We start from the raw sequence: 114,152 nt of genomic DNA, 5'->3' as shown, positions 1-114,152 counted from the left end.
CTGCTTGGCGGTGGCCTCGTCGGTGATGGGGATGGGCTGGTAGGGCGAGCCGTTCCAGCAGGGCTGCGGCGTCTTGGCGTCGCACAGCCGGACCTTCTCCTGGACCTCCTTGGGCGACATGCCCAGGACTCCGGCGAGCTTGGTGAGGACGTCCTTGCCGTCGTCCTTCATCTTCAGCAGGTCGGTGCGGGACGCGGAGACCACCAGCCGCGTCTCGTTGTCCGCGATGGCCACGCCGCGGGCGTCCAGGATGGAGCCGCGGACGGCGGGCTGGACGACCTGCTGGACGTGGTTCCCGGAGGCCTCCTTGGCGTACGCGGCGCCCTCACGGATCTGGAGGTACCACAGGCGTCCGCCGAGGGTGAGCAGCAGGGAGAGGACGAGGACCTGGATGACGACGAGCCGGATCTGGACCCGTGGGTTCCTGCCGGTCTCGGGAATGTTGGTCACTGCGGCTGCCTCCCCCTCTCGGTGCGCGTACGGATGTGCGGATACGCAGGTGCGTCCGGGCACGTGTGTGCGGTTACGTGTGATGAACGACGGCCCCACGAGCCGGCGTTCCTTCTGGACCGACCCCTTCGGGTGAACTTCCCTGCGGTCACAGCCGCTTGACCCCCTTGATGCGCCCGGCGCGCGCCATCCGCGCCCGTGCCGCCTTCACGCGCAGCCCGTTCCGCTGGCTGCCGATCCTCAGGCCGGTGCCGCCGGAGAGCCAGCCGGAGGAGATGTCCGTGGTCTTGGCGGCCGCGGAGGTGGACTCGGCGAGCGGATCGTTCTCGGCGCGCCGGGCCAGGGCCATGATCCCCGGCACCACGAACGGGGCGAGCAGCAGGTCGTACAGGGTGGCCGTGAACAGCAGGCTGCCCAGGCCCACATGGCGGGCGGCGGTGTCTCCGACGAGGGCGCCGACCCCGGCGTACAGCAGGGTGGAGGCGACCGCGGCGGCGGCCACCACGACCATGGGGCCGGTGGCGGACCTCAGCCGGCCCGTCTCCGGCTTGACCAGGCCCGCGAGGTAGCCGATGAGGCACAGCACCAGGGCGTACCGCCCGGCGGCGTGGTCGGCGGGCGGTGCCAGGTCGGCGAGCAGGCCCGCGCCGAAGCCGACGAGGGCGCCGCCCACATGCCCGTAGACCAGCGCGAGGCCGAGGACGGTGAGCAGCAGCAGGTCGGGCACGGCACCCGGCAGGTGGAGGCGGGCGAGGACGCTCACCTGGATCACCAGGGCGACGACGACCAGGGCGGAGGAGAGCAGGATCCGGTTGACGCGCATGAGGTGACAGCTCCTACTGCTCTTGCTGGTTCTGGCCGTCCGCGGGGGCCCCGGCGGACGGTGTCACCGTCACCGTCACCGTCGGCCTCGGGGTGGGCTTGGGCTTGGGCGGGAGCACCGTGTCACGCGGGTTCTTCTTGGGGGCCTCCACGACGACACCGACGATGTCGAGCTTGCTGAAGGCGGCGTACGGCGTGACGTAGAGCGTGCGGGTCAGGCCGCCGCCGGAGGGATCGACGCGGGAGACCACGCCGACGGGCACGCCGGGTACGAACGGCCGGTCCGCCTGCGAGCCGAAGGTGACCAGGCGGTCGCCCTTCTTCACCTCGGCCTTGCCGTTGAGGAGTTCGACGCGCAGCGGGCGGTCGCCCTGGCCGGAGGCGAAGCCGAGTTCGTCGCCGGCCTCCATCCGGGTGCCGACCGTGAAGTCGGGGTCGCTGGCGAGCAGGACCGTGGCGGTGTCGGGTCCGACGGTGGTGACCCGGCCGACGAGTCCGTCGCCGTTCAGGACGGTCATGTCGCGCTTGATGCCGTCCTTGGCGCCGACGTCGATGGTGATGGTCCAGGAGAAGCCCTGCGCCGCTCCGATGGCGATGACCTCGGCGCCCTTGATGCCGTACTGGCCCTGACCGGCGATCTTCAGCATCTTGTCGAGCTGCTTCAGCCGGCTGCGGCTGCGGTCGTCGCTGCCCAGACGCGCCTTCAGAGCCGCGTTCTCCTCCTCCAGCGCGGCGAGCCGGTCGTGCCGTTCGCCGGAGTCCCGGATGGCGGATACCGCGTTGCCGACCGGGTCGACCGCGGCCGAGACACCGCTCTCGATCGGGCCGAAGACCGTCGCCGCGGCCTGCCGGGCACCGTCGACGGGCGAGTCCTCCCCACCGCGGATATCCACCGTGATCAACGCGAACGCGATGGCGATCAGCAGCACCAGGAGCAGCCGGCTCTCTCGTGTGTCCCTCACGTGCGGCGGCCGTGCCCTTCCTCATAGGAATTCGGGAAGCCCCAGGGAAACCCGAGGGCTGCTTTGTGGGAGCTATGCCTGTATATCAACGAGCCGCCGTACGAGAGAGGATCGTCCCGTACGGCGGAATCGAAGAGTTACGTCATCTGCGCGGCTGAGCGTCCAGCACCTGCTGGAGCGCCTCGAACTCCTCGACGCACTTTCCGGAACCGAGCGCCACGCTGTCCAGGGGATCCTCGGCGATGTGGATCGGCATGCCGGTCTCCCGGCGCAGCCGCTCGTCCAGCCCCCGCAGCAGCGCTCCGCCGCCGGTCAGAACGATTCCCCGGTCCATGATGTCGCCGGACAGCTCCGGCGGACACTTGTCGAGGGTCGTCTTGACGGCGTCGACGATCGCGTTGACCGGCTCCTCGATCGCCTTGCGGACCTCCGCGGCGGAGACGACGACGGTCTTCGGCAGTCCGGAAACCAGGTCCCGGCCACGGATTTCGGTGTGCTCGTCGGAGTCGAGGTCGTACGCCGAACCGATCGTGATCTTGATCTGCTCGGCCGTCCGCTCACCCAGCAGGAGGGAGTACTCCTTCTTGATGTGCTGGATGATCGCGTTGTCCAGCTCGTCGCCCGCGACACGGATGGACTGGGCGGTGACGATGCCGCCGAGGGAGATGACCGCGACCTCCGTGGTGCCGCCGCCGATGTCGACCACCATGTTGCCCGTGGCCTCGTGGACCGGCAGGCCGGAGCCGATGGCCGCGGCCATGGGCTCCTCGATGATGTGCACCTGGCGGGCGCCGGCCTGGGACGACGCCTCGATGACGGCGCGGCGCTCGACGCCGGTGATGCCCGAGGGCACACAGACGACGACCCGCGGACGAGCCAGATACCGCCGCTTGTGGATCTTCAGGATGAAGTAGCGGAGCATCCGCTCGGTGATCTCGAAGTCGGCGATCACGCCGTCCTTCAGCGGACGAACGGCAACGATGTTGCCGGGCGTGCGCCCGATCATCTTCTTCGCTTCGGCACCGACCGCGAGGATGCCACCGGTGTTGGTGTTGATCGCGACGACGGACGGCTCGTTGAGTACGATCCCGCGACCCCTGACGTACACCAGCGTGTTGGCGGTCCCGAGGTCGACAGCCATGTCACGGCCGATGAACGACATTGAGTTCCCCATCAGGATTCGTCTGGCCTTCCCACTAGCTTTTGAGGGCTTTTCAGGTAGGCAAAGGTGGGTGCTGTGACGTGAAGGCTTCCATCGTAGACGCGCCTTCGCGAACACTGCGGGAGGGTCTCCGCCATTGTCAGCAGATGCCGACCGCGTTCGCTTCTGGAGACGGGCGTTCGGGCACCATCGTTCCCTCGATCGCCACGCATATGCCGCAAAGTCCGGGGGCGTCAGCCCCCAGACCTGCCGTTTGTGCCGGTGAGGTGCGGACGCTACGCCCGGCCGGGGAAGAAGATCTTCACCTCGCGCTCGGCGGACTCCTCCGAGTCGGAGGCGTGGATCAGGTTCTCCCGCACGATCACGCCGTAGTCGCCGCGGATGGAGCCGGGCGCCGCGGCGATCGGGTCGGTCGGGCCGGCCAGCTGACGCACCCCTTCGACGACCCGCTCACCCTCCACGATCAGCGCCACCACCGGGCCGGAGGCCATGAACTCCACCAGCGGCTCGTAGAAGGGCTTGCCCTTGTGCTCGCCGTAGTGCTGCTCCAGCGTGTCCTGGTCCAGCGTGCGCAGCTCCAGCGCGGTGATCGTCCAGCCCGCCTTGCGCTCGATGCGGCTGATGATCTCGCCGGTCAGGCCACGACGGACGGCGTCGGGCTTGAGGAGGACGAGGGTGCGCTGGGTCACGACGGGCTCCTTATGCATCAGTTGTGCGGTGGGACGAGATTACCCGGCGTGTCGGGACGCCTGTTACACAGCGTCAGGTGTGGAAGAGCCCGCCTGGGCGGCGAATCTCGCCTTCGCCTCGTCCACCTTCCGGCCGTAGTGCACCGACGCCCACCACAGGGCCGCGAAGACCACGCCCAGGAAGAACATCATCGGCACGACGAAGCCCGACGCGATGAGCGCGATCTGCAGCGCCCAGCCGAGCGCGACCCCGCCCGGGCGCGTCACCAGTGCGCACAGCACCAGGCACAGGAACATCGCGACGCCGCTGACCGTCCACACGGTCGTCATGGACAGGTCGACGTCCTTCATGGCGACCAGCCCGGCGAAGCCGATGATGAAGAACTCGCCGATCAGCGTCGAAGAACAGAGCGTACGCACGGGATCTCAGCCCCTCCCCAGGAGCAGTCGGGCCTCGCCGACGGTGATGACGGAACCGGTGACGAGCACACCGCCGCCGGCGAACTCGCCCTCCTCCTCGGCCAGGGTGATCGCGGCCTCCAGCGCGTCCGGCAGCCTCGGCTCGACCTGGACGCGCTCCTCGCCGAACACCTCGACGGCGATACCGGCCAGCTCGTCGGCGTCCATCGCGCGGTGGCTGGAGTTCTGCGTGACGACGACCTCGGCGAACACCGGCTCGAAGGCCTCCAGCAGCCCCCGCACGTTCTTGTCGCCGCTCGCGCCGACCACGCCGACGAGGCGGCTGAACTGGAAGGCTTCCCCGATCGCCTCGGCCGTGGCCCGGGCGCCCGCCGGGTTGTGCGCGGCGTCCAGCACCACCGTCGGGGAGCGCCGCACGACCTCCAGCCGGCCCGGGGAGGCGACCGCCGCGAAGGCCTTGCGGACCGTGTCGAAGTCGAGCTGCTCGGCCCGCTGCGCGCCGACCCCGAAGAACGCCTCCACGGCGGCGAGGGCGACAGCCGCGTTGTACGCCTGGTGCGCGCCGTGCAGCGGCAGATACACCTCGGGGTACTCGCCGCCCAGCCCGCGCAGCGTCAGCAGCTGCCCGCCGACGGCCACGTGCCGCTCGACGACGCCGAACTCCAGCCCCTCCCGGGCCACCGTCGCGTCCACCTCGACGGCCTTCTTCAACAGCACCTGAGCGGCGTCGACCGGCTGCTGCGCCATGATGACCGTCGCACCCTGCTTGATGATGCCGGCCTTCTCCGTGGCGATCTCGGCGTGTGTGTCGCCGAGCCGGTCGGTGTGGTCGAGGTCGATCGGCGTGACGACGGCGACGTCACCGTCGATCACGTTCGTGGCGTCCCAGGAGCCGCCCATGCCGACCTCCACGACGGCCACGTCCGCGGGGGCGTCGGCGAACGCCGCGTACGCCATGCCGGTGAGCACCTCGAAGAACGACAGCCGGTACTCCTGCTGCCCGTCGACCATCTCCACGTACGGCTTGATGTCCTGGTACGTCTCGATGAACCGCTCTGCGGAGATGGGGGCGCCGTCGAGGCTGATGCGCTCCGTGATCGACTGCACGTGGGGCGAGGTGTAGCGGCCGGTCCGCAGCTCGAAGGCGCCGAGCAGGGCCTCGATCATGCGGGCGGTGGAGGTCTTGCCGTTCGTGCCCGTGATGTGGATCGACGGGTACGAACGCTGCGGCTCCCCCAGCACGTCCATCAGCGCGGCGATCCGGCTGACGGAGGGCTCCAGCTTGGTCTCGCCCCAGCGCGTGGCGAGCTCCGCCTCGACCTCGCGCAGGGCCTTGTCGACCTCCGGGTCGGCGGGGCGCGTGGGGATGTCGGCGTCGGGCGGGCCGCCCTGGGTGCGCAGGGTTCGGCTGCCGGCTTCGATGACGGCGAGGTCGGGGTCGCGGGTGGTTTCCTCCGCGATGATCTCGTCGAAGGCGTTGAGGGGGTCGGGCCGGTCGTCGTCGTGGTCTGGAGGGAGCTCGCTCACGGGGCCAGTCTACGGAGCGCGGGTGACATGGGTCGGGGGTGGTTTGTGTCGTCCCTTGTCTACGGGTTTGCCGTGGCTCGGCGCGCCCGTGCGGCGGAGCCGCACATCGATGCGACCCGGCGCGCCTCGGGGGCGCGCCCCCGAGCCACGTCCGAGGCCCCCGGGCTGACGACAGCTCCGGGGGCCTCGCAACCGTACGAACCCTTAACCCTGCGGCAGCCTCTCCAGCTGGGCCTGGATGCGGGCGATGTCCTCCTCCGCCTTGGTGAGGCGGGTGCGGATCTTGTCCACGACGTGGTCGGGCGCCTTCGCCAGGAACGCCTCGTTGCCGAGCTTGGCGCCCGCCTGCGCCTTCTCCTTCTCCGCCGCCGCGAGGTCCTTCGCGAGGCGCTTGCGCTCCGCCGCCACGTCGATCGTGCCCGAGAGGTCGAGGGCGACCTCGGCACCGGCGACCGGAAGGGTCGCCGTGGCCGTGAAGGCCTCACCCTCCGGCTGGAGGCGCAGGAGCTGCCGGATGGCCGCCTCGTGGGGCGCGAACGGCGTGCCGTCCAGGGTCAGCCGGGCCGGGACCCGCTGGCCGGGCTGCAGGCCCTGGTCGGCGCGGAAGCGGCGGACCTCGGTGATGACCGACTGCAGGCTCTCGATCTCGCGCTCGGCGTCGGCGTCCCGGAAGCCACTGTCCTTCGGCCAGTCGGCGATGACGACCGACTCGCCGCCGGTCAGCGTCGTCCACAGCGTCTCCGTGACGAACGGGACCACCGGGTGCAGCAGCTTCAGCGTGACGTCGAGGACCTCGCCGAGGACGCGCTTGCTGACCTCGGCCGCCTCGCCGCCCGCCTGGAACGTCGTCTTGGACAGCTCGACGTACCAGTCGAAGACCTCGTCCCACGCGAAGTGGAACAGGGCGTCGGACAGCTTCGCGAACTGGTAGTCCTCGTAGAACGCGTCGACCTCGGCGACGACCGTGTTCAGGCGGGAGAGGATCCAGCGGTCCGTCGACGACATCGCCGACGGCTCCGGCAGCGGGCCGTCCACCGTCGCGCCGTTCATCATCGCGAAGCGCGTCGCGTTCCAGATCTTGTTGGCGAAGTTGCGGGAGCCCTGGACCCAGTCCTCGCCGATCGGCACGTCGACGCCGGGGTTCGCGCCACGCGCGAGCGTGAACCGCAGCGCGTCGGAGCCGTACTTGTCCATCCAGTCCAGCGGGTTGACCGCGTTGCCGAAGGACTTCGACATCTTCTTGCCGAACTGGTCGCGGACCATGCCGTGCAGGGCGATGGTGTGGAACGGCGGGGTGCCGTCCATCGCGTACAGGCCGAACATCATCATCCGGGCGACCCAGAAGAAGAGGATGTCGTAGCCGGTGACCAGGACGGAGTTCGGGTAGAACTTCGCGAGCGACTCGGTCTGTTCGGGCCAGCCGAGCGTGGAGAACGGCCACAGGCCGGAGGAGAACCAGGTGTCGAGGACGTCCGTGTCCTGACGCCAGCCCTCGGCCTCGGTCCCGGGCGGCTCCTCGTCGGGGCCGACGCAGACGATCTCGCCGTTCGGGCCGTACCAGACCGGGATGCGGTGCCCCCACCACAACTGCCGCGAGATGCACCAGTCGTGGAGGTTGTCGACCCAGTCGAAGTAGCGCTTCTCCATCTCCTGCGGGTGGATCTTGACCCGGCCGTCGCGGACCGCGTCACCGGCGGCCTTCGCGAGCGGGCCGACCTTGACCCACCACTGCATGGACAGGCGCGGCTCGATGGTCGTCTTGCAGCGCGAGCAGTGGCCGACGGAGTGGACGTACGGCCGCTTCTCGGCGACGATCCGGCCCTCGGCGCGCAGCGCGGCGACGATGGCGGAGCGGGCCTCCAGGCGGTCCTGGCCCTGGAAGGGGCCGTGGGCGGTGATGACCGCGTGCTCGTCCATGATCGTCAGGGCCGGGAGGTCGTGGCGCTGGCCGATCTCGAAGTCGTTCGGGTCGTGCGCCGGGGTCACCTTGACGGCACCCGTGCCGAACTCCGGGTCGACGTGCTCGTCGGCGACGACCGGGATGGAGCGGTCGGTCAGCGGCAGCTTGACCAGCTTGCCGACCAGGTGCTTGTACCGCTCGTCCTCGGGGTGAACGGCGACGGCCGTGTCACCGAGCATGGTCTCGGCGCGGGTGGTGGCCACGACGATGGTGTCGTCCCCGTCGCCGTACTTCATGGAGACGAGCTCGCCGTCGTCGTCCTGGTACTCCACCTCGATGTCCGAGATGGCGGTCAGGCAGCGCGGACACCAGTTGATGATGCGCTCGGCGCGGTAGATCAGCTCGTCGTCGTAGAGCCGCTTGAAGATGGTCTGGACGGCCTGGGAGAGGCCCTCGTCCATGGTGAAGCGCTCGCGCGACCAGGCGACGCCGTCACCGAGGCGCCGCATCTGACCGCTGATCTGCCCACCGGACTCGCCCTTCCACTTCCAGACCCTCTCGACGAAGGACTCACGGCCCAGGTCGTGCCGGGACTTGCCCTCCTTGGCGAGCTCGCGCTCGACGACGTTCTGCGTGGCGATACCGGCGTGGTCCATGCCCGGCTGCCACAGCGTCTCGTACCCCTGCATGCGCTTGCGGCGGGTCAGGGCGTCGATGAGCGTGTGCTCGAAGGCGTGCCCCAGGTGGAGCGAGCCCGTGACGTTCGGCGGCGGAATGACGATGGTGTACGGCGGCTTGTCGCTCTTCTCGTCCGCCTCGAAGTAACCACGCTCTACCCAGCGCTCGTACAGCGGCCCCTCTACGTCGGCCGGCGCGTACTGGGTCGGCAGGTCGGTGCTGGGCGCTGGTGGCTGCTGCTGAGCGTTCTCGGTCACGAGGGTCAGTTTAGAGGTGTCACCACCCCGTCCCGAAACGCGTTTGCCGTGTAACGGTGGGGGGCCCGATGCCATGCACACGGCGGGTCTGCGCCAGGATGTCTCGAACGCATAAGCATCTGGAGGGGAACCCAGAACATGAGCTACAACCAGCCGGGCCCGTACGGCGGGCAGCCCCAGCAGCCCGGACCGTACGGTCAGCCAGGGCAGCCCGGACCGTACGGCCAGCCTCCGCAGGCGCCCCAGCCCGGCCACGGCTATCCCCAGCAGGCCCCTCCACCCCAGCCCGGCTACGGCTACCCGCAGCAGGCCCCTCCGCCCCAGCCCGGTTACGGCTACCCGCAGCAGCCTCCACAGGGCGTCCCGCCCCAGCCGAACCCCTACGGCCAGCAGCCGCCCTACGGCCAGGCCCCGTACGGCGTCCCCCAGCCCCCCGCCCCGGGCGGCGGCAAGAAGAAGACGGGCATCATCATCGGCGCCGTGGCCGTCGTGGCCGCGATCGGTGTGGGCGCGTACTTCGTGATCGGCGGGGGTGGCGGCGGCCTGGAGGACGACGGTCCGCACAAGCTGGCGACGCCGGCGAAGGTGCTCACCGACTACAAGCGCACCACGAAGGACGGGCAGACCGCCGGCGCCGACTCGACGGCGGAGCTGGAGAAGAGCGGCGTCAAGAACGCCAAGACCGCGGCAGGCCTCTACTCCACGGTCGACCTGAGTGACTACGACCCCGACGATCCGGCGTCCGTGGCGAAGATGGCGACGGCCAAGACACTTTCGATGGCCGGCGCCTACGGTGAGATCTCCGACCCGGAGGCGACCCTGGACACGTTCTTCGCCAACTTCAAGAAGTCGGCCGAGAAGGAGTCGTCCACCGGGTCCGGCAAGCCCGAGTTGGTCGGCGAGCCCGAGGAGGCGGACCTCGACGGCGCGGTCATGAAGTGCCAGTCGGTCAAGGGCCCGGACCAGCGGACCAAGCAGGAAAAGACCAACTGGTTCTGCGCGTGGGCCGACTACAGCACCATCGCCATCATCTCGCCCGGTGACGCCGCGCAGGGCGTCACCAAGGACGTGGCGATCGACCTCACCACCAAGGCCCGCGAGGAAGTCCGCGTCAAGGCCTGACGCCACCAACGACGAAGGCGCCCGGCAGCAGTGCCGGGCGCCTTCGCGTGGAGTGAACGGTCAGGCCGTCTTCTGCTCGCCCGGGCCGCGTCCGTTGCGCGCATCCCGCGGGATCAGCGTCGGATTGACGTTCGACTGGACGACGTCCGCCGTGATGACGACCCGGGCCACGTCCTTGCGGGACGGGACCTCGTACATCACGCCCTGGAGGACTTCCTCCATGATGGCGCGCAGGCCGCGCGCGCCGGTCTGGCGGAGGATGGCCTGGTCGGCGATGGCCTCGAGGGCCTCGCGCTCGAAGTCCAGCTTGACGCCGTCGAGTTCGAAGAGGCGCTCGTACTGCTTGACGAGCGCGTTGCGCGGCTCGACCAGGATCTGGAGCAGCGCCTCGCGGTCGAGGTTGTGGACCGAGGTGATGACCGGCAGGCGGCCGATGAACTCGGGGATCATCCCGAACTTCACCAGGTCCTCCGGCATGACCTCCTGGAACTGGTCCTTCGACTCCATCTCGCGCTTGGAGCGGATCTGCGCGCCGAAGCCGATGCCCTTGGCGCCGGCCCGGGACTCGATGATCTTCTCCAGCCCGGCGAAGGCACCGCCCACGATGAACAGCACGTTCGTCGTGTCGATCTGGATGAACTCCTGGTGGGGGTGCTTGCGGCCGCCCTGCGGCGGGACCGAGGCCGTGGTGCCCTCCAGGATCTTCAGCAGGGCCTGCTGGACACCCTCGCCCGACACGTCGCGCGTGATGGAGGGGTTTTCACTCTTCCTCGCGACCTTGTCGATCTCGTCGATGTAGATGATCCCGGTCTCGGCCTTCTTGACGTCGTAGTCGGCGGCCTGGATCAGCTTGAGCAGGATGTTCTCCACGTCCTCGCCGACGTAGCCGGCCTCCGTCAGGGCCGTGGCGTCCGCGATCGCGAAGGGGACGTTGAGCATGCGCGCGAGGGTCTGCGCGAGGAGGGTCTTGCCGGAGCCCGTGGGGCCGAGGAGGAGGATGTTGGACTTCGCCAACTCGATGGCGTCGTCGCGGCCGTTCGCCCCGCCGTTCTCGCCGGCCTGGACTCGTTTGTAGTGGTTGTAGACCGCTACGGAGAGGGCCTTCTTGGCGGCCTCCTGGCCCACCACGTAGCCCTCGAGGAACTCGTAGATCTCGCGGGGCTTCGGGAGCTCCTCCCAGCGGACCTCGCTGGTCTCCGCGAGTTCTTCCTCGATGATCTCGTTGCAGAGGTCGATGCACTCGTCGCAGATGTACACACCGGGCCCTGCGATGAGCTTCTTGACCTGCTTCTGGCTCTTGCCGCAGAACGAGCACTTGAGCAGATCGCCGCCGTCACCGATGCGTGCCACGGTGTGCTTCCCCTTCGCCTGGGAGACTCCTGGACGCCGACGTCCAGCGGACTCCTGGTGCTGCCTTATGTCCGACGGTACCTTGCCGGGCCCCTCGTTCGGGCCCCCCTTGGCGCGGTTCGCTTTGACGTGAACCGTGCCAAACCGTGCCAAGGGGCGGCAGACGATACAGCCTCTCGCCTCAGCGCAGGCTCGAGTTGTCCATCTTCCGGGTGGTGATGACCTGGTCGATCAGGCCGTAGCTCAGCGCGTCCTCGGCCGTGAGGATCTTGTCGCGCTCGATGTCCTCGCGGATCTTGTCGATCGTCTGGGTCGAGTGCTTGGCCAGCATCTCCTCCAGCTGCGTACGCATCCGGAGGATCTCGTTGGCGGCGATCTCCAGGTCGGACACCTGGCCGCGGCCGGTCTCGCTGTAGGGCTGGTGGATCAGCACGCGCGCGTTCGGCAGGGCCATGCGCTTTCCCGGAGTGCCGGCGGCCAGCAGGACGGCGGCGGCGGAGGCGGCCTGGCCCATGCAGACCGTCTGGATGTCCGGCTTCACGTACTGCATCGTGTCGTAGATCGCGGTGAGCGCCGTGAAGGAGCCGCCGGGGCTGTTGATGTAGACCGAGATGTCACGGTCGGGGTCCATCGACTCCAGGCACAGCAGCTGCGCCATGACGTCGTTGGCGGAGGCGTCGTCGATCTGGACGCCCAGGAAGATCACGCGCTCCTCGAAGAGCTTCGCGTACGGGTCGTACTCGCGAATGCCCTGGGAGGTGCGCTCGACGAAGCGCGGGATGATGTAGCGGGACTCGGCCTGCGGGCCGGTGTAGCGGCCCTGCGAGGCGTTCATGTCCTGCACGGCGGGCATACGGTCGTAGATCCCGCTGCCGGGGAACTGGTTCACGGTGTCTCCTGAAAAGGGCTGAGGCGGTCGCTGGGGCTGTCTGGGGTCGCTGGGGCCCGGGAGGGCTCCGTGGGCCTCACGGGGCCCGACAGGCCCCGTGGGGACCGCTCAGGCCCCGGTGCCGCCGCCGCCCGGCATGCCGGCGGCCGTGGGGATCACGTCGTCGATGAGGCCGTACTCCTTGGCCTCGAACGCGTCGAACCAGCGGTCGCGGTCCGAGTCGCGGGTGATCTGCTCGACCGACTGGCCGGTGTGCTGGGCGGTGAGCTCGGCCATGCGCTTCTTGGTGTGCAGCAGCCGCTCGGCGTGGATCTTGATGTCCGAGGCCGAGCCGGCCAGGCCGGCGGAGGGCTGGTGGATCAGGATCTCGGCGTTCGGCAGCGCGAAGCGCTTGCCGGGGGTGCCCGCGCTGAGCAGGAACTGTCCCATCGAGGCCGCGAGACCCATGGCGATGGTCACCACGTCGTTCTTGATGAACTGCATGGTGTCGTAGATCGCCATGCCGGCCGTGATCGAACCGCCCGGGCTGTTGATGTACAGGTAGATGTCCTTGTCCGGATCGGCGGCAAGGAGCAGCAGCTGTGCGGTGATCTTGTTCGCGATGTCGTCGTCGACCGGCTGGCCGAGGAAGATGATCCGCTCGTTGAGCAGCCGGTTGTAGACCTGGTCGCCGAGGCCACCACCGATGGAAGGCTCGCCGGCGGCTGAAGGCATCAGATTCGTCACGTATCCACCTGCTCGTCTTGCGACGGCGCCGGGCCGTCTCACGTTTCCCTGCGGGGCTGGAGCCGCTCGGGGACTCCACTGCCCTGGTATTCATGGACCCTAACGCGCGGGTCCCTTCGGGGAATCCCGGAGACGGGAGTGTTCGCCGGGGGCGTAGCGCTGCCCGGGGCCGCCGGGGTGGTTTCCGTCCCGGTGCGACCGCGGGTTCGTCGCGGCTGTTCGCGCAGTTCCCCGCGCCCCTGGGGTGCGCCGCCCTCGCGGCGGCAAGAAGGCCCTGGGGTTCGCACCCCAGGGCCTTCCCTGTGACCTCGCCGGTACCGGGGGCTCAGCCCTGGGTCTTCTCCTCGGCGGACTCGGACTCGGCCGGGGTCTCCTCGGCGGAGGCCTCGGTGGCGTCCTCGTCCTCTTCGTCGTCGAGGTCGATGATCTCGCCGTTGGTGTCCTTGACCGTGGCCTTCTCGACCACGACGGCCAGGGCCTTGCCGCGGGCGACCTCGCCGACCAGGAGCGGAACCTGGCCGCCCTCGACGACCGCCTGGGCGAACTGGTCGGGGGACATGCCGGAGGAAGCGGCGCGGCGCATGAGGTGCTCGGTGAGCTCCTCCTGGTTGACGTTGAGCTTCTCCTGCTTGACGAGCTCGTCGAGCACGAACTGGGTCTTGATGCCCTTGACCGCGGCCTCACGGGTCTCGGCGTCGAACTCCTCCTCGCTCTTGCCCTGGATCTCCAGGTACTTCGCGAGGTCGAGGCCCATCTGGCCGAGCTGGTGGTGCTCGAGGTTGTGCTTGCGGGTGTTGATCTCGTCCTCGAGCAGCTTCTCGGGGACCGGGACCTCGACCAGCTCGAGCAGCTTCTCCAGGACGCGCTCCTGGGCCTGCGTGGCCTGGTCGTACTGCTTCATGTTCTCGAGGCGCTTGCGGCTGTCCGCGCGCAGCTCCTCGATGGTGTCGAACTCGGAGGCGAGCTGCGCGAACTCGTCGTCCAGCTCGGGCAGTTCACGCTTGGCGACCTGGGTGACCTTGACGGTGACCTCGGCCTCCTTGCCGGCCGCCGAGCCACCCTTGAGCTCGGAGGTGAAGGTGGCCTCGCCACCGGCCTCCAGGCCCTTCACGGCGTCGTCGATGCCGTCCAGCAGCTCGCCGGAGCCGATGGTGTAGGAGACGCCGTCGGCGACGCCGTCCTCGAGGACCTCGCCGTCGACCTTGGCCTGAAGGTCGATCGTGACGACGTCGCCGTCCTCGGCGGCGCGCTCGACCGGGGCGGTGGAGGCGAAGCGCTCGCGCAGCTCCTCGACGGCCTTGTCGACGTCCTCGTCGGTGACCTCGACCGCGTCGACCTCGACCTCGATGCCGGAGAAGTCCGGGATCTCGATGGTCGGGCGGATGTCGACCTCGGCGGTGAAGTTCAGCGTCTCGCCGTCCTTCAGCTCCGTGATGTCGACCTCGGGCTGGCCCAGCGGGCTGAGCTCGGCCTCGTTGACCGCGTCGGTGTAGAACTTCGGAAGCGCGTCGTTGACGGCCTCCTCCAGCACCGCACCGCGGCCGAACCGCTGGTCGATGACCCGGGCCGGGACCTTGCCCTTACGGAAGCCCTTCACCGTGACCTGCTGGTTGATCTTCTTGTACGCCGCGTCGAGGCTGTCCTTGAGCTCCTCGAAGGGCACCTCGACAGTGAGCCGAACCCGAGTCGGGTTCAGGGTCTCCACGGCGCTCTTCACGGTTCGGTCTCCTTGTGGCTGACTTCTTGGGTTCTGCCGGGGCCAGAGCGGCCCGGCGGATTTCGCCGCCCGGAGGACTGCAGACGATGAGACACACGGGCGTGCAGCTTGCATAGTAACGGCAGCGACTACACCGCCCAAAAGGCGATCACGTGAGTGACCCGGAGCCGATCACGCGAGGTGATCGGGTGGCTGGTCGGGGTGGCGGGATTTGAACCCACGGCCTTCCGCTCCCAAAGCGGACGCGCTACCAAGCTGCGCCACACCCCGTCTGGTGCGACACGTAGGGTACATGCCGGCAGGCGGTGCGGCCGCCGCATTTCCACAGCGCCGGTGCGGCATCGGCCCGGGCGGGAATGCGGTGTGCGGCAAAGGGGGGCGACCCGCTACGATGCCTTCAGTGCCGCGGTCACTCCGACCTGCGGCGCGTGCCGTGCGGGCGTAGCTCAATGGTAGAGCCCTAGTCTTCCAAACTAGCTACGCGGGTTCGATTCCCGTCGCCCGCTCCATACGGCTCAGGGCCAGGTCAGAGGATCATTCCTCCGCCTGGCCCTGAGTGTTTCCTCGGGTTGCGCTCAGTCCAGCGTTGCCCCCCGCGTGGCGCTGGGCACCTTGCTCGTTGTGTTGATCATCACGGGCTGGGCCGTCGGGTACAGGGTTCGATGGGCCTGGCGATGGTAGGAGGCGCCAGAACGCCCTACCGGTCCCGTGGGCGACGACTGGGCCCTGGCCGTATGTGCCCCCTGCGTGCCCGATCTGTCAGCGACCAACGGGGGACCGGACATGACGTCGGCTCCGGGGCCATGATCCGGGCTCCGGCGCACACCGGGGCCGTGTCCACGGCGGCGCAGCGCTGGATGGAGGAGTCGCCCGGGAAGCGCCCGGCCCTCTCCCGGGCCTTCGTCCGGGCGGCCCGGGACTTCCGTCCCTCGGGGAGGTCGGCCGGCTCGGCGGTGGACAGGGCGCGCGATCGGGGTCGGGGTCGCGGGACCAGGGTGATGGCGGCGGTGACGAGTGCGGCGAGGCGGACTGCCCCGGCGGCCGGGACCAGCGGCAGCCCCTGTCTGCGGCGCTTGCGGGTGCGCTCGGTCCGAGGTGCGGGCCTCCGGCCGGATCGCGGGGCGGTCGGCGCTGCTCGGTCGGGGTTCCGTCGGGCCGGTGGCGCCGGATATCGTCCCGGCCGGCGCTCGTCTCGCCGGGCCGGGGGGGCGGTGTTTCTCCCCGCTCCGTGCGCGCCCCGTCGGGCCACGCCGTACCGGCGGGCTCGGTCGAGCGGTGTCCGGCCATGGCCCCCGTCACGCACCGTCCCGTGGTCGGGGCGAACGTCTCCGTCCGTGCCGGGGATCCACAGCGCGGAGGCGCGCCCCTCCTGTCAGAAGCTGATCGAGTTGATGGTCTCCGCTATCGAGTTGAGGAAGCGGTTGATGGAGGGGGCCATGCCGGTCGAGGCGAGGAAGAAGCCGAAGAGGATCGCCACGATCGCGGGACCTGCCTTGATGGAGCCCCCTCTCAGCAACACCACAAGGATGATCGCCAACAGCACCACCACAGACAGTGAAACGGCCACAACTGATCACACCCTCGGTCGGTCCGCTCTCCCGGCCCGGGGACGCGACCCCGCGCACCCCGCCAGAACCATCGTGCCACCAACACGGCCGGGCTATGCGGCCGGCGACAGAACGACCACCCCTCCGTGCCCCCGGGCCGGGCGTGTCGCCCGAGGGCGCCCACCCAACGGCACGGTGTCGCACAGTAATTCGAGGCACCACTCGCACAGGGAATTCAGCCGAATCGTTTCCGTCCCCACACAACGCGTCCGCGGCTAATTCGAATTGTTGCCACGAATCATCAACGACCCCGAGAGCAGCTCGTGAAGAGGATGGAAGCGGACATTCCACTGGAGTCGCCTGCCGCTCTCATGCCCCACTTAGTCCAGACGTATCATGACAAGCCGACTCTGGATGGTGCACACCTCCACCTCGGCAGATGTGTTGGCCATCACGTCGACCGTGATGTCAACTCCCTGTAATCCGGGGGTACGCGCAGCGAATAGCCACGATTCACGTCCGGCGTTTTACGAATATCCGCAGGGAACGCTAGGGTGCCTCAGATGTTCCACGCTGCCCCGTCCCCCGCACGCGCAGCGAGGTCCCGGATCGTCTCCCCGAGCTCCTGGTGGGAGGGTCTGTGACGAACTCGCTGCGACCGAACGGCGACCGCAAGGCTCCACTTCCCCCGGCACAGTCGCCGGCCGACGGAGTGCCGAGCCCGCGCTCGCCGCAGAGCACGCAGAAGAAGCAGAACGGCAAACAGCGCGACGCGTTCTTCGACAACGCCAAGTACCTCGCGATCGTGCTGGTGGCCATGGGTCACGCCTGGGAGCCCCTCAAGGGCGACAGCCGGGTCCTCGAGGCCGCGTACCAGGTCGTCTACGCCTTCCACATGCCGGCGTTCATCATCATCTCCGGCTACTTCTCCCGCAGTTTCGACATGCGGCCCGACCGGCTGAAGCGCCTCATCACCGGCGTCGCCGTGCCCTACATCATCTTCGAGACGGCCTACCCGCTCTTCAAGCGGTGGATCGACAACGACCCGCACCAGGAGATCAGCCTCCTCGACCCCTGGTACCTGACCTGGTTCCTGTGCGCGCTGTTCATCTGGCGGATGACCACCCCCATCTGGAAGACGGTGCGCTGGCCGCTGCCGCTCGCCCTGGGTCTCGCCATGCTGGCGAGCGTCACCCCGGAGATCGGCGACGACCTCGACCTGCAGCGCGTCCTGCAGTTCCTGCCGTTCTTCGTGCTGGGCCTGGTGATGAAGCCCGAGCACTTCCACATGGTGCGCCGCCGTTCGGTGCGGATCGCCGCGGTCCCCGTGTTCGCGGCCGCGCTCGCCTTCAGCTGGTGGGCGGTGCCGCGGATGAACACCGCGTGGTTCTACCACCGCGACGCCGCGCAGGAGCTGGGCGCGCCGTGGTGGGCCGGCCCGGTCATGGTGCTCGCCATGTTCGGCTGCTCCCTGGTGCTGACCGCCTGCTTCTTCGCCTGGGTGCCGCGCCGCCACATGTGGTTCACCGCGCTCGGCGCCGGCACGCTGTACGGCTACCTGCTGCACGGCTTCCTGGTGAAGGCCGGTGACTACCAGGGCTGGTTCGAGGCGTCCTGGCTGCACCGTCCGGCCGGCGAGATCCTCGTGACCGTCCTCGCGGCCGCCGTCGTGACCGTGCTGTGCACCAAGCCGGTGCAGCGCGTGTTCCGGTTCGCGATGGAGCCGAAGATGGAGTGGGCCTTCAAGCGGGACGCGGCCGAACTGGCCCGCGAACGGCAGAGCGTCGAGCGGCGCGAGCGCGAGAAGGCGACCGTGGGCTGACCGGCCGGCCCACTGTCGACGACCGGACGGCCCGTACTCACCGGTGAGTGCGGGCCGTCCGGGCCACAACGGCCGGCCGCTCCCCCACCGCGACTCTCTCTGCAATCCTCGTCACAACGCGGCAGTCGCCTGTGCCATCGAGGTCCGAGCCGCTTACAAGCGGCAGGAAGCCATGACCAAGCCGTGGGTCGGGCGGCCCGGACGTCAGCGGGTGGACGCAGCCGTCGGGCCCTCTCGGCAGATGAGGAGCAGGGCCCGGTCGTCGTTGACGTCCTTGGCGACCGACTCGATGAGGTGCCAGGCGGCGCCGTGGAAGCCGCCGGCCACATAGCGGTCGGCCTCGCCGGTGAGCCGGTCGATGCCCTCGACGATGTCGCGGTCGGCGGTCTCCACCAGACCGTCCGTGAACAGCATCAGGACGTCCCCCGGCCGCAACGAGCCCTTGACCGAGTCGAACTGGGCGCCGTCGTACACACCGAGCAGCGGGCCCTCCGCTGCCTTCTCCTCCCAGCGGCCGCTGCCGGCGCTGAGCTGGAGGGCCGGCGGGTGGCCCGCGGAGTAGAGCTCGTAGTCGCCGGAGTCCAGGTCGAGGACCAGGTGGATGGAGGTGGCGAAGCCCTCGTCCCAGTCCTGGCGGAGCAGGTAGCCGTTCGCGGCCGGGAGGAAGGCGTGCGGGGGGAGGGAACCGAGGAGCCCGCCGAACGCGCCGGACAGCAGCAGCGCGCGGGAGCCCGCGTCCATGCCCTTGCCGGAGACGTCGGTGAGGACGACCTCGAGCGTACGGCCGCCGTTGGTGCGCGCCGCCACCACGAAGTCGCCCGAGAAGGACTGGCCTCCCGCCGGGCGCAGCGCCATCTCGCGGTGCCAGCCGTCCGGCAGGGCGGGCAGTTTGCTCTGCACCCGGATGCGTTCACGCAAGTCGAACAGCATGGTGCCGCCACGCCGCCAGGGCACGCCGACCCGGCTGCGGAACTGGGCCAGCAGCAACCCGAAGAACCCGCAGGCCGCAACCACGAGCACGATGCCCGGGGTGACCCTGGACGGGCCCTCCGTGTACGGCCCGAGCTGCACCGACTCCACGATCAGTGCCGTGGCCGCAGCCGCGTACAGGCCGAGCAGGCTCGCCGGGCGCAGCAGCAGGCCGCCGACGACGACCGGCAGGACCAGCGCGGCCGGCGAGAACCACACGGAGTTCGCCAGTGTCGCCGTCGCGATCAGCGGGACGGTCAGGAGCAGGCCGGCCAGGGCGATCCAGTCCGAGCCGTCGCCTCGGAAGTAGTCCACGGCGGCTCGGCGCACGCCGACGCGGACCCGGTGCCACTGCTTCTTCAACCGGGCCGTGAACGTCTCGGCTTCCGCGCGCCGCTCTCGTCCTGCTGCCATTAGTTCGGGACCCTATCCATCGGAGCAGCCGCCTGGCACGGGAGGTCCCACTTGTCCCCCGTCCGAGGGCCGACTTCACAGTGAACTAGGCAGCGTGCGGCCGCGCCGCCGCCTGGGAGAAATTCCCTCGCTGGACCCGCACGGCCCTGGTAGGCATGGTCCATGGCAACTGACGCGAACGGCTCTTCGACGGACCTGCGGGTACTGCGGCAGGACGATTGGGGCAAGTGGTACGACACCCTCCTCCGGAGCTTCGGCGGGGTGCCGGAGTCCGCCGAGGAGCGCGCGTTGTGGAACTCGCTGACCGAGTTCGACCGTTCGCTCGGTGTCTGGGACGGGGACGAGTGCGTGGGGACGGCCGGGGCGTTCAGCTTCCGGCTCACCGTGCCCGGCGGCGCGTCGGTGCCCGCCGCCGGCGTCACGATGGTCAGCGTGGCCGCGACGCATCGCCGGCGCGGGGTGCTGACGTCGATGATGCGGCGGCAGTTGGACGACGTGCGGGCCTGGGGCGAGCCGCTCGCCGTGCTCACGGCCTCCGAGCCGGCGATCTACGGCCGCTTCGGATACGGCAACGCCACCGTCCAGTTGAACGGCGAGATCGACACGAGCCGGGTGCGGCTGTCGGTGCCGCCCGGCACGGATGACGTACGCGTGCGGTACGCGGTGCCGGCCGATGTCCTCGACGTGTGCGAGGCGTTGTACGCCCGGCTGGTGCCGTCACGGCCCGGGATGCTGGCCCGGCGGCCCGGCTGGGAGCGGCTGGTGGTGCTCGATCCGGAGAGCGGGCGGGAAGGGGCGTCGCCGCTGCAGTGTGTTCTCGCCGAGCGGGACGGCGAGACGGTCGGGTACGCAAGGTACCGCGTGAAGCCGGGGTGGGAGCCTTCGGGGCCCAACGGCACGGTGGTTCTCGAGGACTCGGCCGCGCTGGATCCCGCGGCGGACGCGGCGTTGTGGCGCTTCCTGTTCGGGATCGACCTGACGTCGAAGGTGGCCGTGCGGGGGCGGCCGGTGGACGACGCGTGGCAGTACCTGGTGTCCGACATACGGCGCTGTCAGCCGCGGCTGCGGGATTCGCTGTACGTGCGGCCGGTGGAGGTCGGGGCCGCGTTGGAGGCGCGGACGTATCAGACGCCGGTGGATGTGGTGTTCGAGGTGGAGGACGCGTTCTGCCCCTGGAACGCCGGGCGTTGGCGGTTGAGCGGGGATGCGAAGGGGGCGTCCTGCGAGCGGACGGCGGATGCGGCGGACCTCGCCCTGTCCGTGCGGGAGTTGGGGGCGGCGTATCTCGGGGGTGTGTCGCTGGCGTCGTTGGGGGCCGCGGGGCGTGTACGGGAGCTCCAGCCTGGGGCGTTGGCGGAGGCCTCGTCGGGGTTCGGCAGCGGGGGCCTGGCTCCGTGGTTGCCGCACGGGTTCTGATGCCGGGGTTGTTCTTCGTCTGTCGCCTCTGACGCCGTTCGCGGTCAGGGGCGTTGGCAGGTCGGGCACCAGAAGAGGTTGCGGGCGGCGAGGTCGGCGGTGCGGATCCGGTCGCCGCAGATGTGGCAGGGCTGGTCGGCCCTGCGGTAGACGTACACCTCGCCGCCGTGGTCGTCGACGCGGGGCGGGCGGCCCATCGCCTTGGGGGTGTGCTCCGGGCGGACGGTGTCGATGCGGTTGTTGCGGACGCCCTCGTGCATGAGGGCGACGAGGTCGGCCCAGATCGCGTGCCACTCGGTGGGGGTGATGTCCTTGCCCGCGCGGTACGGGTCGACGTTGTGCCGGAAGAGGACCTCCGCGCGGTAGACGTTTCCTACGCCCGCGATGACCTTCTGGTCCATGAGGAGGGCAGCGATCGTCGTACGGCTGCGGCTGATGCGGCGGTACGCGGTGTCCGGGTCGGCGTCGTCGCGGAGGGGGTCGGGGCCGAGGCGCTCGTGTATCGCCTGCTTGTCCGGGGGTGTGATGAGGGCGCAGGTGGTGGGGCCCCGGAGGTCGACGTACGCGGTGTCGTTCGCGAGGCGGAGGCGGACGGTGTCGGTGGGGGGTGGGGCGGGGGTGGGGCCGAAGGTGACCTTGCCGAAGAGGCCGAGGTGGATGTGGATCCAGTCGGTGGCGCGGAAGCGGAGGAAGAGGTGTTTGCCGTGGGCCTCTGTCGCGGTGAGTTCCGTGCCGGTGAGGAGGGTGGCGGCGGCTTGGAACTTGCCCTGGGGGCTGGTGACCCGGGGGTGCGTGTGGAGGAAGGCGGTGGCGTAGTCCTGGGCCAGGCGGTGGATGGTGTGGCCTTCCGGCACGGGTGCTCCCTGTGATCGTCTGGTGTTTTGCGCACGGGCCCGCCCGTCGGTCGGTCCAGACGCTGGACGCGGCGAGCCCCGGGGCTCCGCCCCGGCCCTCGGAGGGGTTCGCCCAACCCGACCGCCCGACTCGGTCGGTCAAGAGACTGAGGTCGAAAGACCCGGGCTCCGCACCTGCCATCCCACTAGGGCTGAACCCCGCCAGGGCTGCCTCTCCGGAACCCCGCCAGAGGCTATGCCTCATGCCCTCGGTGAGCCCGCCGCCCTTGGCTTGGATGCGTGCGGGCCCCACCGTGCGTAGCTCAGGCGCTGCCCCACCGCGTAGCACTCGGGCCCTGGCCCGCACTTCGAGGCTCGGACGCAGAGCCCCACGGCCGGCTCCGGCACCGGGCTCACTCCTGGCCGAAGCCCCGGGCCGGACGTCCGAATCGGACACCGTGCCCCACTTCGGGCTCGGCCGCCGTCGGGGGCGGCGTCAAGGTCATGTGGGGCGGGGCCGCCGGCCCCGCCCCACTCGCGTTCGTTCGACCCGTGAGCTCTACGCCTGCGGGTGGTGCGGCGGGATCGGCGGGAGGTCGCCCGTCGACTCGTACGCCGACAGCATGTCGATCCGGCGGATGTGACGCTCGTCACCGGAGAACGGGGTGTTGAGGAACGCCTCCACGAACTTCGTCGCCTCGTCCTGGGAGTGCATGCGGGCACCGACGGCCACGACGTTGGCGTTGTTGTGCTGGCGGCCGAGGGACGCCGTCTCCTCGCTCCAGGCGAGGGCCGCGCGGACTCCCTTGACCTTGTTCGCGGCGATCTGCTCGCCGTTGCCGGAGCCGCCGATGACGATGCCGAGGGCCTCGGGGTCCGCGGCCGTGCGCTCCGCCGCGCGGAGGCAGAACGGCGGGTAGTCGTCCTGGGCGTCGTAGATGTGCGGGCCGCAGTCCACGGGGTCGTGACCCGCCGCCTTCAGCCACTCGACGAGGTGGTTCTTGAGTTCGTAGCCCGCATGGTCCGAGCCGAGGTACACGCGCATGGGACGAGTGTGACACGGGAGTTTCGGGGCAGGCGCGCGGGGTGACGCTCAGGAAAACCTGAGCTGATTGTGAGGCGCATTACGGAAGCTCAGGAAAACCTCAAGTAACAATCTGAATTCAAAGGTTCTCCTGTACGTTCGCCTCCGATTCACTGGACCGGCTCGTACACCGCTCGTACGAGCCCCTGTACGCCGTCGTGCCGCGACACACCCCGTTCGTACGGCTCGTGCGGTTCGTACGGACAACAGCTCCCCGGCGCAAAGGAAATCCGTTCCATGACCTCGCAGCCGACGATGAAGACGACCGGAAATGATCCCGGTGGACCAGGAGACCCCGGTGGCCCCGGCGGCTCCGGCGGACCGGGTGGCAGTGGCGGAGCCGACGGCTCCGGACTGCAGGCCGGGCTGAAGAACCGGCACCTTTCGATGATCGCCATCGGCGGTGTCATCGGGGCCGGGCTCTTCGTGGGGTCCAGTTCCGGTATCGCCACCGCCGGGCCCGGCATTCTCCTGTCGTACGCCCTCGTCGGCACGCTCGTGGTGCTGGTGATGCGGATGCTCGGTGAGATGTCGGCTGCCAACCCGACCTCGGGTTCGTTCTCCGCGCACGCCGACCGGGCGCTCGGGCCGTGGGCCGGGTTCTCCATCGGCTGGCTGTACTGGTTCTTCTGGGTGGTGGTCCTGGCAGTCGAGGCGACCGCCGGGGCCGTGATCCTGGAGGGCTGGATACCGGCCGTGCCGCAGTGGGCCTGGGCCCTGATCGTGATGGTCGTGCTGACCGCCACCAACCTCGTCTCCGTCGCCTCCTACGGCGAGTTCGAGTTCTGGTTCGCGGGGATCAAGGTCGTCGCCATCGCCGCGTTCATCGTCATCGGCGGGCTGGCCGTGTTCGGGCTCCTGCCGGGTGTGGACAGCGAGCAGGCCGGGCTGAGCAACCTCACCGAGCACGGGGGCTTCCTGCCCCACGGTCCCGGGGCGATCCTCACCGGTGTGCTGCTCGTCGTCTTCTCCTTCATGGGCAGCGAGATCGCCACCCTGGCCGCCGGCGAGTCCGAGAACCCGCGGCAGGCCGTCACCAAGGCCACCAACAGCATCATCTGGCGCGTCGCCGTCTTCTACCTCGGTTCGATCTTCGTCGTGGTGTCCCTGCTGCCGTGGGACAGCAAGTCCATCACCAAGGACGGCTCGTACGTCGCCGCGCTCGACTCCCTCGGCATCGCGCACGCCGGGCAGATCATGAACTTCATCGTGCTGACCTCGGTGCTGTCCTGCCTCAACTCCGGCCTCTACACCGCCTCCCGCATGGCCTTCTCGCTCGGCCAGCGCGGAGACGCGCCGAAGGCCTTCGCCCGCACGACCTCCAACGGCGTGCCGCGCACCGCGATCCTCGCGTCCGTCGCGTTCGGCTTCGTCGCCGTCTTCTTCAACTACAAGTTCCCGGACTCCGTCTTCCTCTTCCTCGTGAACTCCAGCGGCGCGGTCGCCCTGTTCGTGTGGCTGGTCATCTGCTTCTCCCAGCTGCGCATGCGGAAGATCATCAAGGCCGAGGCGCCGGAGAAGCTCGTCGTGAAGATGTGGCTGTACCCGTACCTGACCTGGGCCACGGCCGCGCTGATCGTGTTCATCCTCGGCTACATGCTCACCGACACCGAGCACGACGGGCGCACGACCATGCTGCTGTCGCTGCTCGTCGCGGCGGTGGTGCTCGTCATCGCCTTCGTGAAGGAGAAGGCCCGTGGCGGGCCGCGGGCCGCTGACGCCGCCGCGGCTCGGAACGAGGAGCGGAACGAGGTCTCGGCCGGCTGACCCTTCCGGTGCTCCCCTGCGGCGCATGGCGTTCGGCGGTGAACGGGCGGGCCTGCGATGCGTGTTGCCCAGCGGCACGCACCGCAGGCCCTTCTTCTTTCCCCCTACAGCACCGTGAAGGGGACGGGAAGAAGACGTTCTGGCAGCGGGGTCCGGTGCCGTTCGGCACGAACAACCCCTCCCCCGACACCCCGGCCACTCCTCTGCTGGTGAGTGAGGACAACAAGACGGCGGGCCCGGGCGGCGCCGAAGACCGGTCCGGAGCACACACGAGAGGCCCGCCGGGGAAGCACACCCCGGCGGGCCTCGACATCACCTGCGACGTCTGCGACGTCTGCGGGCTCAGCGCTTGTTCGCGAACTTCCATGCCGTCGGCAGCGCCCCCATCGCCAGCGCCGCCTTCAGCGCGTCGCCGATGAGGAACGGCGTGAGGCCGGCCGCGATCGCGGCGGTGGCGGACATACCGGTGGCGAGGGCCAGGTAGGGCACGCCGATGGCGTAGATGATCGCCTCGCCCACGAGCATCGTGCCGGCCATGCGCAGCATCGAACGATCGGCGCCGCGGCGGGCCAGCGCGCCGACGACGGTGGCGGCGAGGATCATGCCGAGGATGTAGCCGAACGAGGGGGCGACACCGGAGGTGCCGCTCGCGAACCACGGCACACCGGCGATGCCCGCCACCGCGTACACCGCGAGCGCGAGGAAGCCGCGGCCGGCACCGAGGGACGTGCCGACGAGCAGCGCGGCGAAGGTCTGGCCGGTCACCGGCACCGGGGAGCCCGGCACGGGCACCGAGAGCTGGGCGGCGAGACCGGTGAGCGCGGCGCCGCCGAGCACGAGGGCCGCGTCCCGGACACGGGAGGCGGGGAGCAGGTCGGCGAGGACCTGCCCGGTGCGGGCGGGTGTGGCGGCAGCGGTGCTCATGGGGACTCCGCGAGGGTGAGGGCCGTTGGGACACCGCGACGCTATCCCAGCGCCCTCGTCCCGATCACCGTCAGCGATCGACAAAGGCACGAGCCGGCGCTTGGTCGGCTCCGAACAAAGGGTGCGGGTTACACCGAGTACGGCGTGATGCCGGTCACGGAGCTGAGGTGGCGCAGGGCACGGGAGCGAGGCGCGAGGCGTCTGTAGATTTCCACCAAAGACGCCGCGTCAGGACCGGGCACCCGCACCCCGTCTCGCGGCACTTCCCGTCGCGTCGCCACGTCGACCTGCGGTGCCAGGGCGCGGTCACCTGTCGTCGCCCGGCGCGGGTCGAGGCAAGGAGAGCTGCGTCGTCGAGGGCGAGCCCTCACACCACGCGCCGTTCGCCACATGGCCACGCAGAGCGACGCGGTCGTCCACATCGTGGGATGCCTCTCCGCTCCGGCTGGGAGGCATCCGAGACTGGCGGCGTTTTTGCCCTCGCACACGCCCCTCACGCATTGGACGAACCGCGCCCATGCCCAGCACCACCACCGGGACGCCGCCCAGCACGGACGACGTCGCCCTCTCCCACGGCCTGAAGCAGCGCCACCTGTCGATGATCGCCCTCGGCGGTGTGATCGGCGCCGGCCTGTTCGTCGGCTCCGGTGCCGGCATCGCCGCCGCCGGTCCGTCGATCGTGGTGGCCTACGCCCTCTCCGGTCTCCTCGTGATGCTGGTGATGCGGATGCTCGGCGAGATGTCGGCCGCGTACCCGTCGTCCGGCTCGTTCTCGGCGCACGCCGAGCGGGCGATCGGCCCCTGGGCCGGGTTCACCGCCGGCTGGTCCTTCTGGGTGCTGCTGTGCACGGCCGTCGGTCTGGAGGGCATCGGTGCCGCGAAGATCGTCAGCGGCTGGCTGCCGGGCACCCCGGAGTGGGTGTGGGTGGCGCTGTTCATGGTCGTCTTCTGCGGTACGAACCTCGCGGCCGTGAAGAACTTCGGCGAGTTCGAATTCTGGTTCGCGGCCCTGAAGGTCGCCGCGATCAGCCTGTTCCTCGTGCTCGGCGTCCTGGCGATCCTCGGCATCCTGCCCGGCACGGATTCGCCCGGCGCGAGCCACCTCACGGACTTCCTGCCCAACGGCGGCGAGGGCCTGGTCATCGGCCTGCTCGCCTCGGTCTTCGCCTACGGCGGCCTGGAGACGGTCACCATCGCGGCGGCCGAGTCGGAGAATCCCGTCCAGGGCGTGGCGAGCGCGGTCCGGACGGCGATGTGGCGCATCGCGCTGTTCTACATCGGCTCCATGGCGGTCATCGTCACCCTCGTCCCCTGGGACTCCAAGGAGGTCGTCGAGAAGGGCCCGTACGTCGCCGCCCTCGACGAGCTCGGCATCCCCGGCGCCGGCCAGCTGATGAACGTGGTCGTGCTGGTGGCCCTGCTGTCCGCGATGAACGCCAACATCTACGGCGCCTCCCGCATCGCCTACTCGCTGGTGGAGCGCGGCCAGGGCCCCAAGGGGCTGGGCCGGGTCTCGGGCGGGGTGCCGCGGATCGCCGTGCTGGCGTCCTCCGTCTTCGGGTTCCTGTGCGTGCTGCTGAGCTACTGGCGGCCGAACGACGTCTTCGCCTGGCTGCTGAACATGATCGGCGCGGTGATCCTGGTCGTCTGGATCTTCATCGCGGTCTCGCAGCTGCGGCTGCGCCGCCGGTTGGAGCGCGAGGAGCCCGGGAAGCTGGCCGTGCGCATGTGGGCGTTCCCGTGGCTGACGTGGATCGCGCTGGCCGGCATGGCCGCCGTGTTCGTCCTGATGGCCCGTGAGCCGGACACACGGGTCCAGTTGTACTCGACGGGCGGGATGGTCCTGCTCCTGGCGGCCATCGGGTACGCGTGGCAGAAGGTGCGCGCCGAGCAGTAGAAGGCAGACGTGAAGGGCCCCCGTGGAAACCCGCGGGGGCCTTTTCGCGTGCCGGAGCACCCACCACCACCCTCCTGCTGCTAGCGTGCAGTTGCAATCTACTTGCAATAAGAGGTTTCGGAGGGGGACCCCATGCCCGTCTACACGCTGCCTGAACTGCCCTACGACTACTCCGCGCTCGCCCCCGTGATCAGCCCCGAGATCATCGAGCTGCACCACGACAAGCACCACGCGGCCTATGTGAAAGGCGCCAACGACACGCTGGAGCAGCTCGCCGAGGCGCGGGACAAGGAGACCTGGGGGTCGATCAACGGGCTGGAGAAGAACCTGGCCTTCCATCTGTCCGGGCACATCCTGCACAGCATCTACTGGCAGAACATGACCGGCCCGAAGGACGGCGGCGGCGAGCCGCTGGCACAGGACGGCGTGGGCGGACTCGCCGACGCGATCACCGAGTCCTTCGGCTCCTTCGCGCACTTCAAGGCGCAGTTGTCCAAGGCTTCCGCGACCACGCAGGGCTCGGGCTGGGGCGTGCTGGCCTACGAGCCGCTGAGCGGCCGGCTGATCGTGGAGCAGGTCTACGACCACCAGGGCAACATCGGCCAGGGCTCGACCCCGATCCTGGTCTTCGACGCCTGGGAGCACGCCTTCTACCTGCAGTACAAGAACCAGAAGGTCGACTTCATCGAGGCCATGTGGAAGGTCGTCGACTGGCAGGACGTGGCCCGGCGTTACGAGGCCGCCTCGTCCCGCGCGGACGTGCTGCTGCTGACCCCCTGAGCCTTTGATGTCCCCGAAGCGTCCTGCCTCGTGATCGTCTTCTCACCCTTCACGCACGGCAGGCGGAGAGAGGCAAACCCCCGCGAGGACGTGACTCGCGGGGGTTTTCCCTGGTTCGGGGCCGGTCAGGGCTTGCGGCCCAGGCCTGCGTGCTGGCCGACCGGTGCCGGCAAGGTCCCCGGCTCGGGCCGCCACCGCGACACGGAGACCACACCCGGCTCCACGAGCTCCAGCCCCTCGTAGTAGGCCTCGATCTGCTCCACCGGCCGCAGGAAGTACGGAACGGCGCCGGTGTCGTTGTAGGCGTCCTGGGCCTGCTCGTACGCCGGGTCGGTGCCGCGCGAGCCGTCGCTGACGCACAGGTAGCTGCCGGAGGGAAGGCCGTCCATCAGCCGGCGGACGAGGTCGCGGCCCTGGTCGTGGTCGGCGACGTGGCCCAGGACGCCGCTGAGGATCAGGGCGGTGGGCCGGGTGAGGTCCAGGGTCTTCCCGGCGGCCTGGAGGACGCGCTCCGGCTCGTACAGGCTGATGTCCTCGAAGGCGGTCGCGCCCTGCGGTGTGGAGGTGAGCAGGGTGCGGGCGTGCACCAGGACCAGCGGGTCGTGGTCGACGTAGACGATGCGTGACTCGGGGGTGAGCCGCTGAGCCACCTCGTGGGTGTTGTCGACGGTCGGCAGACCGCTGCCGACGTCGAGGAACTGCCGTACTCCCGCCTCCTGGACGAGGTGGCGGATCGCACGGCCGAGGAAGGCGCGGCTGCTGCGGGCGATGGTGACGATGCCGGGGAAGACGGCGGTGTAGGCGTCGCCGGCCGCCCGGTCCACCGGGTAGTTGTCCCTGCCGCCCAGCCAGTGGTTCCAGATCCGGGCCGAGTGGGGCACCGAGGTGTCGATCTCCGTCATGGGCTCGCCTCCAGAGTCGGTCGCGCACCCATGTTCCCATGCACGTAAGGAAGTTGACCTAGGGAACGTCCGGCTCGCACGGCACGTTCAGCGACAGCAGGGCGGCCGTCTCGCCGTCCAGGCGGATCTCGCTGATCGCCGCGTTGCGCAGGCGCGGGAACACCCGGCGGTACTCGCCCGCCGGGATCGACAGCAGCCTGCACAGCACCAGGCGCAGCAGGGTGTTGTGGGCGACGACCAGGACACGCCCGCCGGGGTGGGCGGCGGCGATGTCCCGCAGGGCGCGGGCTCCGCGGGCCGCCGCCGCCGACGGGTCCTCGGCGCCGGGGAAGGAGTTCGCCACCGGGTCGGCGCGGTAGGCCGCGGCCCACTCCGGGTCCTCGGCCTCGAACTCGGCGAGCGTACGGCCCTCGACCACGCCGAAGTCACATTCCCGCAGCCCCGGTTCGCGCTGCGGGGTGAGGCCCAGGGCACGGCAGGCGGGCTCGGCGGTGGCGACGGCCCGGGACAGCGGGGACGTCCAGATCGCGTCGACGGGGTGGGCCGCGGCCCACCGGCCGAGGGCCTCGGCCTGGGCGCGGCCGGTGTCGGTGAGGTCGATGTCGCTTATCCCGGCGTAGCGGTTCTCGGCGTGCCAGACGGTCTGCCCGTGGCGGGCCAGCAGGAGGGTGGTGGTCATGGGCCGGTCCGTTCGGATGCGGTCGGGCTGTCGGTGCGGGGCGACACGCCGGGGCGGTCTGCTCGCCGGTGCGGGCCCGCACCAGGGTCGTGGTCATGACTGCCCCGTGTCCAGGTGCAGCCGGGTCCGGGCGTGTTCCGCCACCGGGGCGGGCAGCCAGCCGCGTTCCCGGAGGGCGTCGACGAGACGCGCGTACGGCTCGGCGAAGGCCGCCGTCCGGTCCGGGCGGGGTTCGAGGACGGTCCGGACACGGACCATGCGCTCGGCGACATCGGCCAGTGCTCCCCCTCCCGACGCCCCGTACGCGGCCAGCGCCGCCATCCCGAGGGCCGGTTCGGTCTGCTCGGGCACGCGGGCCGGGCGGCCGAGGATGTCGGCGCGCAGCTGGTTCCAGTACGGGCTGCGCGCGCCGCCGCCGGTGAAGGTGAGCGGGCCGTCGAGAGGGGCGCCGAGGTGGTGCAGGTAGTCCAGGCACAGGCGTTCCGCGAAGCCGACGCCCTGGAGCAGCGCGGCCCACAGGTCGGCGTCGTCCCGAAGTTCTCCGAGGACCAGCGGTGCCGCCTCCGGCGCCCGGAACGGGAACCGCTCCCCCGGCGAGACGAGGGGATAGGCGACCGCGCTGGACGGCTCGAACGCCATGGCCCGTTCGTCCATCGTGGCAGGGCAGGCGTCCGGGAAGTGCGCCGCGAGTGCCCCGGCCCCGACGCTGGACGCCCCGCCGGGCAGCCACGTGCCCTCCGGGGCACGGTGGTTGTAGACCACGCCGGTGGGATCCCGGACGGGGTCCCGGGCCGCTCCCTTCAGCACGAGGGTCGTGCCGAGCACCGAGTTCCAGGAGCCGGGCCGCAGCGCGCCCGAGGCGATCTGGGCCGCGCAGCCGTCCGTCATCCCGGCGAGCACCGGGGTGCCCGCGGGGATGCCGGTGGCGTCGGCGGCGCGGGCACAGACCTCGCCGAGCCTCGTCCCCGGGCGTACGACGTCGGGCAGCAGGCGCTCCGGCACACCCAGTCGGGCCAGGGCGGTGTCCGGCCAGCGGTCGCCTTCGAGGTCGTAGCCCGTCTTCAGGGCGTGGCTGGAGTCGGCCGGGGGCGGCTCCCCGATGAGCCGGGTGACGACCAGGTCGGGCTGGTGACGCAGCCGGAGCCCCGGCCCGTACTCCCCCACCAGCCACAACGCCTTCGGCAGCGCCCACGTGTCCTGGACCGCGAGCCCCGCCTCCCGGGCCCGCGCCGCCTCCTCCGCGGCGCGCCCGTCGTCGTACATCAGCGCCGGGCTCACCGGACGGCCCGAGTCGTCCGTCAGCAGTACCGTGCCCGACGTGCCGCACACCGCCATTCCGCCGATCGGCACGCCGGGCGCGGAGCCGAGCGCGGCCCGCGACGCCGTGCACAGCGCCGCCCACCACCGCACCGGGTCCTGCTCGTGCCGCACCCCGTCGCGCCGCCCGGTCAGCGGGGCGGAGCCGCTGCCGAGGACCGTGCCGTCGGCGCTGACGAGCAGCACGCGGACGCTCTGCGTGCCCAGGTCGACGCCCAGCCAGCCCGCACCCTCGTCCGCCATCCGGAACCTCCCACGCCGTCGCAGCTGGATCTGTGAACTTCTCACTGTGCCCCGATATTTTCCCGTGCGCGAGGGATTGACGCCCAACTTCAGCCGTTCCACCCTCTGTTGACGAGTCGACTCGACGTGTTGACCAGGCTCCACGCGGAGGTACGGATGGACACGCACGTGCACGACCGCCGGCGCTTCCTCGCCCTCGCCGCCGGGGCGGCGGCCGCCCCGCTGCTCACGGCCTGCGGCGCCGGTTTCGGCGGGAACGACGACAAGAGCGACGGCTCCGCCGCGGACGACGTCACCGGTTCCTTCGACTGGAAGCGGGAGAAGGGCACGACGGTCAAGGCGCTGCTCAACAAGCACCCGTACACGGACGCGCTCATCGCCGACCTGAAGTCCTTCACCGCGAAGACCGGCATCGAGGTCGAGTACGACGTCTTCCCCGAGGACAACTACTTCGACAAGCTCACCGTGGACCTGTCCAGCGGGCGCGCCTCCTACGACGTCTTCATGCTGGGCGCGTACATGGTGTGGCAGTACGGGCCGCCGGGCTGGCTGGAGGACCTCGGGCCGTGGATGCGCAACTCCTCGGCGACGGGCGCCGAGTGGGACCAGGCCGACTTCTTCCCGAACCTGCTCCAGGCCGACCAGTGGTCGCTGAAGGCGGGCGCGCCGCTCGGCCGGGGCGGGCAGTACGCGCTGCCGTGGGGCTGGGAGACGAACGTCGTCGCCTACAACACCGAGGTGTTCCACAAACTCGGCCTCAAGCCGGCCGAGTCCTTCGACGAACTGGACGAACTCGCCGGAACGATCAAGCGGAAGGCGCCGGGCGCGGGCTTCGACGGGATGTACGGGATCGCCGTACGCGGCTCACGGAGCTGGGCCACCATCCACCCCGGCTTCATGACGATGTACGCCCGCAACGGGCTGGAGGACTTCACGGTCGACGGCGGGAAGCTCACACCCGCCATGAACAGCCCCGAGGCCGTGGCCTTCACCGAGGACTGGGCGCGGATGGTGAAGCGGGGCGGCCCGCCGTCCTGGACCTCCTACACCTGGTACCAGTGCTCCAGCGACCTGGGCGCGAAGAAGGCCGGGATGCTGTTCGACGCCGACACGGCCGCCTACTTCCAGGCGGTGAAGGGCGCCGGCCCCGCCTCCGGGAAGATCGCCTTCCACCCCGGGCCCAAGGGGCCGGACGGGTCGCTCGCCACCAACATGTGGATCTGGTCGCTCGGCATGAACGCCAGGAGCGAGAAGAAGAGCGCGAGTTGGCTGTTCCTCCAGTGGGCCACCGGCAAGGAGCACCTGCGCAAGGGTGCGGTCACCCACAACCACATCGACCCGGTGCGCAAGTCGGTCGCCGACGACGCCGCGTACAAGGACAAGATGCGGCATCTGCCGGGCTTCCTGGAGACCTTCGAGACGGTCGTCGACCAGACGAAGATCCAGTTCACCCCGCAGGCCCAGTTCTTCGACGCGACGACCAGCTGGGCGGCGGCCCTCCAGGAGATCTACGGCGGCAAGGGCGCGCAGTCCGTCCTGGACGGACTGGCGGACGACCTCGCCGGCAAGGTGGGCTAGCCATGCGGCTCGCGCTGCGCCCGTACCTCCTGATCGTCCCGGCACTGCTGCTGACCTGCGGGATCCTGTACCCCTTCGGGCTCGGGCTGTATTACACGCTGTTCGACTTCTCGGCGAGCAAACCGCAGCCGGACATGGTCCGGTTCGAGAACTACACGACCGTCTTCACACAGGAGGCGTTCTGGAACTCGGCGTGGGTGACGGTGCTGTACGCGGTCGGGGCGGCCCTCGCCGAGACGGTGCTCGGGGTGACCGTCGCGCTGTTGCTGCACCGGTCGACGCTCCTCGGCCGGATCCTGGAGAAGATCCTGATCCTGCCGCTGATGATCGCCCCGGTGATCGCCGCGATCATCTGGAAGCTGATGCTCCAGCCCTCGGTGGGGGTGGTCAACCATCTGCTCAGGCCCTTCGGTCTGGGCGGGGTGCAGTGGACCGACACCCCGGCGGGCGCCCTGCTGTCGTCGATCGCCGTGGACGTGTGGGTCTACACCCCGTTCGTGGCGATCCTCGCCCTGGCCGGTCTGCGGTCGCTGCCCGCCTCCCCGTTCGAGGCGGCGGCCGTGGACGGCGCGGGGTGGTGGTACACCTTCCGCCGGCTGACCCTGCCGATGCTGTGGCCGTACGTCCTGGTCGCGGTGATCTTCCGGTTCATGGACTCGCTGAAGGTGTTCGACATCATCTACGCCCTGACGGAAGGCGGGCCGGGTGACTCGACCGTCGTCCTCCAGATCCGGGCGTACCTGGAGGCCATCCGCTTCCAGCGCTACTCCTTCGGGATCTCCTACACGATCGTGCTGTGGGCCGTGGTGTATCTGGCCGCGATGGTGCTGGTGAAGCACCTCGGGAAGATCCAGCGCCGGGCCGCGGAGGTGACCACGTGAGAAAGCGGGTGCCGGGGTGGCTGGCCGATGCCGCCCTCGTCCTCTACTTCGTCTTCGCGCTGTTCCCGATCGCCTGGATGGTGATCCTCTCCCTCAAACCCGCCGACCAGCTGTTCAGCACGTACTTCTCCTTCTCCCCGACGCTGGACGGCTACCGGACGGTCCTCGGCGACAGCGAGGGCATCCCGTTCGTGCGGTTCTTCGTCAACAGCCTCGTGGTGTCGGTGGGGGCGGTCGTGCTGTCGCTGGTGGTGGGACTGCCGGCGGCTTACGCCTCGGCGCGGTGGCGGTTCAAGGGCTCGGAGAACCTGATGTTCACGCTGCTGTCGTTCCGCTTCGCCCCCGAACTGACCGTCATCATCCCGCTGTTCGTGCTCTACCAGAAGCTCGGGCTGTTCGACACGTACGTCGGCATGGTGTGGGTGCTGCAACTCGTCACCCTGCCGCTGATCGTGTGGATCATGCGCTCGTACTTCGCCGACCTCACGCCCGAGCTGGAGCAGGCGGCCCTGCTGGACGGCTACACCCGCAAGCAGGCGTTCTTCAAGGTGGCCCTGCCGCTGGTCAAGCCGGGCATCGCGGCCGTGTCCCTGCTGGCGTTCATCTTCGCGTGGAACAACTTCGTCTTCCCGCTGATCCTCACCTCCAACGAGGCCCAGACCGTGACCGTGGGCGCGCTGTCCTTCCTCGGCGGGGACCGGCCCAAGTACAACCTCACGGCCGCCGCCGCGCTGGTGTCCGTCGTACCGCCGCTGCTGCTGGCGCTGACGATCCAGCGGTATCTGGTGCGGGGCCTGTCGTTCGGGGCGGTGAAGTCGTGATCACGCTGAGCGGGATACGGAAGACGTACGGCAAGACCGTCGCTCTCGACGAGCTGGAACTGGAGGTGCGCGAGGGAGAGTTCTTCTGCCTGCTGGGCCCGTCGGGTGCCGGCAAGACCACGACGCTGAAGACGATCGCGGGGCTCGAACCGCCCGACTCGGGCACCGTCGTCCTCGACGGCAAGGACATGCGGGGCGTCGAGCCCTACGACCGGGGCGTGGCGATGTGCTTCGAGAGCTACGCCCTCTACCCGCACCGCTCGGCCTACGACAACCTCGCCTCGCCCCTGCGCTCGCCCCGGCACCGGCTGCCCGCCGCCGAGGCCGAGCAGCGGATCGGCAGCATCGCCGAACTGCTCGGCATCTCCGGCCTGCTGGACCGGCCCGTCGGCCGGCTGTCCAACGGCCAGCGGCAGCGCGTGGCCCTCGGCCGGGTCCTGGTCCGCCCCGCGCGGGCCTTCCTGCTCGACGAGCCGCTCTCCCACCTCGACGCCAGACTCCGCCAGCAGATGCGGGCGGAGCTGAAGGCGATCGGGGCCGTGCAGCACACCACCACGCTGTACGTCACGCACGATTCGGTCGAGGCGCTGGCGCTCGGCGACCGGATCGGGGTCATCCGGGAGGGCCGGATCGTGCAGACGGGCACGCGGGAGGAGATCTGGTACCGGCCCCACGACACGGAGGTCGCGCGGGCCTTCGGCCGGCCCCGGATCAATCTGCTCCCGGGCGTGGTGACGGAGAGCGGCGTGCGGTCGGACGGCGGGGTCGAGCTGCCGGTCCGGGCGCGGGCCACGCCCGGCACGGACGTCCTGGTGGGCGTCCGCCCCCGGGACATCGCCCTGCACGGCGAGGGTCACGAACTCACCGGGACCGTGTACGTCACCGAGGTGCTCGGCCGGTCCGTCGAGGTCACCGTCCGGCTCGGGGCCGGGGAGCAGCGGGTGTCCCTCGTGGCCCCTCGGGCCGACGCGGCACGCCTTCGTCCGGACGATCCGGTGCGGCTCGTGGTCCGGCCTGAGAACCTGCTGCTGTTCGAGGCCGACCGGCCGGAGCGACCGGGACGACGGATAGAGACCCAGTCATGAGCAGCAACAGCAGTGGTGGACCGCAGGGGCCCGCGGCGCGGCAGGCCGCCATGGCCGAGCAGGTGCTGGCCGACGGCTCGGCGACGGCGGCGGAGCTCGCCGAACGGTTCGGCGTGAGCCTGATGACCATCCACCGGGACCTCGACGAGCTCGAACGGCAGGGCATCGTACGGAAGTTCCGGGGCGGAGTGACCGCGCAGCCGTCCGGGGTCTTCGAGTCGAACGTGCAGTACCGGCTGAAGACCATGCGCGCCGAGAAGGCCGCCGTCGCCGAGCACGCCCTGCGGATGGTGGAGCCCGGCATGGCGATCCTGCTCGACGACTCCACCTCCACCCTGGAGATAGCCAGGCGGCTGCGCACGGGCGAGGTCACCCCGCTGACGGTCGTCACCAACTTCCTGGAGGCGATCAACCTCCTCTCCGACCAGCGGGGCATCCACCTGATGGCGCTCGGCGGCGACTACGACCCGCTGCACTCCTCGTTCCTGGGGGTGTCGTGCGTGGAGGCGGTCGGGCAGCTACGGGTGGACGTGTGCTTCGCGTCGACGTCGGCCGTGCACGGAGGTTACGCGTACCACCAGGAGCAGCACATCGTGTCCGTGAAGCGGGCGATGCTCGACGCGGCGGCACGGAACGTCCTGCTGATCGACCACACCAAGCTCGGCCGGGTCGCCCTGCACCGGGTCGTCCCGCTGTCCCGCTTCGACACGGTCCTCGTGGACGACGGGGCGTCGCCGGAGGCACTGCGGGATCTGGACGAGCACAAGGTCCGTTACGAGGTTTGCGCGATGAAGGGCGGCCATGACGGGACTGGAGCTACGTGAACTCAGTAAGACCTATCGGTCGCGGGGGCGGCCTTCCGTGGACGCCGTCCGCGGCATCGACCTGAGCCTCGGTTCCGGGGAGCTGCTCGGGCTCCTCGGTCCCTCCGGCTGCGGCAAGTCGACGACCCTGCGCATGATCGCCGGTCTTGAGCCGGTGACCGGCGGGGACATCCTGATCGGCGGGGCGTCGGTGGTCGAACGGCCCGCGCAGCAGCGGAACATCGGCGTCGCGTTCGAGAACTACGCGCTGTATCCGCCGCTGTCGGTGGCGGAGAACCTGGCGTTCGGGCTGAAGGCCCGGAGAAGAGCCGCCCGCGGTGACGTCGACCGCAAGGTCAGGGAGATCGCCGAACGGGTCGGCCTGACCGACCTCCTCGACGCCCGCCCGGCCGGCCTGTCCAGCGGTCAGAAGCAGCGCGTCTCCCTGGCCCGGGCCCTCATCCGCGAACCGGACGTGCTGCTCCTCGACGAACCCCTCTCCCACCTGGACGCGGCCCAGCGCGACACCACCCGCCGCGAACTCAGGCGCATCCAGAAGGACCTGGGCCAGACCACGATCCTCGTCACCCACGACCAGGAGGAGGCCCTCTCCCTCGCCGACCGGATCGCCGTCATGAAGGACGGCGTCATCCAGCAGCTCGGCACCCCTTACGAGATCTACGACAGACCGGCCGACGTCTTCGTCGCGGACTTCGTCGGCGAGCCGGCGATCACCCTGCTGCCCGGCATCGCCGGCGGCGACGGCCACGCCCGCCTCTCCGACTCGGTCCGCGTCGCACTGCCCGTGCCGGTGGACCAAGGTCGTGAAGTGGTGGTCGGCATCCGCCCCGAGGACGTCCGGCTCACCGGCGAAGGCGGGCTGCCCGCGCGGGTCGTCGCCCACGAACCGCTCCTGGAGGCGGGCCTGGCGACCCTCGCCCTCGACGGAGTCGAACGGCATCTGGTCGTCCTCACCGCCCCGGAGGTACGGCTCGCCCACTACGACCGGGTCCGGGTCGCCGCCGACCTTCAGCACACCCACGTCTTCGACGCCGAGACAGGAGAGGCCCTGCGATGACTGACGGAAACAGCGTGCGCGTCGTGGCCGCCGGTGACCACTTCGTCCTGCCGTCGCTGATCACACGGGCGGTGGAGCAGGCGGTGGAACGGACCCAGGTGACGGAACTGAAGCTCGGCTGGCCGCTGGAGCCGTTCGGGCCGGTCGCCGAGGTGCAGGAGGCCAGTGACGCCGAGGACGAGATGATCGAGGCGCTGGCCGGGGCGGAGGTGCTGGTCACGCAGATGGGGCCGGTCACCGAGAAGGTGCTCGCCGCGTGCCCGGATCTGAGGCTGGTCGTGGTCTGCCGGGGCGGGCCGGTCAACGTCAACCTGGCCGCGGCCCGGCAGCGGGACGTGCGGGTGTGCTTCGCGCCGGGCCGCAACGCCGCCGCCACCGCGGAGTTCACCGTCGGCATGATGCTGTCGGCCCTGCGCCGCATCCCCCAGGCCCACGACCCGCTCGTCCGGCGGGGCAGCTGGGAGGGCGCGACGTACTACACGTACGAGCAGAGCGGTCTGGAGCTGGAGGACCTGCCCGTCGGGCTGGTCGGATACGGGGCCGTCGGCAGCCGGGTGGCACGTGTGCTGTGCGCGTTCGGGGCGCGGGTGATGGTGTACGACCCGTACGTGCACGGCGAGATCCACGGCCTGCGCGTGACCTCGCTCGACGAACTCCTGCGCCGCTCCCGGGTGATCAGCCTGCACGCCCGGCTCACCCCCGAGACCCGGGGGCTGATCGGCGCCCGCGAGCTGGCGCTGCTGCCGCCGGGCGCGGTGGTGGTGAACGTGGCCCGGGGCCCGCTGCTTGACGAGGACGCGCTGTGCGACGCCCTGGGGAGCGGCCAGGTGTCGGCGGCGGCGCTCGACACGTACGAGCGGGAGCCGCTCCCGGGGGACTCCCGGCTGCTGAGACTGGCCGAACACGTGGTGCTGACCCCGCACTTGGGCGGTGCGTCGCGCGCGGTCGCGGAGAAGGCCGCGCGGATCGCCGCCGAAGAGGTGGGCCGCTGGGTGCGCGGAGAGCCGCTCGTGCACTGTCTGACCTGAGGACCGGGAGGAGAGCCGCATGTACGTCGGCATCGATGTGGGCACGTCCATGGTCAAAGCGGCGGCTTTCGACTTCGAGGGCCGTCAACTGGCCGTCGAGTCCCGGCCGGTGGGTCTGTCGCTGCGCGGCGGGGTCGTCGAGCAGGACATGGAGGAGGTGTACGCGGCGGTCGTGGCGGTGCTCGGCGCGCTGACCTCAACCGTGGCGGAACCGGTGGAGCTGGCAGGGCTCACCGGGCAGGGGGACGGGGTGTGGCTGGTGGACGGCGAGGGCCGGCCGGTGCGCCCCGCCGCCTCCTGGATGGACGGGCGGGCGCACGAACTGGTCGACCGGTGGCTGTCGGACGGCACGTTCGAAGCGGTGTTCCGGCGGACCGGCAGCGCGATGTTCCCCGGATGCCCGGGACCGCTGCTGGCCTGGCTGGACCGCCACGAGCCGAAAGCCCTCGACGCCGCGAAGGCCGCCCTGTACTGCAAGGACGTCGTGTTCCAGCGGCTGACCGGAGCCGGCCCGACGACGGACGTGTCCGACGCGTCGATGCCGTTCCTGGACCCGCGGACCCGGACGTACGACGACCGGGTCGTGGAACTGCTGGGGCTGGGCCACCGCCGCGGTCTGCTCCCCCCGGTCAGCGACCCGGTCGCGACGGCCGAGGCGCGGGGCGAGGGCCTGCCGTCCGGCACCCGGATCGCGAACGGCCCGTACGATCTGCCGGCCTGCGCGCTGGGCGCCGGAGTGACGTCCCCCGGCGACGGGCTGCTGATCGTCGGCACCTGCCTGGCCAGTCTGGTCGCGACGAGCGAGCTGGACCTGACCGGTGAACCGGCCGGCCTCCACATCTCCACCGACCGCCCGGGGCACTGGCTGCGCGCCATGCCCGCGATGGTCGGTACGGCGGCACTGGACTGGGTGCTGTCCACGACGGGCGTGCTCCACGACGAGGTGGACGGCCTGCTGGCCGAGACCCCGCCGGGCGCCGACGGCGTCCGCGTGCTGCCGTACTTCGCGCCCTCCGGTGAACGCGCCCCGTTCGTCGAACCGCGCCTGCGCGCCGAACTCACCGGCATCTCCCTGGAGTCGACCCGGGGCGATCTGGTCCGCGCCACCTGCGAGGGCATCGGGTACGCCGCCCGGCACTGCCTGGAGGCGGCGGGCCTCACCGGAAGTCTGGCCGTTTGCGGCGGAGGCACCCGCAGCCCCGCCTGGATGCGGCTGCTGGCCGACGTGCTCGGGCGGCCCCTGCGGGTCGTCGAGGGCGAGGTCGGCGCGCGGGGGGCGGTGCTGTCGGCGGCCGAGCGGTACGGGGTGCCGCTGGACGCGGCGGTGTGGACACGACCGACAGACGTGGTCGAGCCGGACCCGGACCGGGCGGCCTTCTACACGAAGGGCTACGAGGAGCACGTGGCCCGGCTCGCCGCTGCACGGACCCGCGCGAGGACCTGACACCCCTATGGAGAAGAGGACTCGGATGCGACTGAGACGCCGATCTCTGCTGCTCGCGGCCGCCGCCACTCCGGCGGCCGCGGCCGTGCCCGCGCACGCGGCCCCTGCCGGTGGGCCATTGGTGATCGGCCACCGGGGTGCGGCCGGCTGGCGCCCGGAGCACACGGCGGCCTCGTACACCTACGCCGTGCAGACGGGCGCCGACTGGATCGAACCGGACCTGGTGCCGACGAAGGACCATGTGCTGGTGGTCCGGCACGAGAACGAGATCTCCCAGACGACCGACGTGGCCCGCCGGCCGGAGTTCGCGGACCGCCGTACGACGAAGACGGTAGACGGGCGGGCGGTCACCGGCTGGTTCACGGAGGACTTCACACTGGCCGAGCTCAAGACGCTGCGGGCCGTGGAGCGACTGCCGCAGGTCCGCAACCGCAACACCGTCTTCGACGGGCGCGAGCGCATTCCGACCTTCCAGGAGGTCGTGGACCTGGCGCGGCGGCTGTCGCGGACGTACGGCCGGACGATCGCCGTTTTCCCCGAGACCAAGCACCCCACGTACTTCCGGTCCATCGGTCTGCCGCTGGAGCCGAGACTGGCGTCCGTGATCCGCCGCAACCGGCTCGGCAGGCGCGAGTGTGTCGTGCAGTCCTTCGAGCCGACGAGCCTGCGGCGGATCGCCGCCGCGCGGCTGGGCGTGCCGCTGTGGCAGGCGCTGGGGACCACGGGCGGGCCGTACGACCTGGTCTCGTCCGGGGATCCGACGACGTACAAGGACATGATGAGCCCGGCGGGGCTCGCGCGGATCGCCGCGTACGCGGACTGGATCGGGCCGGACAAGTCCTCGGTCGCCGGCACGACGCTCGTCGCGGACGCGCACGCGGCGGGGCTGCGCATCGGGCCGTACACCTTCCGCGCGGAGAACCAGTTCCTGCCTGCGGACCTGCGGCGGGGAACCGGACCGAACGATTTCGGGGACGCGTTCACCGAATACGCGCTGTACTACCGCATGGGCGTCGATGCGGTCGTAACCGACTTCCCGGACATGGCGGTGATGGCGAGGAGAGGCTGATGTTCTTCAAGGACAAGCACTGCCCGACATGTGGCGGCAGTGGTACCCAGGTGTTCACGCCGCTCGAGCCCGAGGAGAGGAAGGCGCTCGGCACGGACCGCACGGACCTGTGGCGCTGCACCGCTGCGGGCTGCCGGTGGTACCAGCCCTGGGGCCATCAGGCCGGCGGCGGCCGGCTCCCGGAGGATCTGCGGAACCCGGAAGCCGACGCCGCGCGGTGACCGCTACAGGTTGGAGAAGTCCGGCCCCTTGGTACGGGTGCGCTTGATCTCGTAGAAGCCCGGCACCGAGGCCACGGCGAGGGTGCCGTCCCAGAGACGGGCGGCCTCCTCGCCCTGCGGAGCCGGGGTGACGACCGGGCCGAAGAAGGCGATCTGCTCGCCGTCGGCGCCGGGCACGGCGATGACCGGCGTGCCGACCTCCTGGCCGACCTTGTCGATGCCCTCCTTGTGGGAGGCGCGCAGTTCGGGCTCGTAGGGGGTGGCGTCCCAGTGCCCAATGAGGGACTCGGGCAGGCCGACGTCCTTCAGGGCGGCGGCGACGGTCTCCTTGCCGGGACCCTCGCCCTGGTTGTGGATGCGGGTGCCGAGCGCGGTGTAGAAGTCGCCGAGGACCTCGGCGCCGTGCTCCTGCTGTGCGGCTATGACGACCCGGACGGGGCCCCACGCCTTGGTCTCCAGCAGCTCGCGGTACTCCTCGGGCAGTTCGTCCAGCTTGTCCTCGTTGAGGACGGCGAGGCTCATGACATGCCAGCGGACTTCGATGTCCCTGACCTTCTCCACCTCCAGCACCCAACGAGAGGTCATCCACGCCCAGGGGCACAGCGGGTCGAACCAGAAGTCGACAGGGGTCTTGTCCGACATGTCTCTCCTCACGAGGGAACCGTTTCTCCGGGAACGCCGGTGCGCGCTCGCCTCATTCCCGGCTGCCCGCCGTCAGGGGCACGTGGCAGGATCGGTGCTGTTCAGCCGTACCCGACGACATCCGAGGAGTGCCGCCCGTGCCCGGTGAGAATCTGTCCCGCGACGAGGCCCGCGAGCGGGCCGCCCTGCTGAGCGTCGACGGGTACGAGGTGTCCCTCGACCTGCGGTCCGCGGTCGGTGAGGACGCGGGTGACGGGCCCCGCACCTTCCGCTCGGTCACGACGATCCGCTTCCGCTGCAACGAGCCCGGTGCGAGCAGCTTCGCCGACCTGATCGCGCCGAGTGTGACGGCCGTCTCGCTCAACGGCCGCGATCTGGACCCCGGTGAGGTCTTCGACGGCTCCCGGATCACCCTGGAGGACCTGACCGCCGACAACGAGCTGGTCGTGGACGCCCGGTGCGCCTACTCCCGCACCGGCGAGGGCCTGCACCGTTTCGTCGACCCGGAGGACGGCGAGGTGTACCTGTACACGCAGTACGAGCCGGCCGACTCCCGCCGGGTCTTCGCGAACTTCGAGCAGCCCGACCTCAAGGCCCCGTTCCGCTTCGAGGTGCGGGCCCCGGAGGGCTGGACGGTGTGGAGCAACGGCGCCGGTGAACAGGCCGACGGGGTGTGGCGGTTCGCCGAGACCAAGCCGATCTCGACGTACATCACCTGTGTGGTGGCCGGCCCGTACCACTACGTCACGGACTCCTACTCCCGTACGTTCGCTGACGGCACGACCCTGGAGATCCCCCTCGGCGCCCTGTGCCGCAAGGGCCTGGCGCCCCACTTCGACGCCGACGACGTCTTCCTGGTCACCAAGCAGGGCCTGGACTTCTTCCACGACCACTTCGACTACCCGTACCCGTTCGGGAAGTACGACCAGGCGTTCGTGCCCGAGTACAACCTGGGCGCGATGGAGAACCCGGGGCTGGTGACGTTCCGGGAGGAGTACATCTTCCGCGGCAAGGTGACGCAGGCGTCCTACGAGGGCCGGGCCAACGTCATCCTGCACGAGATGGCGCACATGTGGTTCGGTGACCTGGTCACCATGGAGTGGTGGGACGACCTGTGGCTGAAGGAGTCCTTCGCGGACTTCATGGGCGAGTTCTCGCTCGTCGGCGCGACCCGCTTCGTCAACGGCTGGATCACCTTCGCCAACCGCCGCAAGGCCTGGGCCTACCGCGCCGACCAGCTGCCCTCCACACACCCGGTCACGGCGGACATCCGCGACCTGCAGGACGCCAAGCTGAACTTCGACGGCATCACGTACGCCAAGGGCGCGTCGGTGCTGAAGCAGCTCGTGGCGTACGTCGGTGAGGAGGCGTTCCTGGAGGGCGCCCGGCGCTACTTCAAGCGGCACGCGTACGGCAACACGCGCCTCGGTGACCTGCTGTCGGTGCTGGAGGAGACCAGCGGCCGGGACATGAGCGCCTGGTCGCGGTCCTGGCTCCAGACGGCCGGGGTCAACTCACTGACGCCACAGGTGCTGCTGGGCGCGGACGGCCGCGTCGAGGAGCTGGCGGTGGTGCAGGAGGCCGCCGAGTCCCACCCCGAACTGCGTCCGCACCGGGTCGCGGTGGGCCTGTACCGGGTGACGGACGGCGGGACGCTGGAGCGGTACGCGCGCGTGGAGACCGACGTCGACGGCGCGCGGACGGTCGTGGCGGAACTGGCCGGTGCCGACGCCCCCGACCTGGTCCTGGTCAACGACGACGACCTGACCTACTGCAAGATCCGCTTCGACGCGACCTCGCTGGCGACCCTGCGCGAGCGCCTGGGAGCAGTCACCGACCCGCTCGCGCGCGCCCTGTGCTGGTCGGCCCTGTGGAACATGACGCGTGACGCGTTGCTCCCGGCGCGGGACTTCGTGGACCTGGTGCTGCGGTTCGGCGGGCGCGAGTCCGAGATCGGCGTCGTGCAGATGCTGCACGCGTGGGCCGAGTCGGCGGTCACGCACTACACGGCGCCCGCCCGGCGCGAGAGGGCCGCCCGGCTGCTCGCCGAGGGTGCGCGGCGCGAGCTGTACGCGGCCGAGGCCGGCGGCGAGCACCAGCTCGCCTGGGCGCGGTTCTTCGCCCGGACGGCCGCCGCCGAGGCCGACTTCGAGCTGCTGCGGGAGCTGCTGGAGGGCACGGCGACGGTCGAGGGCCTGGACCTGGACCAGGAACTGCGGTGGGTGTTCCTGGAGCCGCTGGCCGCGCACGGGGTCGTGGACGAGAAGGCGCTGGCCGAGGAACTCGCCCGGGACGCCACGGCGTCCGGCAAGCGGCACCAGGTGCGCTGCCTCGCCGCGCGCCCGTCCGAAGCGGTCAAGGCGCAGGCGTGGGCACAGGTCGTGGAGTCGGACGCGCTGTCCAACGCCATGGTCGAGGCGACCATCGCGGGCTTCGCCCCGAGCTCGCAGCGGGAGCTGGTCGCGCCGTACGCTCAGAAGTACTTCGCGGCGATCGAGCGGGTGTGGGCCGAGCGGTCGATCCAGATCGGCATGCACGTGGTGCAGGGCCTGTTCCCGTCGCTCCAGCAGTCCCAGCAGACCCTGGACGCCACGGACGCCTGGCTGGACGCTCACCGGGAGGCGGCCCCGGCCCTGCGCCGACTGGTGCTGGAGGCCCGTGACGATCTGGCACGGGCGTTGCGTGGACAGATGTGCGACGAGGCCTCTGACCAGTAGCTTTGGCCTGAGATCCGGGCGTTCCGCCATCGTTACGAGATGAGTGCCCGGTGAGCCGTAACCCCTGGCCCGCACCCGAACGGACCAGGGGCTTTCGGTATCCGAACATCCGTCTTTTAGCACCTGGTTGTCCAGGTTTGTCGACGGACTTGTAACAGCGGTTAAAGGGCGGTCCGGACGCGGGAAATTGCGGGTCATGACCCACAACACCCCGCTCTCCCCCCGCCCCCTGCACGACCTGTCCGGCCGTGGCCGCCCCCGGGTGATGACGGCGGCCCAGCTCCGCTCGCACGGTGTCTCCACGGCCGAGACGAACGAGCAGTGCCGCCCCGGCGGCCCCTGGCGGCAGCTCCTCCCCGGCGTGATCCTCCTCCACCCGGGCCCGCCGACCAGCGAGGAGCGATTGCACGCGGTGCTGATGTACGCGGCACGGGAGCGCGGCACCGGGGTGCCGGCCCAGCCCGGCGCGGGCGAGGCACACGCTCCCGCCTACCCGGAGGTGATGATCACCGGACTGGCCGCACTGACCCTGCACGGCTTCTCCTCCACGCCCTCGCTGCCGTCCCTGGACGCCTTCGACGTCCTGGTCCCGCGCATGCGGCGGCTGCGCTCGACGGGCTGCGCACGTATCGTCCGCACGTCCGTGCTGCCTGTCCCCGACGAGGTCACGGGCCTGCCGGTGGCCCCGGCCGCCCGCGCCCTGGCCGACGCGGTGGCCGAGTTCGCGGACGCCGACCTCGTGCGCCGCCTGCTGACGGAGGCGGTGCGCGGCGCCCACTGCGACGCGACGTCCGTGGTCCGCGAACTGAACCAGGCGCGGCTGCTGAGCCGCCCGCACGTGGTGGACGCGGTGGACTCCCTGCTCGCCGAGGGCCGGGCACGGGCGGAGGACCGCCTGTACCGCATCGTCGGCCGGTACGGGCTGCCCGACCCGGTCTGGAACGTCGACCTGCGCCTGCCCGGCGGCCCGTATCTCGGCGGCCTCGACGCGTACTGGCCCGACCAGGCGGTGGCGGTCGAACTCGACACCCGTGCGCCCCGCCAGGACGACGACGCCCTGTGGTCCGAGTACGCCCGCAAGCGCGAGCACCTGGAGCGCCTCGGCATCACGGTCGTCCACATCACGCCCCGCAAGCTCCGCGACTCCCCGGAACAGCAGGCGACGGTGATCCGCACGGCCCTGATGGCAGCGGCCGACCGCGACCCGGCCGCGTATGTCGAGGTACTGCCCCGGTCATGAGGGACCGGGGTCAGGACCAGGAGGGGAGCGGAGGGGCCTGCGGGTTCTCACCGGCGGCCCCACGCGGGACGACCAAGCGGGCGTCAGCCCTTCTTGAGGACCAGTTCGGTGTTGCGGTCCTTCGGGTCGCCGCCGAGGGTGGTGCTCGCTCCGGGGGCGTTGAGCGACAGCTCGCGGTAGAGGGCCGCGAGACCGGTCTGGGACAGGTCGGAGAAGTCCGTGCGGTGCGGGGCCGAGGACTCCACCAGTGTGGTGAACAGGGAGATCGTGCCGTCCTTGTTGTCGGTCAGCTCGATGACCCGCGCGAGCTGGGGGAAGTCGACGTGGGAGGCGGTGGAGATCTCCCAGAAGGAGCGGCCGTCGGGCGCCGAGTGCGGCGTGATGACGTTCTTGTGGATGTGGCCGTTCACCCAGGCGAGGACGTTGCGGTGGCTGCCGAGCAGGGCGAGGACCTCCCGGCCGTTGTGCCGGCGCTCGTCGGGACGGGCCGGGTCGCGGCGGGTGTTGGTCATCGTCTTGCTGGTGTGGTGGCTGAAGACGACCGCGTGGGAGTCCTTGTTGTCCCGCAGTGTCTTGTCGAGCCACCGCAGCTGGGCGCTGCCGAGGGAGCCCTCGTAGTGGCCGCCCGCGTCGGTGGTGTCCAGGCTGATGCCGATGACGTCGTCGGAGATGCGGAAGGCGTAGTACTGGGTGCCCGCGTCGAGGTTCGCGGAGGAGTAGCCGTGGCCGGCCGGGCCGACGCCCCGGAAGGCCGGGTCCAGGTGCGCCTTGAGGTAGTCCGTGGACGTGAAAGGGGCGCGGCTCTCGTCGGCAGTGACCGAACGCATGGCGCGGGCGTGGGACTTCAGGAAGTCGTGGTAGCGGACGCCCTCGGGGTCCCGGGCCTTCTTGATGAGGGTCTGCAGTTTCTGAGCCTCGGCCGCGGAGACGTTCATCAGCTTCTTGCCGCCGACGGCCAGTTCGGTGAGGTACGAGTCGCCGTGCGAGGCGTAGCAGCCCATCGGCAGGGAGTCGTGGTTGCCGACGGTCGAGTACCAGGGCAGGTTGAGGCCGGGGCTGCGCACCTCGCGGATCGCGGCCTTGAGGAAGCCGTCGAGCCGGGGGAAGCCGGCCTGCTTGTCGCTGTCGCGGACGGCGGCGTCCGGCTGCCAGTACTGCTTGAGGCCGCTGTTCTGGACGCCCTCGTAGTGGCGCGGGTCGCCCGTGTTGGGCGTGATGCGCCCGCCGCTCATGATCTTCAGGAACCACTCCAGCTCGGACTTGGCGTTGTTGTCCGTGTTGTCGCCGGTGGTCATCGCGAAGTGCAGCGGGGCACCGGTGACGGGGGCGCCGCGCAGCGCGTTGATCCGCTCCACGAGCGCGATCGCGCCCTGCACGGTCAGCGCCTCGTGCGGCCGCCAGGCGTGCACGTCGGCCGAGCGCAGGTACTCCAGGCGCAGCGGGTGCTGGGCGTCGATGATGTGCAGGTCGGTGAGCTGCACGAACGCCGCGAGCGCGGTACGGCGTCCGGCGCGGCCGGACTTGGGCGCGGCCAGCTCGGAGCGGACGACCCGCGGCCAGCCGGGTCCGTCGCCCAGGCGCCGGTAGCCGGATCCGCCGCGCGGAGTGGCGACGTTCGCGAGGGTCGTGCCCTTGGCGTAGGGGGCCAGCGGTGCGGCCGGTGCCCGGCGTGAGGAGGCGGCCACGGCCTCGGTGGCTTCCTTGGCCGTGGCGGCCTGGCTGTCGCTGGGCCGCAGGGTGTAGCCGACGCCCGCGGAGAGGGCGACCGCTCCGGTGGCGGCGAGGACGGAACGACGGTGGATGCCCTGGCCGGAGCCGGCGACTGAGCGTGTGCGCGACATGCGCTTCTCTCCCCGAGTGCGAACGCGTCGGCAGTGGTCGCGGGGCGTTCTTGTGCGAACGCCCCGCTCGTACTGGATCGTTGGCACCGGGGATGACCTGTGCGTAAACGCGGCGGCAACGGGCAGCGCCGATCACCGAACGTGGATCTTGGACTACCCTGCGCGTCGGCGACCGCTCCGGGAACGGCCCGGAGTCGGTCACTCCGTGTTCATCTCCCGGGGTAACCGGAGTCCGGAGGGGCCGGATCACGCCTCGGGGAGAGCGGCTCCCTCCTCGTCGGTCAGGTGCCCCGTCACCGGTCGCTCACGCCACATCCGCAGCGCGATGTCGACCATCGGCACCCGCGCCAGCCCGGGTACGGCGTCCAGGTCCTGCCAGGCGGCGAGGTCGGTGGAGCCGTTCACCTCGTTGCGCAGTTCACCGCCGGTGATCCGGCCCTCGTAGACGAACCGGACGGCGTGGTGGTCGACGGCGCGTCCGCCGAAGCCGTCGCGGAACACGCTGTGGGTGGAGTCCACGCCGAGCAGCCCGGCCACCTCGATGCGGTAGCCGGTCTCCTCCTCCACCTCGCGTATCACGGTGTCGTAGGGGTCCTCGCCGTGCTCCATGCCACCACCGGGCACGACCCACTCGGGCGTTCCGTCCCTCGCGGGTGAGCGGGCGAGCAGGATCTGTCCGTCACGGACGCATACGGCGTAGGCCGCCACCCTCAACCTCTGTCGCATTCCGGGACGTTAACCCGCCACGCCGGACGGGTGGGCCGATTCGCCGCGTTCGGGGCCCTTGCCCGTAAAGCGCATAGCGGGTTTTCCCCATGCGTCCATTTCGTTTCGGTCAACCATCCCCAAACAACCGTCCCTTGCGTAAAGCTGTGCGATCGTCCGGGGTTGCGCTCCGGACCGTCGCGACCAGGACCGATCGGCCCCGGTCGCTCTCCGCTCGTTCCTTTACCTACAAGGGATGCCGATGACCCTCACCCCCCAGCACGACCCGATACCGGGCCGGAGACGTGTGGCACGCATCGCCGTGGCCGCCGGGCTCGTCGCCGCGCTCACCGCGGCCGGTCCGATCCCGATGGCCTTCTCCGCCGACGGCCCGTCCGCCTCGGCCCCGGCCGACGCGGACGCCGAGTCCGCGCACGACAAGCTCGGCTCGGACGACGCGGACCTGCTCGCGGAGGCCAAGGCCGACGGCGACAAGACCGTCACGATGATGATCGCCACCGCGCCCGGGAAGACCGAGCAGGTCGCCGGGCAGCTGGACGCGGTCGGCGGCGCGCTCGTCGGCAAGAGCATCGACCGGCTCGGCTATGTTCGGGTCACCGTCCCCACCAGCCGGGCCGACAAGACCATCGAGTCGGCGGGGAAGCTCCCCTCCGTCCAGGCGATCGACCTCAAGGAAGAGATCGAACTGGACGACCCGGCCCCGGGCGGCAAGAACTCGGGCGGTACCGCGGCGGCGGGAGCGGGATACGCGGCACCCGACAAGAACACCCCGGCCACCAACCCGTACAACCCGTCCTTCGAGACGGGTGCCGTCTCCTTCGTGCAGGACCACCCGAAGTACGACGGGCGCGGCGTGACCATCGGCATCCTGGACTCCGGTGTCGACGTCGCCCACCCCGCGCTCCAGAAGACCACCACCGGCGAGCGCAAGATCGTCGACTGGGTCACGGCCACCGACCCGGTGTCCGACCGGGACGGAACGTGGCTTCAGATGACCGGCTCGGTGACCGGTCCGGTGTTCACCGCCGGGGGCCGCACCTGGCAGTCGCCCGCCGGCTCGTTCCAGTTCCGGACGTTCGCGGAGTCGGCGGCCGCGGGCGGCGACGTGGCCGGCGACCTGAACCGGGACGGCGACAAGACGGACGCCTGGGGCGTGCTGTACGACCAGGCCGCCGGCACGGTCCGGGTGGACCTCGACAACGACGGTGACTTCACCGACAACGAGGCGATGAAGCCGTACAAGGACGGCTTCCAGATCGGCTACTTCGGCACGGACGACCCGAACACACCGGTCGCCGAACGCATCCCCTTCGTGGTCGAGATCCGCAAGGACGTCACCTTCAACCCGGCCGGTGACAAGGCGGACTACGTCAGCATCGGCGTCATCACCGGCCGGCACGGCACGCACGTCGCCGGTATCGCCGCCGCCCGCAGCCTGTTCGGCGGGAAGATGAACGGCGCCGCCCCCGGTGCGAAGCTCGTCTCGTCCCGCGCCTGCTCCTGGTCCGGCGGCTGCACCAACGTCGCACTCACCGAGGGCATGATCGACCTCGTCACCAAGCGCGGCGTCGACATCGTCAACATGTCCATCGGCGGCCTTCCGCCGCTGAACGACGGCAACAACGCCCGCGCCCGCCTCTACACGCGGCTCATCGACGAGTACGGCGTCCAACTGGTGATCTCCGCGGGCAACTCCGGCCCCGGCACCAACACCATCGGCGACCCCGCCCTCGCGGACAAGGTCATCTCCGTCGGCGCCGCCGCTTCCCGGGAGACCTGGGCCGCCAACTACGGCTCGGTGGTGGAGAAGAAGTACGCGATGATGCCGTTCTCCTCGCGCGGCCCGCGTGAGGACGGCGGTTTCGCCCCGACCATCACGGCGCCGGGTGCGGCCGTCAACACCATCCAGACCTGGGCGCCGGGCGCCCCGGTCGCCGAGGCCGGCTACTCCCTGCCGCCCGGCTACGGCATGCTCCAGGGCACCTCGATGTCCTCCCCGCAGGCCGCCGGCGCCAGCGCGCTGCTGTTGTCCGCCGCCAAGCAGCGGAAGATCGACCTGTCCCCGCTCACCCTGCGCACCGCGCTCACCAGCACCGCTCGTCAGATCAAGGGCGTACAGGCGCACGAGCAGGGCGCCGGTCTGATCCGCATCGTGCAGGCCTGGGACGCCATCAAGGACGGAGCCACCGCCCACGGCTACACGGTGAAGGCCCCGGTCGACACCGCGCTCGACCAGTCCCTGAAGGAGCCCGGCTTCGGCACCGGCCTCTACGACCGCGAGGGCGGTCTCAAGGCCGGCCAGAAGAAGACGTACGAGGTGACCGTCACCCGTACCACCGGCCCCGACCGCCCGCTGCGGCACGAGCTGGAGTGGAAGAACAACGACGGCACCTTCCGGCTCCTCGGCGACGACGACGTCGTGCTGCCGCTGAACAAGCCGGTCACGGTCGAGGTCCAGGCCCGGGCGAAGACCGCGGGCGTGCACAGCGCCATCCTCGAGGTGGACGACGAGCGCACCGAGGGCGTGGACCAGCAGATCCTCACCACCGTCGTCGCGGCGAACCAACTGGCGAAGCCGTCCTACTCGTTCAGCGCCTCCTCCTCGGTGCAGCGCAACAGCAGCGTGTCGTACTTCGTCACGGTCCCCCAGGGTGCTAAGACGCTCGAGGTGGCGCTCGGCGGTCTGAAGGAGAAGAGCCAGACGCGGTTCATCTCCCTGCAGCCGGCGGGCCTTCCCGTCGAGGACTCGGCGACGGTCTACTGCTACCCGCACTATTCGCTGCCGTCCAGCCCCAACACCTGCCGTCCCGACGTGCGGACCTACACCGATCCGCAGCCGGGCGTCTGGGAGATCGAGATCGAGTCGCGGCGCACCTCCCCCGACCTCGACAACCCCTTCAAGCTGGACGTGTCGGTGCTCGGCACCGTCTTCGACCCGGCGGTGACCACCGTCCCCGAGGCGAAGCCCGGCACTCCGGTGGCCGCCACGTGGACCGTCACCAACGACTTCGCAAGCCTGGAGGGCAAGCTGGAGGGCGGCTCGCTGGGTTCGGCCGCGCTCGGCACGCCGAGCATCGGCCACCAGCAGGTGCGGACGACGACGGTCGAGGTGCCCGCGGGCGCGGAACGGCTGGACGTCTCCATCGGCAAGGTCTCCGACCAGGGAGCGGACCTCGACCTGTTCGTGGTCAAGGACGGGGTGACGGTCGGTCAGTCCGCGGACGCCGACTCGGAGGAGTCCGTCCGTCTGGACAAGCCCGCCGCCGGCACCTACACGATCCGGGTCGAGGGCTACAGCGTGCCGTCCGGTTCGACGACGTTCGCCTACAAGGACGTCTACTTCACCTCCGCCCTGGGCTCGGTGAACGTCGCGCCCGGCACCACGGTCGCCCTGCCCGGCGGCGCCTCCGCCAAGGTCACCGCGGACGTGCTGGTCAAGACGGCCGGTCCGGCGGGCCGTCAGTTCTTCGGCGAGGTCAAGCTGGTCAACGCCCGTGGCAGCGCGGCGGGTATGGGCACGGTCGTCATCGAGAAGGTCACCGGCTGACGGCGGTCCCCGCCAACACGATGAGGGGCGGGCGCTCCCCTGCGGCACCCGCCCCTCACCTGTCCCCGCGCCCCCCTGTGCGCGCGGGGACGCTTCACGCCGGAGCCTCGCTCACTGCCCGACGGACAGCGCCCACCGGACCCCGGAACCCGCGGTCACCTGAAGCACGGCATCCTTGCGCGCCTTCTTCAGAGCGATCTGGTTGTAGGTACTGCTCACCTCCCCGGCGACGCACTCCAGTGGGAAGCTCAGCCCCACGGGCTTCAGTTCCACCTTCAGTGTGCCCTTGCCCTGGCAGTTCACGGCGATGGAGACCGGCCCGCCTCGCACCCCGCCGTCCAGCTGTACGGTCCGGTTCCCGCGGGCGTCCGTCACCGATGCGATCACTTCGCCGTCGACGACCTGGGGCGCCTTGGTCACCGTCTCACCGGCGATGTGCTCGGCCCGGTCGGTGGTGGCCCCGGACTGTGCGGGCGGCGTGCTCTGCCGGACCGTGTCCGCCCGCCGGGAGTCGTCCGCCGTGCAGCCGCTGCTCATCACCACCATCAGGCAGACCGCCGCGAGCACGGCGGCCCGGCCGGGGCCGGTCACGCTCAGTTCTCCCACAAGTACCAGCCGACCTTCAGCGGTGTGTAGCTGGTGACGGTCTTCTTCGCCGACGTCTGGCAGTTGTCGGATGCGGACCGTCTACCTGGACAGCGTCCGCAACGACCCGGCGACCGTCGAGTACGCCACGTGGCTCGCCTCCGTGGGCGGAGAAACCCGTACCGCGCCCACAGTGCCCATGCGCATGATCCTGTGCGACCACGAGGCGGCCGTGATCCCCCTCGACGCCGACGACAGCAGGAAGGGCGCGCTGCTGATCCGCTACCCCAGCATGGTGCGCGCGCTGGAGGAACTCTTCGATCTGGTGTGGGAGAACGCGCGGCCGCTCGGCACGGTGGCGCGGGACGCATCCGAGAACGCGCCGACGGATCGGGATGCGGCCCTGCTCAGGATGCTGGCGGCGGGGCTGACCGACGAGGGGATCGCCCGCAAGATGGGTGTCTCACTGCGCACGATCCGCCGCAACACGGCGGAGCTCCAGAAGCGCCTCGGGGTACAGAGCCGTTTCCAGGCGGGTGCCGAGGCCGTCCGGCGCGGCTGGATGTGACCGCACGGAGCGTGTCGGCTGCGGCCCTCGCAGGGTGTACTGGCCGCTCTCTGCCATGACCGCGGGCGGTCAGCCCTGGAGCGTCCGCGCGGCCGCGTCTCGTGCCTAGGGTCGGGCGGGTGTACGCAGTCAAGGTCGTTCTCCTGCCTTCGCCCGAACCCGTCGTCCCCGACGGTCCCGACCCGCCCGTGGGCATGCCCGGTGACCGGCGGCTCGGCGAAGTCGCCGACCGGACCCGGAGCGACCCCCAGCCGGGCATCGCCCATGTGTCGCTGGCCCGGTGGGGCCCGCGTCTCGTGGGCATGACCTTCGTCGAGGCCGCGGACCTCGACGAGGCTGTGCTCCGGGCCCGGAGCGGCTGGGACCGGTGGCTGAACCTGCCGGGCCTGCTGCCCGGCTGGGTGCTCGGTGACTGCAGGGCCGACGGTTACCTGACCGCCGGTCGGCACGCCCGGCCCGCGACACGTGGCTGGCATGACGGTGCCATGTCCACCTGAGGCCAGCCCGGACCTGCTGACACCGGCAGCTGCGATCCGCATGATCGTGCTCGGCGCACGCTCGCCGACCAGCAACCAAGGAAGACAGAGGCACAGAATGAGACACATCACCGGGCGAGTCCGGACCGCCGCCGGCACCACGGCAGCCCTCGCCGCCCTGGCGCTGCCCCTGGTCATCGCAAGCGCCTGCCTCACCGGCCCGGACGGCGCAGGCGTCGTCCGGGCCGGGCAGCCGACGGCCGTCGACGGCACCGAACCGGGAGAGTCCGGGGAGCTTGTGGTCCCGAAGCCGAAGGACCCCGTCGACGGCAAGGGCAGCTGGGTGTGGGACAAGGAGAAGCCGTAGGGGGCGGAACCGGACCGGCTGCGGGACGAAGGGGCGGGTGTCCGGGGGACACCCGCCCCGTTCGCCGTTCCGCCAGCAGGGTGCGGTGGACTCGGACGCGGCGGGGGCAGGGGCGCCTACTCGCAGCTCGGCACTCTCGCCGTCGGCAGCTCCCTCAGGATCCACGCCCGGTCCCTGGCGATCGCCTTCTCCCCCGTGGTCAAAAGGTCCGGCTGGGCCTGACCCTGCTGGATACCGACCAGGACGTGATCACCCGCGCGCAACCGGGGCTCGACGTCGGTCTCCCTGGGGAAGACGACCTGGGCCGGGCCCTCGGCGGGCTTGTAGTACCGGGTCGCGTCGAGGGTGACGCGGTCCTGCCCGGTCCCGGGGACCTGTTCGACCGCGGCGACAGTGCCCTCGACGACGATCCGGGCGCAGGCGAGGTAACCGGCGTGACTGAGCATGGCCTCCTCACCTGCTTGCGGCCGGCCGGCGGAGCTGTCGGCAGCGGAGGATGCGCCCTGATCGCTCCCGGCCCCTACGCCGCCGCTCTGCACCACGAGCCAGCCCATGCCGATCACGACGGTGGCCCCGACGGCCGCGACCAGGCCTTTCAGGGCGACGCCGTGCGGTACGCGCCGGGTGCGCCGGACGGACAGCGAGGTCACGCGGGCCCCGCCACCGGTCTCCGGCTCGGGCTCCGGCACTGCGGGCACAGATCTCACGGAGGGACCGCCGCCGTCCTGCGCCAGCGCGTCCCCGAGCAGCCCCAGCTGTTCTCGCAGCACTGCCACATCCGCCGCCGCCGAGCGGTGGGCGGCCATGAAGTCCACGTCCCGGCGGGCCGCCTCCGGCAGGGGTTCGCCGACCAGTACGGCCATCAGCGCGTCCACGCCGCCGTACTCGGGACCGTCGTACTCGGTCCCGTCGTGTTCGGCCCCGTCGTCACAGCCGGCGTCGAACCGGTCGTCGTCGTTCCGGGCGGTCACGTCACACCACCTCGTCCTCGTGCAGGCGGGAGCGCAGGGCCCGTACCGCCGTGTGCAGCCGGCTCTTGACCGTGCCCTCCGGGACGCCGAGCTGTTCGGCGATGGACCGGACCGGCAGGTCGGCGTAGAAGCGCAGGACGACGACCTGCCGCTGGGCGTCGGGCAGCTCGTCCAGGCCCTGGGCGACGGCGACGGACAGCACGCTGGTGTCCTCGCCGGAGGGATTCTCCAGTTGCCGCAGGGAGGCCAGCCGCTCTCCGAGCCGCTCCTGGCGGCGCTTGGCCCGGTGCCAGTCCATGGCGAGGTTGGAGGCGACGACCGCCGCCCACGCCGACACGTCCCGCGGTGCCTCCCGCCCGCTCGCGGCCCGTTCCAGCAGCCGCAGGCGGACCTGCTGCACCCCGTCCGGCAGGTCCGCCTGCGGCACCCCGCCCAGCGCGAGCACCGCCCGCACCCGGCGCTCCTGTGCCGCGTCCAGCGGATCGGCCGCGCGCACAGGATCGGCCGCGTCCAGCGGATCGTCGCCGGTCCCGGCGTGCGCCTCCCGGCCGCGCCGGGCCCTTCCGCGCAGCAGCACAAGCCCACCCCCTCACCGTGTTTCTCCTATGACGCCGGCAGGGCCCGGAACGTTCGGTCGTTCTCCTGACGCGTCCCGGCGAGGCGACAGAGGCGTACATCACACTTCCGTGTGGCCGAGACCGACAGGGGCAGGCGAGCTTGCGGCACACGACCCCTGCCGGACGAATATCTCCAGCTCAGCGGGGTCGACACCGCAGGTCCGCAACCATGGAGCGGGACACGTCGTCCCACTCTCCGGGCAGTGGCGGGGAAAGAAGTGGACAGGCGGGCCGTGGTCGGCCGCATGATGGAAAAGCCTCGGCCAAGCAACGAGCATGTGAAGAGACGCAGGAGAGGGAGTCACCGTGAGGGTCGGAATCGTCGGAGCCACCGGACAGGTGGGCACGGTCATGCGCAGGATCCTCAAGGAGCGGAACTTCCCGGTCACGGAGCTGCGCCTGTTCGCCTCGGCCCGTTCGGCGGGTTCGGAGCTGGACGGCGTGACGGTGGAGGACGCGGCGACCGCCGACTACACCGGCCTGGACATCGTGCTGTTCTCCGCGGGCGGCGCGACCTCCAAGGCGCTGGCCGAGAAGGTCGCCTCCCAGGGCGCCGTGGTGATCGACAACTCCTCCGCGTGGCGCAAGCACCCGGAGGTGCCCCTGGTCGTCTCCGAGGTGAACCCGCACGCGATCAAGAACCGCCCCAAGGGCATCATCGCCAACCCGAACTGCACGACCATGGCAGCGATGCCGGTGCTGCGTCCGCTGCACGAGGAGGCGGGCCTGGAGGCCCTGGTCGTCGCCACGTATCAGGCGGTGTCCGGCTCCGGCCTCGCGGGCGTGGCCGAGCTGCACGGCCAGACGCAGAAGGTCGTCGCCGACGCGGACAAGCTCACGCACGACGGTGAGGCGGTCGACTTCCCCGAGCCGGGCGTCTACAAGCGCCCCATCGCCTTCAACGTGCTGCCGCTGGCGGGTTCGATCGTCGACGACGGCCTGAACGAGACCGACGAGGAGCAGAAGCTCCGCAACGAGTCCCGCAAGATCCTGGAGATCCCCGAGCTGAAGGTCTCCGGCACCTGCGTACGCGTCCCGGTCTTCTCCGGCCACTCCCTCCAGGTCAACGCCCGCTTCGCCCGCCCGATCTCCCCGGAGCGCGCGACGGAGCTGCTGAAGGACGCCCCGGGCGTAGAGCTCTCCGACATCCCCACCCCCCTCCAGGCCGCCGGCAAGGACCCGTCCTACGTCGGCCGCATCCGCCGCGACGAGACGGTGGACAACGGCCTGGCCCTGTTCGTCTCCAACGACAACCTCCGCAAGGGCGCGGCCCTGAACGCGGTCCAGATCGCGGAACTGGTGGCGGAGGAGCTGAAGGGCTGACACGGCAGCCGTACGACACCGGGCCCGGCCCCTGCTCCCGACACCTGGGGAGCAGGGGCCGGACCCTTCGCGGAGGTCAGGGTCGGTCGGTGGACTCGACGGCCCCCCTGCGCACCTCATAGAGGAAGCACCCGTACTCGACAGCCCTGACGTGGACGAGCGCCACCCTCGGGTCGGCGAACGCTTCCCTGAAGGCCTGCGCGAAGGCATCCGGCTTCTCGACCAGCCGCCCGCCCAGGATGCGGCCCTCGGCGGAGTAGCGGCGGACCGTGCGGTGGGCGTCGGTGAAGGGGAGGGCGTCTCCGGCCGGGCCCTCGCACTCCTCCGCGTGGATGAAGACCGGGCCCTGTTCGTCGTAGGCACCGGGCGTGGCGCCCGTTTCCGAGGCCCAGCGGCGGAGAGGGGCGTAGGAGACCAGCGCGAGGCGTTCGCCCGGCTCGCCGCGGCGCAGGCAGCAGCGGAGCGGCGCGCCGCCCTCGATGTCGGTGAAGGGGACCATGGCGCGACCCGCGTCGTCCGTCGTGCGCAGGTCCTTCAGGGCGAGCGGGGCGATGGAACAGATGGTGTACGTCGTCGTCATGTTCGCCAGGCTCGCTCGCGCGCGACCGCGTCACCGGCGGAATCCGGACGTGGCGTTCGTGCCGGTGGAGGGCGTTCCCGGGTCGGCGCTCGGGCTGGTGCGCCACCGGGGCGGGGAGACGGCGGCGGTGCGCGCGTTCGCCCGGACCCTCGCCACCCCCCGAGGGGTATCCCTCGAAGACGCCCCGGTCGTCGCCTGACGCCGAGCCTCCGTGGAAAGATGGCGCAACCCACCCATAACGAGGAGATGACCGCGTGCCTGGCACAAACCTGACCCGCGAAGAGGCGCAGCAGCGGGCGCAGCTGCTCGCCGTTGACTCGTACGAGATCGAACTCGACCTCTCCGGTGCGCAGGAGGGCGGCACCTACCGGTCCGTGACCACGGTGCGCTTCGATGTGACCGCCGAGAACGGGGCCGAGTCGTTCATCGACCTGGTGGCGCCGGCCGTGCACGAAGTGACCCTCAACGGGGACTCCCTCGACCCGGCCGAGGTCTTCGCGGACTCCCGGATCGCCCTGCCCGGCCTCCTCCACGGCCGCAACATCCTGCGGGTCGTCGCCGACTGCGCGTACACCAACACCGGTGAGGGCCTGCACCGGTTCGTCGACCCGGTCGACGAACAGGCCTACCTCTACACCCAGTTCGAGGTCCCGGACGCCCGCCGGGTCTTCGCGAGCTTCGAGCAGCCGGACCTGAAGGCGACCTTCCAGTTCACCGTGAGGGCCCCCGAGGGCTGGACCGTCATCTCCAACTCGGCCACGCCCGAACCGCGGGACAACGTCTGGGTGTTCGAGCCGACCCCGCGCATCTCGACGTACATCACGGCGCTGATCGTCGGCCCGTACCACTCGGTGCACAGCGTGTACGAGAAGGACGGCCAGAGCGTACCGCTGGGCATCTACTGCCGCCCGTCCCTCGCCGAGTACCTGGACTCGGACGCGATCTTCGAGGTGACCCGGCAGGGCTTCGAGTGGTTCCAGGAGAAGTTCGACTACGCGTACCCGTTCACCAAGTACGACCAGCTGTTCGTGCCGGAGTTCAACGCGGGCGCGATGGAGAACGCGGGCGCGGTGACCCTCCGCGACCAGTACGTGTTCCGGTCGAAGGTGACGGACGCGGCGTACGAGATGCGCGCGGAGACCATCCTGCACGAGCTGGCCCACATGTGGTTCGGCGACCTCGTGACCATGGAGTGGTGGAACGACCTGTGGCTGAACGAGTCGTTCGCCACGTACACCTCCATCGCCTGCCAGGCGCACGCGCCCGGGTCGCGCTGGCCGCACGCGTGGACCACCTTCGCCAACTCCATGAAGACGTGGGCCTACCGGCAGGACCAGCTGCCGTCCACCCACCCGATCATGGCCGAGATCCGGGACCTGGACGACGTCCTGGTCAACTTCGACGGCATCACCTACGCCAAGGGCGCCAGCGTCCTGAAGCAGCTCGTCGCCTACGTCGGCATGGACGAGTTCTTCCGGGGCGTGCAGGCGTACTTCAAGCGCCACGCCTACGGCAACACGCGCCTGTCGGACCTGCTGGGCGCACTGGAGGAGACCTCCGGCCGTGACCTGACGACCTGGTCGGAGAAGTGGCTGCAGACGGCCGGCATCAACATCCTGCGGCCGGAGATCGAGACGGACGCGGACGGCGTCGTCACGTCCTTCGCGATCCGCCAGGAGGCCCCGGCCCTGCCCGCCGGCGCCAAGGGCGAGCCGACGCTGCGCCCGCACCGGATCGCCGTCGGCCTGTACGAACTCGACGACGCCGCCGGCAAGCTGGTCCGCGACGAGCGGATCGAGCTGGACGTGGACGGCGAACTGACGACCGTGCCGCAGCTGGTCGGCAGGCGCCGCCCGGCCGTCATCCTGCTCAACGACGACGACCTGTCGTACGCCAAGGTCCGCCTGGACGAGCAGTCCCTGGCCACGGTCACGGAACACCTGGGCGACTTCGAGTCCTCCCTGCCGCGCGCCCTGTGCTGGGCGTCGGCCTGGGACATGACCCGCGACGCCCAGCTGGCGGCCCGCGACTACCTGTCCCTGGTGCTGTCCGGCATCGGCAAGGAGTCGGACATCGGGGTGGTGCAGTCGCTCCAGCGCCAGGTGAAGCTGGCGATCGACCTGTACGCCGACCCGGCCGCCCGCGAAGCCCTGCTGGCCCGCTGGACCGACGCGACGCTCGCGCACCTGCGGGCGGCTGCGCCGGGCAGCGACCACCAGCTGGCGTGGGCGCGCGCGTTCGCCGCGACGGCCCGCACGCCGGAGCAGCTGGACCTGCTGGACGCCCTGCTGGACGGCTCGAAGACCATCGAGGGCCTGGTCGTCGACACGGAGCTGCGCTGGGCGTTCGTGCAGCGGCTCGCGGCGGTGGGCCGGTTCGACGAGGCGGAGATCGCGGGCGAGTTCGACCGGGACCGCACGGCCGCCGGTGAGCGCCACGCGGCCACGGCCCGCGCGGCCCGCCCGACCCCGGAGGCCAAGGCGGAGGCGTGGGCGTCGGTCGTCGACTCCGACAAGCTGCCGAACGCCGTGCAGGAGGCGGTCATCGCCGGCTTCGTCCAGACCGACCAGCGCGATGTGCTCGCCCCGTACGCGGACCGCTACTTCGAGGTGGTCAAGGACATCTGGGAGTCCCGCTCCCACGAGATGGCCCAGCAGATCGCCGTCGGCCTCTACCCGACGGTCCAGGTCTCCCAGGAGACTCTCGACAAGACGGACGCCTGGCTGGCCTCGGCCGAGCCGAACGCGGCCCTGCGGCGACTGGTGTCGGAGTCCCGCGCGGGCGTGGAGCGCGCGCTGAGGGCGCAGGCGGCGGACGCGGCGGCGCAGTAGCCGACCGTACGGCGATGAGGGGCGCCCGGCACAGTGCCGGGCGCCCCTCGTCCGTGCCGGGGGTTCCTCAGTCAGGTCCAGCGGCGGGTGAGGCGGGTGAGGGTGACCCCGTTGGGGAAGGCGGTGCGTTCGGCGACGTCGAAGAAGGAGCGGGACCTACCGTCGCGGTGTCACGTCCATCGAATCCCTCGAAGCCTTCCTTTCAGGAAAACCGAGGACTCGCCCGCCAGAGGCCCCCCGGACCGCTTCCGAGCCCGACGGCTTCCGCCCCGGCCCGATCTGACCCGCCACCGTCGCCCCGAACGCCAGCGCCATGCCCGCCAGCTGCACCGGCGTCAGCGCCTGGCCGAGCGCCGCCCAGCCGACGACGGCCGCGGTCAGCGGGGAAAGCGGGCCGAGGAAGGTGACCTGGGTGGCGGTGAGGCGGCCGATGCCGCGGAACCACAGCGAGTACGCGATCGCCGTGTTCGCGACGGCGAGGTAGAGGTAACCGCCGAGCGCCCGGCCGTCCAGCGCCGGCGGCGCGCCCTCGACGAGGACGGCGAGGGGCGCCATGAGCAGGCCGCCCGCGGTCAGCTGCCAGCCGGTGAGGGCCAGCGGGCCGACGCCCTCGGGGCGCCCCCACCGCTTGGTGAGCACCGTGCCGGTGGACATGGACGCGGTGGAGGCGAGGGCCGCCAGCACGCCCAGCGCGTCCAGCGCCCCGGCCGCCTGGAGCACGACCAGGCTGACGCCGAACACGGCCGCGACCCCGGTGAACAGCGTGCGCGGCGACGGCCGCTGCCCCAGCAGCAGGACCGACAGGCCGACCACGAACAGCGGGCCGACCGAGCCGACGACCGCCGCCATGCCGCCGGGCAGCCGGTACGCGGAGAGGAACAGCAGCGGGAAGAAGGCGCCGATGTTCAGCGCGCCGAGCACCGCCGCCTTCCACCACCAGGCACCGCGCGGCAGCACCCGGGCGAGGGCGAGCAGCAGCAGACCGGCCGGCAGGGCACGCATGAGGCCGGTGAACAAGGGGCGGTCGGCCGGGAGGAACTCGGTGGTGACGGCGTAGGTCGTGCCCCAGGAGACGGGTGCGAGGGCGGTGAGAGTGGTGAGAGCCGGACGGGAGGTGGCCATCGGAGGCGCCCTTCGAAGTAGGTCGATGGAAAGTAGCTTAGCTGTAAGCAACTTTCGGTCAAGCTACTTTCTTGCCGACGACTCACAGCCGTCGGATACTCGTGCCATGAGCGAACGCCCCGAACAGCGCAAGGACCCCGTCGACGCGATCATCGACCAGTGGGCGACGGTGCGGCCCGACCTCGACACCGCCGCCATGGAGGTCTTCGGCCGCATCTACCGGCTCTCCCGCGCGATGGGCGAGCGGACGGAGAAGGCGTACGCGCGGTTCGGGATCGGCCGAGGGGAGTTCGACGTCCTGGCGACCCTGCGCCGCGCCGGCGAGCCCTACACGCTCTCGCCCCGGCAGCTCTCCGCCACGCTGATGCTCACGACAGGCGGCATGACGGGCCGTCTCGACAAGCTGGAGCGCGCCGGTCTGCTGCGCCGCTCCCCCGACCCGCACGACCGCCGGGGCCTGAAGGTCACACTCACCGACAAGGGCCTGGAGCTGATCGACGAGGCGGTCGGCGCCGGACTCGCCGTCCAGACGGAGGCGCTGTCCGGCCTCGGCGCCGAGCAGGCCGGACAACTGGCGGAGCTGCTCAGGGAGTTGCTCCGGACGACGGAGAGGCCGCAGGACTGAGGGCCGGCGCCGGCACCCGGGCGCAGGATGAGGGCCGGTGCCGGCATCGGGCGGGCCCGCCAGGTGCTACCCCACGTGGGCGGCGACGGCCGCCTCGATCGTCCGGGCGTCCGCCGCGTCGGCCGCCCACGCCGCGTACCCGTCGGGCCGCACCAGCACGGTCGTACGGCGCTCGCTCGCCCAGCGCTCCACGGCCAGCCGGTCCTCACGCTCGGCCCCGGCCCTGTACGGCTCCGGGGTGATCAGCACGAACCGGCCACCCCGCATCGCCTCGTGGAGGCGACCGCCCCCGGCCAGGGCGACGTCCGGGACGCGGAGGCCGGTGAAGCGGTGGGAGCCGCGGGGGGCGGGGTAGCGATAGCCGATGCCGGTGACCTGGCCGAGCGCCTTGCGGCGGGCCGGGCCGGCGGTGCCGAGGAAGGCCGCGAAGGCGGTGCGCAGGGCGATCGTCCAGGGCCGCCGGGCCATGGCGGCACGCACGATGCCGCCGCTGCTGCGCAGCACCGTCCTGCCGATGGGGTGGCGTTCGGCCTCGTAGGTGTCGAGGAGCGGGTCGGCCGCGTGCCCCTTGAGGACGGCGGCCAGCTTCCAGCTCAGGTTGGCCGCGTCCTGGAGACCGGTGTTCATGCCCTGGGCGCCGGCCGGGGTGTGGACGTGCGCGGCGTCCCCGGCGAGGAAGACGCGGCCGACCCGGTAGGCGGGCGCCTGCCGCTCGTCGCTGTGGAAGCGGGACATCCAGCGGGGGTCGTGCATGCCGAAGTCACGGCCGAGGGCGCGCCGGGTGGTCTCCCTGATCTCGTCGAGTCCGACCGGCGCGTCGCCGGGGAGCTCGCGGCCGCGGTCCCAGCAGACGACGCGGTGATAGCCGTCGCCGAAGGGGACGAGGAAGGCGAAGGCGTCGCCGACGGCGTCGAAGGTGAGCAGCTCTCCGGGTTCCTCGGTCACCCGTACGTCCGCGAGCATGACGGAGCGGATCACCGAACGGCCGGGGAACGGCAGCCCGATGGCGTTCCGCACCGTGCTGCGCATCCCGTCGGCGCCGACGACGTACGCCGCGCGCAGCGCCTCCGTGCCGCCGCCGGGTCCGCGGACCTCGACCGTCACGCCCTGTGCGTCCTGCGTCAGCCCGGTCACCTCGGTCTCGTGCCGGAACTCCGCGCCGGCCTCCAGCGCCCGCCGCTGCAGGACCTTCTCCACCTCGTACTGCGGAAGGACGAGGAGGTGGTTGAAGCGGGACGGAAGCGTGGAGAGGTCGAGGCTGAGGCGGCCGTAGAGGCGGAACCGGCCGAGCCGCCGGCCCACGGCGTCCAGTTCGCCGGCCAACGCTCGGGCGTCGAACTGCTCCAGCGTGCGGGCGTGCAGGACGAACGCGCGGGAGAGGTTGCTGATCCCGCGCGGGCGCTTCTCGACGACGGTGACGGGGACGCCGGCGGTGGCCAGATCACCGGCCAGGAGAAGTCCGGTGGGGCCGGAGCCGACGATGATCACGGTGCGGGCGGTGTCGCTCATCAGAGCCTCCCTGTAGGCCAACGCGTGTTGGTCGACGACCGTTGGTCAACGCCCGTTTGCCAACGGCCGTTGACCAACGATCGTTGACCAAGGTAGAGCCCCACCCCTACGCCGTCAACACTTGTTGGCCTACGCTCGTTGGCATGCACGACAACAAGCCCACCGCCCCCTCCAGGCGCTCCGACGCCACCCGCGCCGCCATCCTCGACGCCGCCCGCGAGCGGTTCGCCGCAGACGGCTACGAGCGCGCCACCATCCGCGGTATCGCGCGGGACGCGGGCATCGACCCGTCCATGGTGATGCGGTACTACGGCAGTAAGGAGGGCCTGTTCGCGGCCGCCGTCGCCGTCGACCTGAAGCTGCCCGACCTGGGCCCGCTGCCCCGGGAGGAGGTCGGGTCCGCCCTTGTGACCCACTTCCTCGCCATGTGGGAGGAGAACGAGGTGCTCACGGCCCTGCTCCGGGTCGGCGCCACCAACCAGGCCGGGGCGGAGCGGATGCAGGGCATCTTCCAGGAGCAGCTGCTTCCGGTCGCCCGCCAGGTGTGCCCCGACCCCGAGCAGGTCCCGGTGCGGGCGGCGCTCACCGCCACGCAGCTGCTCGGGATGGCGCTCACCCGGTACGTCCTGCGCCTCCCGCCGGCCGTGGCGCTCAGCCGCCAGGAGATCGTGGCGTGGCTGGCGCCGACGGTGCAGCGCTACCTGACGGCACCGAATCCCTGACTCCGGCCGATTCCCCGCCGACTTCCGGCTGACTCCCGGCCACCGGGAAAGCCGAGGGCGCCGCCCCGGTCGCCATACGACGGCATGCGCGTACGTACGGCGGGGGGCGGCGCCCTCGGAAAAAAGGTGCGTGACGGACTCGAAGCGAGCCCTGGTCAGGCCTTGGCGTCGGCCTTCGCGTCGGCCTTGGTCCTGATGTTGGAGCTGGTCGGGTCCTTCTTCTTGTGCGACTTGTCGCCGATCATCACCAGAGCGTGGATGACCAGGTACAGCAGGATCGGGGCCACGACGAAGAGGCCCAGCGTCTCGATGACGCTCAGGCCCGGACCGGGGTCGTCACCGTCGTCGCGCGTGAGCGCGGAGGCGGGCGACGACATGAGCAGCATCATCAGCGTCGTACCGGCTGCCAGGGCGCCGGCGCGCAGGGCGTTCTTCTTGTCCACGGTGTCAAAGTATCCAACGCCGAGTGGGGACGCGCGTCCGGGGTGTCGTAAGAGGCCCTGGTGTCATGTGCCGCTGTCTCGCAGCACCTCCATCAGGGCGTGCAGCCGCGGCGAGGCCGCCAGTTCCTCCAGCGTCACCGGACGCCCTTCCGCGTCCGCGATCGGCAGCCGCCAGTTCGGGTACTGGTCCCACGTCCCCGGGAGGTTCTGCGGGCGCCGGTCGCCCACCCCGTCGGGGAGCCAGACGCCCACCATGCGGGCCGGGGTGCGCAGCAGGAAGCGGTGGACGGCCTGGATCTCGGCCTCCTCCGAGGAGGTGTCGGTGCCGCCGGTGCCGTGCAGCAGGCCGAGCTCGGTGAGCAGGGTCAGCCACTCGGCGGTGTCGGCGGCGGCCTCGGCACGCTCCTGCTGAAGCGGGCGGGTCAGCAGGCCCAGGCTGTCGCGGAGTTCGACGTGCTCGCCGGTGAGGCGGGCGGCCGTGGAGGGCAGGTCGTGGGTGGTGGCGGTGGCCAGGCAGTCGGCGCGCCAGCGGTCGGGGGGCAGCGGGCGGCCGTCGCCCTCCCAGTCGCGTTCGAACCACAGCACGGACGTGCCGAGCACCCCGCGCTCGCGCAGCGCCTCACGGACACCGGGTTCGACGGTGCCGAGGTCCTCGCCGATCACCAGCGCCCCTGCCCGGGAGGCCTCCAGGACGAGGACCGCGAGCATGGCCTCGGCGTCGTAGCGGACGTAGGTGCCCTCGGTGGGCGGGTGACCCAGCGGCACCCACCACAGGCGGAACAGGCCCATGACGTGGTCGATGCGGAGGGCTCCGGCGTAGCGGAACAGGGCCCGCAGCAACTCGCGGAACGGGGCGTAGCCCGACTCGGCCAGGCGGTCGGGGCGCCACGGGGGCAGGCCCCAGTCCTGGCCGCGGGCGTTGAAGGCGTCCGGTGGGGCGCCGACCGACATGCCGGCGGCGAAGTACTCCTGCTGGGCCCAGGCGTCGGCGCCGCCGGGGTGGACGCCGACCGCGAGGTCGTGCACGATCCCGACCGGCATCCCGGCCTCGCGCCCGGCGCGCTGCGCGGCGGTCAGCTGGCTGTCGGTGAGCCAGGCGAGCCGGGACCAGAAGTCCACCCGGTCCAGCAGTCCGTTGCGGGCCCGGACGGTCGCGGCCGAGCGCGGGTCGCGCAGGCCGGTCGGCCAGCGGTGCCAGTCGGAGCCGTGCACCTCGGCGAGCGCGCACCAGGTGGCGTGGTCCTCCAGGGCCTGGCCCTGCCCGGCGAGGAAGTCGCAGTAGGCGGCACGCCTGCCGGGGCCGAGGGGGACCTCGCCGAGCAGTTCCAGTGCCTCCCGCTTCAGCTCCCACACGGCGTCCCGGTCGATCAGCGCGCCCTTCTCCAGCACCGCCGCGCGCAGCCGGCCGGACCTCTCCAGCAGCGTGCGCAGGCGCTCGCGGTCCTCGACGTAGGCGGTCTCGGGGATGTCCTCGATCCGCAGGTGCACCGGGTCGGGGAAGCGGCGCGAGGAGGGGCGGTACGGGGAGGGGTCGGTGGGGGCGCCGGGCACGGCCGCGTGCAGCGGATTGACCTGGACGAACCCGGCGCCGAGCGACCGCCCGGCCCAGCCGGCCAGCTCGGCGAGGTCGCCGAGGTCGCCCATGCCCCAGGAGCGGCGGGACAGCAGGGAGTACAGCTGGACGAGGAGCCCGTACGAGCGGCCGGTGGTGGTGGGCAGGCGAGGCGGGGCGACGATCAAGTGGGCGCCGGCCGTGCGGCCGTCGGGGGTGGTGGCGGTGAGCCGGTGGACGCCGGGCGGGAGCTCGTCGGCCGAGGCGCGCACCTCGCCCTGCTCGGTGTCGATGCGCAGCCGGGTCCCCTCGGGGAGCGCGGCCAGCGCGGCTGGGGAGCTGCCGCTCCAGCCGACCACGGTCGGCGGCAGCAGCCGTTCGGCCTGTTCCCGCTCCCGGGCGGCGAGCGCGGCGCGGACGGCGCCGGGTGTGCTCGCGTCCACACCGAGAGCGGTCAGGACGAGGGTGACCGCGGTGGCCGAGGCCGCCACCGTGCGGTCCGGGGACGGGCTGTAAGAGGTGGCGACGCCGTGCAGGGCGGCGAGGCGGGACAGGTCCTCGGAGGGCGGGCCGGCCGGCCGGGGTGCGGTCATCTACGGCCTCGAACAGTCCGGGACGAAGGCCGGGGGCTCGCTGGTCAGGGGGGCGGCTTCGGCGAGCGGCGGCTCACTGGTGAGGGGCTCGGCGTCGGGCAGCGGGGGCTCGCTGGTCAGCGGGGGCTCGGTGCGGGTGCTCTCGGAGCTGAAGACGCAGTACTGAGGGTCGTCGCAGGAGGGGTCGTCGAGGTCGGCGGACGGGTCCGCCACGGGTTTGGACGGGGCCGGGAGCGGGAGGAACGTCATCGCAGCCACGGGTGGCCTCCTTGTCGAGTACGGGATTCGACGGGTCATCGCAGCCCTACCCAGTCGACGCGAAGGCAGACGCCCCGGGCCGGACATCGTGCTTCTGCTCACATTCCACTCCCCTCCACTTCGTCCATGTTCCGGCAAATCGGTGCACTACGGCCACTCTCGTTGACACGTTCACCTGCCGGGTGGTGGGCTCGTTCTGCCGGTCGAACACCTGGAGGGGGCCTGTGGGACTGCGGCGTGGGAAGCGGGCGGCGGCCCTGGCGGTCGCCGTCGTCACCGGAAGCCTCGGCCTCCCGCCCGCCGCGGTGGCTGCCCCGCCGACGCCCGGCACGGCCGCGACACCGGCCCCCGGCATCGCCGACGCGGGCCTCTCCGTCTGGCCGCGCCCGCAGTATGCGCGCGGGAACGGTGCCCCCGTCGCCGTGCCGGACGAGGTCGCCCTGATCACCGACGCGCAGGCCGATCCCTCTGCCGTCGAGGCCCTGCGCGAGCTGCTGCGGCAGGCCGGGGCGCGGCGGATCACGGACGTCGCCGGGCCGGGCGCCCTGGTCGTGCGCGCACAAACCGAGCCCGTGCGCCCGGGCGACCGGCACGCCCTCCCCTCCGGGGGATACGAACTGTCCGTGGGCCAGGGCGGCATCTCCCTCACCGGCACCGGCGAGGACGGCCTGTTCCACGCCGTCCAGACGCTGCGGCAACTGCTGCGGCCCGGGGGGTCCCCCCTGTCCGGGCGCAGCCGAGAACCTGGGGGAGGCAGGATCGCGGCGGCCGTCGTACGCGACTGGCCCGGCACCGCCGTACGCGGAATCACCGAGGGCTTCTACGGCACCGCGTGGACGCACCGGCAACGGCTGGCGCAGCTGGACTTCATGGGGCGCACCAAGCAGAACCGCTACCTGTACGCCCCCGGCGACGACCTCTACCGGCAAGCCCGCTGGCGTGAGCCGTACCCGGCGGAGCAGCGGGCGGAGTTCCGCGAACTGGCCGAGCGGGCGCGCCGCAACCACGTCACGCTCGGCTGGGCGGTGGCCCCGGGCCAGGCGATGTGCTTCTCCTCGGACGCCGACGTGCGGGCGCTGACCCGCAAGATCGACGCGATGTGGGCGCTGGGTTTCCGGGCGTTCCAGCTCCAGTTCCAGGACGTCAGCTACAGCGAGTGGCACTGCGAGGCGGACGCCGAACGGTTCGGCTCCGGCCCCGGGGCGGCGGCGCGGGCCCAGGCGCGGGTGGCGAACGCGGTGACCCGGCACCTCACGGAACGGCACCCCGGCGCGGCCGGTCCTTCCCTCATGCCGACCGAGTACTACGAGGACGGCGCGACCGACTATCGGCGGGCCCTGGCGGACGCGCTGGCCGAGGGGACCGAGGTGGCGTGGACGGGTGTCGGGGTGGTGCCCCGCACCATCACCGGCCGGGAACTGGCCGAGGCACGCGAGGCGTTCGGGCATCCGCTGGTCACGATGGACAACTACCCGGTCAACGACTACGACCCCGGCCGCATCTTCCTCGGCCCCTACCAGGGCCGCGAGCCGGCCGTCGCGACCGGCTCGGCCGCCCTGCTCGCCAACGCGATGCAGCAGCCGGAGGCATCCCGCATCCCGCTGTTCACCGCCGCCGACTACGCCTGGAACCCGCGCGCCTACCGCGCCGGGGACTCCTGGCGCGCCGCGATCGCCGACCTCGCGGGCGGCAACCGGCGGCGCGAGCAGGCCCTGGCCGCGCTCGCCGGGAACGACGCGTCGTCGGTGCTCGGCGACCAGGAGTCGGCGTATCTGCGCCCGCTGACCGAGGCGTACTGGACGTCCCGCACGGCGGGAGACGCCGGGGCGGACGACACCGCCGCCCGACGGCTGCGCGAGGCCTTCACCGTGCTGCGCGAGCTGCCCCGCCGGCTGTCGGGCACCGGCCTCGCCACGGAGGTCGCTCCCTGGTCCGGGCAGCTCTCCCGCTACGGCGAGGCGGGCACGGCCGCTCTGGACATGCTGGACGCGCAGCGCGCCGGTGACGCGGCGGCGGCCTGGAAGGCTTACCGCAGGATCGGCGCCCTGCGGGCCCGGCTGGAGTCGGCGCCGGTCGAGGTCGGCACGGACGTGCTGGACCCCTTCCTTCAGCGGGCGCAGAAGTCCTACGCGGCCTGGTCGGGCATCGACCACGAGCCGCCCCGCAACCCGGGTGACGGCCGGACCCTGCGCTTTCCGCGGTCCCGTGCGCTGACAGCCGTGACCGTCCTGACCGAGCCGGGTACCGACGGCGTCGTCGAGGTGCGCGTGCCGGGGCAGGGCTGGCGTGAGCTGGGCCGGCTGGACGGGTCGGGCGCGACCGAGGTGCGCGTGCCGGGGCGGGAGCGGCCGGGTGCCGACGGGGCGGCCGGGCAGCGGGCCGACGCCGTTCGGGTCACCGGGGCCGCGCCGTCCCGCGTGCGCCATCTCGTCCCCTGGTTCACGGACTCCCCCGCCACCTCCCTGGGCCTGACCCGCGACCGCGCGGACGTGGAGACCGGCAGTACCGAGAGGCTGACGGCCCGGTTGGGCTCACTGCGGCCCGCCGACGCCCGCAGCCGGCTCACCGTCGAGGCGCCCGAGGGGGTTCGGGTCCGGGTGCCGAAGGCCGCGCTGAGCGTTCCGCGCGGCACGACCGTGGAGGTCCCGGTCGAGGTGAGCGTGGAGCGCGGCACGCCGATGCGGTCGTACGACGTCCGGCTGCGCTTCGCGGGCGCGACCCGCACCCTCACCGTCCGCGCCGTCGCACCCACCGGCGGGCCCGATCTGGCCCGCACCGGCACCGCCCGTTCCTCCGGCGACGAGACGCCCGACTTCCCCGCGTCGGCGGCGAACGACGGTGACCCGGGCACCCGCTGGTCGTCCCCGGTGGACGACGGCGCCTGGTGGCAGGTCGAGCTGCCCCGCCCGGTACGGCTCGGGCAGGTCGCGCTGCGCTGGCAGGACGCCCACCCGTCGGCGTACCGCGTCCAGGTCTCGCCCGACGGCCGCCGCTGGCGCACGGCGGCGGCGGTACGGGACGGCCGGGGTGGCCGGGAGAGCGTCCGCATGGACGAGCGGGACGTGCGCTTCGTACGTGTGCAGGGCGAGAAGCGGGCCACGCGGTACGGGTACTCGCTGTGGTCGGTGGAGGCGTACGCCGTCACGGAGTGAACCCCTCGCAGGTTCGGCGGCGGATTCTTCCGGTCGCACTATTCACTCAGTACATGTACTCAGTACATAATGATCGCCATGAGCACCCGCCACATCCTGCTGGGCCTGCTCGCCACGGGTCCGAGCCACGGTTACGACCTGAAGCGACGCCACGACGAACGCTTCCCGCAAGCCCGCCCGCTGGCCTACGGGCAGGTCTACACGACCCTGCAGCGCCTCGTCCGGGACGGTCTCGCCGAGGTCGAGGGCACCGACTCGGACGGCGGCCCGGAACGGACGAGATACCGCGCGACAGACGAGGGGACGCGCGAACTGTCCCGCTGGGCCGGTCAGATCGCCCCGCCCGCGCCCTTCGTGGCGAACGAGATCTTCGCCAAGGTCGTCGTCGCGATCCTCTCGGGCGGTGACCCGTCCGGATATCTGAGCGCCCAGCGCGCCGCCCACATGGAGCGGATGCGGGAGCTCACGGCGGTCAAGGCCGCCAAGGGCGCCGACCTCGCGACCGTGCTCTCGGCGGACTACGCCCTCAACCATCTCGACGCCGATCTCCGCTGGATGAACACCACGGCGGCCCGGCTCACCACCCTGACCGCGGAGGTCGACGCAGCATGAACGAACCCGTGCCTCTTCTCACGGCCGGCGGCCTCACCAAGGCGCACGGCAGGACGCCCGCCCTGCGCGGCGCGTCGGTCGAGCTGCACGCCGGGGAGATCCTCGCCGTGACCGGCGCGAGCGGCAGCGGCAAGTCGACACTGCTGCACTGCCTGGCCGGGATCGTCCGGCCGGACGCGGGCTCGGTGACGTACGACGGCCGGCGGCTGGAGGACCTCCCCGAGAAGCGGCTGAGCGAGCTGCGGCGCACCGAGTTCGGCGTGGTGTTCCAGTTCGGCCAGCTCATCCCGGAGCTGACGGTCCTGGACAACGTCGCCCTGCCCCTGCTCCTGGCCGGCATCGACCGGGCCCGCGCACGGGCGCGGGCCGGTGAGTGGCTGGAGCGCTTCGGCGTGCGCGGACAGGAGGACCTGCGGCCGGGCGAGCTGAGCGGCGGTCAGGCCCAGCGGGCCGCCCTGGCCCGGGCCCTGGTCACCGGCCCGAGGATCGTCTTCGCCGACGAGCCGACAGGGGCACTGGACTCCCTGGCCGGCGAACAGGTCATGACGGCCCTGGTCCACACGGCCCGCGAGTCGGGCACGACGGTCCTGCTGATCACCCACGACGCCCAGGTGGCGGCGTACGCGGACCGCGAGATCCAGCTGCGGGACGGCGCCGTGGCGGAGCTGGGGGTGACCGCGTGAGGTCCCTGCGGTCCGATCTGCGCCTGGCCCGGGAGCTCACCCGCGGTTCCGACCGCGGGGAGTGGTGGCGGGTGTCGCTCACGGCGGTGGGTGCCGCGCTGACGACGGGGTTCGCACTCGCGGCCGTCACCCTGGCCTCGATGCGCGGCAGCTATCGGGTGCCCTTCGCCGCGGGCCTGCTGGACGAGCCCGGCACCCGGTCCGGGGTGGTCATGGGGCTGCTGCTCCTGCTCCTGCCCGTGCTCGGTTTCCTCGGCCAGTGCGCCCGAATCGGGGCGGTGCACCGCGACCGACGGCTGGCCGGGCTGCGGCTGGCCGGGGCGACACCCTGGCAGGTGCGGCGGATCGCCGCGCTGGAGACCGGGCCGGCCTGTCTGCTGGGCTCGGCGGTCACCACCGTCTTCTCGATGCTTCTCCTGCTGCGCCTGTGGGACCGGCCGACCGCCCTGGCCTGGGCCGGTATGGCCCTGGTCGCCCTTGCCGTACCGGTGCTGGGCGCGATGGCGGGGGCACTGGCGCTGCGCCGGGTCGTGGCCTCCCCGCTCGGCTGGGTGCGCCGGGTCGGCCCGCGCGACGGCCGGGGGCCCGGGCTGCTGTTCCTGGCCGGATTCCTCCTCGTCGCGGTCTTGGCGCTGCTGACCGTGGCCACCACGTCGGCCGCTCCGAACCGGCCGGCCGGCGGGCCGCCACTGACGCTGACGGGTGTGATCCTCGCGGTCGGCGCGGGCGCGGTGTGGCTCTCGGGGGCCACCGCGAAGGCGACCGGGCGGATCCTCGCGGTCCGGGCCCGGTCGGCGGCGACGCTGATCGCGGCGGAACGGCTGCGCGACGACCCCTGGGCGGCCGCCCGCTCCCACGCGGCGGTGCTGCTGGTGACGGTCGTCGGGACCGGCTTCATGGGCATCCGGCAGGTCCTGAGCGACGCGGTGCGCGACAGGGGGAACGCGTCCTACTACCTCACCGGCCTCGACCTCACCGGCGCCGCCATCGCCATCGCCTTCGCGATCACCCTGTCCGGTCTCGCCGTCGGCACCGCCGAGTCCCTGGCCACCCGCCGCCGGGGCCTCGCCGCACAGGCCGCCGCCGGGGTGCCGCACGCGGTGCTCGGCCGGGCCCTGCTGCTGGAGACCGCGCTGCCGCTGGCACCCGCGGTGCTGCTCGCGGGCCTGGGCGGGACGGCCATCGGCATGTGGTACGCCCTGCTCGACGATCACCCGGTCCCCTGGGCGATCGTCCTGGTCCCCGTCGCCGTCTACGCAGCCTGCCTGCTGGCCGCGGCCACCGCGCTACCCCTGCTGCGCCGATCGGTGCGCCCCGGGGAGCTGCGGTACGCGTAAGCGGGCTCCTCATGACGGGCCGGCCCGGGGGAACGGGGGTTCACCGGGCCGGTCGGCCGGCCGCGGGCACCCACACGAAGGCCCGGATCATCGTCAGGCGGAAATGCCGTCGATCCGGGCCAAGGCGTCGTCCGCGCCGAACGGCTGCAAGTAGGGCAGCCAGCGCGGGTCCCGATGGCCGGTCCCGATGATGCGCCAGGCCAGGCCGGTCGGCGGGGCGGGTTTGTGGCGCAGCCGCCAGCCGATCTCGACGAGATGGCGGTCGGCCTTGACGTGGTTGCAGCGACGGCAGGACGCGACGACGTTGTCCCAGACATGCTTGCCCCCGCGGCTGCGCGGGATGACGTGGTCGACGCTGGTTGCGACGCCACCGCAGTACATGCACCGGCCCCCGTCGCGGGCGAACAGCGCCCGGCGGGTCAGAGGAACGGGCCCCCGATAGGGAACCCGGACGAAACGCTTGAGCCGGACCACGCTGGGTGCGGGGACTGTGACGGTCGCGCTGTGCAGATAGGCGCCGGACTCCTCGAGGCAGACGGCCTTGTTCTCGAGGACGAGGACGAGCGCGCGGCGGAGCGGTACGACGCCTAGCGGCTCGTACGACGCGTTGAGGACCAGGACATGCGGCACGGATGCCTCCTTGGACGCCGGCGGCGCGTGGCTCGCGCCGGGACGATTCGTAGCCAGTTTCCCCTCATGCCTGGTGGAAGCGCCACCATGTCCTCGTAACGGGCTGGGAGTGTTTTCGACCACATCTGATTCATCCCCCGGCCCACGGCCCGTTCAAGCCCAGGTGAGCACGGTCTCTCCTTCGCACATTCTTCGGAAGCACACACAATGCCCCGTTAGTGTGGTGGTTCTGCCCCTTCGGTGACCCAGTCGTGACCTTGACCCCCCGGAACCGCCGCACCGGGGCAGACCGCTGCACCTGGAGGTACCTGCCGTGTCCCTGTCCGCCGTCCTGCTGGCCGCCGGCCCGTCCCCGTCACCGGTCCCCTCGGAGACGGAGACCCCTAGAGTGCCCTCGCTCCAGGACGCCCAGGAGAGCGCGACGAACGCCGCCGGCTGGGTCGAGCAGAACTGGTCGACGTGGCTCGCGATCGGTCTCCAGGTCCTGCTGGTCCTGGTGATAGCGGCGGTGCTGAGAGTCGCGGTACGGCGGGCGATCACCAAGCTGATCGACCGGATGAGCCGCACCGCGCAGACCTCGGAGGGCACTGCCCTGGGCGGCCTGCTGGTCAATGTCGAGCGCCGTCGCCAGCGCTCGCAGGCGATCGGCTCGGTGCTGCGCTCGGTGGCCAGCTTCCTGATCATGGGCACCGCGGCCCTGATGATCCTCTCCGCCTTCAACATCAACCTGGCCCCGCTGCTGGCGTCCGCCGGTGTCGCGGGCGTGGCGATCGGCTTCGGCGCCCGCAACCTGGTCACGGACTTCCTCTCGGGTGTCTTCATGATCCTTGAGGACCAGTACGGCGTCGGCGACACGATCGACGCGGGCGTCGCCTCCGGCGAGGTCATCGAGGTGGGCCTGCGCGTGACCAAGCTGCGCGGCGACGGCGGCGAGATCTGGTACGTCCGCAACGGCGAGGTCAAGCGCATCGGCAACCTCTCGCAGGGCTGGGCGACGGCCAATGTCGACGTCACGGTCCACGCCGGTGAGGACCTGGACAAGGTCAAGTCCGCCTTGGACGAGGTCGCCACGAAGATGGGCGCCGAGGATCCCTGGAACGAGCTGCTGTGGGGCCCGATCGAGGTCCTCGGGCTGGACAGCGTCCTGCTGGACTCCATGGTCGTGCGCGTCTCCGCCAAGACCATGCCCGGCAAGTCCCTGACCGTGGAGCGCGAGCTGCGCTGGCGCATCAAGCGGGCCTTCGACGCGGCGGACATCCAGATCGTCGGCGGCGCCACCGCCCCGGTCGAGGAGACGCCCGCCGACCCGACGGCCGGGATGGCGGCTCCGTCGGTCTACGCGAACGCCACGTCCCCGCAGTCCGCGGCGGCTTCCCCACTCGCTCCGCCCGCTCCCACGAGCACCACGAAGTAGCGGTCAGGCCGCTACGGCGAGGGCGGCCCCCGGCAGGTCCGGGTGCCGCCCTTTCGCATGCCCGGGCGCCGCCTCTCCCACGGCCGGGTACCGCCTTCTCCCATGCCCGGGTGCCGCCCTCTCGCCCGCCCGGCTGGCACCTTCTCGCACGGCCGGGCGTCGCCCTCTCGCACGGCCGGGGCGTCGCCCTCTCGCCCGCCCGGGTGCCGCAGACCGTCCCCTCTTGACGCCCCGCGCGGCGCCGGGCCTGCCTTCCCCCCGCCAATAGGGAACTTTCCCGACAGCGATGCAAGCTCACCGGCCTTGTCCCAGGGGTTGGCGCGTCAACGCGAGTGAGTCGGTGTCCGACCCCAGCGCGCCGTTCCGAGGACGGACACCCCGGGCGCGGCCCCGACCCACCACCCGGCGTCAGGCGCAAGCCCGCACCCCAACGGAACCAGGCAGGGCCGCCGCAGCATCCCCCACCCCACGGGAACCGAACCCCCTCCCCGCTCGTGTACCTGGGCAGGGGTGGTGCTCCACGCCGCGATCCGATCAAGATCCAGGCAAGGCCGGTGCGAATGTCGGTCCCGGCAGCGATACTTGCGGCGATGGATGACCATGGGGGAGGTCACAGTGACACACACGCCGAAGAGCAGCACACCACCACCGGGCCCCAGCATGCCCATCCTGCCGGCCGTACCCGCACAGCCGGCCCCACCGGCCCGGCCCTCCGGCGGCAGCCCCACAACACCCCCACCCCCGCCCGCGCACCAGTCTCCGACCCCCCGCCGCCGCACCGCCTTCGCCGAGGGCCTGGACCGCCTCCGCACCGCCGCCACGACAGAACCCGGCCGCCTCCGCATCATCGGCGCCCTCGTCGCCGCCCTCGTCGTCGCCTTCGGCGCCGTCAGCGCCTGGCAGATGACCGACCGCGCGGCCGCCGCCGACGACGTCCTCACCAGCAGCCAGCCCCTCAGCTCGGACGCGGCCGACATCTACCGCTCCCTGGCGGACGCCAACACCGCCGCGTCCAGCGGCTTCCTCGCCGGCGGCCAGGAATCGGCGGCGTCCCGGGACCGCTACGAGAAGGACATCCGCACGGCCGCGGGGAAACTCGTCAACGCCGCCGCCAACTCGGACCCGGACTCCCCGTCCGCGGCGACCATCGCCAAGCTCAACAGACTCCTCCCCGAGTACAAGGGCCTGGTGGAGCGCGCCCGCACGTACAACCGCCAGGGCTTCCCCGTCGGCGGCGCCTACCTCCGCTACGCCAACGAGAAGATGCAGCAGCAGATGCTCCCGGCCGCGGAGGACCTGTACAAGAAGGAGAACCAGCGCCTGAAGGCGGACTACGGGGACGCCACCCCCTACCCCTGGGCGGCGATCGTCCTCGGCGTCATCGCCCTCGCCGCCCTCGCCTGGGCCCAGCACCGCAACTACCGGCAAACGAACAGGGTCCTGAACCACGGCCTGGTCGCAGCCACGGCGACGGCGACCGTCGTCCTGCTCTGGCTGATCGTCGGTCAGAGCGTCGCCCGCGCGGGCCTGAACGACTCCTTCGACCACGGCGTCCGCTCCCTGAACGTCCTGCACGACGCCCGCATCGCCTCCCTCAGGGCACGCGGCAACGAGAACCTCACCCTGGTGGCCCGCGGCGCGGAGACGAAGAAGGTCGGCGACAGGACGTACGACGCCTACGACCACGACTTCGGCACGGACATCAAGGCGCTCGGCAGGCACCTGGCGGAGGCCGAGAAGCTCGCCGACGACGCCTCGGGCGAGAAACCCGTCACCACCGCCGTGGGCAACATGGCGGAGTGGAAGAAACGCCACACCGCGGCCCGCCAGCAGGACGAGAAGGGCAACTACCAGCAGGCACTGGACATGGTCATCGGCGCCAAGGGCGCGACCGGCGAGTGCTTCGACAGCGTCGACGAGAACCTGCGCACGGCACTCGCGCACGAGGAGACGGAGTTCAGGCGCGCGGCCGGCGACGGCCGTGACGCACTGACGGGCCTGCCGGCAGGCGCGGCGGTACTGGCGGTCCTGGGCGCCGCGGGCGCGGTCCTGGGCATCGGCCGCAGGCTCTCGGAGTACCGATGAACGGGCCACGGACGAGAGGAGGCACGACGATGCGAAGCGCTCTCAAGGGCTGGGGCGGAGTGACCGCGATGGCAGTCGCCTGCGCCCTGGTGGCGATCATCGCCCTCTGCCTCCCCAGGACGCCCGTCACCACGAACGCCGCAGGAACAGAAGCCACACGGACCACGAGCACCAGCACCGTCGCCCGGACCGAAGCGGAAGAGGACTGCGAGTCCCCGGAAAAGCAAACCCTCTCCCCCTCCTCGGCCGACGGCGACACCATCCAGGCGATCAAGAACCGCAAGGACGAGAAGCGCAAACTGATCGTCGGCATCGACCAGAACAGCTACCGCTGGGGTTACCGCGACCCCAACAGCGGCAAGGCCGGGGAGCTGGAGGGCTTCGACATCGACCTGGTCCACCGTATCGCCGAGGAGATACTCGGCGACCCGGAGGCGGTCCAGTTCAAGGCGATCCCGACCGACCAGCGCATCCCGGCGATCCAGGACGGCCGCGTGGACATGGTCGTCCGCACGATGACGATCAACTGCGAACGCATCAAGGACGTCGCCTTCTCCGCACCGTACTTCAAGACGGGCCAGCAGGTCCTGGCCCCCAAGTCGTCACCCGTCAAGGGCTACGACGACACGCTCGCGGACCGCAGGATCTGCACGGCGGCGGGCTCCACGGCGTACGCGGAGCTGAAGGCGGACAAGGAGGACGGCCGACTCCCCGGCACCACCGACATCTCCACGACGGTCCCGAACCAACTCGACTGCCTGGTTCGGCTCCAGCTCGGCGAGGTCGACGCGGTGGTCACCGACGGCGCGCTCGCGGCGAGCCAGGCGGCACAGGATCCGACGGTCCAGCTCAAGGGTGACGCCTTCACTGCCGAGTACTACGGCGTGGCGATGAAGAAGGACGCGGACGATCTGGTACGCCGGGTCAACCACATCCTGGTGGACTACCGCAAGGACACCGCGAGCGGCTGGCAGGCGTCGTACCAGAAATGGCTGTCGGCAACACTGGGCAAGGATGCGAAGAAGTCGGAACCCCCGGCCCCGGAGTACCTCCGCACAACCTGACACCTGCTGAACCGAGAACCCGAATACCCGAACACCCGAACAGAACACTCAACCGCAGCGAGAGGTGATCGATGGGCGTCACGGGATCCACCGGGCCGGTGATGGACCGGGACGAGGTGGACCGTGCGCTGGCGCGGCTCGGCGCGGAGCACGAGGCGATCGAGACCTCGCTCCTCGCCCTGCAGGACCACGCGGGCCGCAGACTCCTGGAGGGCGCCGAGCTCACCGGTGTCACCCAGGAGCGCTGGACGTCCACGGAGGCGTCGGTCACGCTGCTGTGGACGTACTTCGACGCGTACACGGACGCGTTGCGGTCCGCACGCGAGATCCGCTCCCGCCGCCGCTGGTCCAGCCGTGAGGACCTGGTGGAGCTGACAGAACTCCTCAACGGCGAGTCGGTGACGGTCGCGGGCAGCGCGGCGGCGACGGCCACCGCCCCCACCCTGCACGGCGGCGGGACCAGGCTCAGCGAGCGCTATTCGCTCGCCACCCTCGTCGACCGGATGAACGAGCTCTACGCGACGAGCCTGGACATGGTCGTCGCCGCGGACGCGGTCTGGTCGGCGCTGCCGGCCCGGATCGACCTTCTGGCGGCCGAACTCCAGCGCACCCGCCGGCTCGCGCACTCGGTCGGCGTGCGCCCCGGCGAGCATCCGGCGGGCGACGACCTGGAGCGCATCACACGCACACTGACGAAGCTGCGCGAGCAGGTGGTCTCGGACCCGCTGGCGTTCTGGGTGGCCGCGCAGGGCAGTTCGGCGCCGGGGGGCGGCCGGCCGGACACGACGGTGTACGACCGTGAGGCCCGCGCCCTGGAGGACGTACGGCGCGAGATCGACGCGGTGCTGACGGTACGCCAGGACGCGGAGCAGCGGATCGTGAAGCTGCGGGACATCCTCAGCCGCGCCGACCGCACGCTCGCCGAGGCGCGCACCGCCCGGGGCGAGGTGCTGGCGAAGATCGCGGCGACGGAGGTGCCCGTCGTCAGCGGGCCGCCGACCGCCTTGCAGGAGCAGTTGGCGGCGGCCGCGGAGTACCGCAGGCAGGCGCAGTGGCACCGGCTGTCCCCGCTGCTGGAGTCGCTGGAGCAGAAGGCGGAGGACGAACTGCTGCGCGCCCGCGAGTCATTGACTGCGGTGACCGCGCCGCTGGCGGTCCGAGCCGAGTTGCGCGGCCGTCTCGACGCGTACAAGGCGAAGGTCGCCCGGCACGGCTTCGCCGAGGACACGCTGCTGGTGGAGCGGTACGAGAAGGCGCGCCGCATGCTGTGGAGCGCCCCGTGCGACCTGCGCGCCGCCGAGCAGGCGGTGCTGCGCTACCAGCAGGCGGCCGCGGAGCTGCTCGGCGGCCCGCGGGTGCCGGACCAGGGCGTGCCCGAGAACGACCGGAGGGGGCCGGGCGCATGAGCGACAAGGGGGAGTCCATGAGTCAGGCACCGCACGAACCACCCGGCTCGCCTCCACGCACCTGCCAGCGCCCCGGCTGCGGCGGCACCTACGAGGACGTGGGCGGCGGCGAGCTGTACTGCGGCACCTGCGGCCTCGCCCCGGTCGTCGCGCCGGACGGCATGGTCGGTTCACCCCCCACCGGCATCACCGCCGGCGGCCGGGGCGGCTCCCGCGGGTCCGCGGGCAGCGACAGTTCCCGCGCCGGCACCCGCAGTTCGCGTACGTCGTCGCAGTCGTCGAAGTCGCGCCGCTCGGTGTCGGGGCGCCTGTCGCGCTCCCTGTCGGGCAAGCCGACGGGCCGCTCGGTGTCGGTGCGCAGCTCCGGTTCCGCCGCCGGTTCCTCGTCCCGGGGGCGGCTGGGCGCGGGGCTGGTCCAGGTGCCGCCGATCCCGCGGCCCGACCCGCGCGCGATGGTCCTGGACAACCCCGAGGTGCCCGAGCGGAAGCGGTTCTGCTCGCGCTCGGACTGCGGCGCCCCGGTGGGCCGGGCGCGCGGCGACCGGCCGGGCCGTACGGAGGGCTTCTGCACCAAGTGCGGGCACCCGTACTCGTTCGTGCCGAAGCTGAAGGCCGGGGACGTGGTGCACGGCCAGTACGAGGTGGTGGGCTGCCTCGCGCACGGCGGGCTGGGCTGGGTCTACCTCGCCGTCGACCGGGCGGTCTCGGACCGCTGGGTGGTCCTCAAGGGCCTGCTGGACACGGGCGACCAGGACGCCATGGCGGCGGCGATCTCCGAGCGGCGCTTCCTCGCGGAGATCGAGCACGCCAACATCGTGCGGATCTACAACTTCGTGGAGCACCTGGACCAGCGCACGGGCTCCCTCGACGGCTACATCGTCATGGAGTACGTCGGCGGCAAGTCGCTGAAGGAGATCGCCAACGCCCGCCGCACACCGCAGGGCAGGCGCGACCCGCTGCCGGTGGAACAGGCCTGCGCGTACGGCATCGAGGCGCTGGAGGCACTCGGCCACCTGCACAGCCGCAACCTCCTGTACTGCGACTTCAAGGTCGACAACGCGATCCAGACCGAGGACCAGCTGAAGCTGATCGACATGGGCGCGGTGCGCAGGATGGACGACGAGGAGTCGGCCATCTACGGCACGGTCGGCTACCAGGCGCCCGAGGTCGCCGAGGCCGGCCCGTCCGTGGCGAGCGACCTCTACACGGTCGCCCGCACCCTCGCCGTCCTGACGTTCGACTTCCAGGGCTACACGAACGTCTTCGTCGACTCCCTCCCCGACCCGGACCACATCGAGGTCTTCCGGCAGTACGAGTCGTTCTACCGCCTCCTGGTCCGCGCCACCGACCCCGACCCGGCCCGCCGCTTCGCCTCCGCCCAGGAGATGACCGAGCAGCTGACGGGCGTCCTGCGCGAGGTCGTCTCCCTCCAGACGGGCCGGGCCCGCCCGGCCCTGTCCACCCTGTTCGGCCCGGAACTGCGGGTGACGGACACGGAGTTGTTCCCGAAGCTCGACGGGGAAGTGTCCCGGCTGGGTGCCCGGGGGGTACGAACCGGGCGCCGCCCCGCCGCCGCACTCCCCGGCCCCGGCACACCGCCGACCGCGCTGCCCGCCGCAGGCGGACACGGCCCCGGCGGCACGCCCGGCCTCGTCAAACCGGTGGCCGCCCTCACCGCCGCCCTGGCCCTCCCGGTCCCCCGGGTCGACCCGACCGACCCCAACGCCGGTTTCCTCGCGGGCCTGATGACCTCCGCCCCGGCCGAGTTGCTCGGCGCCCTGGCGGCCGCCCCGGCCGGGTCGACCGAGACGCGGCTGCGGCAGATCCGGGCCCGGCTGGAGACCGGTGACCGCGGCGCGGCGCTGGAGGCGCTGGTCGCGCTGGAGGGTGAGCGGCCCGACGACTGGCGGGTGGTCTGGTACCGGGGTGTGACCGCGCTGGTGACGGGCGACGACGAGGGCGCCGCGCTGGCCTTCGACGCGATCTACGACGCCTTCCCCGGCGAGATCGCACCCAAGCTGGCGCTGGGCCTGTGCGCGGAGCTGCTGGGCCAGCTCGACAACGCCGCCGAGTACTACCGGCTGGTGTGGTCGACCGACCCGAGCCATGTGAGTGCCGCGTTCGGCCTGGCCCGCGTCCAGCTGGCGACCGGGGACCGGCGCGGCGCCGTACGGACGCTGGAGTCGGTGCCGGAGTCGTCCATCCACTACACGGCGGCGCGCGTGGCGGCGGTACGGGCGCGGCTGCGGCAGCGCACGGCGACCGCCTCGGACGTGCCGTTCCTGGAGGATCTGACGGCCGCCGCGGCGCAGGTCGAGGCGCTGGAGGCGTACGGTCTGGATCCGGCGCGCCGTGAGCAGTTGTCGGCCGAAGTCCTCGGTTGTGCCCTGGACTGGGTACTCTCCGGGGGCCAGGGTTCCGACCCTCCCGCCGCCGGGGGACGGACGCTGCTCGGCAGCGGCCTGGACGAGCGGGGCCTGCGGTTCGGTCTCGAACGCTCGTACCGCACGCTGGCCCGGCTGGCGCGTGGCGGCGAGGAGAGGATCGACCTGGTGGAACGTGCCAATCGTTACCGCCCCCGGACGTGGGTGTAGTTGATGTCGCAGATGCCCCAGTTGTCCGCCTGCCCGAGTTGCGAGGAACCCCTCGAATCGGGTGACCGTTTCTGCGGCGCGTGCGGATACGACCTGTCCGCCGTGCCGGCACGGCCTCAGGACAACCCGACCATCACCATGAACGGCTCGGTGCCCGTCCAGGGCGCTCCGGCCGGTGCGTATCCCGCGCCCCCGCCGGCGCCACCCGCCGGCGCGGCCTGGCCGACCGCCGGGCCGGACGGCGCGGGCGCCCCGGACGCGGTGCACCTGCCGACGGATCTCCAGGGCACGGACTCGGGCGGCTCCCCCTTGCCGCCGGACACACCCCCGCCTCCGAGCGCCCCGCCGGCTTCGGCCGCGGGCGTACGGTTCGACCGGCCGCCGCAGCCCGACGGGTCTGCCGCGTCGCCGGAGATCTACCGGACACAGCCCGACGAGTACCTCCTCCAGGCGCCGGACCCCCGGGTGTCCGCCGAACCGGCGGCCCGGGCCGCGGGCGCCGGCGGCAAGGTCTGCGTGGCCTGCCGGGCCGGCCGCGTGGACGACGACGGCTATTGCGAGAACTGCGGCCACGCCCAGCCGCGCGAACGGGACCACATGGAGCAGCAGTCCGGCCCGGTGGCCGCGGTCAGCGACCGCGGACTGCGCCATCACCGCAACGAGGACGCGTTCGCCATCGGCAGCACGGCGCTGCCCGACGGCTCGCCCGCCTCCGTGGCGATCGTCTGCGACGGCGTCTCCTCGGCGACCCGCCCCGACGACGCCTCCGCGGCCGCGTCGAAGGCCGCGAGCGAGACCCTGCTGGCGGCGCTGCCGCGCGGCACGCACCCGCAGCAGGCGATGCACGACGCGATCATCGCCGCCTCCCGCGCCGTCAACTCGCTCGCCGGGGAACCCGCGACGGCCCGCGAGCACGCACCGCACCAGAACGCCCCGGCGTGCACCATCGTCGGAGCCGTGGTGACGTCGGGTCTGCTGATCGTCGGCTGGGTCGGCGACAGCCGCGCCTACTGGGTCCCGGTCGACCGCGGCGCGCCCCCGGCCCGGCTCACCGAGGACGACTCGTGGGCCGCGCAGATGGTCGCCGCGGGCCTGATGAACGAGGCCGAGGCGTACGCCGACGAGCGCGCCCACGCGATCACCGGCTGGCTCGGCGCGGACGCCTACGAACTGGAGCCGCACACCGCCGCGTTCAAGCCGGACCGGCCGGGCGTGGTGGTGGTCTGCACGGACGGCCTGTGGAACTACGCGGAGGCGGCCGAGGAGATGGCCCGGGTCGTCCCGCTCGAGGCCGCCGCGCACCCGCTGCACAGCGCCCGGGTGCTCGTCGGCCACGCCCTGGACGGCGGGGGCCACGACAACGTAACAGTGGCGCTCGTGCCGTTCCCGGCGGTGCCCCAGGGGGCAGGATCGGCCTGAGGCCGCGTTACGGGGATGCCTCGGCGGACCGGAGGGGACCGGTCCGCCTACCGTCATCACCCCGCTCCGGTGGGGGCTTTCGAGGGGGATCGAAGCAGGCATGGCCAATTTCTCGAAGTCGAACGTGCCCCAGTTCTCGGTGGACGTGTACCAGAACGAGTACCTGCCGGAGGGCGCCGGCGAGGTCAACGCCATCGTCACGGTGACGGCGACCGGCGGCGGCACGATCGGCAGCGCGGTCTCGGCGCCCCACCTCTTCTCGCCCGGCCAGGGCCCGTCCGCGGCCGTGGCGATCATGGTCGACTGCTCGGGGTCGATGGACTACCCGCCGACCAAGATGCGCAACGCCCGCGACGCCACCGCCGCGGCGATCGACACCCTGCGCGACGGCGTGCACTTCGCGGTGGTCGGCGGTACGCACGTGGCGAAGGAGGTCTACCCGGGCGGCGGGCGCGTCGCGGTCGCCGACGCCACCACCCGTGAGCAGGCCAAGCGGGCGCTGCGCTCGCTCGACGCCGGCGGCGGCACCGCCATCGGCACCTGGCTGAGACTGGCCGACCGCCTGCTCTCCTCCGCGGACGTCGCCATCCGGCACGGCATCCTGCTCACCGACGGCCGCAACGAGCACGAGTCGCCCCAGGACCTGAAGGCGGCACTCGACGCGTGCGCCGGGCGCTTCACCTGTGACGCGCGCGGCGTGGGCACCGACTGGGAAGTGAAAGAAGTCACAGGGGTCGCCTCCGCCCTGCTCGGCACGGCCGACATCGTCGCCGACCCGGCCGGGCTCGCCGCCGACTTCACGCGGATGATGGAGACGGCGATGGGTAAGGAGGTCGCGGACGTCTCCCTGCGGCTGTGGACCCCGGTCGGCACGACGGTGAAGTTCCTCAAGCAGGTCGCGCCCACGGTCGAGGAACTGACCGACCGGCGCACCGAGGCGGGGCCCCGGGCGGGCGACTACCCCCTGGGTTCCTGGGGAGACGAGTCCCGTGACTACCACGTCTGCGTGGAAGTCCCGGCCGCGCACATCGGCCAGGAGATGCTGGCGGCCCGTATCTCGCTGGTCATTCCGCAGCAGGACGGCAGCGTCCGGAACCTCGGTGCGCAGGGCCTGGTGCGGGCCGTGTGGACGGACGACATGGTCGCCTCGACGTCGATCAACCCTCAGGTCGCCCACTACACCGGGCAGGCCGAACTGGCGCAAGTCATCCAACAGGGGCTGGATCTCCGTAAGTCGGGAGATATGGACGGAGCAACGGCCAAACTGGGCCGGGCCGTTCAGCTCGCGAGTGCCTCCGGCAACGCCGATACTGCGAAACTGCTTGCGAAGGTGGTGGACGTGGTCGACGCCGCGACCGGTACTGTGCGACTGAAGGCGAAGGTCGCGGAGGCGGACGAGATGACGCTCGAAACCCGGTCCACCAAGACTGTTCGCGTCAAGAAGTGACCTGGAAGAGATCGAAGGAGGGACGCGCCGACATGCCGACCTGCCCGAACGGACACCAGTCGGGTTCCGACGACTGGTGCGAGGTCTGCGGTCACCGCATGGCGAGTGCCGTGCCTCCGCCTCCTCCCCCGCCGCCCCCGCCCGGCGGCGGCTACGGCTTCCCGCCCCCCGCCGGCCCGGGTGGGCCCGGTGGCCAGCCGGGTGGACGCCCGCCGCACCTGTCCGCCGTGCCGAACGCCGAGCCGGAGCTCTGCCCGCAGTGCCGTACGCCGCGTGAGGGCGGCGCCCCGTTCTGCGAGGAGTGCCGGTGGAACTTCCTGACCAACACGGCGACCTCGTACACCCCCGCGGCCCCGCCTCCGTCCGGCCCGGGCGTGCGTTTCCAGCCCCCGGGCCAGCCCGGCCCGGCCGGACCGTCGTACGGCGGCGGTGACGCGTACGACTACCAGAGCTCCCGACCGTCGCAGGTGAACCGCCCGGCCGAGCCGATCCCGCCGTTCGGCGGCGACCCGTCCGGCCGGCCCGGCCCGGGCGGCTCCGGCGGCTACCCCGGCCCCGGAGGGCCTCCCGGCCCTGGTGGACCCGGCGGACCCGGCGGCCCCGGTGGTCATCCCGGCGGTCCTTCCGGTCCGCCCGGGTTCGGTGCCGACCCCTCGCGGCCGGTCCCGCCCCCGCCCGGCCCCGGCGGCCCTGGTGGACCCGGCGGCCCCGGTGGGGCTCCGCAGGCCTTCCACCAGTCCGGCCCGCCGGCCCCGCCCGGGTTCCCGCAGGAGACCCGGCGGCCTCCGCAGCAGGGCGGCCCGTCCTTCGGCGGCGGTGACGACGACTGGGTGATCTCCCCGCCGTCGTCCACCGCCCCGGGCGGCCAGGGCGGCCCGGGGGGACCCGGCGGCCCCGGTCAGGGCGGTGGCTACGGCTACCCGCAGCCCGGCGCGACCCAGGCCCCGCCCGGACCCGGCGGTTTCCCGCCGCAGCCCCAGGCGCCGCAGGGACCGGCGACGTGGACCGCGACCATCGGCCCGGACCGCGACTACTTCATGGCGATGATGCAGCGCTCCGGCCCCGAGGCCGCGGGTCTGAACCTGCCCGCGTACTCGCCCGAGCAGCAGCGCACCCTCACCGGCAACCAGCTCACGATCGGCCGCCGCCGACACTCCACCGGCGACACCCCCGACATCGACCTGTCGGTGCCCCCGGAGGACCCGGGCGTCTCGCACCAGCACGCGGTGCTGGTCCAGCAGCCGGACGGCAGCTGGGCGGTCGTCGACCAGAACTCGACGAACGGCACCACGGTCAACGGCTCGGACGAGCCGATCCAGCCGTTCGTCCCGGTACCGCTGCAGGACGGCGACCGGGTGCACGTGGGCGCTTGGACGACGATCACGATCCGCCGCGGCTGAGCCCGCAGCAGCCCCGTCAGGACGGGAGGGCCCAGACGTACGGCCCCTCCGGGTCGTCCAGCCAGGCCCACTCCCGCTCGCCGCTGACGGTGATCCCGTAGCGCTCACGCTGCGGCCTGCCCTCCTGCTCCCACAGCGCGTGCGCCTCCTCCGGGTCGAGGGTGCCGCGGGTCAGGGCCAGCAGGAAGCGGAACAGGTCGTCCTCCCTGGCCCGGCGCGGCACCCCGCCCAGCTGGAACGGCTCGCCGCCGGGCGGGCCGGCGCCGCGCAGCGGCACGAAGTAGGCGGGCGTGTGCAGGAAGCGTCCCTCCGTGTGCGAGGCGTCGGTCACCGTGAGCACGATCAGGCCGGTGGCGAGCGGCAGGAGGATCCGGCCGCCGGGGCGGCTCTGGGCGAGCCAGGCACGCGGCACGGTGCTCAGGGCACAGGTGGCGATGATCCGGTCGAAGGGGGCGCGCTCCGGCACGCCCCGGGCGCCGTCACCGGTGACGACGACCGGGTGGTACCCGGCCGCGGCCAGGTGCCGGCGGGCCGACTCGGTGATCTCCGGGTCGAGGTCGACGCTGGTGACCTTGTCGTCGCCGAGCCGGTGGCACAGCAGCGCGGCGTTGTAGCCGGTGCCCGCGCCGATCTCCAGGACCGTGTGCCCGTCCTCCACCTCCAGCGCGGCCAGCATGTCCGCCATCAGCGAGGGTTGGCTGCTGGAGGACAGCAGCTCGCCGTCCCGCAGCCGGGTGGCCAGCGGGGTGTCCTCGTAGGCGCCCCGCAGCCACCGCTCCCGCGCGCCGGGGTCGGGGCTCTCGCCCCAGCGGCGTTCGTAGCCGCCGACGACGCCGACGTAGTAGTACGGCACGAAGAGGTGACGCGGGACCGCCGCGAAGGCCTCCCGCCATGCCGGGTCGGCGGCCCAGGCCCCGCTCGCCTCGATCCGCCGCACCAGCTCCGCCCGCGCGGTGGCGCCGAGGTCGTCGAGTTCCCTGCCGGGTGCGTGCCCGCCCATGTCTCCACAGTAAGCGGCGAGTCCTAGGTCTTGAGTCCTATGCCGGGGTGTCTGAGACCATGGATCGCGTGAAAGAGATTCGGCGCGGCACGCTTCAGGAGCAGACCTTCTACGAGCAGGTCGGCGGGGAGGAGACCTTCCGTCGGCTCGTCCACCGTTTCTACGAGGGAGTCGCCGAGGACCCGCTGCTGCGGCCCATGTACCCCGAGGAGGACCTGGGCCCCGCCGAGGAACGCCTCGTGCTGTTCCTCATCCAGTACTGGGGCGGTCCCACGACGTACAGCGACAACCGCGGCCATCCGCGCCTGCGGATGCGGCACGCGCCCTTCACGGTCGACCGTGCGGCGCACGACGCGTGGCTGAAGCACATGCGGGTCGCCGTCGAGGAACTCGGACTGTCCGAGGAGCACGAGCACACGCTGTGGAAGTACCTGACGTACGCGGCGGCCTCGATGGTGAACACCCCGGGCTGACGCCTCCGGGCGCCGCGGTCGGGGGCATGGTCAGCGGACGCTGACGTCCAGCGCCCCGAGCCCGGCTCGCCGTACGGCGACCGACCCGTACGGCGTGCGCAGCCGCAGCCACGCGCCCGACGAGAACAGCCCAAGCTGGGCCCCGGGCCGCAGGAAGCCGAGGGACTGCGCCGCGTGCACGGCCCGGACGGGGAGCCGGGTGTCCCCGACCGCCCGGGACCAGATGTCCTGCCCGATCCGGTCCAGCTCGGCCCGGGTGCGCCGCTCGGACGGCAACTCCCGCGTACGGGACCGGAACTCGGCGACCGCGGCGGCCACCAGGGACCGCAGCGCGTCGGGCGCCGGCAGCCCCGGCTCGGCCCGCCAGCCGCTGCGCGGGGGCAGCACACCCGCCCATGGCGGCCCGGTCACGGCCTCCGGCACGACGACCGTGCCGGCCTTCTCGTCCACCGACTCGAGGAACTCACCGGCGGACACGGTCACGTCCAGGGTGCCCTCGAGCCCCTTCTCGTACGGCTTCGCCAGCCGCACCGCCCGCACGGCCAGCACCTCGAAGGACGGCGGCCGCCCGAACACGGCGAGCGCGGTGCCCGCGGCCTGAAGGCGTACCGCGGCCCCGCGGTCGTAGTGGAGCAGCCGGGAGAGGAAGGCCGCGAGATCCGCCGCCTCCCCCTCGTCGGCAAGGTGGAGGACCGTCATGCGGCGACGGCCTCCTCCTCGTCGTCGTCCATGTACTCACGGAGGAACTCGCGCTCCTCCTCGGTGATCCGGCGCGGGCGCTGCGCCTCGAAGTCGAACGGCACGATCACCGTCGAGGCCCGCACATAGACCTGGTCGCCGTCCTTCACCTCGTAGGTGAGGGTGAACGACGCGGCCCTGATCTCGGTGACCCACAGCTCGATGTCCACCGGGTGGTGCCGGTGCACGAGCTGCCGCTTGTAGTCGATCTCATGGCGTGCCACCACGGACCCCTGCTTGAAGTCCTTCTCCGGGCGGAACAGGAAGTCGATACGGGCCTCCTCCAGGTAGCGGAGGAACACCACGTTGTTGACGTGGCCGTACGCGTCCATGTCCGCCCAGCGCAGCGGGCAGCGGTAGATGTGCCGCAAGATCAGCCCCGGGTCAGCTTCTTGTAGGTGGCGCGGTGCGGACGGGCGGCGTCCGGGCCGAGCCGCTCGATCTTGTTCTTCTCGTACGACTCGAAGTTGCCCTCGAACCAGAACCACTTGGACTCGCCCTCGTAGGCGAGGATGTGCGTGGCCACCCGGTCGAGGAACCAGCGGTCGTGGGAGACGACCACGGCCGCACCCGGGAACTCCAGCAGCGCGTTCTCCAGGCTGCTGAGGGTCTCGACGTCGAGGTCGTTCGTCGGCTCGTCGAGGAGCAGCAGGTTGCCGCCCTGCTTGAGGGTGAGCGCGAGGTTGAGCCGGTTGCGCTCACCGCCGGAGAGCACACCGGCCGGCTTCTGCTGATCCGGTCCCTTGAACCCGAAAGCGGAGACGTAGGCACGCGACGGCATCTCGACCTGGCCCACGTTGATGTAGTCCAGCTCGTCGGAGACGACAGCCCACAGGGACTTCTTCGGGTCGATGTTCTCGCGGCTCTGGTCGACGTAGGAGATCTTGACGGTGTCGCCGACCTTGATGGCGCCGGAGTCCGGCGTCTCGATGCCCTGGATCATCTTGAACAGGGTGGTCTTGCCGGCACCGTTCGGGCCGATGACACCGACGATCCCGTTCCGCGGCAGCGTGAAGCTGAGATCGTCGATGAGGACCTTGTCGCCGAAGGCCTTGGTGATGCCGTTGACCTCGACGACGACATTGCCGAGCCGCGGCCCCGGCGGGATCTGGATCTCCTCGAAGTCCAGCTTCCGCATCTTGTCGGCCTCGGCGGCCATCTCCTCGTAGCGGGCCAGACGCGCCTTGGACTTGGCCTGCCGCCCCTTGGCGTTGGAGCGCACCCACTCCAGCTCTTCCTTGAGGCGCTTCTGCCGCTTGGCGTCCTTCTGGCCCTCGACCTTGAGGCGGGCGGCCTTGGTCTCCAGGTACTTGGAGTAGTTGCCCTCGTAGGGGTAGAGGCGACCGCGGTCGACCTCGCAGATCCACTGGGCGACGTTGTCGAGGAAGTACCGGTCGTGGGTGACCGCGACGACGGTGCCGGGGTACTTGGCCAGGTGCTGCTCCAGCCAGTTCACCGACTCGGCGTCGAGGTGGTTGGTGGGCTCGTCGAGGAGCAGCAGGTCGGGCTGCTCGAGCAGGAGCTTGCACAGCGCGACGCGGCGGCGCTCACCGCCGGACAGGTTGGTGACCGGCCAGTCGCCGGGCGGGCAGCCCAGGGCGTCCATGGCCTGCTCCAGCTGGGCGTCCAGGTCCCACGCGTTGGCGTGGTCGAGGTCCTCCTGGAGCTTGCCCATCTCGTTCATGAGCTCGTCGGTGTAGTCGGTCGCCATCTGCTCGGCGATCTCGTTGAACCGGTCGAGCTTGCCCTTGATCCCGGCGACACCCTCCTGGACGTTCTCCAGGACGGTCTTGTCCTCGGTCAGCGGCGGCTCCTGGAGCAGGATGCCGACCGTGTAGCCGGGGGTGAGGAAGGCGTCACCGTTGGACGGCTGCTCGATCCCGGCCATGATCTTCAGGATCGTCGACTTTCCGGCGCCGTTCGGGCCGACGACGCCGATCTTCGCTCCCGGAAGGAAGCTCGTCGTCACGTCGTCGAGGATCACCTTGTCGCCGTGCGCTTTGCGCGCCTTGCGCATGGTGTAAATGAACTCAGCCAAGAGAAACCGTCCGGCAGCTTGAAACTGGCAGTGGGCAGATACACCCCATCTTGCCGTACCGCCACCCCTGGGTGGAAACGCGTCTGACGCGGGGGCTGTGACCTGGGGCTTCGTGATGGGCGACTGAGACTCGCCTGTCACTGCCGGTCGCCGTCGGTCGGCCTCGGGCGCCCTCGCACGGCCCAGCGACGGCCCAGGGGTGATCACTCGGCAGCCACGAGCCGGCCACGATGTCCGCTGTCTGCACGGGTCGCCCCTGATCGCTGTGGTCCGTCCGCCGGATGTGCGTGACGAGTGCCGGGGTGGCTCGCGCGCCGACGCCGAACGACCCGGACCCGCTGCCGGGACCCGGCGAAGGACGTGCCGGAACCGGCGCGCCCCCCAGCACACCCGGTGCAACGGCGGCGCTCGTGCGGTCGTCGGCTCCCCACCTTCGTCTTGCCGACACAGCTCGTCCTCCGATGAGCAGTACTTCTGCGTGATCCATCGGGCAGCGTGCCGGCGGGCGACCACCTCACGCGATCCGATATCGATCCGGTCGTCCTTGTACAGCCCACGGCCCTGCCGGTGTCGGCATGGCCGATCAGACACACAGCGCCTTCCTCACCCACGCCGGACAGGCTGTCGACGCCGGCTGACCGGCACCGCCGGGGCGACGCGAGCAAGGCCCAGGTCAATCGCCCGCTGCTTTCGCTTATCCCATGGGGGCGGCGTCCCACCGAGGCGGAACACGGCACCCCCACGTCGTCGCGCACTTGACGCTCATCACCCTCGACGTGGCGAACCGTCCGGCCGCAAGTTCCTATCAAGCCGTAGGGAAATCCCCACAGTTCACGGCAGTCCACCTGCGATTGTGAACTCTCAAGTAGCGTCTCCGGACACTCCGCTCCAACGGCCTCCCCACCCCCCATTTCGACGGAGACCACCCCATGTCCGCTGTGACGAACGCATCCGGGTCCGGTTCGCCGGGCGACCGATGCGGCTCGGCCGGCTGTTCCGCAGCCGGTCGCACCATCCCCCCTCCTCCCACCGTCCTGATGGACGACGAGGCACTCGCGGACTTCCTCGCCGTGGCTGCCGCTGAGTACCAGCTCATCACCCCCGAGGCCCCGTTGCCCTGTTTCGCGCTGTTGCTCGGCAGCGTGGAGGCGACGACCTACCACGTGCGGCGCATCGCCTTCGGCCGTAACGCCCGCACCAGTGACCCGGCGGCCCGACAGGAGTTCCGCGAGGCGATCGTGCCGAAGTTCGGGCCGGCCTACGAAAACGAGCACCGCGGCTGGTGGATGGACTCCCGCGACCTCCTCCGGGCGTCCCGCGAGGCGCAGGCCCTGGGGATGGACCTGCTCGGCTCCATCCACATGCACCCCGACTGGCACCGCCTGGGCCCGCCGTCGGAACGTGGCCAGATGCTCAGCGAGCGCCCGACTCCCATGGACCGTCATCTCTTCGCCCGGACCGGGTGGCCCCTCAACATCATCTGTTACCTGGAGCGCCGGGACGGCGAGTTCTACCACGCCCTGGGCGCCTGGGCCCCGCCTCCCCAGCATGCCGCCGAGGGTGCCGAGTGCCCCGAGGTCGACCTGCGCATCCGTACGAGTTCCCTGATGAAGGCGTGAGAACAATGCAGCAGCCCGAAGGAACGAACGCCCCCGCCCAGGACGGCACCGGGGACGACACGCATGACGGCACGCGGGCGATCCGCGCCCTGTGGGCCGAGATGGCCCGCGGCTGGGCGGCAGGTGACGCCGAGCTCTTCGCCGCGAGCTTCGCGGAGGACTGCGACTTCACGACCGTACGAGGCGACAAGCCACTCGGCCGGACCGGCATCGCGGCCGGGCACGACGCCCTCTTCCACGGGCCGTACGCCGGGACCGTCCTCGACGTACGCGTCGTGGCGGTCCGATTCCTCCGGACCGACCTGGCCACGGTGGAGGCGGAGTCGACCGTCACCGCCCCGGACGGACAGCCGCTGACCACCACACACGCGTTGGCCGTCGTGGAACGGACAGCGGAGGGCCACTGGTTGATCAGCGCGTTCCACAACATGATCCCCGCGCCCCGCCCGGCGCAGCAGGCCCCCGATTCGAAGGACTCCACCGCGGCCGAACCCACTGCCGCCCGGCCCAGGCTCCGCCACCTGGCCATCGTGGCTCGCGACCCGGAGAAACTGGCCGAGTTCTACTCCTCGGTCTTCGCGATGGAACTCTTCCACCGCGATCCGGACGGCAGTCGCTTCCTCTCCGACGGCTACCTCTCCCTCGCGCTGATCAAGCATCAGCTCGACGGCGATACGCCGGTCGGCTTCAACCACTTCGGATTCCACATCGAGGACACGGCCGCCACCACCGAGGCCCTGTTGGCGGCCGGCACTCCCAAGCCGGCCGAACGCTTCACCAACCGCCCCTTCGCCGAGTACCGGGCCATGGATCCGGAGGGCAACTGGTTCGACCTCTCGGAACACGGCTTCGGAGGCCCGCGCCCGCCGTCCGGCCCCACGGCGTCCTGAACTCCGGGCATTCGCTCCGCAGGACCGGGCGTCAACGCGACAGCCGTAGCTGTGCACAGGTACTGGAAAGCGTGAGTGGCGCGCCGAGTGATCTCAGCGGACGGCACAACACCCGGGTGGAGCCGGCGGCCCGCGCGGCTAAAGGCGCGCCACCGTCTCCTCCCCCACGTCCGTCGCGGTACCGCCCCCACCCGGCTTCCGACGCGCCCTGGCCCCACGCAGCGCCAGGGCGGCCGCGGCAGCCATGCCCACCACCGCGATGCCCGCGCCTGACAGGCGCAACGCGCCGACCGCGCCGAGGCCGGCCACCAGCGGTCCTCCGAGCGCGGTGCCCAGGGGCACCGACAGCACCCGGACCGCGGAGCTCGCCACCAGGGCCTGTGGCAGCAGCGCGCTGGGCGCGGAGCGCTGGAAGAGAGTGGTCGACAGCGACGAGTACGGAGGCCAGAGCAGTCCGGCGGCCCCGAAACAGACGACCGACACGGCCGTCGGGGCACCGAGGCCCAGCGGAAGCATGAGCCCACCGAAGATGATGACGATGCCGACCGTCGTGGGCCACAGCCGCAAGCGGTTGAGGAAGCCGGTGAGCACCGACCCCAGCACCGCACCGATGCCGAAGGCCGTGTAGAACGCCGCCAGGACACCGGCCGAGGTGCCGAGGTCGTCCGAGACGTGCAGCGGAAGCGCCACGTACACGGGGCCGAAGAGGAAGAAGAAGGCGCAACTCAGAGCGAGAAGCCCGGACAGCGCGGGGATGCGCCGGATCACGGCGAAGCCGGCCGCCCGCGAGGCCGGGTCCTCGTCGGGTTCCGGAACGCCGCCCTCGGGCACGGCGAACAGGAACGTGACCGCCAGCACCAGGAAGGTCGCCGCATCCACGGCCAGCACCGTCGCCGGGCCACCGAAGACGATGAGAAGCGAGGCCAGCGGCGGCCCCAGCACGGTGGCGACGGACCCCACGCCGGAGAGTACGGCGTTCCCCGCCAGGTGCTGGTGCTCCGGCAGCACTCTGGCGATCATCGTGTAGATGCCCGCCTGTCCCCAGGAGTGCAGCACGGAAGAGAGCGCCAGCAGGGCGACGTACCCCTGGATACCGAGAACACCGAAGGCGTGCAGCACAGGGATGGCACCCAGCATGCCCGCCCGCAGCGCCGCGTCCCAGCCGGCCAGCTGGGTGGGCCTGCGGTGGCGCAGGAGCCGCCCGAGCAGCAGCGCGCCCGCCGCGCCGGAAAGTGTGTAGGCGGCCGCCGCCAGCGCCACCCAGACGCCCCGGTTCGCCGCCGGCGCCAGCTCGATCGCCAGCCAGCTCACTGCCACCACAGCCATGCCGTCACCCAGCGAAGAGATCCCGAATCCGGGAAGCACCCGCCGCAGCGTCCTGTGACTCATCACCGGCCAGTACGGCGAAGATCGCAACATCCGAGTCAGGGCCAGGCCCACGGGGGGGTACCTCCGTTGCAGCAACGCATCGACGGTTACGACCCTCTCTCAGGAGTGCGGCGCACAGATGTGTCTTCTCTCTCGGCGGAAACTCCGCGACCAGGGGGAACAAGGCGCCGTGTTCTGAGGCTCGCTGCGAGGCCGACCTGCGACGGAAGTCTCGGGCAGTTCGATCCCGTCAAGGGGACCCCATGCCGTGCTGCGGCCCTTCCCGGCGAACACGCCGGGTCTCTTGCCGTTTGCTGTGCTCCACAAACCCGCGATCACTTTGACGCGTTCGCGGAAAATGCGCCTGACAGAGGGGGCTCTGACCTAAGGTTTCGCGGCCGGGTGGCTGAGATCGGCTGTCAGTGCCAGCCGTCGCCGGGCGGCCTCGGGCAGGCTCGTACGGCCCGGGAGGGCCTGCGGGCGTGGCCCGCGCCACGTGCTCAGCGGGAATCGGAGACGGAACTGTCGGGCGCCGCGTGCCCGGCACGGCGGCGGTACTCGGCGTTGATGCGCTGAGCCTCCTCGAGCTGGTCCTCGAGGATGACGATGCGGCAGGCAGCCTCGATCGGGGTGCCCCGGTCGACGAGCTCGCGGGCGCGCGCCGCGACCCGCAACTGGTAGCGGGAGTACCGGCGGTGTCCGCCCTCCGAGCGCAACGGAGTGATCAGACGGGCCTCACCGATGGCTCGGAGGAAGGCCGGGGTGGTGCCGAGCATCTCGGCGGCCCGCCCCATCGTGTAGGCGGGGTAGTCGTCGTCGTCCAGACGATCACTGAGGGGGGTATCTGCTGCTGTCATGTCACCTCGATGTACAACGCGTCGAGGGGCCCTGGTGCCGTACGGCACCAGGGCCCCGAAGGAAATTCAACACCATCTGTCGGCCCTAATGCTGCGCCGACCTTCTGCTTCCGCTACCAGCCCTGCTGAAGGGGGGTGCGGGGATCGCGGCTGCGTGACCGGGGACCACCTTCCAATCCGGGGTCTTGCGGTACCCGGCCGGTACTTCGCGGGCCGGGCGATCCTGATGGCGTCTGCTCCTCCGTCCTTCCTCTGAACCAACCACTTCGTGAACTGGTACTGCGGTACTGCTCTCCACCCCGGCAGTTCGTGTCTGCCGGGCTCACTTGACCCTTGTCTACGAGAAAGAGAGTAACCGCACCGGATCCGAATGTCTACTCTGGCAAGAGTAGATTTTCAGATCCCTGGGGGCACGGATGCCTGTGGTGGTCTGCGGCAGGCCACCGGGGTCGCGCGCGGGACGGCGGCGGGTGGGTGCTGGCCCCGGGAAGCCCCCGGCGGGCGGAGAAGGGGGCGACAAGACAGCGGTGAGGGCCCTGCCGACGCGCGTCGGCAGGGCCCTCACCGGGATCATGGTGGCGGTTTCCCGCCCTCCCTCAGATGTCCAGGGCTGGAGCGCCGAGCAGTGCCGACGCGGTCTGGACCGGAGTGAGGTCGCGCGCGGGCGCGGCCCTGAGGTGGTCGTGGCAGGTGAAGCCGAGGCGGGTCATGGCCCGGACGACTTCGCCGCTGGTGAAGTCACGGCGGTCCTGCCGGGTGATGACCTGGCCCACCTGCTTGGCGGGGTAGCGACGGCGGCCGATGGTCACGGACTCACCCGTCACGAGCTCGGGCTTGACGCCCTTCATCAGGGCCAGCACTCCGGTCTTGGTCAGGTCGAACGGGTACCGGGCGATGACACAGCGCATGATGCCCCCACAGGGAGAAGGAGAACGGACTGATCGGGCGAGCCGGATCAGCGGGAGAGGGCGAGGACGCCCGGGGCCCGGCGGTACTCCCCGGCGGCGACGGGCCGTGGGGCGGGCGAGGTGAACGGTCCGTCGAGGACGTCCCGCAGACGCATCCGGTCCGTGTACGTGGAACTGCCGCGGTGCACGGCGAGTTCGGTCCGGGTGATCGAGCCCGTGCACTGGTCGTCCCCGTCGCACAGGAGGAGGTACTCGACACGGGCACCGTCCATGACGGACAGGGCGACCTCGACGGTCATGTCGTCCCGCACCCGGGGGCCGGACGCGTCCATGTCGTCGACCACGGTCGCAGGGCAGGGATCCGCTTGCGGTCGTTCCGTCCGAACCGGTGTCAAAGGTGCCTCCTCGGAGATGGGTGAGCTGCTGGTCGATGCCCTTAGGGGCGCTTGCACCATGCCCGCCCGGGTCGCGCGGCCTGGCACCGCGCCTCGCAAGGCGCCGAAGCGCCCAGGTAGCTCCGCTACCAGGACACTCCGGCGCCTTGCGAGGCGCGGCACCGGACCACGCGACCTGATCGGACGCTCACAGTGCAAGGACCCCTCAGGCCGTCGGGTCGAAGGCGGACCGCTGCGGCCTGCGCCGCCCCGCCCGTCCGGCGGTGCGCCCCTGGGCGGCACGGTCCTGGCGGCCCCGGGACGAGGGAGCACCGGAAGACGCGGCGCGGCGGGGACGGGGCACGGCCGGCGCGGTGATGACGACAGGGACGCCGGAAGGGACCTGGGCGCCCGTGATGCGGCTCAGTTCCTCCTCACCCGAACGCACCACGGTGATCCGGGGGGTGATGGCGGCCGATGCCATCAGCCGGGTCATGCTGCGGCGCTGGCCGGGTGTCACGAGGGTGACGACGCTGCCGGACTCGCCGGCGCGGGCGGTACGGCCGCCGCGGTGCAGGTAGTCCTTGTGGTCGCCCGGCGGGTCCACGTTGACGACCAGGTCGAGGTTGTCGACGTGGATGCCGCGGGCCGCGACGTTGGTCGCCACCAGTACCGTCACGTGTCCGGTCTTGAACTGGGCGAGGGTCCGCGTGCGCTGCGGCTGGGACTTGCCACCGTGCAGAGCCGCCGCGCGGACGCCGCTGTTCAGCAGGTGCTCGGTGAGCCGGTCCACGGCGTGCTTGGTGTCCAGGAACATGATCACCCGGCCGTCGCGTGCCGCGATCTCGGTGGTCGTCCGGTGCTTGTCCGCTTCGTGCACGTGGAGCACGTGATGCTCCATCGTGGTGACGGCGCCCGCCGAGGGGTCGACCGAGTGGACCACCGGGTCGGCCAGGTAACGGCGGACCAGCAGGTCGACGTTGCGGTCCAGGGTCGCCGAGAAGAGCATCCGCTGCCCTTCGGGACGCACCTGGTCGAGTAGAGCGGTGACCTGGGGCATGAAGCCCATGTCGGCCATCTGGTCGGCCTCGTCGAGGACGGTGATGCCGACGTCGTCCAGCCGGCAGTCGCCGCGGTCGATGAGGTCCTTGAGCCGTCCCGGCGTCGCCACGACGATCTCCGCCCCGGCCCGCAGCGCACCCGTCTGCCTGCCGATCGACATGCCGCCGACCACGGTCGCCAGCCGCAGCCGCACGGAGCGGGCGTAGGGGGTGAGCGCGTCGGTCACCTGCTGGGCCAGTTCGCGGGTGGGGACGAGGACCAGCGCGAGCGGCCTGCGGGGCTCCGCGCGTCGGCCCGCCGTTCGGGCCAGCACCGCCAGGCCGAAGGCGAGGGTCTTGCCCGACCCGGTACGGCCGCGGCCGAGCACGTCACGCCCGGCGAGGGAGTTCGGCAGGGTCGCCCCCTGGATGGGGAACGGTGCGGTCAAGCCCTCGCGGCCGAGCGCGGTCAGCAACGGTGCCGGCAGGGCGAGATCGGCGAACGACTCGACGGCGGGCAGGGCGGGCGTGACCGTCACCGGCAGCGCGAACTCGCCCTGGGGCGGCGCCTGTCGGCGTCCATAGCCGGCGGAACGCCGCGGAGCTCCCGAGCGCTGGGCGGCGGAGCCCCGGGAGCGGTCGTAGGTGCGGGTCGCGCGGGTGGTGCGTGCGTGGTTCAAGCGGAACCTTCCTCGATGTGGCACGTAGGCGCGTAGCAAGGAAATTCCGCAGCAAAGTGAACGGCGCAGAGAATCGCGAGAACGAGCCGGAGATTGATGGGCGCCGAGTCGTCGGATCGACGGGGAATGCGTCACCGTTCGGTGTCGCGCTGAGGTCTTCCCGTCATGCGCCCTGAAATGCAGCGAGCTGGGGCCCGCACCCCAAGGTGCGGGCCCCAGCTGCGAAGTATGCGTTGCTGCCTGGGTCAGGCGGGAACGATGTTCTCGGCCGTCGGGCCCTTCTGGCCCTGCGCGATGTCGAACGACACCTTCTGACCCTCCAGCAGCTCGCGGAAGCCCTGGGTGGCGATGTTCGAGTAGTGGGCGAAGACGTCGGCGCCGCCGCCGTCCTGCTCGATGAAGCCGAAGCCCTTTTCCGCGTTGAACCACTTCACGGTGCCAGTAGCCATGTCATTTCTCCTTCGGAGACGATGTTCGGAATCCGCCCTGTGCGGACTCCGCGTCGCCGTGTTGATTAACCGTCGGAAAATGAACCTTCTGGCAACCACACCTGCAACTGAGATCGACATTAGCACGGGGTGATCGGACCTGCGGGGTCAGCAATTTCCGGTCTCATCGACGATCGAGGAATACTCGCCGCGCGCCGCACCTAATTCTCACTTCGCGGCAACAGATATTGATCCGCGCGGACGCAGTGTTCCCGCCGACTGGTTCCGGCCACAGCGCCATGACCTCCGTCGATGAGCCGTGCACCGCCGTCATCGCCCTCGACGGCCGGGATGACGGCACAGGCGTCGAAGGCCCTCATGCGCGATGTAGGTCACATCCACCGAACGGCGGCGCGTCACCTTCGAACCGCGTCGGCGAGGAACGGCGTGCGACGTCTCTAGCCGGCGCGTTCCGCGGTCCAGGTGATGCGTGGGGGCTCGACGCGTGCGCACAGGGGCCCGCCTTGCTCGTCGGTCAGGCCGAGGCGCCCGACCAGCAGCCCGTCGCGCGCCGCTGCGGCGAGTACGCCGACGGGGATGACGTCGAGCATGAGCTTGGTCCGGCGGAACATCGTGAAGATGCCCGACTCGTCCACCGTGCACCACGACAGGTAGATGAACCGGCGCCCCAGACGGTTCTGCACGTAGGGGCCTTTGACCTCGATGCCGGCCGGTGAGTCGCTCGCGGTGCACTCCAGCGTCCATGTCGCGGACGGCGCGTCGCCGGGCTGTGGTTCGAGGAGCTCGCCGGGACGGTCGCGGCGTTGCACGGCGACGTGGAGGTTGCAGTACGCGGGAACTCTGCCGTCGGCGGAGGCGGGCCGGGTGAGGCCGGGCAGGTTGACGGCGTCGATGCGGATGCGCATGACGCCCATCATCCCGCCACCGCGTCCCACGCTGTCGCCGCCCTGCTGGTCACCAGCGGGTTGTGCTGCTCAAGGGTGCCTGGCCGCCGGAACCTGACCCGCTGCGCGCGGTGTCGACGACCGGCGGAACGCGGTCACGGGCGCCGAGTCGGCCACTCGAATCCTCACTGCCCCGATCCGTAGCGCCCCAGTGCCCCAGCGCCTCAGAGGCATGCGGCCCTGTCAGTCACCCACCGTCGTCTCCCGGCGCCGCAGCACGATCAGTGTCGCTCCGCCGATGACCACCAGTCCGATGGCGACGCCCACGATCACAGGCGTGACGGCCGAGCTGCCCGTTTCGGCGAGGTTGGTGTCGGAGGCCGCGCCTGCCACCGTCGCCGGGGACGGTTCACTGAGGGTCTGGGTGGTCGTGCCTGCCGCGCTGCCCCGGAGCCGGCAGTCCAGCATTCCGGTGAAGCGCTTCTCGAAGCCGCCGGGGCCGTTGATCGTGAAGTCGTAGGCCTGGTCCTCCTGGAGCGGGACCGTGATCGTGCGGGACTCGCCCGGGGCGATGGTGTGCTCGAGGCCGACCAGTTCGAAGGTGAACGGCTCGTCGCCCTTGTTGGACGCGAGGACGTCGACGCCGCCCTCGGCGCAGTTCTTCGCCGCCGACAGCGCCGGGACCGGGCCCTCCTTCGCCCAGGTCGCCCCGGCCGTCGCCGATACCGTCGATTCGCTGGACCCGGCCAGGATCTGCGTCTGGCTGCGGCTCTCGGAGGCGAAGGCACGGCCGACGGGGACGGTGGTCGAGGCCTGCACGGTCAGGTCGGCCGAGCCGGCCGCCGCGCCCTCGGGCACCTCGAAGAACACCTGCCCGCCGTCGGACGTGGAGGTGACGGGCTTGCCCTGCCCGTCGACGATCCGCACCCCGCTCGTGGCGGCGTCCGCCGGCGGGGTCACCGTCGCGCCGCCGGCGTTGGTGCGCACCGTCACCGGCCCGAGCCGCTCGCCCGGCCGCCCGGAGACCGCCGGCGGGTCGAGGGTGAGCGAGGCGGGGGGCTCGGGCAGGTTCCGGGCGCTCTTCTGCAGGTAGTCCGCGAGCTGCTCGGCCTGCGGGTCGAGCGCGTCGACGGAGGCGTCGTCCGAGTAGCGCCAGATCGCCACCTGGGTGCCGGCCGCCGCGTCCTGCTCGGTCAGTGCGCCGCGCACACCTGCCTTACGGGCCAGTGCCGCGAGGTCGTTCACCTGCGGGTAGGAGTTCTGCAGGATCCAGCGGATCCTGCCGGCATCCTTGTCGGCACCGAGGGACGTGCCGCTCCAAGGTGTCTCGTGGTACTTGGCGTCCCGCTGCGTGGGGTTGTGCAGGTCCACGCAGTACGTCTGCAGCATGCCGCCGCCCTCGACGGACATCTCGAACAGGCCCGCCGAGATCTCCTGGTCGCCGGTGCCGGCGTGTATCACCGCCGCGCCGAACGTCTTGAGGCCGCTTATCGTCGCGGTCGCTCCGCCCTGGCCCTGCGTCGTCTCGTCGGCGGCCGCCCGGCCGGCACCCGCCAGCCCGCCCGCGGTGACCATCCCGGACACCAGTGTCGCGGCGACCAGGCGGACCGTCCCTCGCCTGCGTACGAACAGCTCAGAGAACGAAGCAAACACAGAATTCCCCTTCGAGCAGGACCGGTTGACGTGGGGGGACGGTCCCACCAGCAGAATCAGAAGCCTCTCAGGCCCCAAGAGCCCCGAAAGCCATGTCCGGCATCCTAGGGACGTGGCGAACTCCGGCCGCCAGTCAGACAGTCGGACGAGTGATCCGAATCGGAATCGTTATCGCCAAGGCCCTTGCGGGCAGGGCTTATCGACAAATCCACCCCTGGTCGTACGGTGTGTATGCGTCGATAAGCCGCAGGCCGGGCAGGCGGGGAGGCATCGGCTGACGTTACGTCAAGACCGGTGCCACCGAGCGGTGTTGGGCGGGAACGTCCGTGCTTGACACGGGACCGTCCGTCTGGGTCTCCCAGTTGGGCTCCGGTGGTGTCGGCGGCGCTGCCGTCTCCGCCTTGCCTCCGCGCCTGAACGCCGAGGTCCCCCAAGCCAGATCATGGCCGATCGCCACCGCGTCGATGTCCGCCGACGTCCAGTTCTGCCCCTCGCGCACATCGGTGCGCACCTTCAGCCTGCCCTGCACGATCACCGGCTCGCCCACGGTCAGTGACGCCGCCGTGTTCGTGGCCAGCTGGCGGTTGGCCCACACCGTGAAGAAGTTGGTGTGCCCGTCCGTCCACGTGTTCTTCTCACGGTCCCAGTAGCGCGCGGTCACCGCCAGCCGGAACCTCGCCGACGCGCCGGACGCCATCTCCCGGTACACCGGCTGCGTCGCCACCCTGCCGACCGCGCAGACCATCGTCTCGTTCATCGCGAGCCCCTCCTTCGCCCGGCTCACAGCACCGGGCCGCCATGCGTACGGGCCCGTCCCGTACGGCTGCGTCTGCCAGACTGCCGCCGCCGGGCCGGGCCCGCTGAGCGCTGTGGACCACCGCGTGCCTGTGGACAACGCCCCCACCCGGACGGATGACGAGATCACCGCCCCACCCCAGGCACCGTCACCGCCCCGCGTACCACCAGGCGTCACCGCCCCGCCCCCACCACCCTCCCGTACTGCTCCCGAACCTCCTGATAGCGCAGCAACTCCGCAGCGACCGGATCCAGCACCCGCGCCCTGCCGCACCCGGCCGCCGCCTCCCGCAACCGGCGTTCCGCCTCCAGGCCGTAGCGCCTGGCCGGGCCGCGCGCAGCCATCCGGCAGCTCCACTCGATGAGCGGACCGCCGACGATGCCGATGACCATCAGCAGCACCGGCACCCCCAGGTTCGGCGCCATGACCCCGATGATCTGGCCCAGCAGCCACAGGCCGCCCAGGAACTGCAGGATCGTCATGGATGCCTGGGCCAGTACGGCCACCGGCCACCACCCCGGCCGCGGCGGCCTCCCCGTCGGCACCCCCGCGCCGACGGACAGCTCGTCCAGCGCCTCGGGCAGCCCCTGCGAGCCACGGGCTGCCGCTTCGCGCACCGCCTGCGCCCAGGGCGCGGGCAGCCCGGCGCAGGCCCGGTCGGCCACCGTCCGCACCGCCTGCTCGACCCGCTGCCGGGCGGTGGCCTCCTCGTCGGCCTGCGTGCGGGAGGGAAGCCGTCCCGTGACGGCCTCGCCGCGGTCCCGGTACCAGCGCCACAGCCGCAGCCAGGGCGTGCCGCAGGCGCGGTTGGCGTTGCGCAGCCAGGCGCGTTCTGCGGCCTCGCCGGCCGCCGTGGCGCCCACCGCGTCGGCGAGCCGGTCCGCGAACTCCTCCCGGGCCTGTTCGCTCAGTCCGGTCCGCCGCTGGGTGGCGTAGACGGGCCACAGCCGTGCCGCGGCGACGTCCACGTCGGCCGAGATACGGCGGTTCGGCGCCCCGCGCTCGGAAACGAACTGGCCGAGGGCCTCGCGCAGTTCGCCGACGCCGTCCCCGGTGAGCGCGGACAGCGCGAGCACGGTCGTGCCCGGTTCGCCGTACTCTCCGAGGGCGATGCCGTCCTCGTCGAGGAGGCGCCGCAGGTCGTCGAGGACCTGCTCGGCGGCCTCGCCGGGCAGCCGGTCGATCTGGTTGAGGACGACGAACATGACCTCGGCGTGGGCCGCCATCGGCCGCAGGTACCGCTCGTGGAGGACGGCGTCGGCGTACTTCTCCGGGTCGACGACCCAGATGACCGCGTCGACGAGCGCCAGGATGCGGTCCACGTGCTCGCGGTGCTGTACGGCCGCGGAATCGTGGTCGGGCAGGTCGATCAGGACGAGGCCGCGCAGCGGCGACTCCCCGTCCCCGGTCGGCAGCGGACGCCGGCGCAGCCGGGGCGGGATGCCGAGCCGTTCGATGAGGCTCGCGGCCCCGTCGCTCCAACTGCACGCGATGGGCGCCGCGGTGGTGGGACGGCGTACACCCGTCTCCGAGATGGCCACCCCGGCGAGCGCGTTGAACAGTTGCGACTTGCCGCTGCCCGTGGCGCCCGCGATGGCGACGACGGTGTGCTGCCCGGAGAGCCGGCGCCGCGCGGCGGCCTCGTCGAGCACGCGGCCCGCCTCCGACAGGGTGCGACTGTCGAGGCGGGTTCGGGAGAGCCCCACGAGTTCGCGCAGCGCCTCGAGCCGGGAGCGCAGCGGCTCGTCGTAGACCAGCGGGGTCACGGCGGGCGGCGTGGCGGAGCGGCTGTCCAGCACGGAGTAGCGGGTGCCGTCGGTGGTCTCGTCGACCCGGCGTGCGATGAGCCCGTCGTCCCAGGAGCCGCCGGCATCCGTACGGGTGTCGTCCACGCGCGCGTGCGCGCCGTCCGCGTGCTCGCTCTGCGAGCCCTTGCCGGAGGGGCTCCCGCCGGATTTCGCCTTGTTCGCGTCGTCCGGCTGGTCGGCGTGCTCGGTGTGGTCCTGGTCAGTGATGGCGGTCACCGGTCACCTCTCCTTCTGCAGTACGGACAACGCGGCGATGAGTTCGGCCTGGGGCTCGGGGTGGACGTCGAGGGCGTCGAGCGGGGCGAGCCGGCGCTCGCGTTCGGCGTGCAGGACTCGGTCGACGTGCTCGGTGAGCAGCCGTCCGGCCCGGTCGCGCAGCCGCAGCGCGCCGTGGGCGCCGATCCGCTCGGCGAGGCCCTCCCCGGCCGTGCGGCCCCGGCGGCCGCCCAGCAGGGAGGTGGCGACCAGGGCGGTGACCAGCTCGGGGTCGGGCGCCAGGTTCCGGTCGAGTTCGCGGATCTCGTCCTCGGCGAACTCCTCCAGTTCCCGCCGCCAGCGCCGTACGGCGAGCCCGATGCGGTGCTCGGCGCTGTCCGCGGCGGGTTCGCGCACGGCGAGCTCCGGAGCGGCCGCCGCTGGTTCGCGCCGCCAGGCGTCGTCGACGCGTTCGTCGGCGGCGGTGACAGCACACAGCAGCAGGGTGCTGAGGCTCTCCACCAGGGCGTCGAGGAGTTCACCGGCGGTGCAGTCCAGCGGGAAGGCACGCCACCGCTTGAGCGCGTCCCCGGCGAGTACGGCTCCGGACTTCAACCGGCCCCTCACACGCGCGTGCTCGCTGCCGTACGCCCCCTCGACGGCCGAGGTGAGCCGCAGAGCGGCGGCGTACTGCGCGGCGGCGGCACCGGCCAGCGCCGGCATGCGGGACTTGAGGGAGTCGAGGACGCCGTACGCGGTGCGGGCCAGGACCTGCTGCCGGGCCGCGGGGTCCTGGGCCTGGTGGACGAGCCAGGTGCGCAGCTGGGCGACGGCGCTGGTCGGCAGGAGGCCGCCGCCCCAGGCCGACTCGGGGAGTTCGGGCACGGTGAACCGCGGCACCTCGCCGAGGCCGGCTTTGGTGAGCAGGGCTCCGTACTGCCGGGACACCTCGTTGACCACCTGGTGGGGCACGCGGTCGAGGACGGTGACCAGGGTGACGTCGTACTCCTTGGCGGTGCGCAGCATGTGCCAGGGGACGGCGTCGGCGTAGCGGGCGGCCGTGGTGACCATGACCCAGATGTCGGCGGCGCAGATGAGCTCGGCGGCCAGGACGCGGTTGTCGGCGACCAGGGAGTCGATGTCGGGCGCGTCGAGCAGGGCGAGGCCGGGCGGCAGCGTCTCGGCGGTCTCGACGCGCAGCATGCGCGCGGGGTTCTCGCCGGGGAGCAGCAGATCGTCCGCGGAGTCCTGCTGGGGCACCCACACGCGCGTGAGGTCGGGCAGCACCCTCATCCCGCTGAACCAGTGATGGTCCTCCGGATGGCAGACCAGCACCGGGGTCCGTGTCGTCGGCCGCAGCACGCCGGCCTCGCTCACCCGCCGTCCCACGAGGGAGTTCACCAGGGTGGACTTCCCGGCGCCCGTGGAGCCACCCACGACGGCCAGAAGCGGCGCTTCGGGATCCCGTAGCCGGGGCACCAAGTAGTCGTCGAGCTGGGCGAGCAGTTCGTCGCGGTTGGCACGCGCGCGAGGGGCCCCCGCCAGAGGCAGCGGGAAGCGTGCGGCGGCGACACGGTCGCGCAGGGCGGAGAGTGCGTCGAGCAGCTGAGGCCGTACGTCCAAGGTCACCACATGTGAAGAATGCCCAATTTTAGGGGAATTCTGAAGCATATGAGCATGTCTGCGCGCCGACGGAACACAAGGGATGGAAGGGACGACTGGGACACGGGCCCACTCCAGGCATAACGAGTGCACAACACCCGATGCCAGAGACGCCAAAAGCGATGCACGATTCGTACCTGCCTGCGATTATCAGGACCGCTTCACCGAACCTCCACATCGAGCCACGGAGGCGAAGCAACAGGGACAAGGACGCGGGAGCCCTATCCTTGTCCCCGGCAACGTCACGGATCGGCCCACACCAGGGCACCACGACTGAGGCCACCACACCGGCCCCCGTAGCTCAGTGGATAGAGCAGGCGCCTTCTAAGCGCTTGGCCGCAGGTTCGAGTCCTGCCGGGGGCGCCACCTCCTACCAGCAAGAACGCCCCAGAGGGGATCTCCCCTCCAGGGCGTTTCGTGTCTCTGACGGCAACGCTGACGGCAACGGCCCCGTCATTCGTCGGACAGCAGGTCTCCCAGCTTGTCCAGAGCGGCCCGCTTCTCCGTCATGTCGGCGTGCGCGTAGATGTTCATGGTCACGTCCAGGGCGCTGTGCCCGACGATGTCGCGGACGATGTGCGGCGGGATTCCCAGACCCAGCAGCAGGGTCACGCAGGTGTGGCGGAGGTCATGGAAGCGGACGTCCAGGCCGAGCCGCTCGCGGATCGGGTAGAAGTGCCGGTTCAGGTTCCGGGGCTCGATAGGGGTCCCCCGCCGGGTGGTGAAGACCAGGCCGGTTTCCTGCCACTGCTCCCCCGCGGCTGCGCGCTCTTCCGCCTGGCGCTCACGGTGCCGGCGGAGTGCGTCGACGCACACGGCCGGGAGCGGCACGGGTCGCTCCGAGCGACGTGTCTTGGGCGCGGTGAGCGTCAGCTCTCCGTTGACCCGCTGCAGGGCCGTACGGATCTCCAGGGATCCCCCGTCCAGGTCAACGTCCGCCCAGTGGAGCCCAAGCAGTTCGCCACGCCGGAGCCCCAGGTACAGCGCGAGCACGTACGCCGCACTCAGCCGATCGCCATGCACGTCCTCCAGGAGCTTCTTCCCCTCGGCGACGGACAGACCGCGGCCGACCCGGTATCGAGGAGTCTGGACCTGCACGAGCTTGGCGACGTTGCGCTGCACCAGCTCCTCACGGACCGCGTGCTGGAGGGCGTTCCGCAGCACCGCGTGCAGGTACTGGACCATGCGCGGCGACAGCCGACGCTCGCAGCACCGCTTAGGAGTGGCGGCACAGCAGCGGCGTGCACCGGCCGGGCGAGCGGCATCACGTCCTTGAGCACAGCACTGGCAGGCCTGCCGAGCCCAGTCGAGGAAGAGGCGCACGTCTTTGGCTGAGAGCCGGGCGAGCTTCTTCTTTCCAAGTCGGGGCAGGATGTACGCGTTCACGCACTTGCTGTAGCTGTAGACCGTCGAAGGCCGCACCTTGTGGCTCACGACGTGCTCAAGCCAGTACGGGAGATAGGTACCGAGACTCTCGGTCGTGTCGGCCGCAGGAATGCCCTGGTCGCTCTTGGAGAGCAGCTCGGTGAGCTTCTTCCGAGCCTCCTCCCAGGTATGGCCGTAGACCCGTCGGCGCTTGTAGGTGCCGTCCGGCATCAGGACGTAGCCAGCTCCCTCGTACCGGCCGTCCTTGCGGCGGTAGATGGTGCCCTCACCGTTGGGGTTGCGCTTGGCCATCAGGCAGCCTCCTCGATCTCACGGGTTATGAAGTCGCGCAGGGCATCAGCCGGAATGCGGCGGGAACGGCCGACCGTGATGGAGACCAGACGGCGGGAACGGATCAGGTCGTAGACGGTGGAACGGCCGAGCCTGAGACGCGCCATGACTTCGGGCACGGTCAGCAGTTCGGGAGTGGCGGTGGTCATGCTGCGGCTCCTTCCTGGGCGAGTTGGTCGCGTAGGGCTTCGCGGGCGGTTTCGCGGTTGAGCTGTAGGTCGCGGGCGATGGTCGCGGCGAGGGCGGACTCGCCGGGCGTGTGGCCGTGTCCGGCGTACTGCCAGTCGGCCAGGACCAGGACGGTGTCCGGCTCCCGGTCGTCCAGGCCGAGGGCGGCGTGTTCCTGGGCCGCGCGGTAGCCGGCGCGGACCCGGCGGAGGGCGCCGAGGGTGGTGGAGTAGCGGCGGGACTTGGAGGAGAAGTGGCCGCGGAAGCCGAGCATGTGCGCCCAGGCCCACAGGCGCCGGTCGGGGTACAGCGGGTCGAGCTGCTTGCAGGCCTCGATGAGTCGGCGGGTGTGGTCCGGGACGCCGTGGCGGTCGAGTTCGGCGAGTTCGCCGATGCGGCGGTCCAGGGTGCCGGTGTTCTCGGCGGCCTTGGTGGCGTACTTGGCCACGTAGGAGGCGACGGCCTGTTCGGTGATGTCGGAGCCGTCGCCGAAGGCCTTCACGGGGCGGACGTCGAGCTGGGTGCCCCAGCGGAAGGTACGGGCGGGCTGGTCCTCGGCGGCCGGGACGGAGACCGAGGTGTAGGAGTGCGCGGCAGCTGCACAGACGGCGTCGGCCAAGAGGTCGACCGTGGCCCAGGATGGCGGAGCTGTGTCCGGACCCTCAGGTCCGTCGATGCGGATCACGGCATGGAAGTGCACGGCTCCGCGTTTCTGGAACTCGGCGACCTTGCCGTAGGAGAGGCGGGCGCACTCCTTCAGCTCCCGCTGGGTGATGCCGGCGCGAGCGGCTATCTCGCGGCGGAGGCGGTTGGTGAAGCGCTGCCAGAGCTGCCCGGCGTGGTTGTTGAACAGCACCGCGCCCGCGTAGTCATACGTCGCCGGGTCCAGGGCCGTACCCAGTGCGGGGTCCTCGGCGCCGTGGCGGATACCGCAGCGGCAGACGCCATGGTCGGGCCGGTTGTGGACGCGGCCGAAGGAGGGGGCGGTGAGGGTAGCGAAGACGCGGGGGTGGTCGCGGACGGTGGAGGGGATGTCGCGTCGGTCGTCGCCCGCGAGGCCTGCGCGGATGAGGTGGTAGGTGTCGCCCGCGTAGGTCCAGGCGCAGGAGGGGCAGCGCGAAGCGCGTCGGTTGCCGCAGGCGACGCGGAGGCGTCCGCCCGGCTCGTTGGCGGTGGTGTAGTGGTGCAGGGTATCGCCGGTGGTCTTGTCCTTGTGGAGGGTCCAGCCGGTGAGGTGGATGGGGTCGGCGCAGCCGCCGGTGCGGCGGATCTGCTCGTGCCAGCGGTGGTAGTCAGGGGCCGAGGCCACCCTCAGCAGGTCGCCGAGGGTGGTCGGGTCTAGCAGGTCAGGCACGCGCACCCTCCGGGACGCGGCGGGCGGGGACGGTGCCCTGGCCGTTGCAGGCCCGGCAGTCGATGGTGAGCGTGGGCAGGTGGCCGTGCCGGTCGCGGCCGCCGGTGGTGATGGCGGCGGTGGCGAAGCCGTCGCAGTTGGGGCAGATTCGGGGCGTCGGCGTGGCGGTGGGGTGCGTCATGCTGAGGGTTCCTTCCGGTTGCGAGATCGGACAGGGACGGCGCCCGGAGCGGACGAGACTTGGCGGTTGACGCCGCTCCGGGGGCCGGTCAGCGTCGCTTTGTCTCCGAGGCGAGAAGCGAGCGCAGGACGACGGCGCAGACGGCGACCGAGACGCCGGTGACGGCGACCGCCAGGAGCATGGAGACCAGGACGGCGCCGACGACCAGGACCACAGCGGTGCCGCCGCCGACGAGGGCGAGCGCGGTGCCGGGGGTGAGCTGGACCGTGGGCCGGGACGGCGCGAGGGCCGGGGCCACCGAGGTGGGCGCCGGGGTCTGTGCGGCCGGGACGATGGTGGTCGGCTCGACCACGGCGGGCGGTGTGACGTGGCCGGTCGGCGTGGGCATGGTCGGGATCTTTGGACGGAACATCGGTGAACCCCCTTCCAGGGCGGTTACTTGACGAAGGTGTCGATGGCGGGGGCCAGGACGCTGTCGGCAAGGAGGAAGCCGCCGAGCAGCAGGACGGCGATGAGCCAGGCGGGCGGGCGGATGAGCTTGACGCCGAGGTAGCCGACGGCGAGCAGAGCGAGCCAGAGCGGTACTTCCATGGCGGAGGGCCTCCTAGCGGACGCGGCAGCGGTGGGTGCGGGCGGCGAGCTGGGCGGCGGACTGGCTGGAGTAGTCGGAGGACCAGCCGCACCGGTCGGCGGTGCACACAGCGGCGTACTTCTGGCGGCCGTTGCGGTCGCGGTGGGTGCCGATCTGCACCGGGCCGATGCGCATCACGGAGTGGAAGTGGTCACGAGCGGGCATGTCAGTCGGTCTCCTCTCGGGTCAGGGTCGGGTCGGGGAAGGCGGCGCGGATACCGGCGGCGGTAGCCGGGTCGGCGGTGCGGCGGGCGGCTTCCCCGGCGAGCAGGTGCGCGAGGAAGGGCCGGTTCGCGGCGGTCATCTCGCGGGCGGCGTCGAGGTGGTCGGCGGCGGTCAGGTCGGCCGGGTCACTGGTCATGGCGTGTCTCCCGTCGATGTCAGGCGAGTTGGGCGGCGATGGCGTTGGCCAGCTGGGGCGGAACGCCGAGGCGGGCGCGCAGGGTGTCGGTGTCGATCGGCGTACCGGTACGGGCGTGGTGGTCGTCGGCGACCTTGCGGGCGTGGTCGACCAGCGCGGCCGGGACCGGCACAGCCGGAGCAGCGGCGACCGGGGCAGGCTCTGCACCGGCGGGCTCGGCAGCCGGAAGGGCAGGGGTGTTGTCGACCGCCGAGACCGGCTCGGACTCGGTGATCGGCTCTGGGTCCGGCTCGGTGGCCGGGGTGGCGGATGCCGTAGGTTCCGGCACCTGCTCAGTTGTGGAGTGGGCGAGGAGGGTGCCGCCCATGAAGGCCAGTGCGGGCCAGGCGGCGACGAGGATGCGCAGCCAGGCCGGGACGTTGGTCAGGTCGAGGAGTCCGGCGGTGGCGACGTTGGCGCCGAGCGAGGCCACTAGGGCGATCACGAACCAGCACCAGGCCAGCCGGGACGGCCCGTTGGAGCGCAGCCGCCGCCAGGCAGCGACCAGGAGCAGGTCCACGCTGATCGGGTAGGCCCAGGCTTTCCAGCCGTCCTGTCCGGCAGCGGCGGCGAGGTCGTGGAGATGGGCGAAGGACAGCGCCCCGGCGATGACGGCCTGGACCAGGACGGCGTCGACGCGGAGAGCGGGGCGGGCCATCATGGCTCCTTCCTGTGATGAGGCATGGCGGGGGTAGGGACCTGGCGCGAAGCGGTCACGCCAACCGATGAAGCGGGGGAAGGGTCAGGCGGTGGCGGGGGCTGTCTTGGACAGCGGCACCCGGGCCGAGGGCAGCGCGGCGACCGCGGGCCGGAACGGGGCCAGGGCGGGCACGTCGGGGGTGCGGTCGGCATACTTGTTGCAGAGGTTCACGGCCTCGCGCAGCGAGGTGTGCGGGGCGCGGATACGGTGCCAGCCACCGGTCGAGTCACCAGCGACCGCGATGCCGCGTGTCTCTGCGGGAATTTGGATGGCGGCCAGGACGGCGTCCGGCGAGATGTCGCCGAAGGCCATGTTCGCGGATGTTTCGTCGTTGACGCGGTGGGCGGTGCGGCCGGTGAGCTGGGCGCGGAGCATGGTGATGCCCTTGCCGAGTTCGGAGCCGAAGCGCTGCCCGCAGATCTCCAGGTAGATGCCGGCTGCGCGGCCGAGCTGGGCGAGACGGACCAGCGCGGTGATGATCCGGTCGCGGCGCTTCTCCTCCTCCTTCGAAGCGAACAGGGCGAGTTCGGCAACCTCGTCGACCAGGACCACAACAGGGACGGGGCGGATGTCTTCGGGCAGGTCCCAGATATCGGCGGCGATCTCCGCATCCGGCACCGCGACACTGATGCATTGCTCAGCCCGGATCAGTTGGTAGACCTCCTCCATGTGGGACACCAGCGCCTCCAGCAGTTCCAGGGCGGTGTCGGGGTTGTCGGCCAGGGCGGAGAAGCGGCGTGCCAGCGGGAACAGCTCGACGCCTTGCTTGCAGTCGATGCCGACCAGGGCGACGTCCATCGGGGCGAGCCCGGCGACCAGGTTGCGCTGGTAGACGGACTTGCCGGACTCCGTGGCCCCGAGGGTCAGCCCGTGTGGGACGGCGCGGTAGTCGCGGTAGTGCACCGAGCCGTCCTCCCGCAGTGCGACCGGAACCCGCAGCGGACGCGTGTCGGTCTTGGCGGGCATCTGTACTTGCTTGAGCACGTCGTAGCCGGTCATCCGCACCTCAACGACGCCGGAACGGACTTCGCGGGAGGTGACGCCGTACATCCCGAAGGAGTGGCGCAGCCGGTCCGTGGCGGCCGCTACGTCGAAGGCGTCCTGGCCGGGGCGGAGCTTGAGCCGCAGGACCAGCCCGGTCCGGGTGGGTCGCAGCCGCAGGATGCGCGGCACACGGGACTCCGGTACCGACCGGTTGGCCACCCGGGCCAGGGCCAGCCGCCAGCGCGAGGGCGGGACCGTCAGGCCGCAGGCGTCCATGACCGAGGCGTAGCGGACCAGGACTCGCACCGTGGCGACGAGAACCCCGAAGGTCAGCCAGTACCAGGCGGGGCGCCGCCACCGCAGGAGACCCGCAGCGGCGACGACCACAACCACAGCGATCATGAACCAGGTCATGATCAGGCCGCTTCCGATGCCGCACCGGTGGCGGCCAGCGAGGTGACCGCGACCGCGCGGAAGGCGATCCCGTGCCGCTTCTGGCCGTTGAACTCGTTCTCCCACGGCCGGGCGATCAAGCCCGTCAGAGCCACCGGTGTGCCCATGGCCAGGTCGCTGGAGATACCGGGCTCCGGAACGGTGATGGACAGGATCTCGACTTCGTCGTTGGCCGCGAACATCACGTCGACGGTCATGAGCTTGACGCCGTCGGCGTCGGTGGCGATCTCGCCCGTCCGGCGGTCACGGACCTTGGGCTGCGGGGCCTTGGCGACCATCACGGTCGCGCCGTCTCAACGGGGATTTGACGCATGATGGAACTCCCTTGTGAGGGGCGGGAGCGGCGTACTTGCTTGGCGGTGGGTCGCCGCTCTCGTGCATTGACAGATGGATGCAGCAACGCTGCGGGAGTGCGCCCTAACTGGTGCGCACCAGTAGGCTGCATCTGGTGCGCACCAGATGTCAAGCGCTATCGCTGCTTCGGCTTCTCAACTCGCCGTGCTGCGATGGTTCTAGAGAACCGCCTCCACCAACGCCCCGGTAGCCAACAGGGGTTAACACCTGACGCGTTAACCCCTGCGGACCTGCGGTGATCTGAGGCATGCTGCAATGAGGATCTCTGTAAGCCAGGCAGGGCGGCGCCACATGACGAACGGACTCAAGACAGCAAGGAGCGCACGAGAGTGGTCGCAAGAGCGGCTCGTTCGGGAGATCGAGCGCTATGCGCGACAACACATGCTCGACGTCGCATCAACAGCCAGCCTGCGCGTGTACGTCTCGGAGTGGGAGAACGGCCGGCGCTCCATCTCAGCCCGCTACGCGAAGATACTGCGAGCGCTGCTTGGCATCACGGACGACGAGCTGGCGGGCAGGACAGAGTTGCTGGTGCCTGCCGCCACGACCGACGGATACGACGAACTGATGGGACGTATCGACGCGGCTCGCAGCATCAGCGTGACCATGGTGAGCACGTTCATGGACCAAACGGAACTGCTCAGGACCGTAGACCGGCAGATGGGAGCAGCAAGCCTCGTCGACCAGATGACGGCCCACCTTGCGACGCTTGAGGACGCTCTCACCTTCGCCGTGCTGCCCGAGACACGGCGTCCAGTCGCACGTGCCTTGGCTGGAGCAGCGACACTGGCCGCCTGGCAGGCGCTTGACGTCGGAGCCATCGAGCGAGCTTGGCGGCACTACGAGTTGGGCAAGCGCGCCGCTCAAGAGGCCGAAGAGCCGATGTACCTGGCACACGCCACAGCCGAGCAGGCCTACGTACTCTGCGACGCCGGACGCGCGCCTATGGCAGTGCAGCTCATACACGAGGCCCAGCGACTCGGCGGAAAGGCCATGTCCCCACGCCTTACAGCCTGGCTGTACGCCGCAGAAGCCGAGATATGCGCCCGAGCGGGTATGCCCGACGACTGCAAGCGCGCACTGGAGAGCGCGGCGCGCTCCCTGCCCTCGGGTGACGAAGCCCGTGACCCCGACATGCTGAGCATCTTTCTCAACAGCGGGCATCTCGCCAGATGGCGGGGTAACGCGCTGGCCCTGATCGGGGACGAAGAAGCGGTAGATAGCCTCTACGCGGCCCTGGACACCGCCGACCCGACGTTCATACGGGCCTCCGCAGGTCTGCGTTGCGACCTGGCCCAGGCACACATAGCCCGCGGCGAGTACGACCAGGCGCACAAGCACCTCCGCCAGGCCCGCTTGATAGCGAACCGCACCGGGTCAGTACGCCAACGGCGTCGAGTCGAACAGC

At 71.2% G+C, this 114,152-nt stretch carries 101 protein-coding genes, 3 tRNA genes and 1 pseudogene (2 of these 105 running past the window's edge); 45 read left to right on the top strand and 60 right to left on the bottom strand.

Going from position 1 to position 114,152, the window contains the following annotated elements; all coding sequences use genetic code 11:
• From mrdA to ACWD1U_RS04625, 8 genes are all read right to left on the bottom strand, one after another.
• Window positions 1-450: the start of a penicillin-binding protein 2 gene (gene mrdA, locus ACWD1U_RS04660; protein ID WP_451104387.1), read on the bottom strand. 1,797 nt of this gene lie to the left of the window's left edge; the window shows 450 of its 2,247 coding nt (coding positions 1-450); its start codon is at window positions 448-450; its stop codon lies beyond the left edge, outside the window.
• A 148-nt stretch (window positions 451-598) separates the two neighbouring features.
• Window positions 599-1,273, bottom strand: a complete 675-nt coding sequence (gene mreD, locus ACWD1U_RS04655; RefSeq protein ID WP_451104386.1) for a rod shape-determining protein MreD — start codon at window positions 1,271-1,273, stop codon at window positions 599-601.
• 13 nt (window positions 1,274-1,286) lie between these two features.
• Window positions 1,287-2,234 carry a rod shape-determining protein MreC gene (gene mreC / locus ACWD1U_RS04650; protein WP_451104385.1) on the bottom strand — a complete coding sequence of 316 codons (948 nt, stop codon included), beginning with the start codon at window positions 2,232-2,234 and terminating at the stop codon, window positions 1,287-1,289.
• A gap of 142 nt (window positions 2,235-2,376) precedes the next feature.
• Window positions 2,377-3,396 (bottom strand): rod shape-determining protein, encoded by a 1,020-nt coding sequence (locus tag ACWD1U_RS04645; RefSeq protein ID WP_187821978.1) that lies wholly within the window; start codon window positions 3,394-3,396, stop codon window positions 2,377-2,379.
• Between the two features lie 275 nt (window positions 3,397-3,671).
• The gene (ndk, locus tag ACWD1U_RS04640; RefSeq protein ID WP_451104382.1) at window positions 3,672-4,085 is read right to left on the bottom strand and encodes a nucleoside-diphosphate kinase; all 414 of its coding nucleotides are present in this window, start codon (window positions 4,083-4,085) and stop codon (window positions 3,672-3,674) included.
• Between the two features lie 63 nt (window positions 4,086-4,148).
• Window positions 4,149-4,505, bottom strand: coding sequence for a DUF4233 domain-containing protein (locus tag ACWD1U_RS04635; RefSeq protein WP_451104380.1), 357 nt, complete (start codon window positions 4,503-4,505; stop codon window positions 4,149-4,151).
• A gap of 6 nt (window positions 4,506-4,511) precedes the next feature.
• Window positions 4,512-6,032: a bifunctional tetrahydrofolate synthase/dihydrofolate synthase gene (gene folC / locus ACWD1U_RS04630; protein WP_451104378.1), complete on the bottom strand. Its 1,521-nt coding sequence runs from the start codon at window positions 6,030-6,032 to the stop codon at window positions 4,512-4,514.
• Window positions 6,033-6,236: 204 nt separating this feature from the next.
• The gene (locus ACWD1U_RS04625; RefSeq protein WP_451104376.1) at window positions 6,237-8,867 is read right to left on the bottom strand and encodes a valine--tRNA ligase; all 2,631 of its coding nucleotides are present in this window, start codon (window positions 8,865-8,867) and stop codon (window positions 6,237-6,239) included.
• Window positions 8,868-9,005: 138 nt separating this feature from the next.
• On the opposite strand from ACWD1U_RS04625, the gene ACWD1U_RS04620 reads away from it, so the two are divergent.
• Entirely contained in the window at window positions 9,006-9,989 is a 984-nt protein-coding gene (locus tag ACWD1U_RS04620; RefSeq protein ID WP_451104374.1) for a hypothetical protein, read from the top strand.
• Between the two features lie 60 nt (window positions 9,990-10,049).
• Here ACWD1U_RS04620 and clpX read toward each other — a convergent pair whose 3' ends face one another.
• The 5 genes from clpX to ACWD1U_RS04595 form a co-directional block, all read right to left on the bottom strand.
• On the bottom strand, window positions 10,050-11,339 hold the full coding sequence (clpX, locus tag ACWD1U_RS04615) for an ATP-dependent Clp protease ATP-binding subunit ClpX (protein ID WP_451104372.1): 1,290 nt from the start codon (window positions 11,337-11,339) through the stop codon (window positions 10,050-10,052).
• A gap of 181 nt (window positions 11,340-11,520) precedes the next feature.
• The gene (locus ACWD1U_RS04610) at window positions 11,521-12,228 is read right to left on the bottom strand and encodes an ATP-dependent Clp protease proteolytic subunit (protein WP_451104370.1); all 708 of its coding nucleotides are present in this window, start codon (window positions 12,226-12,228) and stop codon (window positions 11,521-11,523) included.
• A 108-nt stretch (window positions 12,229-12,336) separates the two neighbouring features.
• Window positions 12,337-12,942, bottom strand: a complete 606-nt coding sequence (locus tag ACWD1U_RS04605) for an ATP-dependent Clp protease proteolytic subunit (protein WP_086603934.1) — start codon at window positions 12,940-12,942, stop codon at window positions 12,337-12,339.
• 337 nt (window positions 12,943-13,279) lie between these two features.
• Window positions 13,280-14,671: a trigger factor gene (gene tig / locus ACWD1U_RS04600; RefSeq protein ID WP_451104369.1), complete on the bottom strand. Its 1,392-nt coding sequence runs from the start codon at window positions 14,669-14,671 to the stop codon at window positions 13,280-13,282.
• 193 nt (window positions 14,672-14,864) lie between these two features.
• Window positions 14,865-14,941 (bottom strand) — tRNA-Pro (locus ACWD1U_RS04595).
• A gap of 165 nt (window positions 14,942-15,106) precedes the next feature.
• Here ACWD1U_RS04595 and ACWD1U_RS04590 point away from each other — a divergent pair.
• Window positions 15,107-15,180 (top strand) — tRNA-Gly (locus tag ACWD1U_RS04590).
• A gap of 863 nt (window positions 15,181-16,043) precedes the next feature.
• On the opposite strand, the gene ACWD1U_RS04585 is transcribed toward ACWD1U_RS04590, so the two are convergent.
• Entirely contained in the window at window positions 16,044-16,238 is a 195-nt protein-coding gene (locus ACWD1U_RS04585; protein WP_451104367.1) for a hypothetical protein, read from the bottom strand.
• 692 nt (window positions 16,239-16,930) lie between these two features.
• Here ACWD1U_RS04585 and ACWD1U_RS04580 point away from each other — a divergent pair.
• Window positions 16,931-18,040 (top strand): acyltransferase family protein, encoded by a 1,110-nt coding sequence (locus tag ACWD1U_RS04580; protein ID WP_451105006.1) that lies wholly within the window; start codon window positions 16,931-16,933, stop codon window positions 18,038-18,040.
• A 204-nt stretch (window positions 18,041-18,244) separates the two neighbouring features.
• Here ACWD1U_RS04580 and ACWD1U_RS04575 read toward each other — a convergent pair whose 3' ends face one another.
• Entirely contained in the window at window positions 18,245-19,423 is a 1,179-nt protein-coding gene (locus ACWD1U_RS04575; RefSeq protein WP_451104366.1) for a PP2C family protein-serine/threonine phosphatase, read from the bottom strand.
• A 162-nt stretch (window positions 19,424-19,585) separates the two neighbouring features.
• Between ACWD1U_RS04575 and ACWD1U_RS04570 the strand changes: the two genes are divergently transcribed.
• Window positions 19,586-20,839, top strand: coding sequence for a GNAT family N-acetyltransferase (locus ACWD1U_RS04570; protein WP_451104364.1), 1,254 nt, complete (start codon window positions 19,586-19,588; stop codon window positions 20,837-20,839).
• A 44-nt stretch (window positions 20,840-20,883) separates the two neighbouring features.
• Here ACWD1U_RS04570 and ACWD1U_RS04565 read toward each other — a convergent pair whose 3' ends face one another.
• Complete coding sequence (locus tag ACWD1U_RS04565) at window positions 20,884-21,693, bottom strand: Fpg/Nei family DNA glycosylase (protein WP_451104362.1); 810 nt, start codon at window positions 21,691-21,693, stop codon at window positions 20,884-20,886.
• Window positions 21,694-22,231: 538 nt separating this feature from the next.
• Window positions 22,232-22,717, bottom strand: a complete 486-nt coding sequence (locus ACWD1U_RS04560; RefSeq protein ID WP_451104360.1) for a ribose-5-phosphate isomerase — start codon at window positions 22,715-22,717, stop codon at window positions 22,232-22,234.
• Window positions 22,718-22,993: 276 nt separating this feature from the next.
• On the opposite strand from ACWD1U_RS04560, the gene ACWD1U_RS04555 reads away from it, so the two are divergent.
• A complete protein-coding gene (locus ACWD1U_RS04555) occupies window positions 22,994-24,523 on the top strand; it encodes an amino acid permease (RefSeq protein ID WP_451104358.1) in 1,530 nt (509 codons plus the stop codon).
• Between the two features lie 342 nt (window positions 24,524-24,865).
• On the opposite strand, the gene ACWD1U_RS04550 is transcribed toward ACWD1U_RS04555, so the two are convergent.
• On the bottom strand, window positions 24,866-25,447 hold the full coding sequence (locus ACWD1U_RS04550; protein ID WP_451104356.1) for a biotin transporter BioY: 582 nt from the start codon (window positions 25,445-25,447) through the stop codon (window positions 24,866-24,868).
• A 517-nt stretch (window positions 25,448-25,964) separates the two neighbouring features.
• Between ACWD1U_RS04550 and ACWD1U_RS04545 the strand changes: the two genes are divergently transcribed.
• Both ACWD1U_RS04545 and ACWD1U_RS04540 read left to right on the top strand, forming a co-directional pair.
• Window positions 25,965-27,344: an amino acid permease gene (locus ACWD1U_RS04545; RefSeq protein WP_451104354.1), complete on the top strand. Its 1,380-nt coding sequence runs from the start codon at window positions 25,965-25,967 to the stop codon at window positions 27,342-27,344.
• 132 nt (window positions 27,345-27,476) lie between these two features.
• Window positions 27,477-28,124, top strand: a complete 648-nt coding sequence (locus ACWD1U_RS04540) for a superoxide dismutase (RefSeq protein ID WP_451104352.1) — start codon at window positions 27,477-27,479, stop codon at window positions 28,122-28,124.
• Window positions 28,125-28,249: 125 nt separating this feature from the next.
• Here ACWD1U_RS04540 and ACWD1U_RS04535 read toward each other — a convergent pair whose 3' ends face one another.
• The 3 genes from ACWD1U_RS04535 to ACWD1U_RS04525 all read right to left on the bottom strand — a co-directional run bounded on the left by ACWD1U_RS04535 (window position 28,250) and on the right by ACWD1U_RS04525 (window position 31,265).
• Window positions 28,250-29,026, bottom strand: a complete 777-nt coding sequence (locus tag ACWD1U_RS04535) for an SAM-dependent methyltransferase (RefSeq protein WP_451104350.1) — start codon at window positions 29,024-29,026, stop codon at window positions 28,250-28,252.
• 58 nt (window positions 29,027-29,084) lie between these two features.
• Complete coding sequence (locus ACWD1U_RS04530) at window positions 29,085-29,705, bottom strand: histidine phosphatase family protein (RefSeq protein WP_451104348.1); 621 nt, start codon at window positions 29,703-29,705, stop codon at window positions 29,085-29,087.
• Between the two features lie 93 nt (window positions 29,706-29,798).
• Window positions 29,799-31,265, bottom strand: coding sequence for an FGGY-family carbohydrate kinase (locus ACWD1U_RS04525; protein ID WP_451104346.1), 1,467 nt, complete (start codon window positions 31,263-31,265; stop codon window positions 29,799-29,801).
• A gap of 156 nt (window positions 31,266-31,421) precedes the next feature.
• Here ACWD1U_RS04525 and ACWD1U_RS04520 point away from each other — a divergent pair, with 156 nt between their 5' ends.
• From ACWD1U_RS04520 to ACWD1U_RS04475, 10 genes are read left to right on the top strand one after another with little or no spacing between them, the layout of a single operon-like run.
• Window positions 31,422-32,843, top strand: coding sequence for an ABC transporter substrate-binding protein (locus tag ACWD1U_RS04520; RefSeq protein ID WP_451104344.1), 1,422 nt, complete (start codon window positions 31,422-31,424; stop codon window positions 32,841-32,843).
• Between the two features lie 2 nt (window positions 32,844-32,845).
• The gene (locus ACWD1U_RS04515; protein ID WP_451104342.1) at window positions 32,846-33,724 is read left to right on the top strand and encodes a carbohydrate ABC transporter permease; all 879 of its coding nucleotides are present in this window, start codon (window positions 32,846-32,848) and stop codon (window positions 33,722-33,724) included.
• Window positions 33,721-34,545 (top strand): carbohydrate ABC transporter permease, encoded by an 825-nt coding sequence (locus ACWD1U_RS04510; RefSeq protein ID WP_451104340.1) that lies wholly within the window; start codon window positions 33,721-33,723, stop codon window positions 34,543-34,545. Before ACWD1U_RS04515 ends, ACWD1U_RS04510 begins: the two co-directional genes overlap by 4 nt.
• Entirely contained in the window at window positions 34,542-35,630 is a 1,089-nt protein-coding gene (locus ACWD1U_RS04505) for an ABC transporter ATP-binding protein (protein ID WP_451104339.1), read from the top strand. Before ACWD1U_RS04510 ends, ACWD1U_RS04505 begins: the two co-directional genes overlap by 4 nt.
• Window positions 35,627-36,454: a DeoR/GlpR family DNA-binding transcription regulator gene (locus ACWD1U_RS04500; protein ID WP_451104337.1), complete on the top strand. Its 828-nt coding sequence runs from the start codon at window positions 35,627-35,629 to the stop codon at window positions 36,452-36,454. The genes ACWD1U_RS04505 and ACWD1U_RS04500 overlap by 4 nt, the downstream gene beginning before the upstream one ends.
• Before the next feature lie 37 nt (window positions 36,455-36,491).
• On the top strand, window positions 36,492-37,511 hold the full coding sequence (locus ACWD1U_RS04495; protein WP_451104335.1) for an ABC transporter ATP-binding protein: 1,020 nt from the start codon (window positions 36,492-36,494) through the stop codon (window positions 37,509-37,511).
• Window positions 37,508-38,539, top strand: coding sequence for a 2-hydroxyacid dehydrogenase (locus ACWD1U_RS04490; RefSeq protein ID WP_451104333.1), 1,032 nt, complete (start codon window positions 37,508-37,510; stop codon window positions 38,537-38,539). Before ACWD1U_RS04495 ends, ACWD1U_RS04490 begins: the two co-directional genes overlap by 4 nt.
• 19 nt (window positions 38,540-38,558) lie before the next feature.
• Window positions 38,559-39,983, top strand: coding sequence for an FGGY family carbohydrate kinase (locus ACWD1U_RS04485; protein ID WP_451104331.1), 1,425 nt, complete (start codon window positions 38,559-38,561; stop codon window positions 39,981-39,983).
• Window positions 39,984-40,008: 25 nt separating this feature from the next.
• Window positions 40,009-41,052, top strand: a complete 1,044-nt coding sequence (locus ACWD1U_RS04480) for a glycerophosphodiester phosphodiesterase family protein (protein WP_451104329.1) — start codon at window positions 40,009-40,011, stop codon at window positions 41,050-41,052.
• Window positions 41,052-41,273: a hypothetical protein gene (locus ACWD1U_RS04475; protein WP_451104328.1), complete on the top strand. Its 222-nt coding sequence runs from the start codon at window positions 41,052-41,054 to the stop codon at window positions 41,271-41,273. Before ACWD1U_RS04480 ends, ACWD1U_RS04475 begins: the two co-directional genes overlap by 1 nt.
• A 3-nt stretch (window positions 41,274-41,276) precedes the next feature.
• Here the strand turns inward: ACWD1U_RS04475 and ACWD1U_RS04470 are convergent, their stop codons facing one another.
• Window positions 41,277-41,915: a mycothiol-dependent nitroreductase Rv2466c family protein gene (locus ACWD1U_RS04470; RefSeq protein ID WP_451104327.1), complete on the bottom strand. Its 639-nt coding sequence runs from the start codon at window positions 41,913-41,915 to the stop codon at window positions 41,277-41,279.
• Window positions 41,916-42,052: 137 nt separating this feature from the next.
• Here ACWD1U_RS04470 and pepN (ACWD1U_RS04465) point away from each other — a divergent pair, with 137 nt between their 5' ends.
• Both pepN (ACWD1U_RS04465) and ACWD1U_RS04460 read left to right on the top strand, forming a co-directional pair.
• A complete protein-coding gene (pepN, locus tag ACWD1U_RS04465) occupies window positions 42,053-44,632 on the top strand; it encodes an aminopeptidase N (RefSeq protein WP_451104326.1) in 2,580 nt (859 codons plus the stop codon).
• 196 nt (window positions 44,633-44,828) lie between these two features.
• On the top strand, window positions 44,829-45,872 hold the full coding sequence (locus tag ACWD1U_RS04460; protein WP_451104324.1) for a hypothetical protein: 1,044 nt from the start codon (window positions 44,829-44,831) through the stop codon (window positions 45,870-45,872).
• Window positions 45,873-45,955: 83 nt separating this feature from the next.
• On the opposite strand, the gene ACWD1U_RS04455 is transcribed toward ACWD1U_RS04460, so the two are convergent.
• Together ACWD1U_RS04455 and ACWD1U_RS04450 are read right to left on the bottom strand one after the other, a co-directional pair.
• Window positions 45,956-47,713, bottom strand: coding sequence for a TIGR03767 family metallophosphoesterase (locus tag ACWD1U_RS04455; RefSeq protein ID WP_451104322.1), 1,758 nt, complete (start codon window positions 47,711-47,713; stop codon window positions 45,956-45,958).
• 246 nt (window positions 47,714-47,959) lie between these two features.
• Complete coding sequence (locus tag ACWD1U_RS04450) at window positions 47,960-48,439, bottom strand: NUDIX hydrolase (RefSeq protein ID WP_451104321.1); 480 nt, start codon at window positions 48,437-48,439, stop codon at window positions 47,960-47,962.
• A 241-nt stretch (window positions 48,440-48,680) separates the two neighbouring features.
• On the opposite strand from ACWD1U_RS04450, the gene ACWD1U_RS04445 reads away from it, so the two are divergent.
• Window positions 48,681-51,986 carry a S8 family serine peptidase gene (locus tag ACWD1U_RS04445; protein ID WP_451104320.1) on the top strand — a complete coding sequence of 1,102 codons (3,306 nt, stop codon included), beginning with the start codon at window positions 48,681-48,683 and terminating at the stop codon, window positions 51,984-51,986.
• 111 nt (window positions 51,987-52,097) lie between these two features.
• Here ACWD1U_RS04445 and ACWD1U_RS04440 read toward each other — a convergent pair whose 3' ends face one another.
• Entirely contained in the window at window positions 52,098-52,577 is a 480-nt protein-coding gene (locus tag ACWD1U_RS04440; protein WP_451104319.1) for a hypothetical protein, read from the bottom strand.
• A gap of 85 nt (window positions 52,578-52,662) precedes the next feature.
• On the opposite strand from ACWD1U_RS04440, the gene ACWD1U_RS04435 reads away from it, so the two are divergent.
• From ACWD1U_RS04435 to ACWD1U_RS04425, 3 genes are all read left to right on the top strand, one after another.
• Entirely contained in the window at window positions 52,663-53,139 is a 477-nt protein-coding gene (locus tag ACWD1U_RS04435) for a LuxR C-terminal-related transcriptional regulator (RefSeq protein ID WP_451104317.1), read from the top strand.
• Between the two features lie 119 nt (window positions 53,140-53,258).
• A complete protein-coding gene (locus ACWD1U_RS04430) occupies window positions 53,259-53,636 on the top strand; it encodes a hypothetical protein (RefSeq protein WP_451104316.1) in 378 nt (125 codons plus the stop codon).
• 97 nt (window positions 53,637-53,733) lie between these two features.
• On the top strand, window positions 53,734-53,982 hold the full coding sequence (locus ACWD1U_RS04425; protein WP_451104314.1) for a hypothetical protein: 249 nt from the start codon (window positions 53,734-53,736) through the stop codon (window positions 53,980-53,982).
• Window positions 53,983-54,098: 116 nt separating this feature from the next.
• Here the strand turns inward: ACWD1U_RS04425 and ACWD1U_RS04420 are convergent, their stop codons facing one another.
• Window positions 54,099-54,953: a hypothetical protein gene (locus tag ACWD1U_RS04420; protein WP_451104312.1), complete on the bottom strand. Its 855-nt coding sequence runs from the start codon at window positions 54,951-54,953 to the stop codon at window positions 54,099-54,101.
• 1 nt (window position 54,954) lies between these two features.
• Entirely contained in the window at window positions 54,955-55,527 is a 573-nt protein-coding gene (locus ACWD1U_RS04415) for a sigma-70 family RNA polymerase sigma factor (RefSeq protein ID WP_451105004.1), read from the bottom strand.
• Between the two features lie 349 nt (window positions 55,528-55,876).
• Here ACWD1U_RS04415 and ACWD1U_RS04410 point away from each other — a divergent pair, with 349 nt between their 5' ends.
• Window positions 55,877-56,893 carry an aspartate-semialdehyde dehydrogenase gene (locus ACWD1U_RS04410; RefSeq protein ID WP_451104310.1) on the top strand — a complete coding sequence of 339 codons (1,017 nt, stop codon included), beginning with the start codon at window positions 55,877-55,879 and terminating at the stop codon, window positions 56,891-56,893.
• Between the two features lie 76 nt (window positions 56,894-56,969).
• Here the strand turns inward: ACWD1U_RS04410 and ACWD1U_RS04405 are convergent, their stop codons facing one another.
• Window positions 56,970-57,473 carry a DUF1203 domain-containing protein gene (locus ACWD1U_RS04405; RefSeq protein ID WP_451104308.1) on the bottom strand — a complete coding sequence of 168 codons (504 nt, stop codon included), beginning with the start codon at window positions 57,471-57,473 and terminating at the stop codon, window positions 56,970-56,972.
• A 49-nt stretch (window positions 57,474-57,522) separates the two neighbouring features.
• Between ACWD1U_RS04405 and ACWD1U_RS04400 the strand changes: the two genes are divergently transcribed.
• Both ACWD1U_RS04400 and pepN (ACWD1U_RS04395) read left to right on the top strand, forming a co-directional pair.
• Window positions 57,523-57,672 carry a hypothetical protein gene (locus ACWD1U_RS04400; RefSeq protein WP_451104307.1) on the top strand — a complete coding sequence of 50 codons (150 nt, stop codon included), beginning with the start codon at window positions 57,523-57,525 and terminating at the stop codon, window positions 57,670-57,672.
• 55 nt (window positions 57,673-57,727) lie between these two features.
• On the top strand, window positions 57,728-60,304 hold the full coding sequence (gene pepN, locus ACWD1U_RS04395; protein WP_451104305.1) for an aminopeptidase N: 2,577 nt from the start codon (window positions 57,728-57,730) through the stop codon (window positions 60,302-60,304).
• 156 nt (window positions 60,305-60,460) lie between these two features.
• On the opposite strand, the gene ACWD1U_RS04390 is transcribed toward pepN (ACWD1U_RS04395), so the two are convergent.
• Window positions 60,461-61,426 (bottom strand): EamA family transporter, encoded by a 966-nt coding sequence (locus ACWD1U_RS04390; RefSeq protein ID WP_451104303.1) that lies wholly within the window; start codon window positions 61,424-61,426, stop codon window positions 60,461-60,463.
• A 106-nt stretch (window positions 61,427-61,532) separates the two neighbouring features.
• Between ACWD1U_RS04390 and ACWD1U_RS04385 the strand changes: the two genes are divergently transcribed.
• The gene (locus ACWD1U_RS04385) at window positions 61,533-62,051 is read left to right on the top strand and encodes a MarR family winged helix-turn-helix transcriptional regulator (protein WP_451104301.1); all 519 of its coding nucleotides are present in this window, start codon (window positions 61,533-61,535) and stop codon (window positions 62,049-62,051) included.
• A gap of 66 nt (window positions 62,052-62,117) precedes the next feature.
• On the opposite strand, the gene ACWD1U_RS04380 is transcribed toward ACWD1U_RS04385, so the two are convergent.
• Entirely contained in the window at window positions 62,118-63,560 is a 1,443-nt protein-coding gene (locus ACWD1U_RS04380) for an FAD-dependent monooxygenase (RefSeq protein ID WP_451104299.1), read from the bottom strand.
• Window positions 63,561-63,703: 143 nt separating this feature from the next.
• Here ACWD1U_RS04380 and ACWD1U_RS04375 point away from each other — a divergent pair, with 143 nt between their 5' ends.
• Window positions 63,704-64,282: a TetR/AcrR family transcriptional regulator gene (locus ACWD1U_RS04375; RefSeq protein ID WP_451104298.1), complete on the top strand. Its 579-nt coding sequence runs from the start codon at window positions 63,704-63,706 to the stop codon at window positions 64,280-64,282.
• Between the two features lie 155 nt (window positions 64,283-64,437).
• Here ACWD1U_RS04375 and ACWD1U_RS04370 read toward each other — a convergent pair whose 3' ends face one another.
• The 3 genes from ACWD1U_RS04370 to ACWD1U_RS04360 form a co-directional block, all read right to left on the bottom strand.
• Complete coding sequence (locus ACWD1U_RS04370) at window positions 64,438-64,725, bottom strand: hypothetical protein (RefSeq protein WP_451104296.1); 288 nt, start codon at window positions 64,723-64,725, stop codon at window positions 64,438-64,440.
• 63 nt (window positions 64,726-64,788) lie between these two features.
• Complete coding sequence (gene malQ, locus ACWD1U_RS04365) at window positions 64,789-66,870, bottom strand: 4-alpha-glucanotransferase (RefSeq protein WP_451104294.1); 2,082 nt, start codon at window positions 66,868-66,870, stop codon at window positions 64,789-64,791.
• Window positions 66,871-67,128 carry a hypothetical protein gene (locus ACWD1U_RS04360; protein WP_451104292.1) on the bottom strand — a complete coding sequence of 86 codons (258 nt, stop codon included), beginning with the start codon at window positions 67,126-67,128 and terminating at the stop codon, window positions 66,871-66,873.
• Between the two features lie 224 nt (window positions 67,129-67,352).
• Between ACWD1U_RS04360 and ACWD1U_RS04355 the strand changes: the two genes are divergently transcribed.
• The 4 genes from ACWD1U_RS04355 to ACWD1U_RS04340 all read left to right on the top strand — a co-directional run bounded on the left by ACWD1U_RS04355 (window position 67,353) and on the right by ACWD1U_RS04340 (window position 72,912).
• Window positions 67,353-70,280 (top strand): beta-N-acetylglucosaminidase domain-containing protein, encoded by a 2,928-nt coding sequence (locus tag ACWD1U_RS04355; RefSeq protein ID WP_451104290.1) that lies wholly within the window; start codon window positions 67,353-67,355, stop codon window positions 70,278-70,280.
• 78 nt (window positions 70,281-70,358) lie between these two features.
• Complete coding sequence (locus ACWD1U_RS04350) at window positions 70,359-70,892, top strand: PadR family transcriptional regulator (RefSeq protein WP_451104288.1); 534 nt, start codon at window positions 70,359-70,361, stop codon at window positions 70,890-70,892.
• Complete coding sequence (locus ACWD1U_RS04345; protein ID WP_451104286.1) at window positions 70,889-71,575, top strand: ABC transporter ATP-binding protein; 687 nt, start codon at window positions 70,889-70,891, stop codon at window positions 71,573-71,575. The genes ACWD1U_RS04350 and ACWD1U_RS04345 overlap by 4 nt, the downstream gene beginning before the upstream one ends.
• On the top strand, window positions 71,572-72,912 hold the full coding sequence (locus tag ACWD1U_RS04340; RefSeq protein ID WP_451104284.1) for an FtsX-like permease family protein: 1,341 nt from the start codon (window positions 71,572-71,574) through the stop codon (window positions 72,910-72,912). The genes ACWD1U_RS04345 and ACWD1U_RS04340 overlap by 4 nt, the downstream gene beginning before the upstream one ends.
• Before the next feature lie 93 nt (window positions 72,913-73,005).
• On the opposite strand, the gene ACWD1U_RS04335 is transcribed toward ACWD1U_RS04340, so the two are convergent.
• Entirely contained in the window at window positions 73,006-73,542 is a 537-nt protein-coding gene (locus tag ACWD1U_RS04335; RefSeq protein ID WP_403452625.1) for an HNH endonuclease, read from the bottom strand.
• Between the two features lie 313 nt (window positions 73,543-73,855).
• Here ACWD1U_RS04335 and ACWD1U_RS04330 point away from each other — a divergent pair, with 313 nt between their 5' ends.
• The 8 genes from ACWD1U_RS04330 (at window position 73,856) to ACWD1U_RS04295 (ending at window position 86,371) form a co-directional block, all read left to right on the top strand.
• The gene (locus ACWD1U_RS04330; RefSeq protein WP_451104282.1) at window positions 73,856-74,956 is read left to right on the top strand and encodes a mechanosensitive ion channel family protein; all 1,101 of its coding nucleotides are present in this window, start codon (window positions 73,856-73,858) and stop codon (window positions 74,954-74,956) included.
• A gap of 660 nt (window positions 74,957-75,616) precedes the next feature.
• Window positions 75,617-77,041 carry a hypothetical protein gene (locus ACWD1U_RS04325; RefSeq protein ID WP_451104280.1) on the top strand — a complete coding sequence of 475 codons (1,425 nt, stop codon included), beginning with the start codon at window positions 75,617-75,619 and terminating at the stop codon, window positions 77,039-77,041.
• 29 nt (window positions 77,042-77,070) lie between these two features.
• Entirely contained in the window at window positions 77,071-78,105 is a 1,035-nt protein-coding gene (locus ACWD1U_RS04320; protein WP_451104279.1) for a glutamate ABC transporter substrate-binding protein, read from the top strand.
• Between the two features lie 71 nt (window positions 78,106-78,176).
• The gene (locus ACWD1U_RS04315) at window positions 78,177-79,511 is read left to right on the top strand and encodes a hypothetical protein (protein WP_451104277.1); all 1,335 of its coding nucleotides are present in this window, start codon (window positions 78,177-78,179) and stop codon (window positions 79,509-79,511) included.
• Window positions 79,512-79,528: 17 nt separating this feature from the next.
• The gene (locus tag ACWD1U_RS04310; RefSeq protein ID WP_451104275.1) at window positions 79,529-82,105 is read left to right on the top strand and encodes a tetratricopeptide repeat protein; all 2,577 of its coding nucleotides are present in this window, start codon (window positions 79,529-79,531) and stop codon (window positions 82,103-82,105) included.
• Between the two features lie 3 nt (window positions 82,106-82,108).
• Window positions 82,109-83,524 carry a PP2C family serine/threonine-protein phosphatase gene (locus ACWD1U_RS04305; protein ID WP_451104273.1) on the top strand — a complete coding sequence of 472 codons (1,416 nt, stop codon included), beginning with the start codon at window positions 82,109-82,111 and terminating at the stop codon, window positions 83,522-83,524.
• Between the two features lie 100 nt (window positions 83,525-83,624).
• The gene (locus tag ACWD1U_RS04300) at window positions 83,625-84,971 is read left to right on the top strand and encodes a vWA domain-containing protein (RefSeq protein ID WP_451104271.1); all 1,347 of its coding nucleotides are present in this window, start codon (window positions 83,625-83,627) and stop codon (window positions 84,969-84,971) included.
• Between the two features lie 32 nt (window positions 84,972-85,003).
• On the top strand, window positions 85,004-86,371 hold the full coding sequence (locus tag ACWD1U_RS04295; RefSeq protein ID WP_451104269.1) for an FHA domain-containing protein: 1,368 nt from the start codon (window positions 85,004-85,006) through the stop codon (window positions 86,369-86,371).
• Window positions 86,372-86,387: 16 nt separating this feature from the next.
• On the opposite strand, the gene ACWD1U_RS04290 is transcribed toward ACWD1U_RS04295, so the two are convergent.
• Window positions 86,388-87,371 carry a methyltransferase domain-containing protein gene (locus ACWD1U_RS04290; protein WP_451104267.1) on the bottom strand — a complete coding sequence of 328 codons (984 nt, stop codon included), beginning with the start codon at window positions 87,369-87,371 and terminating at the stop codon, window positions 86,388-86,390.
• Window positions 87,372-87,430: 59 nt separating this feature from the next.
• Here ACWD1U_RS04290 and ACWD1U_RS04285 point away from each other — a divergent pair, with 59 nt between their 5' ends.
• Complete coding sequence (locus ACWD1U_RS04285; RefSeq protein WP_451104265.1) at window positions 87,431-87,844, top strand: globin; 414 nt, start codon at window positions 87,431-87,433, stop codon at window positions 87,842-87,844.
• Between the two features lie 30 nt (window positions 87,845-87,874).
• Here ACWD1U_RS04285 and ACWD1U_RS04280 read toward each other — a convergent pair whose 3' ends face one another.
• Genes ACWD1U_RS04280 through ettA form a run of 3 tightly spaced genes read right to left on the bottom strand, consistent with a single transcriptional unit; the run spans window position 87,875 to window position 90,620 of the window.
• Window positions 87,875-88,543: a hypothetical protein gene (locus ACWD1U_RS04280; protein WP_451104263.1), complete on the bottom strand. Its 669-nt coding sequence runs from the start codon at window positions 88,541-88,543 to the stop codon at window positions 87,875-87,877.
• On the bottom strand, window positions 88,540-88,953 hold the full coding sequence (locus tag ACWD1U_RS04275; protein WP_451104262.1) for an acyl-CoA thioesterase: 414 nt from the start codon (window positions 88,951-88,953) through the stop codon (window positions 88,540-88,542). Before ACWD1U_RS04275 ends, ACWD1U_RS04280 begins: the two co-directional genes overlap by 4 nt.
• A 2-nt stretch (window positions 88,954-88,955) precedes the next feature.
• A complete protein-coding gene (gene ettA / locus ACWD1U_RS04270; RefSeq protein ID WP_451104260.1) occupies window positions 88,956-90,620 on the bottom strand; it encodes an energy-dependent translational throttle protein EttA in 1,665 nt (554 codons plus the stop codon).
• Between the two features lie 1,037 nt (window positions 90,621-91,657).
• On the opposite strand from ettA, the gene ACWD1U_RS04265 reads away from it, so the two are divergent.
• A complete protein-coding gene (locus ACWD1U_RS04265) occupies window positions 91,658-92,239 on the top strand; it encodes a hypothetical protein (protein WP_451104258.1) in 582 nt (193 codons plus the stop codon).
• A 5-nt stretch (window positions 92,240-92,244) separates the two neighbouring features.
• Window positions 92,245-93,129 (top strand): SgcJ/EcaC family oxidoreductase, encoded by an 885-nt coding sequence (locus ACWD1U_RS04260; RefSeq protein WP_451104256.1) that lies wholly within the window; start codon window positions 92,245-92,247, stop codon window positions 93,127-93,129.
• Window positions 93,130-93,267: 138 nt separating this feature from the next.
• Here the strand turns inward: ACWD1U_RS04260 and ACWD1U_RS04255 are convergent, their stop codons facing one another.
• The 11 genes from ACWD1U_RS04255 to ACWD1U_RS04205 all read right to left on the bottom strand — a co-directional run bounded on the left by ACWD1U_RS04255 (window position 93,268) and on the right by ACWD1U_RS04205 (window position 105,773).
• Window positions 93,268-94,518 carry an MFS transporter gene (locus ACWD1U_RS04255; protein WP_451104254.1) on the bottom strand — a complete coding sequence of 417 codons (1,251 nt, stop codon included), beginning with the start codon at window positions 94,516-94,518 and terminating at the stop codon, window positions 93,268-93,270.
• 479 nt (window positions 94,519-94,997) lie between these two features.
• Window positions 94,998-95,354, bottom strand: a complete 357-nt coding sequence (locus ACWD1U_RS04250; protein ID WP_451104252.1) for a helix-turn-helix domain-containing protein — start codon at window positions 95,352-95,354, stop codon at window positions 94,998-95,000.
• Window positions 95,355-95,950: 596 nt separating this feature from the next.
• On the bottom strand, window positions 95,951-96,262 hold the full coding sequence (locus ACWD1U_RS04245) for an SCO5918 family protein (RefSeq protein ID WP_451104250.1): 312 nt from the start codon (window positions 96,260-96,262) through the stop codon (window positions 95,951-95,953).
• Between the two features lie 47 nt (window positions 96,263-96,309).
• The gene (locus ACWD1U_RS04240; RefSeq protein ID WP_451105003.1) at window positions 96,310-96,594 is read right to left on the bottom strand and encodes a CBS domain-containing protein; all 285 of its coding nucleotides are present in this window, start codon (window positions 96,592-96,594) and stop codon (window positions 96,310-96,312) included.
• Window positions 96,595-96,862: 268 nt separating this feature from the next.
• Entirely contained in the window at window positions 96,863-98,356 is a 1,494-nt protein-coding gene (locus ACWD1U_RS04235; RefSeq protein ID WP_451104248.1) for a DEAD/DEAH box helicase, read from the bottom strand.
• Between the two features lie 245 nt (window positions 98,357-98,601).
• Window positions 98,602-98,805 carry a cold-shock protein gene (locus ACWD1U_RS04230; RefSeq protein ID WP_028799214.1) on the bottom strand — a complete coding sequence of 68 codons (204 nt, stop codon included), beginning with the start codon at window positions 98,803-98,805 and terminating at the stop codon, window positions 98,602-98,604.
• A 437-nt stretch (window positions 98,806-99,242) separates the two neighbouring features.
• Window positions 99,243-99,710, bottom strand: coding sequence for a DUF5990 family protein (locus tag ACWD1U_RS04225; protein ID WP_451104246.1), 468 nt, complete (start codon window positions 99,708-99,710; stop codon window positions 99,243-99,245).
• A 222-nt stretch (window positions 99,711-99,932) separates the two neighbouring features.
• On the bottom strand, window positions 99,933-101,342 hold the full coding sequence (locus ACWD1U_RS04220) for a Cys-Gln thioester bond-forming surface protein (RefSeq protein ID WP_451104244.1): 1,410 nt from the start codon (window positions 101,340-101,342) through the stop codon (window positions 99,933-99,935).
• Window positions 101,343-101,622: 280 nt separating this feature from the next.
• Complete coding sequence (locus tag ACWD1U_RS04215; protein WP_451104242.1) at window positions 101,623-102,099, bottom strand: single-stranded DNA-binding protein; 477 nt, start codon at window positions 102,097-102,099, stop codon at window positions 101,623-101,625.
• 212 nt (window positions 102,100-102,311) lie between these two features.
• Window positions 102,312-104,162 (bottom strand): GTP-binding protein, encoded by a 1,851-nt coding sequence (locus ACWD1U_RS04210; RefSeq protein ID WP_451104240.1) that lies wholly within the window; start codon window positions 104,160-104,162, stop codon window positions 102,312-102,314.
• Between the two features lie 3 nt (window positions 104,163-104,165).
• Window positions 104,166-105,773 carry a dynamin family protein gene (locus tag ACWD1U_RS04205; protein WP_451104238.1) on the bottom strand — a complete coding sequence of 536 codons (1,608 nt, stop codon included), beginning with the start codon at window positions 105,771-105,773 and terminating at the stop codon, window positions 104,166-104,168.
• 320 nt (window positions 105,774-106,093) lie between these two features.
• Here ACWD1U_RS04205 and ACWD1U_RS04200 point away from each other — a divergent pair.
• A tRNA-Arg gene (locus ACWD1U_RS04200) sits at window positions 106,094-106,169 on the top strand.
• Between the two features lie 87 nt (window positions 106,170-106,256).
• Here ACWD1U_RS04200 and ACWD1U_RS04195 read toward each other — a convergent pair.
• From ACWD1U_RS04195 to ACWD1U_RS04145, 11 genes and pseudogenes are all read right to left on the bottom strand, one after another.
• A complete protein-coding gene (locus ACWD1U_RS04195) occupies window positions 106,257-107,480 on the bottom strand; it encodes a tyrosine-type recombinase/integrase (protein WP_451104237.1) in 1,224 nt (407 codons plus the stop codon).
• Window positions 107,480-107,668, bottom strand: coding sequence for a helix-turn-helix domain-containing protein (locus tag ACWD1U_RS04190; protein WP_274816391.1), 189 nt, complete (start codon window positions 107,666-107,668; stop codon window positions 107,480-107,482). The genes ACWD1U_RS04195 and ACWD1U_RS04190 overlap by 1 nt, the downstream gene beginning before the upstream one ends.
• The gene (repSA, locus tag ACWD1U_RS04185; protein WP_451104235.1) at window positions 107,665-109,041 is read right to left on the bottom strand and encodes a replication initiator protein RepSA; all 1,377 of its coding nucleotides are present in this window, start codon (window positions 109,039-109,041) and stop codon (window positions 107,665-107,667) included. The genes ACWD1U_RS04190 and repSA overlap by 4 nt, the downstream gene beginning before the upstream one ends.
• Entirely contained in the window at window positions 109,034-109,222 is a 189-nt protein-coding gene (locus tag ACWD1U_RS04180; RefSeq protein WP_451104233.1) for a hypothetical protein, read from the bottom strand. Before ACWD1U_RS04180 ends, repSA begins: the two co-directional genes overlap by 8 nt.
• 88 nt (window positions 109,223-109,310) lie before the next feature.
• Window positions 109,311-109,634: a SpdD-like protein gene (locus ACWD1U_RS04175; protein ID WP_451104231.1), complete on the bottom strand. Its 324-nt coding sequence runs from the start codon at window positions 109,632-109,634 to the stop codon at window positions 109,311-109,313.
• 23 nt (window positions 109,635-109,657) lie between these two features.
• A complete protein-coding gene (locus ACWD1U_RS04170) occupies window positions 109,658-109,813 on the bottom strand; it encodes a hypothetical protein (protein WP_114257343.1) in 156 nt (51 codons plus the stop codon).
• 13 nt (window positions 109,814-109,826) lie between these two features.
• Window positions 109,827-110,018 carry a mobile element transfer protein gene (locus tag ACWD1U_RS04165; RefSeq protein ID WP_451104228.1) on the bottom strand — a complete coding sequence of 64 codons (192 nt, stop codon included), beginning with the start codon at window positions 110,016-110,018 and terminating at the stop codon, window positions 109,827-109,829.
• Window position 110,019: 1 nt separating this feature from the next.
• Window positions 110,020-110,214, bottom strand: a complete 195-nt coding sequence (locus ACWD1U_RS04160) for a hypothetical protein (protein WP_451104226.1) — start codon at window positions 110,212-110,214, stop codon at window positions 110,020-110,022.
• Between the two features lie 19 nt (window positions 110,215-110,233).
• The gene (locus ACWD1U_RS04155; RefSeq protein WP_451105001.1) at window positions 110,234-110,911 is read right to left on the bottom strand and encodes a DUF2637 domain-containing protein; all 678 of its coding nucleotides are present in this window, start codon (window positions 110,909-110,911) and stop codon (window positions 110,234-110,236) included.
• Window positions 110,912-110,995: 84 nt separating this feature from the next.
• Window positions 110,996-112,351, bottom strand: a complete 1,356-nt coding sequence (locus ACWD1U_RS04150) for an FtsK/SpoIIIE domain-containing protein (protein ID WP_451104224.1) — start codon at window positions 112,349-112,351, stop codon at window positions 110,996-110,998.
• A 2-nt stretch (window positions 112,352-112,353) separates the two neighbouring features.
• Window positions 112,354-112,703: pseudogene (locus ACWD1U_RS04145) on the bottom strand (SCO3933 family regulatory protein).
• Window positions 112,704-113,035: 332 nt separating this feature from the next.
• On the opposite strand from ACWD1U_RS04145, the gene ACWD1U_RS04140 reads away from it, so the two are divergent.
• A protein-coding gene (locus tag ACWD1U_RS04140) for an XRE family transcriptional regulator (protein ID WP_451104222.1) crosses the window boundary here: on the top strand, window positions 113,036-114,152 show its 5' portion. The gene runs 17 nt beyond the window's last position; 1,117 of the gene's 1,134 nt are visible here — the first part of the coding sequence; it begins with the start codon at window positions 113,036-113,038; its stop codon lies off the right edge, out of view.

Source organism: Streptomyces sp. NPDC002788 (assembly GCF_053592115.1).
The sequence above is the reverse complement of the archived record's forward strand: the minus strand, read 5'-3'. Positions and strand labels throughout refer to the sequence as shown.

Coding starts and splice junctions, on each gene's coding strand:
- ACWD1U_RS04540 (WP_451104352.1), top strand. CDS start 27,477: ATGCCCGTCTACACGCTGCCTGAACTGCCCTACGACTACTCCGCGCTC.
- ACWD1U_RS04295 (WP_451104269.1), top strand. CDS start 85,004: ATGCCGACCTGCCCGAACGGACACCAGTCGGGTTCCGACGACTGGTGC.
- ACWD1U_RS04170 (WP_114257343.1), bottom strand. CDS start 109,813: ATGGAAGTACCGCTCTGGCTCGCTCTGCTCGCCGTCGGCTACCTCGGC.
- ACWD1U_RS04190 (WP_274816391.1), bottom strand. CDS start 107,668: ATGACCACCGCCACTCCCGAACTGCTGACCGTGCCCGAAGTCATGGCG.
- ACWD1U_RS04390 (WP_451104303.1), bottom strand. CDS start 61,426: ATGGCCACCTCCCGTCCGGCTCTCACCACTCTCACCGCCCTCGCACCC.
- ACWD1U_RS04470 (WP_451104327.1), bottom strand. CDS start 41,915: ATGTCGGACAAGACCCCTGTCGACTTCTGGTTCGACCCGCTGTGCCCC.
- ACWD1U_RS04425 (WP_451104314.1), top strand. CDS start 53,734: ATGAGACACATCACCGGGCGAGTCCGGACCGCCGCCGGCACCACGGCA.
- ACWD1U_RS04475 (WP_451104328.1), top strand. CDS start 41,052: ATGTTCTTCAAGGACAAGCACTGCCCGACATGTGGCGGCAGTGGTACC.
- ACWD1U_RS04560 (WP_451104360.1), bottom strand. CDS start 22,717: ATGCGCGTGTACCTCGGCTCGGACCATGCGGGCTACGAACTCAAGAAC.
- ACWD1U_RS04605 (WP_086603934.1), bottom strand. CDS start 12,942: ATGCCTTCAGCCGCCGGCGAGCCTTCCATCGGTGGTGGCCTCGGCGAC.
- ACWD1U_RS04325 (WP_451104280.1), top strand. CDS start 75,617: ATGCCCATCCTGCCGGCCGTACCCGCACAGCCGGCCCCACCGGCCCGG.
- ACWD1U_RS04255 (WP_451104254.1), bottom strand. CDS start 94,518: ATGAGTCACAGGACGCTGCGGCGGGTGCTTCCCGGATTCGGGATCTCT.
- ACWD1U_RS04480 (WP_451104329.1), top strand. CDS start 40,009: ATGCGACTGAGACGCCGATCTCTGCTGCTCGCGGCCGCCGCCACTCCG.
- malQ (WP_451104294.1), bottom strand. CDS start 66,870: ATGACCGCACCCCGGCCGGCCGGCCCGCCCTCCGAGGACCTGTCCCGC.
- ACWD1U_RS04450 (WP_451104321.1), bottom strand. CDS start 48,439: ATGCGACAGAGGTTGAGGGTGGCGGCCTACGCCGTATGCGTCCGTGAC.
- ACWD1U_RS04320 (WP_451104279.1), top strand. CDS start 77,071: ATGCGAAGCGCTCTCAAGGGCTGGGGCGGAGTGACCGCGATGGCAGTC.
- ACWD1U_RS04300 (WP_451104271.1), top strand. CDS start 83,625: ATGGCCAATTTCTCGAAGTCGAACGTGCCCCAGTTCTCGGTGGACGTG.
- ACWD1U_RS04380 (WP_451104299.1), bottom strand. CDS start 63,560: ATGAGCGACACCGCCCGCACCGTGATCATCGTCGGCTCCGGCCCCACC.
- ACWD1U_RS04555 (WP_451104358.1), top strand. CDS start 22,994: ATGACCTCGCAGCCGACGATGAAGACGACCGGAAATGATCCCGGTGGA.
- ACWD1U_RS04315 (WP_451104277.1), top strand. CDS start 78,177: ATGGGCGTCACGGGATCCACCGGGCCGGTGATGGACCGGGACGAGGTG.
- ACWD1U_RS04155 (WP_451105001.1), bottom strand. CDS start 110,911: ATGGCCCGCCCCGCTCTCCGCGTCGACGCCGTCCTGGTCCAGGCCGTC.
- ACWD1U_RS04350 (WP_451104288.1), top strand. CDS start 70,359: ATGAGCACCCGCCACATCCTGCTGGGCCTGCTCGCCACGGGTCCGAGC.
- ACWD1U_RS04570 (WP_451104364.1), top strand. CDS start 19,586: ATGGCAACTGACGCGAACGGCTCTTCGACGGACCTGCGGGTACTGCGG.
- ACWD1U_RS04545 (WP_451104354.1), top strand. CDS start 25,965: ATGCCCAGCACCACCACCGGGACGCCGCCCAGCACGGACGACGTCGCC.
- ACWD1U_RS04150 (WP_451104224.1), bottom strand. CDS start 112,351: ATGACCTGGTTCATGATCGCTGTGGTTGTGGTCGTCGCCGCTGCGGGT.
- ACWD1U_RS04180 (WP_451104233.1), bottom strand. CDS start 109,222: ATGACGCACCCCACCGCCACGCCGACGCCCCGAATCTGCCCCAACTGC.
- ACWD1U_RS04160 (WP_451104226.1), bottom strand. CDS start 110,214: ATGACCAGTGACCCGGCCGACCTGACCGCCGCCGACCACCTCGACGCC.
- ACWD1U_RS04500 (WP_451104337.1), top strand. CDS start 35,627: ATGAGCAGCAACAGCAGTGGTGGACCGCAGGGGCCCGCGGCGCGGCAG.
- ACWD1U_RS04535 (WP_451104350.1), bottom strand. CDS start 29,026: ATGACGGAGATCGACACCTCGGTGCCCCACTCGGCCCGGATCTGGAAC.
- ACWD1U_RS04455 (WP_451104322.1), bottom strand. CDS start 47,713: ATGTCGCGCACACGCTCAGTCGCCGGCTCCGGCCAGGGCATCCACCGT.
- ACWD1U_RS04550 (WP_451104356.1), bottom strand. CDS start 25,447: ATGAGCACCGCTGCCGCCACACCCGCCCGCACCGGGCAGGTCCTCGCC.
- ACWD1U_RS04485 (WP_451104331.1), top strand. CDS start 38,559: ATGTACGTCGGCATCGATGTGGGCACGTCCATGGTCAAAGCGGCGGCT.
- ACWD1U_RS04265 (WP_451104258.1), top strand. CDS start 91,658: ATGGACGACGAGGCACTCGCGGACTTCCTCGCCGTGGCTGCCGCTGAG.
- ACWD1U_RS04385 (WP_451104301.1), top strand. CDS start 61,533: ATGAGCGAACGCCCCGAACAGCGCAAGGACCCCGTCGACGCGATCATC.
- ACWD1U_RS04310 (WP_451104275.1), top strand. CDS start 79,529: ATGAGTCAGGCACCGCACGAACCACCCGGCTCGCCTCCACGCACCTGC.
- ACWD1U_RS04280 (WP_451104263.1), bottom strand. CDS start 88,543: ATGACGGTCCTCCACCTTGCCGACGAGGGGGAGGCGGCGGATCTCGCG.
- ACWD1U_RS04645 (WP_187821978.1), bottom strand. CDS start 3,396: ATGTCGTTCATCGGCCGTGACATGGCTGTCGACCTCGGGACCGCCAAC.
- ACWD1U_RS04460 (WP_451104324.1), top strand. CDS start 44,829: ATGACCCACAACACCCCGCTCTCCCCCCGCCCCCTGCACGACCTGTCC.
- ACWD1U_RS04165 (WP_451104228.1), bottom strand. CDS start 110,018: ATGCCCGCTCGTGACCACTTCCACTCCGTGATGCGCATCGGCCCGGTG.
- ACWD1U_RS04175 (WP_451104231.1), bottom strand. CDS start 109,634: ATGTTCCGTCCAAAGATCCCGACCATGCCCACGCCGACCGGCCACGTC.
- mreD (WP_451104386.1), bottom strand. CDS start 1,273: ATGCGCGTCAACCGGATCCTGCTCTCCTCCGCCCTGGTCGTCGTCGCC.
- ACWD1U_RS04375 (WP_451104298.1), top strand. CDS start 63,704: ATGCACGACAACAAGCCCACCGCCCCCTCCAGGCGCTCCGACGCCACC.
- ACWD1U_RS04620 (WP_451104374.1), top strand. CDS start 9,006: ATGAGCTACAACCAGCCGGGCCCGTACGGCGGGCAGCCCCAGCAGCCC.
- ACWD1U_RS04195 (WP_451104237.1), bottom strand. CDS start 107,480: ATGGCCAAGCGCAACCCCAACGGTGAGGGCACCATCTACCGCCGCAAG.
- ACWD1U_RS04250 (WP_451104252.1), bottom strand. CDS start 95,354: ATGACAGCAGCAGATACCCCCCTCAGTGATCGTCTGGACGACGACGAC.
- ACWD1U_RS04230 (WP_028799214.1), bottom strand. CDS start 98,805: ATGGCTACTGGCACCGTGAAGTGGTTCAACGCGGAAAAGGGCTTCGGC.
- ACWD1U_RS04225 (WP_451104246.1), bottom strand. CDS start 99,710: ATGCGCATCCGCATCGACGCCGTCAACCTGCCCGGCCTCACCCGGCCC.
- ACWD1U_RS04575 (WP_451104366.1), bottom strand. CDS start 19,423: ATGGCAGCAGGACGAGAGCGGCGCGCGGAAGCCGAGACGTTCACGGCC.
- ACWD1U_RS04405 (WP_451104308.1), bottom strand. CDS start 57,473: ATGACGACGACGTACACCATCTGTTCCATCGCCCCGCTCGCCCTGAAG.
- ACWD1U_RS04305 (WP_451104273.1), top strand. CDS start 82,109: ATGTCGCAGATGCCCCAGTTGTCCGCCTGCCCGAGTTGCGAGGAACCC.
- ACWD1U_RS04215 (WP_451104242.1), bottom strand. CDS start 102,099: ATGAACGAGACGATGGTCTGCGCGGTCGGCAGGGTGGCGACGCAGCCG.
- ACWD1U_RS04525 (WP_451104346.1), bottom strand. CDS start 31,265: ATGGCGGACGAGGGTGCGGGCTGGCTGGGCGTCGACCTGGGCACGCAG.
- ACWD1U_RS04445 (WP_451104320.1), top strand. CDS start 48,681: ATGACCCTCACCCCCCAGCACGACCCGATACCGGGCCGGAGACGTGTG.
- ACWD1U_RS04285 (WP_451104265.1), top strand. CDS start 87,431: ATGGATCGCGTGAAAGAGATTCGGCGCGGCACGCTTCAGGAGCAGACC.
- ACWD1U_RS04490 (WP_451104333.1), top strand. CDS start 37,508: ATGACTGACGGAAACAGCGTGCGCGTCGTGGCCGCCGGTGACCACTTC.
- ACWD1U_RS04260 (WP_451104256.1), top strand. CDS start 92,245: ATGCAGCAGCCCGAAGGAACGAACGCCCCCGCCCAGGACGGCACCGGG.
- ACWD1U_RS04530 (WP_451104348.1), bottom strand. CDS start 29,705: ATGACCACCACCCTCCTGCTGGCCCGCCACGGGCAGACCGTCTGGCAC.
- ACWD1U_RS04290 (WP_451104267.1), bottom strand. CDS start 87,371: ATGGGCGGGCACGCACCCGGCAGGGAACTCGACGACCTCGGCGCCACC.
- ACWD1U_RS04435 (WP_451104317.1), top strand. CDS start 52,663: ATGCGGACCGTCTACCTGGACAGCGTCCGCAACGACCCGGCGACCGTC.
- ACWD1U_RS04520 (WP_451104344.1), top strand. CDS start 31,422: ATGGACACGCACGTGCACGACCGCCGGCGCTTCCTCGCCCTCGCCGCC.
- ACWD1U_RS04240 (WP_451105003.1), bottom strand. CDS start 96,594: ATGGACGCGTCCGGCCCCCGGGTGCGGGACGACATGACCGTCGAGGTC.
- ACWD1U_RS04515 (WP_451104342.1), top strand. CDS start 32,846: ATGCGGCTCGCGCTGCGCCCGTACCTCCTGATCGTCCCGGCACTGCTG.
- ACWD1U_RS04345 (WP_451104286.1), top strand. CDS start 70,889: ATGAACGAACCCGTGCCTCTTCTCACGGCCGGCGGCCTCACCAAGGCG.
- ACWD1U_RS04245 (WP_451104250.1), bottom strand. CDS start 96,262: ATGCGCTGTGTCATCGCCCGGTACCCGTTCGACCTGACCAAGACCGGA.